This is a genomic window from Pseudoalteromonas sp. CNC9-20 (assembly GCF_022347875.1).
Taxonomy (GTDB): domain Bacteria; phylum Pseudomonadota; class Gammaproteobacteria; order Enterobacterales; family Alteromonadaceae; genus Pseudoalteromonas; species Pseudoalteromonas ruthenica.
On the sequence record NZ_JAKRFS010000004.1, the window covers coordinates 341,827 to 457,169 of the forward strand.

Here is a 115,343-nt window from a genome sequence, read left to right on the forward strand (position 1 = left end):
CCAACAAGCCCCACGATGAGGCATTAACAAATAGCGACTCACTGCTACCTAAGTGCGAACTCCAGTCGCCATTAGCGAGTTTATCGCGAATTAAATTATCCTGTGTTTCTTTGTCTGGCACTCGCAATAGCGCTTCGGCCAAACACATTAACACCACCCCTTCCTCAGTCGACAGGGAGAACTCATTTAACAGGGCATCAATACCGTTTTGACCATCTTGGTCCTTGCGGATATTCAATACCATTTGTCGTGCGCGCTCCCAAGCGCGACTGCGTGCCGTAACGCCTACTTCAGCCAGTGGTAAAATATGATCAATCACTTCATTTTCATCAATGCGATAGAAGTCACGGATCTTCTGGCGGATAGGGCATTCAGTAATCAAATTGCCTTCAAATAACATAAGCAACCCTCAAAATCATGGAGTCTAAAAATAGCAACTGTACCCACACCACAAGGTGAGATGGTGGGGCCTCGGTTACGACAATTACTACAGTGTAGGTCACCCCGCTGCTAAAACGCGAAGGTGAGATTGCACTCAATATGAATACATATTCGCGGGCATTCTAATGAAAATGCCGCAGAATATGCTGGTTTAATTTTTCGAAATACGATAATTTACAGGGCATATTTCTTCGTTGTCCGTATAAAATGCTGCTATGTCTTTAACAGCTAAACCTCGCACCTTAGACCGAATCGATCTCGCTATTCTCGACGTTTTACAACGCAATGGTCGGATCTCTAACGTCAATTTAGCTAAGCAAGTTAACCTCAGTCCTAGCCCTTGCCTCGACCGTGTAAAACGGCTCGAATCAGAAGGCTTTATTGAAGGCTATCATGCTAAGCTCAGTGAGCAAAAATTAAACCAAAGTTTATTGGCCCATGTGCAGGTGTCGTTAGTGACATCTAATACTTCGGTATTTAAAACTTTTAAAGAGCATATCCTCAATACACCACAAGTAGTGGAGTGCGATATGGTTGCTGGAGGCTACGACTACTTACTCAAGGTGCGTGTCAGTGATATGAACGAATACCGCCAAGTACTGGGAGATTTAGTGGATATTCCTGGGGTCGGTACGCATCATACGTACATGGTGATTGAAAAAGTAAAAGAAGATACTGGGCTCAGTATCGAGCTGTGAATGCCCTGAGCATGCAAACACAAGCTGTAATATAGAGTTTACGAATAGCGCTATTAGCGGCTGGCAAAAAAAAGAGCACCTAGGTGCTCTTTTTGGCTCAATGCAAATTGAAAATAATGATTATGCCCATCCGTCATAGCGCTTGCGGCGCGACAAGATAACGGTGAGGATTATTCCTAAGAATAGACCAATAAATGCAATTGCCCCACCGTAGGTGAGTAACTGTCGCTTTTCTTTGGCCTTTAAACCTTGTTGTTTAGCATTAAGCGCGTCGCGCTCGGCAATCGCTTGATCTAGTTGAGCTTGCAACTGCTGGGCTTGCTCCTGCAAGTCGCGATTCAGCGTTTGTAGCTCGGGAAGCTGTGCTTGGGCATTGCGCAATGCCTGTTGAGTTTGTGCCAGCTGCTCACCAAGTTCCTGATATTGAATCTTCAAGCTTTTATCTTGGTTGATGAACTTAGTTTCAACCCAGCCTTGGCGCTGTTTATCATCGATTATCTCGAGAAAGCCGTTATTTTCTTCACCGCTCACCAGTGTCACTGGCGTGCCCGCATCAACTGAACCTAAAATGCGGTAGTTTTTACCTGCTCCAGAGTGCATAAAGATATACAGTTCATCACTGATATAGGCGGTGCCTTGTTCTGCGTGTGCTGCGGTGGTGAACAATGCGCTGAGCATAAAAGCAAGCGCGACACAGGCGTGTTTGACCATCCAACTTAACCTTGTTTTACGTAAATAATTTCTCCAATCCCAGCATAGTATGGGTTGGCGCAGTGATTGGCAAGGGTGATTTTGTAACTCACCGACGCTAGTAAAGGGGCAAAATAGCACAGCCAAATGGCAAAATGTTTGCATTCGTAGGCGGCTTTGTTTATGTTGTGCTTTTGACGATTTCATTGGTCTTCCTATAGCGCATGGACACTGAGATAGAGCTTAAGTTTTTAGTTTCCGAGGCGGTGATACCGTCCATACCCGCACTCATTACCCAGTTTGCAAAAACCGTAAAAAATAAACCCGCACGCAACCTGCAAAATGCTTATTTCGACACCCCGAGCCGAGAGCTTAGAGCATTAGATATTGGTCTTCGCACTCGCTGTTGTGACGGCATTTGTGAGCAAACCATTAAGCTTGCAGGTGAGAACGTGGGTGGTCTACACCAGCGTCCAGAGTACAATTTGCCTATTGACGGAAATCGTCCAGAGCTGCACGATTTTGATGCCAGTATTTGGCCTCATGGGGTGCAAGTGGACGCGTTAGCCGACAATCTCTATCCGCTATTTAGTACTAACTTTATTCGTCGTACTTGGTTAGTTGAAACCCAAGCTGGGACTGAAATTGAAGTGGTGCTGGATAAGGGGGAGGTATCGGCTAACGCCAATGTAGAGCCGATTTGCGAACTTGAGATTGAATTAGTAAAGGGGGAGCGCAGTGAGCTGTTTTCCCTAGCTGAAAAATTAATCGATAACCTGCCTCTTCGCATGGGCTATTACTCAAAGGCAGCTCGAGGTTATCGGTTGGCGGACGATCAGCCGCTCAAAGCCAGTAAAGAGATTGGCCTTGTGCCGCTGAGCAACGATGACAGCCAAGAGCGGGCACTGGAGAAGTGCTTGAGTTATGGCATTGCTTTTGTACAAAAACACGAACAATGTTATTTCCAAAAGCCGACCCTTAAAACACTGAAACGGGTAACCGACGGTGTCAGTCTTATTCGCCATAGTTTGTGGTTATTCAGCGATATCGTTGAAAAACAAGCGACCGAGCGTCTGCGCGGCGAACTTAAGTGGTTACTGAGCGAATTAAGTTGGGTCGAGACGGCGATTCAACTGAAGACCTTTACCTCGAAAAAGCATGCTTATTATAAGAAAATCAATGCAGCACCAGAGCTGACTCAGGTGATAGGCGATCTAAAATCCATCCAACCAAGCATTGACGATGTCCAGGCTATATTCACTAGCACACGCTATAACCTGCTGTTGTTAGATTTAACAATCTGGTTGACCGAGCGAGGGTGGCGACAATCATGGGGGCAAGCGCAACTTCAGGCTGGTGAACAGCCAATTCATGATCTGGCGGCACGGCTACTCGACTATGATTGGCAGGAAATGAAAGAGCTCGTTGAGCCTCAACAGCCGCTAGCCAGCGAGCAATACTTACAGCTTAAGCAGCGCTTGGAACGCAATCTTTTAAGTGGCTGTTGTTTGGGCGCATTGTTTGATGAGTCTTTGCGCATGAGCTTTCGGGCGCCATGGCTAGATATTGTGCACGGCACTTTTGAATTATTCACCCTCGATTACCTCGGTCAGCTGTGCCAAGGTAATGAGAGCGAGCAATTCATCAAAATTCAGGCTTGGTTGACGCAAAAAACCGATAGTCTGTTGAGTGCCATGGAGCAAAGCCGAGAAGCGACTCGTGATGTTCAACCTTATTGGCGCGATTAGCCTACTTAGCCTCAGCTTTGCAGCTGGGGCTGAAATCCAACCTTGGCGGAATTATAAAAACCTCCCTGATTTGAAAGTGGTCTATACCGTCAGTAAAGATGGTATCTACCATATTTATGCTGAGCTTTTCGTTGCCGACGCCCGCACAGCTCAGTTACTGACGCTACTGTATAACACCCAACAAGCATCGCAGTGGTTGCATGCAGTACAAGAAGTTCGTCTTTTGCACTCGCAAGGTAATCGCAACCGCGTATACACGGTGATTAATTCGCCTTGGCCCGTTGCTGATAGGGAGCTCTATACACAAAGTTGCTATCAGCGTGTCAATGACTATACCACTGAGTTACGGGTGCATGCCTATAACCCAAATATCGCTCGTAAAAGTGATAGGGTACGCACCACAACCTTGACTGCTAACTGGCGAATGACGCAGCAAGACGACGGCTTACTTATCCGCTATCAGGTTTTTGCCGACCCAGGTGGTAAGCTTCCACGCTGGCTCAGTAATAAAGTATCGTTGAAAAGTGTATCTAAAACTATGATGAGCTTGAAAAGTCAGTTAGCAGCAGTACAGGCTCTGCAAGTTGCGCCAATCAGTGCCGGCGATTGCGGCGAGGATTAACTGCCGAGAGTGGGGTTATAGCTATAAAAAAAAGCGCCATATAGGCGCTTTTCAATTAACTTATAGGTAATTCACTTATAATCCAGCGTCGGCTTTAAGTGCCTGTGCTTTATCGGTCGCTTCCCATGGGAATTCATTGCGACCAAAGTGGCCGTAAGCCGCTGTAGGCTGATAAATCGGACGTTCTAAATCAAGCATTTGAATTAAACCATAAGGACGTAAGTCGAAATGCTTGCGGATCAGTTCGATTAAACGCGTTTCGTCTAATTTGCCAGTGCCAAAGGTTTCAACACTGATGGAGGTTGGCTCGGCAACGCCAATGGCATAAGACACTTGGATTTCGCATTTATCGGCCAGGCCGGCCGCGACTATATTTTTGGCAACGTAACGTGCTGCGTAAGCGGCAGAGCGGTCCACTTTCGATGGATCTTTACCTGAGAATGCGCCACCACCGTGACGTGCCATACCGCCATAAGTATCAACGATGATTTTACGACCAGTTAAGCCGCAATCCCCCATAGGGCCACCGATCACGAAGCGTCCTGTGGGGTTAATGAAGAACTTAGTCGCATCGGTAATAAGCTCTGCCGGTAGCGTTGGTTTGATAATGGTCTCCATGACTGCTTCAACCAAGTCATCTTGCGCAATAGAATCGCAGTGTTGCGTTGACAGCACGACGGCATCGATACCAACGGCCTTGCCATTCTCATAAGCAAAGGTCACCTGTGACTTGGCGTCTGGGCGTAACCACGGTAATTCACCATTTTTGCGCACTTCGGCTTGGCGTTGTACCAAGCGGTGTGAATAGGTAATGGGCGCTGGCATGAGCACGTCAGTTTCATTACAGGCATAACCAAACATCAAGCCTTGGTCACCTGCACCTTGCTCTTCTGGACGAGCGCGGTCAACACCTTGATTAATATCAGGAGACTGCTTACCAATGGTGTTTAGAATTGCACATGAGTCGGCATCAAAGCCCATATCGGAATGGGTGTAGCCAATTTCACGCACGGTTTTGCGCGTTAACTCTTCGATGTCGACCCAAGCACTGGTTGTGACTTCACCACCCACCATCACCATACCGGTCTTCACATAGGTTTCGCAGGCTACACGGGCATGGGGATCTTGCGCCAAAATAGCATCGAGTACCGCATCAGAAATTTGGTCAGCGATTTTATCCGGGTGTCCTTCAGACACAGACTCAGAAGTAAATAAATGTTTTGCCATAAGTTTCTGCTCACAAGTATCGCGCTTCCCAAGATCATACCAGCCACTGGGTTGAGCGCAGCATAAATTAAGGCGCGTATTCTAGCTAAATCACAGGTGATTTCCTAGCTTTTTACGCCTAGACGTCTAAATAAAATTGATTGTATAGCGGTCTTTTGACCTTTATTGCTTGGTGTTTTTGTACTCTTTTAGTTATCAGTATTTTTATTCGTTATGAGTAATTCTAAAGTTACTCGTTCGATGCCCAATTTTTAATTGCAGGGGGCAGATGAATAAGTAAGAATGGGCTTTCGTCTTATTCTTTACCCGCGCCAGCATGAGCGCGAGTGAAGCCCCAGCGCAAATACATTTAAAGGTAGGAGAATTCATGCCATCACGCAAAGAACTTGCAAACGCCATTCGCGTGCTTTCCATGGACGCGGTTCAACAAGCTAAATCAGGTCATCCGGGTGCCCCGATGGGCATGGCCGATATCGCCGAAGTACTGTGGCGCGATTATCTTAAGCATAACCCGAGCAACCCTAACTGGGCTGACCGTGACCGATTTATTCTCTCAAATGGCCACGGTTCAATGCTGATTTATTCGCTTTTACACTTAAGCGGCTATGAACTTCCTATTGAGGAAATTAAAAACTTCCGTCAGCTTCATTCAAAAACTCCGGGCCACCCTGAATACGGTTACGCTCCGGGTATTGAGACTACTACGGGCCCGCTTGGACAGGGGATCACCAATGCGGTAGGGATGGCAATCGCGGAGAAAGCCCTTGCTGCTCAATTTAATCGCGCTGACCATGAAATTGTTGATCACTATACTTACGCTTTTATGGGCGACGGCTGCTTGATGGAAGGGATTTCTCACGAGGCGTGTTCGCTTGCAGGAACTCTAGGCCTTGGTAAGTTGATTGCGTTTTGGGACGACAATGGTATTTCTATTGATGGTGAGGTAGAAGGCTGGTTTAGTGACGACACTCCCGCGCGTTTTGAGTCTTACGGCTGGCACGTGGTGCGTAATGTTGATGGCCACGATAGCGAGGCTATTCGCGCTGCTATTGATGAAGGCCGCGCCCGAGGTGACAAGCCAACGCTTATCTGTTGTAAAACAGTGATTGGTTACGGCTCTCCGAATAAATCAGGAAGCCATGATTGCCACGGTGCGCCGTTGGGCGATGATGAAATTAAAGCTGCGCGCGAGTTCTTAGGTTGGTCTCATGACGCCTTTGCGATTCCTGATGATATCTATCAACAGTGGGATGCTAAAGAGAAGGGCACGCAAGCAGAGCAAAGTTGGCAGGATAAGTTTGCGGCATACAAGGCGGCATACCCTGAGCTTGCTGCGGAGTTTGAACGTCGCCAAAATGGCGAACTGCCTGCTGACTGGGCTGAGAAGTCGCAAGCCTATATTGAGCAGTTACAAGCAAACCCTGATAGCCCAGCAACACGTAAGGCATCGCAAAATGCCTTGAATACCTTTGGTCCCATGCTACCCGAGTTTATGGGCGGCTCAGCCGATTTGGCCGGATCGAACTTAACTATTTGGAGTGGTTCAAAAGGCCTTAGTAAAGACGACGCGTCAGGTAACTATATTTTCTATGGGGTGCGTGAATTTGGCATGTCCGCCATTATGAATGGCATTGCCCTGCACAAAGGTTTCATTCCTTACGGTGCAACCTTTTTGATGTTTATGGAGTATGCACGCAATGCGGTGCGCATGGCTGCACTAATGAAGACGCCTAGCATCTTTGTTTACACCCACGATTCCATCGGCCTGGGTGAAGATGGACCGACTCACCAACCGGTTGAGCAAATGGCGAGCCTACGTTATACACCGAATCTAGTGAATTGGCGTCCATGTGACCAAGTTGAGTCAGCCATTGCGTGGCAGCAAGCGATTGAGCGCAAAGATGGGCCAACGTCGCTGGTCTTTACGCGTCAAGGTCTTGCTCAGCAAGCACGCGATGCGCAGCAGCTTGCTGATGTGAAAAAAGGTGGGTATGTATTAACCTGTGATGGCGAGCCAGAAGTTATCCTGATTGCCACAGGCTCGGAAGTACAACTTGCTATGGATGCAGCTTCTGAGCTTCGCGCTCAAGGTCGTCAGGTACGCGTGGTGTCTATGCCATCAACGGACTTGTTCGATCAACAAGACGCACAGTACAAAGAAAGTGTCCTACCCAGCAGTGTGACTCGCCGTGTCGCCGTGGAGGCAGGCATTGCCGACTTCTGGTACAAGTATGTTGGTTTGAATGGCAAAGTTATCGGCATGACGAGCTTTGGTGAATCAGCGCCAGCGGGCGAATTGTTTAAGCACTTTGGCTTCACCGTAGACAATGTGGTTGCGGCGGCCAACAGTCAGTTTTAAATAATTAGAGACGTAAAAAAACCCGCGAACTTCGCGGGTTTTTTGTTTGAAGATAAGCCTGTATTAGCAGTTTGTTTCTTCTGCACCGGCGTTTTCTTTAACATTTTCACACGCGTCTTCAACCGCGTTTTGAGTGTCAGTGATCGCCTCATCAATCTTTTCACCTGCCTCTTCGGCACCGCCACTGTCTTCACAGCCCATAGCGAATACTGCGGCAAATAATGTAGCGATAAATGCTTTTGTTGCTGAATGATTAAACATAGAACTCTCCTTGAATATTAACTCTTTAAATCTGGATTCAAATAACGTGTTTTGGTTGCGGTCGCGGGTTTCATCCCACCTGTGACCGCTTGTACTGTAAAATTAATACCTACCTTGGCGCTTTACCACGAATGGCGCCAGCAACAAGGGAGATAACCAGCAGTACCAAGAATACAAAGAAAATAATTTTAGCGATGCCAGCGGCTGCGCCAGCAATGCCACCGAAACCTAAAAGTGCTGCGACCAAAGCGATAACTAAAAATGCAATTGACCAACCTAACATAATGTACCCTCCATAGATTTGCGTTTCGGAATATACGTTGCTAAGTCCATGCCAATTTTTAAGGTGTTGATTTTAATGAATTTGTTGTTTTTTGTGGACTAGGGGAAAAGAAAAGCTTTCACTGTTTGTGTAAAAGATACAGATTAATTTTATGTTCATAGAACAAGCACTTGGGCAGGTGCTGAATACGGAGGAGGTGATTTATCGGCACCAGAACCCAGTCATCAGCAGTCATGCCACCTATGATTGTTTTAGAGGCCTCTACTCTTCCTCGGTTACACTTTTTTTATCGGCCTGAGCAAGTCGAATTGTGCGCTGCTGCACTAGCTGAGATAAAGGCACAAGTTGGAAACCTTCACCCTCGAGTTCTTGCAATGCCTGTTGCAAGAACGCAAACGTTTCGGGGTAGGGGTGAGCAATTGCAACTGCGTAGTCATACTTATCAGCGAGAGTCTTTAACTGCTCAAAGCGATAACGTAGTTGCTGCTCGGTGGTAATATTGTCGAGAAAAACATGGCGAGCAATATTGCTGACACCGTATAGCCCGGCAATTGTTTGCGCTTTTGAATTGGGAGTTGTTTTACTGTCGAGAAAAAACAAATCTTGCTCTTTTAGCACTTCCATAGTCCAGCTCATCGGCGCATTTTGCTGTGTTAGCAGCGAGCCCATGTGATTATTGACGCCGCGCGCATTGGGTAGGCTAGCTAATGCCTTGCGTAACTCGTGTTGGAAAGCTTCTTTTGACATATCCATTGTCAGCCCCCCAGGCCCTAACGCTTTACCGTTTATGGCTTGCATGGGGGCATGCAAAAGCACCTCTTTATCTAAGGCCCCTGCCTGTTGAGCAAAGTGAGTGGCGTAAGGAGTAAAAGGGAGCACCGAATAGGTCACAGCGCCAGGCAAGTGCAAGGCAGCCATGTCGTTACGATGATAGCCGATGTCATCAATGACAATAGCGATTTGCTTCGCATGTACTGGTGATAAGAGCACCAGCACACACAACGTAGTCCATATTAAAAAGCGCACAATGTGTTTTTATCTTTGTTGATGATTAGTGTGCAGGCCCGTGCTTAAAGCCGAGCCTGCGTTTTTATTGTTCTAATAGTTGCTGAGCTTTTAGTAATTGTTTATCAAGCAGTGCGGTTAAGTTTTTATGCGCACTTTGCCCCTCAGCTAAGCTGATTATAACTTCTTTATTTGATTGCGAAAGGGCAGGTTGCAATATCGGCACATCAGGTACGATGCCAGTCCCCTCAATGGACACGCCAGAGGGGGTATAGTACTTCGCTGTGGTCAGCTTCAAAGCACTGCGGCCATCGCCTAAGGGGATCAATGACTGCACCGACCCTTTACCATAGGAGCGAGTCCCTACCACGGTTGCCCGGTCATTATCCTTGAGCGCACCGGCAACAATTTCTGCAGCGGAAGCAGAGCCCTCATTGATCAGCACGACCATGGGGGCGCCTTGAATTATGTCCCCTGCTTTCGCTTCAAAGCGTTGATTAGCCTCCACAAAGCGACCTCGAGTAGAGACGATAACACCTTGAGACAAAAATAAATCGGCAATGGCAATGGCACTGTCGAGGGTACCGCCTGGGTTGTCACGCAGGTCAATTAGCAAACCGTTGAGTATGGCGCCGTTGGCGTTTTGCATCATGGTGATGTGACGCGCGACATCATGAAAGCTATGATTGTTGAAGCTATTAATACGTAAGTAGCCCATACCATTGGCCTTGAGCTCACTGGCGACGCTTTCAATGTGGATAGGCTGTCGGGTAAGCTGAAAGTCGAGGCGTTGTGAGTGGCCTGCGCGAGCAACGGCTAAATGCACTTGCCCATCTTCACGACTGCTGATCAGAGCTGAGACTTCTTCTAAGGTAGTGTTATTCACCTTAGTGCCATTGATAGAGACGATAACATCACCACGCTGTAAGCCAGCGGCCCGAGCGGGTGAGTTGGGTAGAGCGGAGATCACCACTACATGTTTATCACGCTGTTCTACCTCGATACCCAAGCCCTTGTATTGGCCATTGGTAACATCGAATAATCGTTTTAACTCTTGCTCATCAAGGAACTCGCTATATGGGTCAAGCTCTTGTAATAAACTGCTGAGTACATGTTGGTCTAACTTGTCGCGATCCACTTCCTCAACGTAGTAGTTGTTGATGTGGAAAAGCACTTCATCGAGTTGGCTGTCCTTTGCCAATGAGGCAGGCGCTAGTACCACTAAGGCTAAAAAACTGAGCCCCAGTAACAAGCGCCTGTATAGGTAAGTTGTGAATACAAACATCGGCTGCCCCCTTGAGGTGCAGCCTCTATTCAATTAGGAGGATTTGCACCATGTCGTTGGGTTAACGGCACGTCCTTTGTGGCGTATTTCAAAGTATAGACCAGGATCAATTTGACCGCCGCTCTGGCCTACTAAAGCGATTGTTTCGCCTTTATAAACCGGATCGCCCACTTCTTTGAGTAGTGCTTGAGCGTGGCCATACAGGCTCATATAACCTTTGCCGTGATCGACCACCATGACCCAACCAAAACCTCTTAGCCAGTCAGCAAAGACCACTTGGCCATCCTCTATACTGGTTATACTGCTCCCTTCACTGGCTGCGATCACCACTCCTTTCCAATTGAACCCTTGGCGTTTACGGGTGCCAAAGCGGTGGGTAAGCTTACCCCGTGTCGGCCAAGTTAATTTTCCTTTACTGCTACCCAGACCTAACATAGCTACTTGGCGGTCTTTACTGCGCTCTAGCTCTGCTAAGGTATCCAGTAAGGTCTGCTCGTTATCTTTTAAATACGCTATTGAGCTTTGCAGTTGATTTAATTTACCTTGTAGCTCTTGGACCTGAGATTGTCGCTGTGCTTTCGCGGCAACTAATTGCTGTTGCTGCTGTTGTTCTTGCTCGCGTAGCTTCGCCAGTTGTTGTCTGTTTTGTTGCAGCGCTGCTTGGTTTTGCGCTATTTCGCGCATTGTTTGTTGTAACGCTTCAAGCTGTTGCAAACGGGCTTTGTTGAAATAGTCGTAATAGCTAATGGTGCGCTCTAGCTTGGCTGTGTCTTGTTGGTTTAACAGCATCTTTGAATAATCGTGCCCACCCACCATGTAGGCGCTCTTTACTTGGGCTGCAAGAACTTTATCAAGCTTTTTACGACGCGACTCCAGCTGTTCAGCCTGTTGTTGTAACTTTTGGTGTTGCCGTTCGTTGTCTGCGAGTTTGTTATCGAGCGCACGTAACTCCTTCGCATTTGCAGCGATAGCTTGCTCTGAGTTCTTGAGTTGGCTCTGTAACTTATCCAGCGAGCGTTGCTGCTGCTGATAATTTTGTTGGCTCTTTTTTAACTCTTGTTGGACTTCGGTTAAGTCTTGCTTGGTACGGTTCTCGTTAGCAAAACTATTGAAGCTTAGGAACGCCAAAAGCGTCGCGCACAGTAGCGACACTTTTTGACGTTTGTGACTCAATAAAACCATCGGCATCGAGATTACTTAAGACGCATGATGGGTGAACCAGTCATTTCTTCTGGCTGCTCCATGCCTAATAGGTGCAACATAGTGGGAGCTACGTCACTGAGCGTTTTGCCATCAATAGCTTGAGCATCACGGCCAACGTAAATGAATGGCACAGGCTCGCTGGTGTGGGCGGTATGCGCTTGACCAGTCTGTGGATTTACCATTTGCTCGGCATTACCGTGATCGGCGGTAATTAAGGCCTCGCCACCGACTTGCTCTAACGCTTCCACCACGCGGCCAATACAGCTGTCGACAGCTTCACAAGCTTTTACGGCTGCTGCAAATACGCCTGAGTGGCCAACCATATCGCCATTAGGATAATTACAAATAATGACGTCATACTTGTTGCTTTGAATAGCCGCCACTAGTTTGTCGGTTAGCAGTTGAGAGTTCATTTCTGGTTGTAAGTCATAGGTAGCAACATCCGGCGAGGGGATAAGTTCACGGCTTTCACCATCAAACTCTTGCTCCCGACCGCCGCTGAAAAAGAAGGTCACATGAGCGTATTTTTCTGTTTCTGAAATGCGAAGTTGCGTTTTGTTATGTTTGGCAAGCCACTCACCCAGCACATTATTGAGTGGCTCTGGTGGAAATGCCACAGGCGCCTTGATGTCTGCAGCATATTCAGTCAGCATAACGAAACCGCTTAATTGCGGCGCTTTCTTTTTACTGAAGCCATTAAATTCGGCATCAACAAAAGCGCGACTCATCTGCCGCGCTCGATCCGCTCGGAAGTTCATAAATAACACTGCATCACCATCATTGATGGTTGCGGGGCTGTCGCCAATGGTCGTTGCTTTTACAAATTCGTCATTTTCATCACGCTCATAGGCTGCATGTAACGCTGACACTGCATCTACAGCTTGATAGTCAGCTTCGCCGAGGACCATCAAGTTATATGCACTTTCGATGCGATCCCAGCGATTATCACGATCCATAGCGAAGTAACGCCCAACAACACTGGCGATACGACCTTTACCGAGGCGAGCGAATGTTTCATCGATGCGTTTAAGTGATGCTTCAGCGCTGCGTGGAGGCGTATCACGACCATCTAAAAAGGCATGCACATAAATATGCTCAGCGCCGCGCTCGGCAGCCAGCTCAATAGCGGCAATAATATGTTCTTCGTGGCTATGGACGCCACCTGGGCTTAACAGCCCCATCAGATGCACTGCTTTGTTCGCTGTTACGGCATTATCTATCGCAGTGGTAAGCGCTTTATTATCAGCAAATGTTCCATCGTCGATGGCTTTGGTAATGCGGGTAAAATCTTGATATACCACACGCCCAGCACCGAGGTTAACATGACCTACTTCAGAGTTGCCCATTTGCCCATCAGGCAAACCAACATCCATGCCAGAACCGGAAATCAGAGTGTGCGGGCGCTGCTCCCAAAGCTTATCTAAAACGGGGGTGTTGGCGGCTAAAATCGCATTACTTTCGCTGTTTTCACGGTAACCCCAACCGTCCAGAATCATCAGTACGAGAGGTTTCTTTGGCTGTGTCATTGGATCTCCTGCTAGTGTCGGCACGACAAATGAATTGCTTGATACTAATTATTAAGAATACAGCTCTATAGATGTTCACTGTGACCACAGAACTGCGCTCTTATAATGTATCCTACCGTTTTTTATCCGCCTTAGCAGTAGAAAATATTTCATCAATTGGTAAGTCGAAGGCAAGTGTGTATACTTGTGCCGCCCGCAAGGTTTGAACAATACAGTAAGACGTATGGAACAATACATAGAATTTATCGGAAACCATCCTATTTTAAGCATCATTTGGCTAGCGATCGTCGCGATGTTGATATCGGGGTGGTTTAAAAGTAAGTTTTCTGCCATCAAGCAGATTAACCCACAGCAATTAACCCTTTTAGTGAATCGTGAAGATGCCGTAGTAACGGATATTCGCGCGCAAAAGGACTACAACGCTGGGCATATCTCTAATGCCGTGCACCTGAGCGCTGAAAAAGCAAAGCAGGGTGACTTTAGTGCGCTTGAAAAGTACAAAAGCAAACCCATTATATTGGTATGTGCGACAGGCATGACGGCTTCAGGTATTGCCAATGGCTTGAATAAAGCAGGCTTTGAAAGCGTATTTATTTTGTCAGGTGGAATGCAATCTTGGCAAAGCGCAGGTCTGCCTGTGGTATCAGGCCGATAACTTTATTAGGAAGCATTTATGAGTAACGTTGTATTATACACTAAAGCCTATTGCCCCTTTTGTCAGCGTGCGAAAGCCTTGCTGGATAAAAAAGAGGTAACTTACACTGAGTTCGACATCGGTGTACAACCAGAGCTACGCGATGAAATGCTCACCCGCGCAAATGGCGCGCACACGGTGCCGCAGATTTTCATTGGTGAGCATCACGTGGGTGGCTGTGATGATATGATGGCGTTAGAAGCCAGTGGCGAATTAAACACCCTGCTAAACGCGTAATTGCTTTCGAACATATATGCTGCCGCGTCCTCACGCGGCTAATTTATTGCAAAAAGAATTGATAGGAACAACAATGGAAGAACAAAATCAAGGCGCAGCACAAGAACAACAGGCGCAATTCTCTATTCAACGCATCTACACCAAAGATATCTCTTTCGAGACACCTAACTCTCCAGCTATTTTTCAGAAGAAATGGGATCCAGAAGTCAAATTAGATCTAGATACCAGCTCAAATAAGCTTGATGAAGGCATTTATGAAGTAGTTCTTGCCGTTACAGTCACTGCGACTCTGGGTGAAGAGACGGCTTTCCTATGTGAAATCCAGCAAGCGGGTATTTTCACTATTGGTGAAATGGAAGATGTACAAAAAGCTCATATGTTGGGCGCTTTTTGTCCTAATATGTTGTTCCCTTATGCGCGTGAAGCTGTATCAAACTTGGTGAATCGTGGTACTTTCCCACAGCTGAACTTAGCACCAGTGAACTTCGATGCGCTATTTGCCCAGTACATGCAGCAACGAGCTGCTGAGCAAGCTGACGCATAAGTCATGACCACTTCAGCATCCAGCGCTGTTACGGTTTTAGGGGCGGGGTCTTATGGCACCGCCCTTGCTATTTGTTTTGCTCGAAACGGTCACAAAGTGACTCTTTGGGGCCGCAATAGCGACCATATACAGCGTTTAGCCGATGAGCGAAAGAATCAGCAGTACCTCGGTGATATCGCTTTTCCTGATAGCCTAGAGATGCAAAGTGATTTGCAAACAGCTGTTGCCAGTAGCGACATCGTTTTGGTGGTCGTACCTAGCCATGCTTTTGCGGATCTATTGCAGACCATCGCACCCATGCTACGCAGCGGTGCCAAGGTTGCTTGGGCAACTAAAGGTTTGGAACCGAACACCGGTCGCCTCCTTCAAGATGTTGCTAAGCAGCATCTTGGCGAAGATATGGATTTAGCGGTGTTATCGGGGCCAACCTTTGCCAAAGAAATGGCCGCCGGTTTACCTACCGCTATTTCGGTATCAGCCACCAGTGATGAGTTTTGTGAACGCTTATCGGGTTTGTTGCACTGTGGACGCTCGTTCCGGGTTTATCGAAACAATGATTTCATCGGCATCCAATTAGGTGGTGCGGTGAAAAATGTCATTGCGATAGGCGCCGGGATTTCTGACGGCTTTGGTTTTGGTGCGAATGCTCGAACCGCGTTGATCACACGGGGCTTAGCGGAGTTATGCCGATTGGGTTGTGCACTGGGTGCCAAATCGGAAACCTTCATGGGCATGGCAGGTTTAGGTGATTTGATTCTTACCTGTACCGACAACCAGTCGCGCAACCGTCGCTTTGGTCTAGCTTTAGGGCAGGGGCTCGATGTCGAGTCTGCGCAGCAACAAATAGGCCAGGTCGTAGAAGGGTACCGTAACACCAAAGAAGTGTATATGCTGGCTAAACGCAGCGGTATCGAGATGCCAATTACTGAGCAAATTTACCAGGTCTTATATGAAAATAAGAATGTAAAAGAAGCTGCCATGGCTCTTTTAGGGCGCGAGCAGCGTGCAGAGTAAGCATTAAAATGAAGTAAAAAGCGCCAATGCAATCGCATGGCGCTTTTTTTATGAGCAAATTCGACTATATTGGAAAGGGATTCCCAACGGATTAATACCATGGCACAGGCGAAAAAAGCAGATAGCGAACGCCGCAGTGGTCAAAGGACGTTTCGCGAACATTATGCGAACTTGACCGGCGAACAGGTAGATAAGGTATATGCGCTCACCAAAATGGGCTTTGAGCTGGAGTTTGTTCGTACCATTAGTAAATACCGGCGGTTGGCGGTGCTGCGCCGCGATGATGAATTGGTCAGTGTCAATCACACTGGCGAGTGTAACTTTTCTCCCCAGATCAACTTGCGCAGTGATTCTTAGCCTCTTACCATGCAGGCACAATCAAGTTTTTATAAACGAAAAACATGGATATAGATGATTTGGGCGTATGCAAACAGGCGCAGCAGTTGCCGTGTTCGCATTATGATGAGCGTCCGCAAAGTGAAGTGTCCTTACTGGTGATTCACTGCATTTCACTGCCTGAGGGCCAGTACGGTACACCCTATATTGATGATTTATTCGCAGGGCAGATCGATTGCCAAGCACATCCGAGTTTTTCCTCACTCGCAGGCGTAAGTGTGTCAGCGCACTGCTTGATCGATCGAGATGGGAAATTACGCCAATATGTGCCATTTACGCAACGTGCTTGGCATGCTGGAGTATCACAATTCGAAGGGCGCCAGCTGTGTAATGACTTTAGCATCGGCATTGAACTAGAAGGCACCGACAAGTCCACCTACACCCAAGCGCAGTATCTCACCTTGGCGCAATTAACAAAAAGCTTATTACGTACCTATCCGCATTTGAATAGACAGCGCATTGTGGGTCACAGCGATATTGCTCCCGGGCGAAAAACAGACCCCGGTGAAGGCTTTGATTGGGAACATTTTTTTGACCTTACTTTTGCCCAAGATTGCGATAAACTAAAGTCAACTTAAGCGAGCAAAGTAGTCGCCATGACTTTGATATCAATCTTATTTGCATTAATAGCTGAACGCTTAGGCGCTCGCTCAGCGCGTTGGCAAATAGCGACCTATGCGCACTGGTATGAGCGCAAAAGTGCGCCCCTGTTGTCGCGCTTGCAACAGCTGCATAACGGCATTGGGTTGTTGCTGTGGTTACTAGTGCCAACCTTAGTTATTGCTGTCTTTGTGCACGCGAGTGATTTTATTCTGTGGCAATTAGCGGTCAATACGCTGGTCATACTCATCTGCTTTGGCTGCGCGCACATGCGCGCGAATTATAAGGGCTACCTCAATGCCCTGACCCGAGACGACGGTGAAGCGGCCACTTTGTATGCGTTGCAAATGGGACAAAAACGCACTGAAAATGAAAGCGGTGGTGAAACCTTTGCGCAAACTTTAGCGTGGGTCAATTTTCGTTTTTATTGTGCGGTGATCTTTTGGTTTGTTGTACTGGGCGCACCTGGGGCCGTTTTTTATGCCTTGGTACGGACTTGCGTAGATGACAGTGAGCAGACATCCCATCCTCTATCAAAACAGCATACATTGTTAGCTCGTGTCGGTCATTGGCTTGAATGGCCTGCTGCACGAATTGCCAGTCTGGGCTACTTGGTGATTGGTAACTTTAGCAAAGGCACGCAATGTTGGTTGCGCCATGTGCTCGATTTTAGAGTCAGCAATCGTCAGGTTATTACTGAAACAGCCTTGGCTGCTGAACAGATAGAACTGGCTCACTATGGCTGCACCATCGAAGCGCAGTGCATGATCCGCTTAGTAAAACGCAATGTGTTATTTTTCTTGGCACTGATAGCCTTACTTACTTTGTTTGGCGGCCTGTCGTAACACCCTCTATCAGCGTTTTATTTTTGCGCACCCCTTACACTCAGAGCGCGAGTCGATTACAATAGCCGCCATTCTTCTTAGACCTGTGTCTGCTTTGATGGCGGTAGTCTGTAATTATGGCAATAAAGCTTGCGATTAACGGCTTTGGGCGAATAGGGCGTAACATTTTACGCGCTTTGTATGAGAGTGAACGTCGCCACGAGTTCGAGATTGTGGCAATCAATGAATTGGCCAAACCTGAGGGCATAGCCCATCTACTAAAATATGATACTGCCCATGGGCGGTTTTCCTTTCCTGTTGAGCTTCGTGAGCAAGCTTTAGTTGTTGATGGTGATGAAATCGCCTTGTACTGCGAGCAAAACCCAAGCGCTTTGCCTTGGCACCAACATGACGTTGATATCGTTTTGGAGTGTTCTGGGGTTTTCCATTCCCGTGAGGATGCGCAAAAACACCTTCAGGCAGGCGCTAAAAAAGTATTATTTTCTCAACCCGCAGATGCTGATGTTGATGCAACGATTATTTATGGTATCAACGATGATGTGCTTCACAGTGAGCAGCACATTGTTTCCAATGGCTCGTGCACAACAAACTGTATTGTTCCGGTGATTCAAGTATTGGATGATGCTTTTGGCATTGAGTCAGGCGCTATCACCACTATTCATGCGTCTATGCACGACCAACAAGTGATCGATGCGTATCACGATGATTTACGACGTACCCGGGCGGCTAGCCAGTCTATTATTCCAGTGGATACTAAACTAGCGCGGGGCATTGAACGTATTTTGCCCAAGTTTCATGGCCGTTTTGAGGCGATAGCCGTACGTGTTCCAACCATCAATGTGACGGCGATGGATTTGAGCGTCACCGTAAATACTGATGTTTCCCTAGATGATGTTAACCAAGCGATTGCTAAGGCTGTACATGGGCGCTTGGCAGGTATTTTGGATTATACCGAGGAGCCATTGGTATCTGTTGATTTTAACCATGATCCCCATTCTTGTATCATAGACGGTACACAGACACGGGTTAGTCATAAACGGTTGATAAAGTTATTGGTATGGTGTGACAACGAGTGGGGGTTTGCCCATCGTATGTTAGATACCAGTGCAGCCTGGATGCGCCAATAAACGCAAATGAATAAAACGTATAACTAAGGAGAAGAGAATGTCGGTCATTAAGATGGCGGATTTAGATTTAGCCGGGAAGCGGGTGCTGATCCGTGAAGACCTCAATGTGCCAATCAAAGACGGTAAAGTAAGCTCAGATGCTCGTTTGCGTGCGGCGCTACCAAGCATCAAGCTCGCCCTTGAAAAAGGCGCTAAAGTGATGATTATGTCTCACCTTGGCCGTCCTACCGAGGGAGAATATGACCAGGCTTACTCACTGGCTCCTGTAGTTGACTATCTTAACGACGCCTTGTTACAAAATGTCCGTCTTGCCAAAGATTACCTTGATGGCGTAGAGATTGGCGACAATGAAGTGGTTGTATTTGAAAATGTGCGCTTCAATCAAGGCGAAAAAGCCAATGATGAGACCCTCGCAAAACAACTTGCGGCGCTGTGTGACGTATATGTGATGGATGCCTTTGGTACTGCACACCGAGCACAAGCTTCAACCCACGGTGTAGGTCTTCACGCCCCAATCGCCTGTGCTGGCCCCTTGCTTGCGGCTGAACTGGAGGCACTCGGTAAAGCACTAGATAACCCGAAGCGTCCGCTAGTTGCGATTGTGGGTGGCTCGAAGGTATCGACCAAGTTAACCGTGTTAGACTCACTGTCAAACGTCGTTGACCAATTAGTGACAGGGGGTGGTATTGCCAATACCTTTATTGCTGCAGCTGGTCACCCGGTAGGTAAGTCTTTGTACGAGCAAGACCTTATTAGCGAGGCTCAGAAACTAACAGAGACCGCTCGCAGTAATGGCGGTGATATTCCGGTGCCAGTGGATGTGGTTGTCGGCAATGAATTTTCAGAGTCCGCGGTCGCGCAACTCAAAGAGGTTGCCGATGTCACCGAAGAAGACATGATTTTCGACATAGGCCCCGATACCGCTAAACAGCTTGGCGATATTATTGCGCAAGCGGGCACGATTGTATGGAATGGTCCAGTGGGCGTGTTTGAATTTGATCAGTTTGGTAATGGCACTCAAAGCATTGCCAAAGCCATAGCCGAATCATCAGCGTTTTCTATTGCTGGCGGCGGTGACACCTTGGCGGCCATCGATAAATACAATGTCGCGGATAAAATTTCTTATATATCCACAGGTGGTGGAGCCTTCTTGGAGTTCCTTGAAGGGAAAAAACTACCCGCAGTTGCTATGCTTGAAGAGCGAGCAAAATAACGAATAATCACCAGGCCGGCCTCTCTCACTTTGCCGGCCTTGTGTTTTGGGCATTAAGCCCTTGCTTGGGGAAACCAAGCTTCATCCCGTTCAAAAACCAGATAGTCTCGGTGCTATCAAAAATTGGAGATAAGCGAAATGGCTTTGATCAGTATGCGTCAACTACTCGACCATGCAGCAGAAAATGGTTATGGCGTGCCAGCCTTTAACGTTAATAACCAAGAGCAAATGCGTGCCATCATGGAAGCGGCTGATAAAACAAACAGCCCAGTGATTGTGCAAGGCTCAGCTGGTGCACGTAAATATGCAGGTGCCCCATTCATTCGCCATATGATCCTTGCTGCGGTAGAGGAGTGGCCTCATATCCCAGTGGTTATGCACCAAGATCATGGTACGTCTCCTGGCGTTTGCCAGCGCTCTATCCAGCTTGGCTTTTCATCGGTCATGATGGATGGCTCATTACTTGAAGATGGTAAAACGCCTTCATCTTATGAGTACAATGTTGATGTAACCCGTCGTACCGTAGAAATGGCTCATGCTGGTGGTGTATCGGTAGAAGGTGAGCTGGGCGTACTTGGCTCTCTAGAGACCGGTGAAGCAGGTGAGGAAGACGGTATCGGCGCCGAAGGCAAGCTGACACAAGATCAACTGCTTACTGACCCAGAAGAAGCAGCGGATTTCGTTGCTAAAACCAATGTCGATGCGTTGGCTATTGCTTGTGGCACGTCACATGGAGCTTATAAGTTCACCCGCCCACCAACAGGGGACATTCTAGCTATCGATCGTATCAAGGAAATTCACGCCCGTATCCCTAACACTCACTTGGTTATGCACGGCTCATCATCCGTCCCACAAGAGTGGTTAGCGATTATCAATGAGTACGGTGGTGAGATCCCAGAGACCTATGGTGTGCCTGTTGATCAGATTGTTGAAGGTATCAAGCATGGTGTACGTAAGGTGAATATCGATACCGACCTACGTTTAGCTGCAACAGGGGCTATTCGTCGCCACCTCGCGCACAACACCGCGAATTTTGATCCGCGTAAATACCTAGCGGAGGCAACGAAAGCGATGACGGAAATTTGTGTTGATCGCTATCAAGCTTTTGGCACAGCAGGCCAGGCCGACAAGATTAAGCCTATCTCGTTAGATGATATGCACCTTCGTTACTTAAACGGCGAACTAGATGCAAAAATAAAATAGTCACGTTCACGACTTGAATGAGCCTCGCATAAGCGGGGCTTTTTTATGGATCACTATTTTACTGAGTGGATCATAGCGGGATCAGATTTTTATCAACTGCACTGATTATGGGATCACGTTCTTACGCGCTGCTCAGGCAATGAAACTATATGTGATTGATATTTGAACAAGGTTTGAGCGAGATTTATACACATAAAGAACATCACTTGGTAAGAGTGTGATCTCAGGGCAGATCAATGGGTAAAACTCTGATCCACTGATAGCCAACTTGGTATAAATCTGATCTTGTAACGGCTCAGTTGGTAAGACTATGATCCTTGCTTTTACAGCCCCTAACGTCTTGATCCCAAGTTTAATTTTGCAGCATTTCCATTGAAGGTGTACGCTTTCATAAAATTGTCACAAAAAGTCATAATAATGACATCAGTAAATTCAGTTCAATAAAGCGAAAGAGATAAACGGAATGTCACGTAAAGTTCTTGTGGTCGATGATGAAGCGCCCATCCGCGAAATGCTGGTGTTTGTTTTAGAACAGAATGGTTTTCAAGCCATTGAAGCTGAGGATTACGACTCTGCCATAGCAGCCATGGTAGAGCCCTACCCAGATATGGTATTACTGGATTGGATGTTGCCCGGAGGCAGCGGTATTCAGATTGCGAAGAAATTTAAACAAAACGATCATACCCGCGCAATTCCCATTATTATGCTCACCGCCCGAGGTGAAGAAGAAGACAAAGTGAAAGGCCTGGAAGTGGGGGCCGACGATTATGTGACTAAGCCATTCTCTCCGAAAGAATTAATGGCACGCATTAAAGCCGTTATTCGCCGTGTGGCGCCGACATCACTTGAAGAGGCTATCGAAGTACACGGCTTGCGTTTAGATCCTATTTCTCATCGTGTGACATCCGATGGCAGCGAGTTGGATATGGGGCCTACCGAATTTCGTTTGCTACACTTTTTTATGACCCACCCTGAGCGAGTATATAGTCGTGAGCAGCTACTGGATCATGTATGGGGAACCAATGTTTACGTTGAGGATCGCACCGTTGATGTGCATATTCGTCGCCTGCGTAAAGCAATTGCTCCCATGGGACATGATCGCTTAGTACAAACTGTGCGTGGTGCTGGTTATCGTTTTTCTAGCAAGGTATAACTATCTTTATTGCTCATTGCATCGGCATCAGGCCGATGACACATTGTTTTAAGTAGAGCGAGTCTATGTACCGAGTGGTTAATAAACGCACACTTACCAAGCGTTTAGTTATCTTTTTCCTGCCTTTATTGTTGATAGGCGTGCTAGTAGGCGCGCCTTTTTTGCTTCTATTTTTGGGCGCTATCACATTGTTACTGTGGCATTATCGCCAGCTTTACCGCCTTAGTGATTGGCTTATTAACCAACGTAGCTTTAATCCACCGGAGGGAGAAGGGGCTTGGGAGCAGGTTTTCGAGGGAATTTACCAGCTCCAACAACGCAACCGTAAAAAGCGCAATGAGCTGGCTGACTTGATCCGTCGTTTCCGCGAGGGGGCCGAAGCCGTACCTGATGCTGTGATTGTGCTGCAACAGGACTTCAGCATCGTCTGGTGTAACCAATTAGCGCTGCGGTTATTGGGCTTGCAGTGGCCTACTGATCATGGTCAGCGTATAGATAACCTTATTCGACACCCCAAATTTAGCCGCTATATGCAGCAGCATCAATTCAACGATGCCCTTGAGCTTGATTTAACCCACACCGGTGAACAAGTGTTGGAATTTCGCGTGATGCCCTATGCACAATCACAGATCATGATGGTGGTCCGTGATATTACTCGCCTTAAGCAATTGGAGCAGATGCGTAAAGACTTTGTTGCCAACGTATCACATGAGCTGCGTACACCTTTAACTGTGGTTACCGGCTACTTAGAGATGCTTGATGGCGACAACTTACCACCGCCAGCGATGTGGGATAAGGCCCATGGCACGATGATTGAGCAATGTCAGCGAATGGACAGCTTGGTCAATCAGTTGTTGTCGCTGTCGCGAATTGAAGGAGCACGTAAACACGACAATGATAAACCAGTCAATGTGCCGAAAATGTTGGAAGTTATCGAAACAGAAGCGACATCGTTGAATCAAGATAAAGGCCACCGCCTGTATTTTGATGTCGATACCAGCTTAGATATCGTTGGCGCTGCCGATGAGTTACGCAGCGCGTTTTCAAACCTGGTATTTAATGCTGTGCACTACACCCCAGATGAGGGAGAAATTACGGTGCGTTGGTATCGCCAAGACGGTCAAGCGGTCTTTAGCGTGACCGATAATGGTGAGGGCATCGCGCCTGAACATATCAACCGTTTAACCGAGCGCTTTTATCGAGTGGATAAAGCGCGAAGTCGGAAAACGGGGGGCTCGGGCCTCGGTCTAGCTATTACTAAACACGTGTTGTCGCGCCACGACTCACACCTGCATATTGACAGTGTCGTCGGTAAAGGCTCGTGTTTTTGGTTCGCCTTTGAACCAAGTTGGTTAGTATCAGCACTAGAACACGTACAAAATTAGCAAAGTCATAAAACTGTAATACTCAAGTAATTTAACTGTCATCTTGTCACTGCACAATGACAGCAGTTGAAACACGGGAAGAACAAATTGGAGAACCCAATGAAATTTAAGAACTTAGTTGCTGCAATGGGGGTTGCTGTAAGTGCCCTGACAGCAGGTCAGGCAGTTGCTCTAGATAAAGCAATTCCAGAGTACGAAAAAACGAGCGGCATCTCTGGTAACTTTTCATCGGTTGGTTCCGATACGCTAGCAAACATGATGACCTTCTGGGCTGAAGAATATAAGCGTATTTATCCTAACGTCAATATTCAAATCCAAGCTGCAGGTTCATCAACGGCACCACCGGCGCTCACTGAAGGAACGGCAAACTTCGGCCCGATGAGCCGTAAAATGAAGTCAAAGGAAATCGAAGCGTTTGAAAAGCGCCATGGTTATAAGCCGACAGAAATTCGCGTAGCAATTGATGCCTTGGCGGTATTCGTGCATAAAGACAACCCCATTGAGGGCTTGCGCATTGACCAAGTTGACGCCATTTTCTCTTCAACGCGTAAATGTGGCGCCAGCGAACAGATTAACCGTTGGGGCGATGTTGGCCTAACGGGTGATTGGGCGGCAAAAGATATTCAATTATATGGTCGTAACTCAGTATCTGGTACTTATGGTTACTTCAAGAAGAAAGCCCTATGTAAAGGTGACTTCCGTAATAATGTAAACGAGCAGCCTGGCTCTGCATCGGTAGTACAGTCAATCTCTTCTTCTGTGAATGCGATTGGTTACTCAGGCATCGGTTACAAGACCTCAGGTGTACGTACGGTGCCACTGGCGAAAAAAGGCGATAAGTTTGTTGATGCAACACTTGATAACGTTGCAACGGGCAAATATCCACTATCACGTTTCCTTTACGTTTACGTGAATAAGCACCCTAACAAGCCACTATCTCCTATCGATGCTGAGTTTGTAAAAATGGTGCTATCACAAACAGGTCAAAAAATTGTTGAGAAAGATGGTTATGTGCCACTTTCAAGCAAGATGGTTGAGCGTGAACTTAAGCGTTTAGGCTTACAGTAACATTGTATCTTTGAATCTTGTTGATTAGTTTAAAGCCCCTCTATGAGGGGCTTTTTTGTGCTCGCTATCCGGGCGTCATGAAGTCAGTATTACCAACAACTTTGTTGAATAAGCTCTTTGATAATACGTTGTGATGGAGCAATACGGTCCATGGCCAAGAATTCATCGGGCTGATGTGCTTGGTTGATGGAACCTGGGCCCATGACTATGGTTTCACAGCCCAATTGCTGAATAAAGGGGGCTTCAGTGCAGTAGTTCACCGCTATTGCTGGCTGTTGCGAAATCTTTTGCGCCAGCTGCACTAGCGCGCTATCAGTGGTCCCTGCAAAGGCTGGGATCGGGTCATGCATATCAATGACTTCAACGCAGCCTGGGTAGCGAGCAGTGATGTCCTGAGTTGCCGCTAATAACATGGCTTGCAGCTCGACGATACTCAGTCCAGGTAACGGGCGCATATCTAACTGTAATTCACAACATCCGCAAATGCGGTTAGCGTTATCACCGCCATGTATGTGACCAAGGTTCAATGTCGGGTAGGGAATGGCAAAATGTTCAATTGAATATTTATTCTTAAGATCCTCTTTTAGAACCAATAATTTTTGAATCACCAAGTGCATCACTTCAATGGCATTGATGCCGCGCTCAGGATCAGAGCTGTGCCCGCTTTTGCCAATGATACGAACCGCCGATGTCATATGCCCTTTGTGAGTAAATACAGGGGTCATATCGGTGGGTTCGCCAATAACGCAGCGAGCCGGTTTTAAGTCTGGATACTTTGCCACTTCTTGGGCACCAGCCATGGTGGTTTCTTCATCGGCGGTGGCGAGAATAATCAACGGTTGTTGTTGCTTACTTGCGTCCAACTCAGCGATGGCATTGAGCACAAAAGCAAAGAACCCTTTCATATCGATGCTGCCAAGGCCAAAGAGCTTATTATCTCGCTCGCTCAAAGTGAAGGGGTCCATACTCCAACGGCCTTGATCAAAAGGAACGGTGTCGGTATGCCCTGCTAACATCAATCCGCCACTGCCATGGCCACGCTTCGCTATCAAATTAAACTTATCGGCATCAGTACTGAGTGGTTTTATTTCACACGCAAAGCCCAGCTCCTCGCACCAAGATGCCAAGTGTTCAATAACGGCGCGGTTGCTTTGGCTTAATTTCGGATCCAGTGAACTGATCGATGGGGTAGCGATCAACTCCCGGTAAAGGTGCAAAAAGTCGGGAAGAGCCATACATTTCCAAATAATTATTCGCGATTGTTGCATATTAATATAAATGCCTTTATAGTGAATATCAATTCACTTTTTAAGCATAAGTATTGGTTTGGTTATGATGGTTCATCACCCCCTTTGTACAGCGCGACGACGATAAGCCGCTCACCTAGAAAATCCTAGTGTGAGAGTGTGTCGCGTTGGGCATCTCGCCCTTGATTAAACCAAAAAAGAGCATCTTCATGAACATCGTAATTATTGGCGCAAGTGGTTACAGCGGCGCTGAGTTGGCGCAATTAGTTGCCAAGCATCCTCATTTTGTCTTGCAGGGCTGCTATGTCTCAGCCGGGAGTCATGATCGCGATAAAAAACTCAGCGATCTTTATCCTCAGCACCGTGGGTTATTAGACATGCCACTACAGGGTCTAACAGCCGACGCTATAGCTGATATTGGTCAGCATGCGCACGCCGTATGCCTGTGTACCGAGCACAAAGTAAGTGTTGAATTAGCGCCGCAATTTCTCGAGCAGGGTATTAAAGTTTTTGACCTTTCTGGCGGGTTTCGTCTTGCCGATGCCGAACTTTATACCCAGTACTATGGCTTTGATCATCCCCATCCTGAACTATTGCGCCAAGCAGTGTATGGGCTAGCTGAGTGGCAAAGCAGCGCCATCATGGATGCACAACTGGTTGCTGTGGCGGGCTGTTACCCAACAGCCAGCCTAAACGCGCTTAAACCACTTCAACAAGCAGGGTTATTAGCGCCGCAGCAAAAAGTGATCATTAATGCTGTATCCGGGGTGACTGGGGCAGGGCGCAAAGCCAATATGAACACGCACTTTTGCGAAGTATCACTGGCTCCTTATGGCGTGTTTAATCACCGCCATACTCCGGAGATTGAACAAGCATTAGGGCATCCAGTGCTATTTACCCCGCATTTAGGGAACTTTAATCGCGGTATCTTGGAAACCATATACGCGCAAGTAAATGCAGGAACTACGCTTACCGACATCACCGATGCTTATCAATGCCTTGCCGATGAGCCTTTGATTCGGCTGCTCGGTGCTGGTGGTTTGGCATCAATTAAAGGCGTCGCGCAAACCCCTTATGTTGATATTGGTTGGCACTTGCAACAGCAGCAACTGATTATCAGTGTTGCCATCGATAACTTACTAAAAGGCGCATCAGGTCAAGCGCTGCAATGTATGAACATTAACGCTGGATTAGACCCAACGACTGGTTTGGTATAAAGAGGAAAATGATGACGAGTAGCAACACCACTTGGGTAATTAAATTGGGCGGCGCCCTGTTAAACAGCCCACAGTCAGTGCAAGCATTGTTCGCAACCTTGGCGACCATGACCGACACCCGCTTTGTCGTGGTTCACGGCGGTGGCTCACTGGTTGACCGCTGGCTGCACGATGCGGGGTTCGCCACGGCGAAGCACCAAGGTCTCCGCATTAGTCCTGCCGAGCAAATGCCCTATATCGTTGGTGCCCTAGCTGGGTGTGCCAATAAACAATTGATGGGAGCAGCCATAGCCAATGGCCTCGAGCCTGCAGGGCTGAGTTTATACGAAGCCGGGGTCAATGCGCAGCAAAAACTCAAGGCACTGGGTCGGGTGGGTGAGTGTAGTCAAGGTGCTCGCTCGGCTATTCCAGCCTTGCTAGAGGTAGGAAAGCTGCCTGTTGTGAGCTCAGTTGGTTTTGATGAGCAAGGACAATGGTTCAACGTTAACGCTGATGAGGCCGCAGCGGCGATTGCCAAACAACTCGATGGTGAATTGATTTTTATGACCGACGTTGAGGCCGTACTGGATAAATCCGCTCAGCCGTTACACCAATTAAGTGCTGAGCAAATAGATGAATTGATAGCCCAAGGAGTTATCTCGGGTGGGATGGAGGTCAAAGTAAAGACCAGCCTTCTTGCTGCCCAGCATTTACGACGGGGTGTTTACATTTCGAGCTGGCAAAAGCCAGAGAACTTAGTTGCATTGCTCAATGGTGAGCATGTTGGCACGCAAATTACAATGTAAGCATAGACCATGAAACATGATTTTATTACCGGCCTCGAGCTGGACGACAAAGCCGTACTCGCGCTACTCGCCCTAGCGCAAAAAATGAAAGCGCAAACCAATGATTATGCCCAAGCCTTAGCGGGCAAATCGGTGGTTACCTTATTTGAAAAGCAAAGCCTCAGAACTCGCCTAAGCTTCGATATAGGCATCAATAAACTCGGTGGCCATGCGGTCTACTTAGATCAGCAAAATGGCGCCATGGGCAACCGCGAGTCGGTAAAGGACTTTGCTTTGAATATCAGCACCTGGGCCGATGCCATCGTGGCGCGGGTTAATCACCATAACACAGTGCAAGAGCTGGCACAGTTCTCATCTAAACCGGTGGTGAATTCTTTGTGTGACCTATACCACCCCTGCCAAGCACTGGCGGACTTTTTAACCTTGCAAGAGGTGCACGGTGAGGTTAGCGAGCTCAAGCTGGCTTATCTCGGCGAGGGTAATAACGTCACCCACTCATTAATGTTGTTGGCCGCCACCCTAGGGACTGACTTCGTGGCTGTATGCCCTAAAGGCAGCGGTCCAGATGCACAAATTGTTAAGCAAGCAGAACAAATTGCCGCGAGCAAAGGCGCGTCAGTATTAGTGAGTGATAGAGTCGAGGCCGCTGTGGGGGCGAATGCGCTTTATGCCGATACCTGGGTGTCGATGGGGGATGACACCCCGCTCCAGCAGGTTAAAGATAAATATCTGCCTTATCAGCTCAATAAACAGCTGGTGGATATGACCGGCGCGCAAACTATTTTGCACTGTCAGCCAGCGCATCGTGAGTTTGAAATCACCTCTGAAGTGATGGACTCACCGCAAGCCAAAATTATTCAGCAGGCACAAAATCGTATGTATGCGCAAAATGCCTTGCTGTTAACCCTTTTGAACCCAAATTTTTGCTAAGGATCCGAAATGAGCGCAATTAAAAAAGTCGTACTGGCCTATTCCGGCGGACTAGATACATCAGCCATCGTGCCATGGCTAAAAGAAAACTATGACTGTGAAGTGGTTGCCTTTGTCGCCGATGTGGGCCAAGGTGCCGAAGAGCTCGAAGGGGTTGAGGAAAAAGCCATCGCCTCAGGGGCATCCGAATGTTACGTGGTGGATTTAAAAGAGCAGATGGTGGCTGAATATATTTACCCGACGCTCAAAACCGGCTGTGTATATGAGGGCACCTATCTGCTAGGAACGTCAATGGCACGTCCTATTATTGCCAAAGCACAGGTTGAGATAGCCCGCAAAGTGGGTGCCGATGCCCTTTCTCATGGTTGTACTGGCAAAGGTAATGACCAAGTACGCTTCGAGTCCTGTTTTGCGGCGTTGGCACCGGATTTAAAAGTGATTGCGCCGTGGCGAGAGTGGCATCTATCAAGCCGGGAGTCGTTACTGGATTACTTAGCGCAGCGAGATATTCCCTGCGCTGCATCGGCAACGAAAATTTATAGTCGTGATGCCAATGCATGGCACATCTCCCATGAGGGGGGAGAGCTTGAAGATCCTTGGTGTCAGCCTAGCGAGCAAGTATGGACCATGACGCAATCACCTGAGCAAGCGCCAAATGAAGCCGAGTTAGTGGCGCTAACCATTCAACGCGGTGAGGTGGTTGCCGTAAATGGAGAAGCGCTGAGCCCTTATCAATGCTTAGTGAAGCTCAATGACATTGCTGCTGTGCACGGGGTTGGCCGTGTCGATATTGTTGAGAACCGCTTGGTGGGTATGAAGTCTCGCGGCTGTTATGAAACACCTGGCGGCACGGTGATGATGGCCGCTTTGCAGGCTATTGACGAACTTGTGCTGGATAAAGCGAGCCGTAAATGGAAAGACACTTTTGCCCTAGAGTTTGCGCACTTGGTCTATGACGGCCGTTGGTTTACGCCTTTAAAAGATTCGATTCTGGGGGCGGCCAATGCGTTTGCCGAGCATGCTAATGGTGAAGTGGTGGTGAAACTATACAAAGGTCAGGCAATCGCCGTGCAAAAGCAGTCAGAAAACAGTTTATATAGCGAAGACTTTGCCACTTTTGGCGAGGACGATGTGTATGACCAGTCTCATGCCGAGGGCTTTATACGGCTATTTTCACTTTCAAGCAGAATTGCAGCACTGAAGAAGTAACGAGGAGAGCAACAATGGCATTATGGGGCGGGCGCTTTTCATCTGGACCGGATGAAGCATTTAAACAGTTTAATGATTCATTACCATTTGACTATGTCATGGCGGAGCAAGACATTATTGGTTCAGTGGCGTGGGCCGGCGCGCTAAATCGTGTGGCGGTACTCAACGATGATGAACACCGACGTTTAGTTGCGGCGCTGTATGAGTTGTTGGAGCAAGTGCAAGCGCAGCCCGAAAGTGTGGCTATCAGCGGTGAAGAGGATATTCACTCTTTTGTTGAAGCTGCGCTGATTGACAAAGTGGGTGACCTCGCGAAGAAGCTACACACTGGCCGCAGCCGTAATGACCAAGTCGCTACCGACTTTCGTTTGTGGTGCAAAAAAACGGCGGCGACAGTCAGTGAAGCCATCAGTGAGACCAAGAATGCACTGATTGCCTTAGCCGAGCGAGAGCTAGGCACGGTACTACCTGGCTACACTCATTTGCAGCGCGCTCAGCCGGTACTTTTTAGCCACTGGTGCATGGCCTATGTGGAAATGCTAGAGCGCGATAGTAGTCGCCTTAATGATGCGGTTCAGCGTATGGACCAATGTCCACTTGGAAGTGGTGCGCTGGCGGGCACTGCATATGCCATTGACCGCGAGCATTTGGCGCAAGATCTTGGTTTTGCAGCGCCGACTCGTAATAGCTTGGATGCGGTTTCTGATAGAGACTTTGTGGTCGAGCTGCTGAGCGCGGCATCCATTTCAATGTTGCACTTGTCACGTTTTGCTGAAGATTTAATTTTCTACAATTCTGGCGAAGCCGGTTTTATTGAGTTGGCCGATAACGTTACCTCCGGCTCATCGTTGATGCCGCAGAAGAAAAACCCCGATGCTTTAGAGTTGATTCGCGGCAAAACAGGGCGTGTTTTTGGTGCTATGAGTGCGATGATGATGACGTTAAAGTCACTGCCTTTAGCCTACAACAAAGACATGCAAGAAGATAAAGAAGGACTTTTCGATGCGCTACCGACTTGGCTGGCATGTCTACATATGGCGCAATCATGCGTAAACGGCATTAAGGTCAATAGTGATAAGACCAAAGCCGCCGCCCAAGGTGGGCATGCGAATGCCACCGAGCTTGCTGATTATTTGGTGGCAAAAGGGATCCCATTTCGTGAAGGGCATCATATTGTTGGGCAACTGGTGCAGCTGGCAATTTCAGAAGGAAAAAGCCTTGAGCAGTTGAGTTTGTCCGAATTTCAATCGGTGTGCGATGTTATTGCTGAAGATGTTTATCCTATGTTGGCACTCGATGCCTGTTTGGCGGCACGTAAGGCTCTAGGTGGAACATCGCCAAAGCAAGTGGAATTCGCCATTAAGCAAGCTAAACAGCAAAGTACAATTAAAGTACGTGATGCCAATCTGCATGATGTTGAAGCTATCAGTGAGCTGGTGCAATATTGGGCCAAGGTAGGAGAGAACTTACCTCGTGCTAAAAGCGATATGGTGCATTCCATTAATGAGTTTGCCGTAACCGAAGTGAATGGCCAGGTAACAGGTTGTGCGTCGTTGTATATTTATGATACCGGCTTAGCGGAGATACGCTCATTAGGGGTTAACCCCGATACCGGAGTAAAAGGGCAGGGGCGTTTATTGGTCCATCACCTGTTAGTGAAAGCCAAAAAATTGGCGCTTAAAAGAGTGATTGTACTTACGCGTGTACCGGATTTCTTTGCTAAACTTGGGTTTGCGGACAGCAGCAAAGAGAGCCTTCCTGAAAAGGTGATGAAAGACTGTGAGCTATGTCTGCGTAAAGATAACTGTGACGAAGTTGCTATGGATTTCTACCTACATCAGCAACATTCTGTGGGTGATATACCATGTAAAAACGTTGCTTAGTTGGGGCTTCTGAGCGTGTCAAAAAATATTGGCACGCGTGGTGCATAAGCTTAAAGTGAGTTGCTAAGAAATTGCCTTTGAAGTGTGACGTGTGTACCCAAAGCATGTTAAGTTAGGTTTGCTTAGCAAATAATTAACAAAATTTTAAAGGAGTTAATATCATGCAAGTTAATGCTAATGCTCAACTACAAACACAGGCTTACACTAAGTTACAACAACAAACGCAACAGCCTACCGCACAAACTACTAGCACCCAGACGTTACAATCTGATACAGTAAGTTTATCAAGTGATGCTGTCGCTGCTAGCCAAGCTGAAATCCAGCGCGGCGGTGGAACCGTAATCACAGATCGTAAAAAGGAAAACTAGGACTTTAACGAGATGGCGGATGTATTTTGAAAAAAGTCTAGGCATATTTATGGGAGCCTTTGTGGTTTGGGGCTTCCTAATGGCTTTATTCTTTAATTTGATGCTCAAAGCATACAAGGCAAAAAATGACCCCAAACTTTTGTGGTGCAGCTTTGTCATGGCCATTTCTTATGTAACTAGCGACCACTTTTTCGACTTTTTCTCCACAATTGAAACCTACTTTACTTGGTTTGTTTACGACATAGTTACTCTTTTAGCCATTCTGCCAGTGTTTTTGATCAAGAGGACTACAAGCGTCTCACCAGGTGTAATATACGTCACCATTGGGTTAGTTATAAATTCGATTCTGTTTCTGGGGATGCACATAGACCTTGTCTACCTAAATGTAGATAGCCAGCCTTGGTGGTTTTGGAGTTTTTACTCGATAACAGTAAACCTATGCGATTTGGCTATGATAGTTGCTCTTATTGTAGATAAAGATATCTTGGGAATTCTACTGATTAAAAGGACTTTAAAGAAGCAATTGTTTAATTTTCAGCCTTCAAGCTGGTTTGGCAATAAATGCTGTCATATCGAGGCTTCTTAATATCAAACCTAATTAGTACTTTTATAGAGTGGGGCTTGATGATGGCTTTGCTCTACAACTTAGTGGCTTTCTCTGACAAAGCAATTCGTAAAAACTCACCTATAGCCATTTGCTTAATAGTTAATATTTCATACCTCAGTACTACATTTATGCCAAATGTTAGCAAGGTATATATGTATTACATTCTTGCAGAGCTTATTACTATAGGCTGCATATGGCTAGCCTACAGACTCTTCTTTACAAGCAAGCCCTATGCTTATTACTACGTATTAACAGCCTTATCTATCAATGCTTGCCTGCACTTAACAGTCCATATAGATATTTGGGAACTTGGTAATGTAGAGCCTTGGTGGTTATGGGATTTGTACACTTATGGCGTAAATACCGTTGATATTATAGTCATACTGTCTTTCATCATTTGGCGAGATTTTCTCGGTCTATGTCGAATAGGGCGGTTTTTAAAGGCCTCTCTGGCACCAAAGAAAGTAGGTGATAACGGGTAGCGTTACCACCGGTATATTTAGCCGAGCTTTTCTTTCAGAGCGGCGGCGACTTGCGGCACAACAAACTCAGAAACATCACCACCATGTAAGGCAACCTCTTTTACTAAGGTCGATGAGATAAACGAATTCTCCTCTGCGGGAGTCAAAAATACGCTCTCTAAGTCGGGGTTCAAGCGGCGATTCATGTTAGCCAATTGGAATTCATACTCAAAGTCGGAGACCGCACGAATGCCTCGTACTAATACATTCGCTTTATGATTTTTAGCCAAGTCAGCAAGTAGGCCGCTAAAGCCAATGACTGTGACATTGCCAAGGTCGGCGACAATTTGCTTTGCTAACTCCACTCTTTCTTCAAGGCTAAAGCAAGGCTTTTTATTCGGGTTATGAGCCACCGCAACAATGACGTGATCGAACATTTTAGCGGCGCGCTCAATAAGGTCTAAGTGACCATTCGTAAGGGGGTCAAAAGTCCCTGGGTAGATAGCCGTTACCTGCATATGATTCTCTGTTTTTATGTAATGCAATGGCCGCATTTTAGCAGTCTTTATGTGAGTTGCCAGTGCAAACTCAACTCTCAGTCATGTGATAAATTGTTAACTGTGACTAAGATGTTTATACTGCTCACCTGCAATCAGGGTGGGGAAGTAATAATGAGTACCAAGGACCGCATAATTCAAGCCAGCATTGAGCTTTTCAATAGCCACGGTGAGCGCGCTATCACAACAAATCATATCGCAGCCCATTTGCAAATCAGCCCTGGAAATTTGTATTACCACTTTAAAAATAAAGAAGACATCATTCGCCATATCTTTAAGTTGTACCGCCAGCACTTAGATACTCAGTTCAAGCCGATTAATCATGATGAGCCGGTGATGGCGCAGCTTAGCCATTATTTCGATGCCTTGTTTGAGCTCATGTGGAAATTTCATTTTTTCTACGACAACATGACCGACATTTTGTCTCGCGATGCTGAGCTTAAAGCTGATTATATCGCTTTCCAACAACGCTTGTTTGACCAAGTAACCGATATTGTCTTGGCGCTGGGTGACAACGGTATTCTCAACGTCGATGAAGAGCAAGCGGCAGAGCTAACTCATATGTTAAAGCTGACAGTCAGCTTCTGGACTCCTTACATCAAAGCGCGTCGCCAAAGCGGCGAGCTGAATCGCGGCGATATCTATCAAGGCTTGTTGAAAATAATCACCTTGTTTATGGCTTTTACTACCGCAGCTGGGCGTGAGCCTTTGGGATTGTTAAAGCAACACTATCAGCAGCGCCAAGCGCAACTACAAACGTCACCCTCCACGCATAGTTAAGCTATTATTTCCGAAGGCGAGCGGTTTTTGCTATAATCGCGCGCTTTGGTGAATCTTCCGCCACTTTCTCATTCAGAAGTGTGGCTTTATCTGTGTGCTGTGAGTTAAGTCATGATCAAGTTTATTGTTAAATTGCATCCCGAAATTGCGATAAAAAGTAAGTCCGTTCGTAAACGCTTTACCAAGGTGTTAGAGAACAACATTAAGATCATGATGCGACGCATTGATGAGCAGGTAAAGGTGCGCAACAACTGGGATAACCTTACGGTTGAATCGGCATTAACCGATGACTCAGTGCGCCGCGCAATGGCTGACAGCCTCGGGCGTATTCCTGGTATCGTGCAATTTAATGAAGTAAAAGAAATTGAATTCACCACCATTGATGAAATTTACCAACAGGCACAGCAACTTCTTGGCGATGAAATTGCCGGTAAAACCTTTTGTGTGCGCTGTAAGCGTCAAGGTAAGCATGACTTTTCCTCGAGCGATGTTGAACGCTATGTTGGCGGCGGACTAAACCAGCATGTACCCGGTGCTCGGGTTAAGCTTACGCGGCCTGAGGTAACAGTAAAGATCGAAATTAAAGACCAGCGCGCGTACATTGTCACCCAAGCGCACCGAGGCATGGGTGGATTTCCGTTGCCAACTCAAGAAGATGTGTTATCGCTGATGTCTGGTGGCTTTGATTCCGGGGTGGCCAGCTACCAAATGATCCGCAAAGGGGCGCGTACGCACTTCTTGTTTTTCAATCTTGGCGGCGCGGCCCATGAAATTGGCGTGAAGCAAGCAAGCCATTATCTTTGGTCACAATATAGCTCGACTCACAAGGTTAAGTTTATTACCGTCGACTTTGAGCCGGTGGTTGCTGAGATTCTAGAAAATGTCGAAGACTCGCAAATGGGTGTAGTGCTCAAGCGCATGATGATGCGTGCTGGTAGCATTATCGCTGAAAAACTGGGGATTCCTGCGCTGGTCACTGGCGAAAGTATTGGCCAAGTATCAAGCCAAACTCTGGCAAACTTAAGTGTCATTGACCGAGTGACCGATACGCTGATCATTCGCCCACTTATCCAACATGATAAGCAAGATATTATTGATATTGCTCGCGCCATTGGCACCTCCGAGATGGCCGAAGCCATGCCCGAGTACTGTGGCGTGATATCGCGCAAACCAACGGTGAAAGCCAAGTTAGAGGTAATTGAGCAGCAAGAGCAGCAGTTTGATTTTGAGGTTCTCGAAACTGTGGTTGATAAAGCTCGAGTGATGGATATTCGCGATATTGATACTCAAGCTAAAGAAGAGGTCAAGGAAGCGGAATCGGTATCACAATTGCCAACGGATGCGGTGGTGCTGGATATTCGCTCACCCGAAGAGGAAGATGCTCAGCCGCTAGAGATTGACGGGGTGAAGGTCAAACACTTGCCGTTTTACCGTTTAGCGACTCAGTTTGGCGACTTAGATCAGAGCAAAGAATACTACCTGTATTGTGCTAAAGGGGTGATGAGTCAACTACAGGCTTTGATCCTGCACGAAAACGGCTTTAACAATGTGAAGGTGTATCGCCCGTAATTCGCCGATAATACAGTTCATTGATAGGCGCGCTGAGGCCAAGCTGGCGCGCCGAGCTGGCAATAAAGCCACACATGGCTGCTATTTCTGTCTCCCTTCCCAATAACTTATCCTGCAACATCGAGCAGCGGTTGCCCGCTGTGAGGCGCATTACTCGATAGGCGCTGTCGAGGCTTTGCGGCAGCGATAATTCAACTCCCTGTGCTTTGGCTACGGTAATCGCCTCCTGCAGTAGTGCAAAGACATCACTGGCATAACAAGGGGCGGCCACCTCACCATTGCGCAGCTGATACCAGGTTGCTATGGGGTTTATTGCCAAATTCACCAGTAATTTTTGCCATCGCGCATGGGTAATATCATCACTCCCAGTCAGAGCGGGGATTAATCTCTGCCACTGCTTTAATTGCGCCTTAAAGCTTTGCTGCGCGCAGGCATTGACGGCTCCTATCACGGAGTCACCCTGACTGACATGGACGACATGCTTATCATCGGCTTTATAAGCTGCTTGCTGGGTGAGCATAAAGAATAACCCCTGTTGAGGAGTCAGTTGCTGTGTATGTGGTGCTAGGTCGCTCATACCATTATGGCTAACAACAATATTTGCATTGAGGGCGAGGTAAGGGCGCCACTGTGCCAGTGCTGCTTGCAGCTGATGCGCTTTAACGAATAGCCACAATTCTGTAATTGGCTCGCACGGTTTTAAACAAACCGTGGCTGCCACGGGGCTTTTCTGCTGCCCATGGCAATAATAAAAAGTGCTGGGATGAGAAGGTTTCACCAACAGCTTTAGCGGTCGGTGTTGCCCCATTAAGTGGGCAAATGTGAGGCCGAGTGCCCCCGGCCCGATAAGGTAAGTAGGCGCTAAGCCTTGGCCCGTTTTTTCTGCCATAGGTAGTGAATCACAAAGTAGCTGGCCGCGCCTGCCGCGTCGGCGAGAAAGTCATAAAAAGATGCCTGCCTGTAGGGCAGCATATCCTGCATCCACTCAATTGCTCCGCCGTATAATAACAACAATACCACCTGGACAAAAAAGGGGATCCTAAAGGCTTTATCCATAATAAAGGCAAGCACGAAGAAAATACCAAAGTGAGCGACCTTATCGACGTGAGGGAAAAGCTGCGTAACAGAGCCTTTTACTTCTTGAACAAATAGCAGGGTGCAGACCACCAATGTGATTAGAAACAACCCCTGATAAACTCTGCGCGTCACTTTACTTTACCTTTATTACTGGTGAAATCGCAGGCAGTATAACAAACTGTAAACTGAATTCACTGTGTATCAGTGCACAAAAATACCGATCTCGGGGTATAATCCCCGAAACGACAAGCCAGTTACGGAGAATTTCATGCCTTCATTTGATATCGTTTCTGAAATCGAAATGAGCGAAGCAAAAAATGCGGTTGAAAACGCTAAACGCGAACTCGAAACCCGCTACGATTTTCGCGGCGTAGATGCCAAGATAGAACTAAAAGATGAACTTATCGAACTTACCGCAGAAGCTGAACAACAGGTGATGCAGTTATTTGATATGTTTGCCAGTAAGGCGTCAAAACGCGGCTTAGATGTAAACAGTTTTGAGATTCAAAAAGCTGATTTGCACGGTAAATACGTCACCCGCCAAGTTACGATGAAACAAGGCATTGCTAAAGATATCGCGAAAAAGTTGGTTAAGCTGATTAAAGACAGCAAAATCAAAGTTCAGGCCGCCATCCAAGGTGAAGAGGTACGAGTCACCGGGAAAAAACGCGACGACTTACAACAAGTAATGCAATTAGTACGCGAAGCTGAGTTAGGTCAGCCCTTCCAATTTAAGAACTTCCGCGACTAAATACCTCTCAAGCCAAGTCATTCGCACTTGGCTTTTTTATTGGTGAAGTAAATGCCATAGTCCATCTTTTTATAGATGTTTAGACGTCCATTGACTTTATTGTCATCAGTCCGCAAAATAGCGCCACCTTGTTATGGTGCCCGCAAGCGCAAAACGCAGTTAAGCCACTGGGATAATCGGGAAACAGGTGAAAAGCCTGCACTGCCCCCGCAACGGTGATATGAGTCTTGCTCATTCAGTCCGGAGACCGGCCATAACATCCATTTCATTACATTTTCCTGTGCGGTGGGCGCAGGTATAGGGACTAACATGTATAACAAAACCAAAGTCGCTGTAGGCATAGCGGCACTTTTCTCCGGCGCGGTATGTGCGCAGCAGCAACAGTCTATCGAGCGATTGACTGTCACCGCTAATAAGTTCGAACAACCTATCGAAAATGTGCTCGCCAGTATCGATGTGATCACTCGTGCAGACATCGAGCGCCTTGGCGTACGTGATTTGCCAGCGTTGTTATCTCATTATGCTGGGGTCGATATTGTCCGCAGTGGCGGCCAAGGTCAAAGTACCAGCCTCTTTATTCGTGGGGCGGCTAGCAGCCACTCTTTGGTTATTGTTGATGGCGTTCGTGTTGGTTCAGCCACAACAGGGTATAAGGCGCTCTCTAGTGTGCCACTCAATAGTATTGAACGAGTCGAAGTGATCCGTGGTGCCCGCGCCGCATGGTATGGCTCAGACGCCTTAGCCGGAGTCATCAATATTGTCACCCGAGACGGCGATAGCCAAAGCGTGAGTGTACAAAGTGGCAGTGACAACTACGTGAATGCGCAAGGTGCTTTTGCTTTTCGCCAAGGAGCGTTCAATGCGGCATTCAACCTTGGCTATGAGCACACCGACGGCTTTGACGTCACCACTGGGCAAGACCCAGATGAAGATGGCTATGAAAACCAAAACCTCGGTGCGCGTTTCGGCTATGATCTCGGCGATTATGGCGTGCTAGAGTTGTTAGGGCAGTACAGTGAAGGCTATGTCGAATACGACACTAGCTTTGGTGATGATTACACCGACTTTGAAAAATACCATGTGCAACTGGGTTGGCGTAAAAACCATGGTGCCTTTGCTCACAAGCTACAAACCAGTCTTGCTCAAGATGATGAGATTAATACTCAGCAACATGGCGCGCCAGGTTATCGTGGCAATGAGTACAGCACTGCACGAGATGAGCTAAGCTATCAGCTTAATTATGTCTTTAGTCCAGCTATCACTGTCAGTGGTGGCGCCGATTACTACTATGAAGACATTAGCGATTCCTACAGCAGCTCGGCGACACCAGAGCAGCCTGCGTCCGGTTTTACCGTGCAGGCGCGTAATAATAAAGGTGTGTATGTGGGAGGCTATTATGATGGCCAGGCATTTAATACTAATGCCGTTGTGCGTCATGATGATCATTCACAATTTGGCGGCCACTTCACCTACAACCTAGCGGCGGGTGTGCCGCTAAGTGACATTGCGACGTTTCGCGCCAGCTACGGCACGGCGTTTAAGGCACCCTCGTTTAATGACGCCAGCTCCATCTGGGGCAGCAACGATGCTTTGCAACCTGAAGAGTCAAACAATGCCGAGCTCGGTCTGCGCCTTGATTTGCAATCTGGGCAATACGATATCGCCTTGTATCAAAACCAATTCGATAACCTCATCGCATGGGGCAACAACGGCCCGGAAAATATCGCTAAAGCGAGTTTTGAAGGAGTTGAGTTGAGTGCACAAGTGCAAGATATGTTTGGTATCGATCACCAGCTTAACTTTAGTTATGTTGACGCCGAAGACGACAATACCGGGCAAGCATTGGTGCTTAGAGCCAAAAAAACCTTCAATTGGTCCGTAGGTAAGCAGTTCGACAAATGGTATGTCGGTGCACAACTGCAGTACCGCTCCGATAGGTTAAGTTACTATCGTACTGACTTGCCAAGCTATACTTTGGTGAACCTCAATGCTCGCTATCAATTGTTACGCGACCTCACGTTCACCTTCGGTGTTGATAATCTCACTGACAAAGAATATATCACCAACGTGGCGGCCACGGATTGGAGCACGGGTGAGGTCACCTCTGCGTATCGCGGCGCTGAGCGTAAGGTATACGCTGGATTACAATTCGATTTATAACAGCGTAACAAAAAGCCTCCACTTGGGAGGCTTTTTTAATTGTTTTCCCGTCGTCATGATATGAGCAAGTCACTAAAGGTATGCTCAAACTTCTCTATTTTAGGAGCAATTAAGATACTGCAATAACCTTGGTTTGGATTTTCGCTGTAATAGTCTTGATGATAATCCTCTGCGGGATAGAACCTTGATGCGGGACTGACTTCGGTTACAATTTTTGCGGCGCTATGAGTTTGTAGCTGCGCGATCATTGCTTCGGTCTGCTGCTTTTGGGCGCTATCGTGGTAATACACCACACTGCGATATTGACTACCAATATCATTTCCCTGGCGATTAAGCTGCGTAGGGTCGTGAAGCGTGAAAAACATCGCCAACAGGGTGGTGTAATCTATCACAGCGGGGTCAAAGTGCACTTGCACAACTTCTGCGTGACCGCTTTCGCCGCTGCATACCTCACGGTATGTTGGTGAATTGCTGCGTCCACCGGTATAACCCGATTCAACCTTATGCACGCCACGAACGCGACGAAAGGCCGCATCGATGCACCAAAAACAACCGCCGCCAAAGGTGGCTGTGTGTAAATTTGTCATACTAACACCTTGATGTATTTACCCTTTTAATAGTAGAACGGCCGCCTGATGTTTATCGCTCACCTACGAGGGAATACCCTCGCAGGTAAGAAATTTTCGTGCACTATTGCTGTTTGAGCGGGTTATCTTGTTGCTGTTTTGCCAAGCGTTGCTGTAAATACTCTGGTGACTGAGTATGACGAGCAAGGGCATAGTAAGCACTGGGCACGACGAACAAGGTGAGTATGGTCGCGATGCTTACCCCGGTAAAGATCACCACACCAATAACCATACGGCTTTCAGCTCCAGGGCCGCTTGCTAGCACCAAGGGCACCGAGCTCATCACTGTGGTTAGCGACGTCATAATAATAGGGCGCAAACGTTGTGTGGCAGCTTGGATTAGCGCTGTTTGAAATTCCAGACCCTTATCACGCAACTGGTTGGCAAATTCAACAATAAGAATACCGTTTTTGGCGCTTAAGCCAATAAGCATAACGATACCAATTTGGCTGTAAATATTGAGGGTCAAACCGGTTATATGCAACCCAAATAACGACCCAGCAATCCCCAGTGGTACGGTGAGCATGATCACCAAGGGGTGAACGAAGCTCTCAAACTGTGCTGCCAGCACCAAGAAGGTCACCGTTAATGCCAAAATAAAGACATACACCATGGCGGAGGCGCCTTCATAGAACAACTGTGACTCCCCTTTATAGTCAATGGCGCCATCAATATCATTTTCCTCTGCAGCCACTTGGTTTAAGAAACTTAAGGCCTCTTCTAAAGTGTAGCCGCTAGCGAGGTTGGCACTTAAGGTAATCGCGCGCATACGGTTGTAACGATTCAACCTCGACGCCGTGGCTTCTTCAGAGATACTGATTAAGCTATCAAGGGGCACCAGTTGCCCGGAGCGTGAGTTTACATAGATATTAGAGACATCTTGTGGGCTGGCAAAGTCTTGTTTCTCGCCCTTTAAAATCACATCATATTCTTCACCACGGTCAATAAAGGTGGTGACACGGCGTTGCCCGAGCATTGTCTCCAAGGTGCGGCCTATATCAGAGACAGAGACCCCTAAGTCGGCGGCTTTGTTCTTATCGATACTGACCAAAAATTGTGGGAAGGTCTCTTTATAATCATGGTCGATACGCACTAACCCGGGGTTTTTCTCTGCCCGAGCAATAATGCGGTCACGCCAATCGGCGAGCTCGTCATAATCATTGCCTTGCAAAACAAACTCAACAGGGCGCGAGGAGCCTCCGCCGCCAATGCCACTGCGCATGATGGCAAAGGCGCGAATATCCGTTACTTCACGCATTTTGCCACTGATCTCATTCATTACTGTCCAGGTATCGCGTTTGCGCTCGCCCCAATCAGCCATGCCGATAATCGCAACGCCACCTTGACCACCCCAACCTGGCACTCGGACCAGAACACGATTGAGTTCACCCGAGTCAACATATGGCAACAAGCGTTGCTCAATTTTATCCATATTGGCGGCGTTGTTTTCATAGCTTGCGCCTTCTGGGCCGTTCATCATCACAAAGAAGGTGCCTCGGTCTTCCTTAGGTGTCAGTTCAGATGGAATCTGCTGAAACAGCAGATAACTGGCAAGACCCGCTAGCATCAGCACCACGGCCAACATTTTTGAGCGTCGAACATTGCCCTCAAGAGTGCGAGCATAGGCGCCTTCAAGTTTTGCAAATTGACGGTCCATCCACTGACTAAAGCGACCTTCGCTTTCACTTTGCTTCAGCACTTTCGAACACAGAGCTGGGGAAAGTGTGAGTGCGGTGATACTGGAGAAGAACACAGCCGCGCTCACGGCCATGGCAAACTCAGTGAATAAAGCGCCGATACGGCCATCCATAAAGACTAAGGGCACAAATACGGAGATCAGTACCAGCGTGGTTGCGACAATGGCAAAACCCACTTCGCGGGCACCGCGATACGCGGCGAGTAAACGAGGCTCACCGAGCTCAATACGGCGGTGAATATTCTCCAACATCACAATGGCGTCATCGACCACTAAACCGATAGCAAGCACCAGTGCCAACAGGGTTAGCAAGTTGATAGAGTAGCCCATGGCAAGTAAAAACATAAAGCTGCCAACTAAGGCTACAGGGACGGTGATTGCTGGAATTAACGTGGCGCGCACGTTGCCTAAGAACAGGTAGATAACCAAAACCACTAAGGCCATTGATATGGCCAGCGTACGATACACCTCATCAATAGACTCTTTAATGAAAATCGAGGAGTCATAGCTGTCTTCGATGGTGGTACCTGGAGGCAAGTTGCGTTTGATTTTTTCTAATTCTTTGCGAGCGTTTTCCACCACGGTGAGGGTGTTAGCCTTTGCTTGTTTTACCACACCTAGGCCAATCATATTGCGGCCATTCCCACGGAATAAACTTTCTTCGTCGGCGGCTTCAAGCTGTACATCAGCGACTTCGTTTAAACGCACGAGATAGCCATCATCACCACGAGCAATAACCAAGTTTTGAAAGTCAGTAGGACTTATATAGCTACGCGCGGTACGAACCGAAAAATCACGATCAACTGACTCGATTTCCCCTGCTGGCAGCTCTACGTTTTCAGCTCGCAAAACTTGCTCAATATCGCTGGCTGTAACGCCCCGTGCCGCCATGGCCTCGCGGTCTAGCCAAATCTTCATTGCATACTGGCGTTCACCACCCACTCGTACATTGGATACGCCGTCAACAACCGCAAGGCGATCAACAATGTAGCGCTGAGCATAATCGGATAGCTGCAAGGTATTCATGGTTGAGCTATTGAGTACAAACCAGGCAATAGGACTTTCATCGGAATTGGATTTGGATACTTCCGGAGGTCTAACTTGGTCGGGGAGGTTGTCCAGTGCGCGCGACACACGCTCTCGCACATCATTGGCCGCCGCATCGATATCTCGGTCAATATTAAACTCGATGGTGATATTAGAGCGGCCATTGCGCGACGAGGACGTGATACTTTTTATGCCTTCAATCCCGGAGATGCGGTTTTCAATTACTTGAGTAATTTTAGTTTCGATAATTTCCGCAGAAGCACCAGTGTAGTCAGTACTGACACTGACAATGGGACTATCGATATCTGGATACTCTCGAAGGGGCAGCATTGAGAATGCCACTAACCCGAAGGTCAGTAATAAAAGGTTGATTACAATCGCAAAAACCGGACGCTTAACAGCCGTGTCGGTGATTCTCACAGCGCAGCCTCCTCAACAGTCACGGCTGAGCCTGAGCGCAGTTTAATAATGCCTTCTGTGACCACTTGATCGCCACTGCTTAGACCTTCACTGATGCCTACCCAACCGTTATAGCGCTTATCGATTTTCACCTCGACCTCTTTGGCTACACCTTCCACAATTTGAAAAACGAAGTGTTTGTTTTGACGTGGAATAATGGCCTTCTCTGGTACCAATAAGGCCTCATAGGTTTGCAATTCCAGTTGCGTACCCAGTAACATACCTGGGCGCAAGATATTGTCTTCATTGGTAAAGCTGGCGCTAATTGGCACGCTACGGGTGTTGGTGTCGATACGAGAGCTGACATGAGACACTTTGCCGGTAAATAGCTTACTTGGGTAAGCGTCACTGCGCGCTGTTACTGTCATTCCCACACCCAGCTGCGCAAGGTATTTCTCTGGCACATTAAAGTCGACTTTAATTACGCTGATGTCATCTAACGTGGTAATTTCAGTGTTGGTGCTCACGAATGCCCCTTTAGACACCATGCGTTTACCTAGCACTCCCGAAAAGGGCGCGGTAACACGCATCTCCGCGAGTTTGGTTTTAGCAGCTTCAAGCTGAGCCTGGGTGGCTTCAAACTTTGCTAGTTGCTCTTCTAACAGTGACTTTGCCGTGGCTTGTGAACGGGCCAGCTCGGTCAAACGATTCAATTGCCGTTCTACTTCAGAGAGATTGGCTTGCAGCTCCTTGACTCGCAACTGTTCCTCAGTATCTCGTAATTGCACCAGTCGTTGTCCTGCTTGCACTTTGTCGCCATCATCAAAATGGATACTGTCGATATAGTCACTTTGGGCGCTTTTAATGTATACGGCTTGGTTTGCTCGCGCGCTGCCGATACCATCAACGGTGATAGCTCGGCTGTCTTTGGTCACGGTATGAGCTTGCACACGAGTTGATTGAGCGCCCATATTGGGTTGCTGTGATTGCCCTTTGGGCAGATATAAGTAAATGCACAGCCCTAAGAAAATGATAATAATGACAGGGAAAAGTGCCTTGCCCGAATGCCTACTGTGGTTCATCGACGGTACCTATGGTTTCTCGGCTGAAAAAGGTGAGAGCTTAGTTTACAAACTTGCGCTCTAACACATAGACCGCCAATCCTGTATTTTTGTGTGTTAACCGAAAATTCAGCAAAATGATGCACTGTGTTCCCAATTTGCCGCATTTTTGTAACCTTTGCCTACCCTTACTGCGTATAAAACTCGCAAATTATACGTACAATAGGAGTATACGTAGTGGCACCAAAAAGAGAGCGTATGAGTAATAAAAAAACACCCCCTAATACGCAGCCCTCAGAACAGGGGGGCGCCAGCCGATACGCGAAAATTCGTGCCCACAGTGCGCGCCACGGCAGCGAAATACTCATTACCAGCGCGATTGTCTTGGTTTTCTTGGTGTTGTTTATACAGTTTAAAAGCGCTGACATATTGATAGCGGAGATTTTCTTACTGAGCGCCGCTTTAGTTGGCATGCTAGTGGGGTACTTAAAGCTGAGAGAGCCGTTTTACAGCATTTTTCTCGACAAACAGAAACTTAGCTATAATCATAAATACGGCTGGTGGCAGCTGGATGTCGATAACCTACAACAGGTCGGTGTGGTGAGTATCGAACAGGCAATGCAGACGCTCGAGTTAAATGTTGTGGGCCTAAGCTTAAAGCGAGAAGATGAGTTCTTAAATAAGCTTTCACCCCGGTTGGCGGGCCGTTTGCTGGTGGAGCAACGTCATTATTTGCTGCAGGCGATCAAAGCGTATTGCCGCGATGGCAATGAATGCCCGCCACAGTGGTTGGTTGAGGATACCGAGTACGTCAGCCAGTCGGGGCAAAAATATACTGGATTATTAGCTATGTTTGCTAATAGAATGAAGAACTTAAAATTTTTGACTGGGTATGAAATATTAATACCCGCCGCTATGTTAGACCGTGATATTTGGGCGTTCAGCTATTTATTACATAGATGGCAACGCGACCCGGCTAACACTGTGGTGCAGTTGCAACAGCAACTCAATAGCCACAGTAGCAAGTAGACAGGATAAGACATATGTCTGACGATAGAGCATTTATAAAAAGTGGTCGTAATACCATCATTCATAAAATTAAGAAGCTGGATTTAGTCATCGTTAATGGCGAAGAGCAGCCAAAAATTAAAGTGACTCAGCACGGCCTAGAGCCCTTTAAAGAAGAGCTTCCCAAAAATCGTCGAGAGGCTAAAGAGCGCTATCTTGAGATGGTGTACATTGCCAGCCCGGATGTTTTTGCAGAAGAAAAACGCTTGCTATTTATTCAAGCTTTGGATGGGCGAGAATACAAAGTCGATTACTCCAAAGTTGGTACTAAACTATTTGTTCGTATCCACCAGGACAGTTATTTATAACACCTGATAAATACGGTTTGTTGATGATGTTGGCAAGCAACTTGCGTTGGTAGGGCTATGCAATAATTGGGAGCACATCATGGGTCGACTTATTCATAGCGCGCTCAGCATCATTTTGGCCACGGGATTGGTTGCCTGTGGTGGCAGTGGTGGCGACGAAGTCACTGAAAATGCGAGTATTAATGTTGGTGCTGATCGCGATGCGGTAGAAAAATCAGAATTAATCATCAACGCGCAAGTGTCGCCTCCCGGAGGCACTTTCAGGTGGCAACAACTTTCCGGTCCGGCTATCGAAGGGCTACCCAGTGAAGAGCAAGAGTTGGCGCTGATGCTCCCGGACGTTAAGGGTGACCGCGCGGCGCAAATTAAGGTCGATTATCGAGCCCCAGACAATACCTTAGTATCTGATACGCTTACCATTAATATCGCTTCAGCAAACCAGTTACCACAGATAGCCATAGCGCAAATTGCCCCCGAACAACTGCCCTCACAATATAATGATGTTGTCACCCTGAGTGCGGCTGGTTCTAGCGATCCTGATGAAAACGGCTTTATTGCAAGTTATTTATGGCAACAAACTGAGGGCCCGCAACTGCAGTTTAGCGCTGTTGATGAAGCCACTTTAAGTTTTCGCCACCCGCTACTAGATAGTGATACCACGCTTGCGTGGACTGTGTTTGTCAGTGATGACGAGGGCGGCCAAGTGAGTACCGAGTATAGCCTGCTGCTGAATAAAACCGCGCAAGTGGTCATTGCCAATGCGGGGGACGACCAGCAGGCCACTGAGTTTGATACCGTGACTCTCAATGCCGGTAATAGTGAAACGGTGAGTGGTCAGTTTAGCTGTTATTGGCAGCAACAAAGCGGCAGTGCCGTCACCCTAGCCAGTGAGCGCCAGTGCGAAACGCAGTTTGTTGCTCCCGACATCGATGTAGCACAACAACTGAGCTTTAGCGTTAGGGTGAGCGATGAACTTAGCCGCAGTGCAAGTGATGAGGTCACTGTGAGCGTGCAGCGTCGCGCGTTGGGGCTGATTAACGACACCGGTATGAGCGCGTGCTTTAATAACAGCCAAGCAATCAGCTGTGATAGCACAGACTTCCAAGGGCAAGATGCGCAGCAAGGCCGAGACAGTGTAGCGCAGCGCTTAGACAAAGTGGGCAAAGGGGATATGGCCTTTGACTTTACTAAACTGAATGAGTTTGCCGACGAATTACCTGACTCTGCTACCGAGTTTGCTTGTGTACGCGATAACGTCACTGGCCTTATATGGGAAGTGAAACAAGCCAACACCCACACTTTACCAAATACCGACTTGCGCGAAGGTCAGAATCATTACAGTTGGGCTCTTAACGGTGAGGGAGGCGTGCTTATCGGGAGTGAGCGCGCGCCAGCCAATAGCTCATGTCCTAGTGACGTCGATTGCTCGGTGCAACAATATATCGATGAGGTCAATGCCATCGACTTTTGCGGTGGTGCCAATTGGCGTCTACCTACCTATGTTGAGTTGCTGAGCTTGGTGGATTATCAGCGCCATGGTCAGGCACTCATGATTAGCCCGGACTACTTTATTCACACCCCGTCGGTGAGTTTACTGGGGCATTTAAACTACTGGACATCACGCACCAGCGTTGACGGCCAATCATTATCTCAAGCCTTTATTATTGATATGAGCTCAGGTAACGATTTGGCTTACCCCAAAGATAATACCGCTTACGTACGTTTGGTGCGCAACCCATAGGAGTGATCATGAATTATACGTTTCTAATCCTGGCGGCTGTGCTGAGCACATCGCTTTGGGCTGAACAGCGTTGTTATAATCTGCAAGCTAGTACTCCGGCAGAGCGCTTTGTGATTAATACTGATGGTACGATTACTGATAACGCCACTGGGCTGATGTGGCAACGTTGTAGCTATGGCCAACAGTTCGATGCTGAACAGCAAAGTTGCTCCGGGGCGGCGCAACAGCTTAACTGGCAGCAGGCACTGCAAAGCGCCACTAATGATGAGTTTGCCGGTTTTGATGACTGGCACTTGCCTAACAGTAAAGAGCTCGCATCCATTGTTGAGCATCGATGTGTTGAGCCCAGCCTAAATTTAGACCTGTTTTTAGATGCTAGTAATGATAATTACTGGTCCAGCACATCTGCAGTAACACCGGCAGATCATGCTTGGGTGTATGAATTTTACAGTGGTAAAAATAGTCTTCATGCTAAAAGTAGTGATGTATTTGTGCGTTTAGTACGCTATCAGCAATAACTGCTTACATTTTGCTCGTATACAGCGTAGCGAGCACTGAGTAAGGTAGAGTTAAGTACATTTACGAGAAACATCAATGACGCTGAGAAAGTACCTGTGGCTATGGGCCTTACCTTTGGCGCTGTTGTGCTATGCCATCGGTAGCAGCCAAGGTGTGATTGCCTTGGTGCTGGTGGCGGTCGTGGGCGAGCTTATTTTTTGGCTTGGACTGTTTAAACGTAGCAAGCGCAGAGATAACGCACCAAAACCTTAGTTCGATTATTTATACAGTGTTTTATACAGTTGTTTGTGGCTTTTCCTTACACTTTTTGTCACTATAGCTTCACCTAAAACTGTTGGGCTACCCTGGCCTCACACAAGCGCGATGAAGAAATTTATCCATATTGATATGGATTGCTTTTATGCCGCCGTAGAGATGCGCGACAATCCTGAACTGGCAAACTTGCCTTTGGCCATTGGCGGGCGTAGTCGTCGTGGAGTGCTATCAACGGCAAACTATATTGCTCGTCAGTACGGCGTACGTTCGGCGATGTCTAACTACCATGCTAAACAACTGTGCCCAGATTTAGTCATTGTCCCGGGGCGGATGCAACTTTATAAGCAAATCTCACAGCAAATTCGCGCCATTTTTAGCCGTTATACGGACCTTATCGAGCCACTTTCTTTGGATGAAGCTTACTTGGATGTGACTCAAGCACAGGTATGCCGTGGCAGTGCCACACTCATTGCTGAGCAAATTCGTCAAGATATCTTCCAACAAACCGGACTGACAGCCTCAGCAGGCGTCGCACCTATTAAGTTTGTTGCCAAAATAGCCAGCGACGAGAATAAGCCGAATGGGCAATGCGTAATTCTGCCTGAGCAACTGCCAGACTTTCTTGCTCAGTTGGACTTAAAAAAAATCCCCGGTGTTGGCAAAGTGACGCTAGAGCGGCTGCATCAGAAAGGATTATACAAAGGCCAGGATGTGCTGGATAAGGGAGTAAACTGGATGCAGCAGCATATAGGGAATTTTGGTGTGTCCTTATACCAAAAGTGCGCAGGCGAAGTAATAGGGCGAGTTAAAACCGAGCGCATTCGCAAGTCACTCAGCGTTGAACACACTTACGAATATAACAAAACCTCATTGCTACAATGTCACCAGGCCTTACCCGCTTTACTCGAGGAGTTGCAACAACGCCTTGAGCGCAACCAACTTAGCAACGCCATTAACAAGTTGTCAGTCAAAGTAAAGTTTGCCGATTTTCAGGTGACTACCGCTGATCAAAGTGGGTTCGCCTTGAATCTAGACACTTTCGCAGCGCTAACGGCGAAAGCCTACCAAAGGGGTAATACTCCAGAGGTGAGATTACTGGGCCTGGGCGTTGGAATTTCACCGCAACAGCAACAAGCTACCCAGTTAAGCATTTTAGACTAAAGCGTTAATGAATTTTTAAACTAAGCTGATAAGGTAAATTGCTACTTTAGGCACTTAGCCTCGTCGGCCTGTGCTCGTGCGACTAATACACTTTGCTAAAGCGAAGAGTATTGTAATGACAACAAAAATAAAGAGAGAAGACTATGCAATCAGTAGTTATTGTCTTGCTTGGTATTGTCGGCATGCTATTTGGCTGGTTCGTCTATTCCAAGTTTATCGCCGAAAAAATCTTCAAAATGGACGATAAGTTTGTAACTCCAGCTCATGAGCTCCAAGACGGCGTTGATTATGTGCCAACCAATAAAGTGGTATTGTGGGGACACCATTTTACCTCGGTAGCGGGTGCCGCGCCCATTGTAGGCCCCGCGATTGCGGTTTATTGGGGATGGGTGCCTGCGGTATTGTGGGTCGTATTTGGTACTATTTTCTTTGCTGGTGTTCACGACATGGGCGCCCTATGGGCCAGTGCTCGGCACAAGGGCAAATCCATGGGGGCGTTATCAGAATCTGTCATAGGCTCGCGCACGCGTTCTCTATTCATGATTGTGGTGTTTTTGGTGCTGTTGATGGTGAATGCGGTATTTGGCGTGGTGATTGCGAACTCGTTTGTCTCGCAACCTAATGCGGTATTCCCAGCTTGGTCGGCGATTGTGGTGGCCTTAGTGATAGGTCAGCTGCTGCGTCGAAATATGCCGCTTATTCCTTTGTGTGCCATTGGTGTTGGCGTACTCTACGCTACGATTTACATGGGCAGCTCAATGCCCCTGGCACTGCCTAGTGAAATGTTCGGGTTAGCGGATAAAGCCAACTGGATCATTATTCTCTTCGTTTATGCTGCAATTGCTTCGTTATTACCTGTTTGGATGCTACTGCAACCGCGCGACTTTATTAACGGCATGCAGCTATTGGTGGGGCTGGTTCTGCTTTATGGCGCTGTCTTTGTTTCTATGCCTGATATCACAGCTCCCGCGTTTAACATGCAAACCGCTGCTGACACGCCCAGTATTATTCCCTTATTGTTTGTCACCATAGCCTGTGGTGCGGTGTCAGGCTTCCATGGCATCGTGTCCTCAGGAACGAGCTCAAAACAACTGAATAAAGAAACCGATGGTCGCTTTGTGGGATACCTCGGTGCCGTAGGAGAAGGATGTTTAGCGCTTATCACGCTGGTGGCCGTTAGTGGCGTGGCCTTGGCTGTTTCCCCAGAGGAGTGGCATGAAATATACAGTCATTTAGGCGCTGGCAGTGTGAGTGCTTTTATTACCGGTGGCGCTAATTTAATTGAAAGTGGCTGGGGGATTTCCACCGAAGTTGCTTCAACCCTATTGGCGGTAATGGTGGTGTTATTTGCAGGCACAACGATGGACTCAGGTGTGCGTCTCCAGCGTTATATTATTCAAGAGTGGGGCGACATTTATAAAATATCGGCGCTTAAAAATGGCGTCGTTGCTACGTTAGTTGCGGTGGGGTGTTGTTTGTTGCTTGCCTTTGGCGCCGGTGGCGCATCTGGCAGTGGTGGCATGATCATTTGGCCGCTATTTGGTTCTACCAACCAAATCCTTGCCAGCTTAACCTTACTGGTGATCTCGGTGATGCTTATAAAAGCAGGACGTCCGGCTAAATTCACGCTGATCCCTATGGTCTTCGTATTGATTATGGCGTTCTTTGCGGGGGTCATTAAACTTGCTGAGTACTACCAACAGGGGAACTGGTTGCTTATTGTACTCGATGCCATCGTCCTTATTGTTAGTGTGTTGGTCATGCTTGAGGCGTGGTCTGTGATCGCTAAACATAAGCGGGAAAAACAGCAAGGTTCAGAGCAAGCGTAAGCACAACTTGTCAACGCCACTTTACAATCCCTAAGGTGGCGCAGGGCTTCGCTAGTCAAGACCCCGTAAATCACCGATAATGTAGGTCCTTTGTTTTAGATTAGGACCTTTTTTATGTCTTATGCACGCGCTACGTCTTGCGCTAGCCTTGATGCACTTAGTGCAACCAGCGAAAACGATGCTCTTATTCTTATCTGTGACTCCCTTGATGCGCTGCCCCAAGCCTATGCTGAACAAATCAATACTCACGCGGCGATAGATAGCCGTGTAGGTAAGCAACCGGCATTATTGATCAGCGAACAAGCGCCAGGTAAGCGCTTGATTGTGACTCCCACAGGCCCTTTAGGGCGGGATTATGATGATGTGCGCCGTGTCTTTGAAGCGGCTAAAAAAGGCATTGCCGTAGCGAAGGAAGCAGGCGCTATCAAGCCGGCTTTGTATGTGCATAATATTCAACAGCGTCCAGGTTATGAGTTCGCATTAGAAGTGGCCTTTTTAGGTGCTAACCAAGCGTTATGGCAGCCCTTAGAAGCACGTGAATATCATGGCGATGCTATCTCTGCACTGAATACTATTAGCCTGGTCGGCGCTACAGATGAACAACTAAAACAGGTCAATGCGATTGCCGCTGGCCAATATGCGGCACGCGATTTATGTGGCACTGAGCCAGAGCGTATGGCGCCGCCTCGCTTCGCTGATTATTGTGTCGAGGCTTTTGCTGGTACTGCGGTGAAGGTCGATGTGATCAGTGATATCGCGACGATTGATAAAGAGTATCCATTGCTTAGTACCGTTGCTCGCGCATCCTATGCGGTAGAGCGTCATCACCCACGCGTGGTAAAAATGGCCTATGTGCCTGAAGGCAATGTTGAACGCACGTTGATCTTTGTCGGTAAAGGCCTTGTTTACGATACCGGTGGTGCGGACTTAAAAGTTGGTGGCTTCATGGCCGGCATGAGTCGCGATAAAGGCGGTGCTGCATCTGTCGCTGGGTTTATGAAAGCCGTCGCTGAAGCACAGCCTAAAGGAGTCAAAGTGATTGCCTATTTGGCCGTGGTTCGTAATTCCATTGGTTCGGATTGCTTTGTTCCTGATGAGATTATTACCAGCCGTGAAGGCATCCGCGTGCGCATTGGTAATACCGATGCTGAGGGCCGCTTGGCAATGGGTGATTTACTCAGTGAGGCTAAAGAAGTGGCCAAAGGCGAGGTGAATCCTGAGCTCTTTACCGTAGCTACTCTCACCGGGCATGCCGCCCGAGCTGTGGGGCCTTATAGTGCCTATGTTGAAAATGGTCCAGCGCGTAAAGCGCAGCTCTCACAGCAATTGGTGGAGCAGGGTGACTTATGGGCCGATTGCGCCGAGGTATCGCGTTCGCGTCGCGAAGACTATGATTTTGTGCAACCACGCACCTTAGCTGACGATGTGCTTTCCAGTAATAATGCCGCATCGGCAGTCACTGCTCGGGGCCACCAGTTCCCGATGGCCTTTTTGGCGATTGTGGGTGGGTTAGATAAGCATGGCTTAGATAGCGAGCAGCCGCTTCCTTATGTACATATGGATATTGCCGGCAGTGGTGTGGAAGGCGGCGATTGGCAGCATGGAAAACCAACTGCGGCTACGGTAGCAAGCTTATTTGCTAAATACTGTCGCTAACGCTGGCAGCAATAGCCGATATTGGTAAGTTAAAAAGGCCGCCGTAGGGCGGCCTTTTTATGACCGGAGAGCGATGACTTCATATTTTGAAGCGCTTAACTATACTGTCGAGTGTTTGACTGGCCTGTTCTAGTTCGTTACTCGCCTGGTTCATAACCTGTGTGCTGGAGAGCGATTCATTGGTTGCGTGGGCTAAATCATTGAGCCGCTGCGACACTTCGCTAGAGGCGTCATTTTGTTGTTCAGTGGCGCGGGCGATATGAGCGTTCATTTCCCGGATAGAGTCAACCAAGCGGTTGATTTCATCCAATGCTTCGGTGGTATTCGCGGTGGACTCAACAGTATTGTCCGAGATCTGTTGGCTGTTTTGTACGGCCTGCACGGCTTTTTCCGCACCTTGTTGCAACTGCTCAATCATAGCTTGAATTTCATCGGTGCTTTGGCCTGTGCGGCTGGCTAACGTGCGCACCTCATCTGCAACAACTGCGAACCCACGGCCTTGCTCGCCGGCTCTAGCCGCTTCTATGGCGGCATTGAGCGCCAAAAGGTTGGTTTGCTCGGAAATGCCGCGAATCACATCCAGTACACTGCCAATATTATTACTTTGGCTGGCTAACTGCTGCACCACCTCAGCGACTTGTTCAATTTGTGTGCTTAAACGAGTGATCGCATTCACTGTGTTATGAACCACTGACTTTACTTGATCTGCATAACTGTTCGCTTCGTTGCTAGCTTGCTCGGCGTTATTGGCATAATCACTGATGTCTTTCACTTGGTGACTTACCTGTTCCATTGCTGTGGCCACTTGTGCTGAGCTGTCGCTCTGCAGCTCAATATGATGTTGATTTTGCTGGGCCGTCGATTGTAGTTGCGCCACATGCTCACTCACTTTATTGGCTTGCTCATTGACCGCTTCTATGGATTGGCGCATCTTTTCGGTGTAATCATTAAAGTGCCTGGCAAGGCGAGAGACCTCGTCATTGCCGCTGCTGTCTAAACGCTGGGTTAGGTCTCCCTCACCTTGCGCTATATCTTTCATCATGTCTGCTGCGTGACGAATAGGCCCCATCACACTTTGTGCTATTAAATAGCCCATCACTAACAGCACCGCGAGAATCACAACGCCCTCGAGGATAAGAATTGTTTTGCTACGTGCAAACGTGTCCTCAATGTGATCAATATAAACGCCGGAGCCAATCACCCAGCCCCAGGGTTCAAACCCCTTAACGAACGCTATTTTATCGACAGGTTGTTCTTTTCCTGGCTTTGGCCACTTGTAGGGCACAAAGCCTTCACCTTGACGCTCGACCAGCTCAGCCATTTGCACGAATAGTTTCACGCCATCGGGGTCGGCGGTGTTAGCTAATGACTTGCCTTCGAGCTGTGGCTTAAACGGGTGCATGACCATGGTCGGGCTGGTGTCATTGATCCAAAAATAATTGGAATCACCATAGCGCAAAGCGCGAATGGCATCTTTAGCGGCAACTTTCGCTTGCTCATCCGTGAGGGCGCTCGTTTGTGCTTGTTGGTGGTAATACGCCGCGATGCTGTGTGCATTTTCTACTAGGTTGCGCGTTTTCTCATGTTGCCCATCCAGCAAAGAGCTGTATTGGTTAGTCAGTGAGGTCGCGACCAATATGATGATACCGAGTAGGGCAAGAACGAGTAGGGCAATCAGGCGTTGATAAATACTAAGGCGACGAAGTTGCTGCATAACAAATCCTTGGAACGAGGTAATGCTATGAGTTTAGTCGATTCTAAGTGAGTGAGCCTAAAAATAAGTATGGATTTTCAGTAGATTGTAAAAGAAATCAGGCCAGCAGAAGCCGGCCTGATTGAAGCATAGAAAGTTACTCTTGAGCCATATCAAAATGGCGGTTAAAGAAGTCGGTAATGGTGTGATGCAGGTGCGTTTGTACCTTTTTACCTCGTAAGCTATGTTTCGAGCCTGGGTAGGTCATCATTTCAAACGGCAACGCCTTGTCTTGTAGCTGTTTAAACAGCTTAGTGGCGTGGGTAAAGAGCACGTTGTCATCAGCCATGCCATGATAAATCATGAGCGGACCCTTGAGGCCATCGCTGTATGGAAAGACCGCGCTTTGTTCATAGCCTTTGGCATTAGTTTTTGGGTGGCCAAGATAGCGCTCTGTGTAATGAGTATCATACAACGACCAGTCGGTAACAGGAGCACCAGATACACCGGCTTTGAAGTAATCGCCAGCTTTAAACATCCCCATCAGCGCCATGTAACCACCGTAGCTATGGCCATAAATGCCTATGCGCTGCGGGTCTACGTAATCTAATGTGCGTAAAAACTCGACGCCTTTGATCTGATCTTGCACTTCACTTTCACCAAGGTGTTTGTAGATCACGTCTTCAAAGCGTTTTCCGCGATTATAGGAGCCGCGGTTATCAAGCTGAAATACCACATAGCCTTGTTGCACCATGTATTGAAAGTATAGGTTTTTACTGCGCCAGCTGTTGGTAACTCGCTGCGCATGTGGGCCGCCATATACATTGACAATGACCGGGTGCTTTTGCTTTTTATTCAGTTTGCGTGGCTTGAACAGGCGGTAGTGCATTACCTGACCGTCTTGTGCCTTTATGGTGCCGTACTCAGGCTCTACTAAGTCGCTGGTGTAAGGGTTGAGTGGGTGCTGTTCATCAATGGCATTTTGCTCTAACCAAGTGACAAAGTCGCCATTGGTTTTACGCAGTGCAACATAGGGAGGGCGGTTTACCGACGAGGCACGGTCAATAAAGGTCTTGCTATCCTCTGCAAGAACGACGTTATGATATTCACCCGCTGCGGTGATGCGCGTAATCTCACCAGCTTCAAATAGGGGAGTGCTATACAAGTGGCTTTCCAGCGGCGTGTCTTTGCGACCGGCAAAATACACGACGCCATTTTGCTCATCAACGCCTTTTAATGACTCAACAATCCAATCTCCTTGGGTGATTTGGCGTACCAGTGTGCCATCGACCTTGTACAGGTAAAGGTGCTTGTAACCATCGCGCTCTGACGCCCAGATAAAGTGCTCTTTATCTTGCAAAAACTTCAAATCAAAGTGCAGGTTAATCCATGTATCACTGCTCTCTTTGACGGCCACGCGTTGGGTTTTTTCGGCGCTATCATAAAAGCGCAGCTCGAGCTCTTGCTGCGAGCGGTTTTGCCATTGATAAGACAGAGTGTGGTTGTCTTTGAGCCATTTTGCACGGGCAATGTAAATATCCTTGTCGGTGCCTAAATCAATCCAATCAACCTGTTTGTCATCAATACGGACAACGCCTAGCTCTATGGCCACATTGTCGGTGCCAGTGTAGGGGTAGCGCTGGTTAAATAGCTTCACCTCGTCGGCATAAATCTCGTTGCGAATCGCCTCTTCTACGGGGCTCTCATCGATACGGGTAAAGGCTATTTTCTGTTCATCACCGGACCACCAGTAGCCGGTCATGCGGCTCATTTCTTCCTGCGCCACAAACTCAGCCATGCCATTTTTAATGACGCCGCCGCCATCCTGAGTGAGCTGGATTTCTTTACCACTGGCCAGTTCTAAGGCATATAAGTTCTGGTCACGGATAAAAGAGACAAAATTGCCTTTCGGTGAGAATCGCGCGTCGGTTTCAAAGGCTTCGGTATCGGTGAGCTTACGGCTTTCGCCACTGGTCAGTTGATAGTAATACAAGTCCCCATTGAGTGGGAAAAGCAACGCTTGTCCATCTTTGGACCAGGTATACTCCAAAATTCCACGGCCAAAAATACGTTGGCGCTCACGGCGCGCTTTTTCTTCATCAGAGAGATTTTCCGGCCCTGAGAACAATGCTTGCGAATCGACTAACATGCGGTTGCTGTTGTCTTTGAGATTGTATTCCCATAGGTCGTAGCGATTGTAGTCTTCTTTCTTTCCTTGCAAGTAGGTAACGCGGCTACCATCTGGAGAAAACTTAAGCTTTACAGGCGCTTTACCAGCTAAACTAGGGTCGTCAAAAATGCGCTCGAGCGTCAGCTCTTTGGCAGTCGCTGCGCCGCAGGCTAAGCTTGCAGCCAAGGCAACAGATAAGTATTTGGTTGTATTAGACACGGGTAAACCTTATTGTTGTAGTGATGCGTTGATGGTACTGATGCACTGTCATAAGCGCAACTTTATGCCACTAAACTTGCAGCAACAGGAGGATGCTATGTTTGCATTAGCACCAGAGTTGGAACGAGATTGTATTGAATTGGCGGATTGGCCGTTGTGTAAAGTGTTGTTAATGAATGACAGCCAGTACCCTTGGTTTATTCTGGTACCGCGCAAAAGCGGATTAAAAGAGATCATTGATTTAAGTGATCGCGACCAAATCGTGTTAGGACGTGAATCGGCGAAGCTTAGCTGTATGTTAAAAACAGTGTTCAAACCGGCAAAATTAAATGTTGCTGCTTTAGGTAACATGGTTGAGCAGTTGCATATTCATCATATTGCTCGCTTTGAGCAAGACCCCGCATGGCCCAAACCGGTGTGGGGGGTACACCCACCTAAACCTTACACTGAAGCGCAAATTCAACAGATTAAAGAGAATTTGCAGCTATAAAAAAACAGCGCCGAAAGGCGCTGTTTTTATGTCGTTTACAAATACAGGCTTAGTTTAAGCCTAATACCTTTTTGCCCTGGATGAAGTCGACATCCACAGGGATATTCGCTTTACTGAGCTTTTCTAAATCAGCGGCCAGTTCAGGTTTAATTTCACCCATGGTAGCAACGAGTTGGTCCACCTTCTGATAGTCACCGTCACCTTGCAGGGTAAGAATTAAATTCGATAGCTTGCTCATGGCTGCAGCCATCTTATCCATATTTACCTGATATAGGCCGTTTTCATCTTTGGAGAACGCGCCTTCTTGTTTGAAGAAGTTAAAGCGGATCATGTTAGCTTTACCGTGCGCGCTGGATGCGCCAAAACGTACAGAGCGGAAGATTCCAGCCATAAAGGTAACATAGTAATCTTCTAACGTACCCTCGGTAATCTCGCCTTTTTTCAATAGCTGTTCAACCATATACAAGCCAAGGATATCCGCCTTACCTTCTTCCAATGCACTCGCGTGCTCTTGAAGCGACTGGCGTACGGTGCCTTTACCGGTAATGGTGTTTTTAATACCTAGGCCATGCGCCACTTCGTGGAACATGGTATTGGCAAAAAAGGCGTCGAAAGTAATGTGTTTGCGCTGCTCGGGCACAATGAGCTCAGCGGCAATGGGCATGAGGATTTTGTCGAACTTAGCGCGCATGGCATTTTTAAGTTGCAGGCGACGAGTGCCTTTTTCCAGTTGCACTTGCTCATCATTAGGTAGATTGATAGCTATGGTTTTGCTGCCAGCATTGGAGTGGCCAGCATAGTAGATGACATCATACGCATTAAGGTCGGCATCTGAACCAGGAACCTCTTGCTTATATTGCTCCGCCACAGGCAGACCTTTTTGTAGCTCCGGAAGGAATTGCGCAAATTTTGCTAAACGCTCACTCCAGGCCATGTCTTTGACCAAAACATAGGATTCAAAAGCCGCACGATACCCGAAAAGTTGATCTTCATAGGTTTCGATTGGGCCAATAACCACATCAATAGGGTTATTTTTCATATCCATCCAAGCAAAATCAGAGGCTTGATAGTCATCACTTAGCAAGGCATCGGCACGCATACTCAAGTAGTTAGCGAATTCTCTATTATCGGCCAGTTCGCTCGCTTGGCGCAGCAAATCTGCGGCAGCTTCCAATGCTTGGGCGTATTCTACTGAATAAGGCACACTGTAAAGCTCACCATTGTCATCGCGTTTGATGATGGAATAAAGGCCTGTTTTATCTTTTACACTGCTTTGCTCTAATTCTTCTTTTGTCATATCAGCTGGGTAAAATTGAGCCCCTGCTGGTTTGTGCTCAAAGCCGCTTAAAAAAGGCTGATCGCCGTTTAAGCGATCCCAAGGACCATAGTTAATCTTGGCAAAGTGACGCACTTGTTCATCATCTAGGCTCGCTAAGAAATCTTGTTGCTCGCCACCGAAAGCCTGGCGCCAAAAAAGTTGGTCCATAATTTTTGAGGCATCAATCAGTTTAGCGAGCATTTTTTGCTGATTCCCGCTTAGGTGTGACAAGTCGGTATTGAGCTCAAAATCGGTGTAAATGTTAAGCCGCTCGCGTTCAATATTTATCAATTCAGGGCCACTGCTTGGTTGTGCGCTCGCCGCTGTTTGTTCAGTAGTTGACTGTGGTTGCTTGGAGCAGGCGCCAAGTGCGAATACAGAGCTAATAAGCAGTGCTTGAGAAATTTTCGACAATTTACTCATGGGATCCTCTTTCGGTGTAACTCGTTATTGGACTGTAAAGTAAGACATAAAACACAGTCCATTGAGAGAGTTTATTGTTCGGTTATAGCGGGGGAGAGCCCCATGTTGTTGGGCATTAAAGCAACTCAAGGGCTGGCTGGCAATAATGATTATGGGAACATAGGTAATTATTTTTTGTAAATAAATGGGCAATTGCGCTATCACTTTCTAAACTTTATCGGTAACTTATAGCTAATTTATAAGAAAAAACGGCTTTGCTGACATAAAGGATACTGGCGACATGTCCACAGAAAACGCTTTGCTGACCATCTTGGTTGACCGCATAAATAACGATACTTTGGTGCTGCCAACCTTGCCGGAAGTGGCACTTCGAGTGCGTAACGCTGCAGATGACCCGGATATAACTTTACATGATATGGCGGACGTGATCGCCAATGATCCCGCATTAGCAGCACGGATGATCAAAGTTGCGAATAGCGCCTTGATGAGTCGCTCGGTGAAGGTGACGACTATAAACCAAGCCGTTACGCGCATTGGACTAAGGCAGATAAAAAATATTGCCACAGCGATGGCGATGGAGCAGCTATTCGTCTCTCAGCATGAGCTGATCAAAGGCTATATGGATAAGGCATGGCAAAAGACTATTCGTGTTGCCTGCCATTCGATAGCGTTGGTGCAGAACTTTCGCAAGCAACAGCGTCATGACACGATCAATACCGAAACTATCACCTTGGCAGCACTGACCTACAATATTGGTATTTTGCCTATTCTCACCGAGGCTGAGAAGCACCCAGAGGTGTTTGCTAATCCGAGCTTTTTAGCTCATGCTATTCAAAAACTAGCAGGGCGCATTGGTGCTGCTATTTTAACCGCTTGGGACTTCTCTGATGAATTCGTAGAAGTAGCAAAGTGCTGGGCCGATCCTAATTATCGTCCTAAAGAGGTGGAGTTTGTCGATTTCATCCGCATGGGCGCGATCATGGAGGGCATTTTACAAGTGTCAGATAAGTCGTCCGCACTGAATGTTTATGTCGATAAAGGGATTATCCCATCTGTGGAAATATTTGCTGACGATGAGTATCAGGAAGTCGTGGGTGATATAAGAGAAATATTCAGTTAAAAAAAGGAGCCTCAGGCTCCTTTTTCAGTTATGCATTGTACTTACAGATCCTCGGCATCGCCTAATTGATTGGTCAATGCATCAAGGAGTTGTTTGATTTCTTCCGAGGCAAGAATAAAGTCTGCGTCAAGCTTTACTGCCATGTCTTCTTTAGGAATATCGGCGTTTTCTTCTTTTAACGTATCGGCATAACTGACGCGTTTAATAGAGCCATCATTTTGCAATAAGAACTTCACTCGTTCTTGATACTCCAACGCCAGCTTAGTGACCTCTTTGCCATTATCTAAGTGGTTTTTAACCTCATCACTGGATAGGTCATGGCCTTTAAACTTCACTTGTGCCCCATTGTCATCTTGCTCTTGCAACTCGGCGTCTAAGCCAATCGCGAAGCCTTCTGGAGCGTTGAATTCCTTCAACCACGACGTTAAAAATAAGCCAAGATCATAATTTGCAAACGCTGGCACAACAGGCAATGTGCCTAGTGACTTGCGCAATAACGCAAGTAACTCTTCTGCTTTATTAAAGCTGGCACTATTGACCACAACCCAGCCATTTTCCATATCGATAAAAGCAAATTGGAGGCTAGACTTCTTAAATGCTTGAGGCAGCAAAGAATGCAAAATGTTTTCTTTTAGCTCATCTTTTTCTTTTTTGCTAACGCGGCGGTTTTCTTCAGCTTCTAAATGATCGATCTTCTCCTGCACCATCTCGTTGACGACCGCAGGGGGCAGTACTTTTTCTTCCCGCTTAGCGCACACTAAAACAGTACTTTGCGAGAAGTGACTGAGCATCTGACCATGTTTGCCAAACGGCTTGGTCCAGCCAAAGGTATGCATGTCTTGGCTGCCACAGGGGCGGAATACGTCTTGCTCTAGGGCTTTTTCAAAATCGTCTTGTTGGTAACTGATGTCTTGCTTAAAGCGATAACAGATAAGGTTGCTAAACCACATAGTTTTACTTCCGTTGAGCTGTGGGCTCGAATTAAATGTGGCGCCATCATAGCAGGAGTCACCTTACTAATTAAACATTTGCATTGGCTTTGGTAGGTCTTTTGGGATAGTAATCCGGTATTGCAAACCTTGGCCTGGCTCGCTGCTCACTTCAATCTCACCCCCCAAGGTTTGTTTAACCAAATTGAAGGTGATATGAGTGCCCAGACCACTGCCGCCCTGGTCACGTTTGGTGGTAAAGAAGGGGTCAAACAGTTTATCTAATTGTTCGGCATCAACACCACGACCATTATCACGATAGTTGATATCCACTAAGCCATCATTTTCGCTCACATCAATAGTGATAGTGCCCTTTTCGACACCTTCAAAGCCATGAATGAGTGAGTTCATAATTAGGTTAGTGAAGATTTGGCTAATAGCACCAGCAGGTAAATTGAGCACCAAGTTATCGGGGCAGTTTACATCCACTTGGTGTTGAGTTTTCTTAATTTTTGGGTGCAGTGAGCGAATCACCTCGCCCAAGTATTCTTTAAAGTTTATGGTGCGTACCGCTTCACTGGCCTGATCGACTGCTATTTGTTTAAAGCTGGCAACTAATTCTGAGGCGCGGGCAAGATTCGAAGTGAGCAGTTCAGTACTTTGCTTCGCATCTTTAATAAACTCTTCTAGCGCTTTCGGGGAAAGTGTTTTTTCTTTATAAGCATGCTCAATGGCATCGAGACGCTCTTGTAAGAAGGAGGTTGCGGTAACACCTATTCCCACTGGCGTGTTGATATCATGAGTGATACCCGCGACTAAACCACCCAGCGCTGCCATTTTCTCCGAGCCAAGCAAGCGCTCTTGGGCCAAATTGAGCTCATCGACATAACGCTGCATCTCGCTTTGCTTGGTTAGCAACTCTTGCTCGGTATGACGGCGCAGTTCAATTTCCTCTGTTAAGTTGAGCTTTTGTTTTTCCAGCTCATATTTCTGCTGCTGCAAATCCATCATCGCTTGGCTTAGGTTTGAGGTTTTTCTTGCTACCTCTTGCTCCAGCTGTAAGTTTTGCTGGTCCAGTTTTTCATTGCTTTTCAATAACTCTTTTTGGGTGTGTTCCAGTTTATTGCGATACTCGACTACTTTATTGATCATGTTGTTGAATGACTGCGCCATGACATTCAACTCGTTTTTTTCATTACTATCGAGGTTTATTCTTGTCCCTTCTAAGTCATCTAGCTCGAGGCTTTCAATCTGCTCGGTAAGTTGATTGAGCGGATGGGTGAGGTGTTTACGAAAAGCCAATAAAAACAATAAGATCAAAAACGCGGTTTTGATCATGGCGTTGCCGACCAGAAGATAGATTGACACGATAATACGGCTGACAACCACATCTCGGCTGGAAAAAAGTGTGACATCACCCACTTGAGTAGCGCGCCCAGAAAACTCAAAAATTAACGGAAAGGTGTAACCAAATAATCCGGAGGGAGTATCTTCTATGATAGAAGCATCTTGCACTAATTGTTGCGAGTAAAGCTCGCGAATGTCTAAAGAGCGCCCGAGTTGAGAAATCACTTCGCCGCTGTCATCGCGGACAATAATTCCTTCAACCATAGGGATAGCAATTAACCCTTCGGCGATGGTAATACTTTGATCAGTATTTAATTCCCAAATTGCGCGGGTAAGGCTGCCACTAAAGGTCTTTTGCAGTGTTTGTAGTTCATCGCGTATGTAGTTTTTGGTATTCAAGTACTCAGCAAAGACTTGGCCGCAAGTGACAACAAATGTGAGTAAAAAATACACCGACAAAACACTGGTTAGGAGCTTCTTCGACAAACTATTATGCAACATACGAGTACAGAGCCCTTGTATAAACCATGAAAAAGCGATGATAAAACGTCAATTATCAGCCCTAAATTCGCCATTGGCTTCAAAAACCTAAAGCTAGCCAAGATTCTTGAAAAAATAAATAAAATAATAGCTTAAAGACTGCAGATTAACAAAAATCTATGGCCTGCGGTGTTAAGATTTGTTTATAGCTATGGTATAACCTACTGATATAAGTTTTACCCTCAAATGGCGTAGTAATGGCTTTTCAGGTGTTAGTCTGTGACGATTCCGTAATGGCTCGAAAACAAGCGAGCAAAGCGGTTATGTCTATTTTGCCTTGCGCGGTGACGCACGCTACAGATGGTGAACATGCACTGACACTAATGAGCGAACAACACTTTGATCTCCTCTGTTTAGACCTCACCATGCCGAAAATTGACGGTATCGGGGTATTACAACAAATGCGCACACGCAAAATAGAAACCTACGTAGTGGTTATTTCTGCCGACGTACAGTCGCAAATGAAGCAGCGCACAGCGCAACTCGGCGCCCTTGGATTCATTAATAAACCGGTAAAAACAGATGCTTTAGCGGATGTTTTGCATAAATTTGGCGTTTACTAATCTTAGTTATATCTAAAAAGCATATTTTTTCTTTTCTTTAGCTGTTGACAGAAATAGTCATTTTCGTGCAGTCTAGAACCATGAACACAAATTACGCAACACTGACCACCATTATTACCACCACCATCCTTAGCGGATAGTGGCATGGGTCGGTGCGCAGAGAAAAAAGGCCTATGCTCACTGAGCATAGGCCTTTTTTTTGGTCTAACGCCACGCCCTGGTAAAAAGGTGTTATTGGGAATGAGGAAAACATGCAAGTACTAAAGTTTGGAGGCTCGTCACTGGCCGATGCCAGTTGTTTAAAGCGAGTAAGTGAGATTGTCCGCCAAGAGCTCAAAGAGCAAATGCTGCTGGTATTGTCAGCCCCCGGCGGTATGACGGATACATTGGTGGGGCTAGCTGAGAGTGCGGCGGCAGGTGCAGATATCCAGTCACAGTGGCAACTGTTTTATGAACGTGCACACACTTTGAAAGACGAAGTGTGTGAGCAAAATCAGCAGCCTGCAAATTGGCCTGACTTTACGCAGTTAAAACAAAAGCTAGAAGGCGTGGCTTTATTAGGACAGTGCCCGGATTCGGTGTTCGCTTATGTAATTAGCTTTGGTGAGCGCATTAGTGTGGCCTTGATGCAGGTGCTACTCGATGATTTTCGCCCTCATTATATGAGTGCGGAACAAGTTATCCGCTCCAGCGGTGGCTACTTAAACGCTGAAGTTGATCTAGATGTATCAAAACTACAGTTTCGTGAATATTTGCACGCTAACCCCGCAAAAATCTATATTATGCCTGGCTTCACCGGGGCCAATGACGATGCCCAATTGACCACGCTAGGGCGTAATGGCTCCGACTATTCTGCTGCTGTTGCAGCCGCTTGTTTAGAGGCCGATATCTGTCAAATCTGGACCGATGTTGACGGTGTGTATAGCGCTGACCCTCGCTATATCAAAGGGGCCACTAAGGTCGATTTTCTGTCTTACAAAGAAGCGATGGAGCTTTCTTACTTTGGCGCTAAAGTCTTGCATCCCAAAACCATTGTGCCATGCGCAAAAGCGGGCGTGCCATGTGAGATAAAAAATACCCACAACAGTAAAGAACCCGGCTCATTGATCAGTGATGAAGTCACTGAAAGTGAGCCGGTAAAAGCGATCTCAAGTTTACAAGATTTGGCTATGCTCACGGTGTCAGGGCCGGGCATGAAAGGTAAAGTCGGCATGGCGGCTAAGGTGTTTACTGCGCTAGCAGCCGATAATGTCTCTATTGTTCTCATCACCCAGTCCAGCTGTGAGTTCAGCATTAGCTTTTGCGTGCATCAGCCAGATTTAGCCTTGGCGCTGCATGCTCTCGAACAAGCTTTTGAACTTGAATCAAAAGCGGGGCTTATTGAGCCTGTACAAGTGCAGCGGAATTTAGCGATTGTTACGTTAGTTGGCGATAACATGCGAGCACACAAAGGCTTAGCAGCGAAGTTCTTTGCCTCGCTGGCGCAGGCTCAAGTGAATATCGTTGCCATAGCCCAGGATTCAACAGAGAGTTCAATTTCTGCGGTTGTTGATGGTGAGTTATGTAATGATGCAGTGAAGGTTTGTCATGAAAACTTCTTTACCCATGTGCCTTCTATTGATGTTTTCCTGCTCGGCTGTGGGCTTGTTGGCAGCGAGCTGCTAAGCCAAGTGCGTAGGCAACAACAATGGTTGCAACAACGTAATATCAAACTCAAAGTCCGAGGCGTGGCCAACTCCCGACAAATGCTGTTAAACAGTGAGGGGATTGATCTAGAAAATTGGCAGCAGCCATTGGCGCAGACCTCACAGCAATTTGATCTAACCTTGCTGGAACAGTTCGTTAAGCAAAACCATCTGATTAACCCGGTGTTAGTGGATTGCAGCTCCTCTGGTGCGCTCGCTGCTCAGTATGCTGATTTCCTTAATGCTGGTTTTCATGTGGTAGCGGCTAATAAAAAGGCCAATACCAGCTCGCAGGCTTACTATCAGCAGCTCAAACTCGCTGCGCAGCGCAATAATCGCCGCTTTTTGTATGAAACCAATGTTGGCGCCGGCTTACCCGTGCTCGATAACCTGCAGTTGTTATTCGGTGCCGGTGATGAGCTTCTGCATTTTAGCGGCATTTTATCGGGATCGTTATCTTATATGTTCGGTGTGATCGGTGATGGCTTAAGCCTGTCACAAGCAACCATCAAAGCTAAAGAAAATGGCTTTACCGAGCCGGACCCTCGTGATGACCTTTCAGGGACTGATGTCGCCCGTAAACTACTTATTATCGCTAGGGAGTCAGGTTTGGCTCTTGAGCTGGATGATATTGAAGTGGAGTCGGTATTGCCGCCGGGCTTTGCCGAGGGACTAAGCGTTGATGAGTTTATGGCTAAATTACCACAACTTGATTCAGATTTTGCCGATAAGGTTGCCAGCGCCCAAGCCGAAGGAAAGGTCTTGCGTTATGTTGGCGCAATTGAAGATGGTCATTGTCGTGTTGGTATTGAAGCCGTTGATAGTCGACATGCGTTGTATGACATTCGTGACGGCGAAAATGCCTTAGCTATTTTGAGTCAGTATTATCAGCCCAAGCCTTACGTTATTCGCGGTTATGGCGCAGGAGCCGAAGTGACCGCAGCGGGAGTTTTCGCTGATATTTTGAAAACCTTACCACGTTAGGAGAGGGCCATGATTGAAGTTTATGCGCCGGCCTCGATTGGTAATTTTGCGGTTGGATTTGATGCGTTGGGAGCGGCTATTGCACCCATTGATGGCACTTTGTTGGGCGATGTGGTGCGAATTAGCGCCAGCGCTGATACAGAATTTGTGTGCTCAGGGCCTTACGCCCATAAATTGCCACAACAGGCAGAGCAAAATTTAGCCTTTATGTGCATGGCGCACTTTCGTGCCACGGTCGCACCAGATATGCCGACAGCGCGTATGGAGTTAGTTAAGAATCTGCCCATTGGTTCAGGTCTGGGGTCCAGCGCCTGCTCAGTGGTTGCGGCACTTGCAGCGCTGAATAAATTTGCCGGCACTGAGCTCAGTGAGGATGCACTCATTGAGCTAATGGCTGATTTTGAAGCTAAGGTCAGCGGCGCTCGTCATTATGACAATATCACGCCGTGTTTGCTTGGTGGTTTGCAGCTCACAGGGGCGCTGATACCCGGTCGTTCACTGACGATCCCCACTCCCAGTAACTGGTATCCAGTGGTCGCGTTTCCCGGTTTCACCCTTAATACCGCTCAGGCTCGAGCAGTGCTGCCGCAGCAAATGAGCTTACACCATGGTATTGAATTTGCTCAGCGTCTCAGTGCATTTTGTACGCTAATGCATCAGCAACAGCATGAGTTAGCGATGGAGCTGATGATTGATACGGTTGCTGAGCCCTATCGCAGTGAATTGATCAGCGGTTTCAGTGCCGCTAAAAAGGCGGTGCTAGAGTTAGGCGCGAAGGCGGTGAGTATTTCTGGTGCTGGGCCGACGCTTTTTGCACTATGTGACAATATCAATGATGCTAAAAACTGCCAGCAGTGGTTACAGCAGAACTATGTAAATGAACAAGGCTTTAGTCATATTTGTCAGATAGATACGGCAGGTACGCGGGTTTTGAATGAGGGAAAAGAATAATGCGGTTGTATAATTTAAAAGATGATAGCCAGGTGGTGTCTTTTGTTGAGGCGGTAAAAACGGGGTTAGGGCGCAATCAAGGGGTGTTTTTTCCGCAACAGCTAACGCCACTGGATAATATGGATGCCTTATTGGAAATGGATTTTGTCTCGCGCAGCACACAAGTACTGACGCACTTGATTGGCGATGAATTGAGTCCTAATGTGGTCGCTGAAATGGTGCAGGGAGCGTTTACTTTTCCAGCACCTTTGGTTCAAGTTGCCGACAACCTCCATTGTTTAGAGCTTTTTCATGGCCCTACCTTGGCATTTAAAGATTTTGGTGGGCGCTTTATGGCGCAGTGCCTTGCCCAGTTCAGTAACACAGAAAAGGTCACTATTCTCACAGCCACCAGTGGTGACACTGGCGCTGCAGTAGCCCATGCTTTTTATGGCAAAGAGAACATCGATGTGGTGATCCTGTACCCTGAAGGCAAGATATCAGAGGCGCAGCAAAAGCTGTTTACAACCTTAGGCAATAATATTCACTGTTACAGTGTAAAAGGTTCGTTCGACGATTGTCAGGCCATGGTTAAGCAAGGATTTTTGGATGACGAGCTCAAAACGCGTTTGCGCCTTAATTCTGCGAATTCTATTAATATTAGTCGCTTACTCGCGCAGGTATGTTATTACTTTGAGGCGGTGGCGCAGTTGCCCAAAGCGCAGCGAAACAAAGCGCACATCTCGGTGCCGAGCGGTAACTTTGGTAATGTGTGCGCAGCGATGATAGCGGCGCTGATTGGCTTACCCATTCAAAAACTCTCGGCAACAACAAATCAAAATGACACGGTGCCGCGCTTTATCGCCTCCAAGCAATGGCAGCCGCATGAGACTCAAGAGTCTCTGTCTAATGCTATGGATGTCAGTCGGCCCAATAACTGGCCTCGTGTACAAACGATGTTAGACAGTGGTCGTTTCAGCTATGACGATTTCTTTTCTCATGCTGTGGATGAGGAGCAAACCGCTTTGGCGATGCGTGAATTACAGAGCATGGGCTATCAAGCTGAGCCACACACCGCGATTGCTTATGAAGGGTTAAAAGCGGATTTAGCACCTGAGCATCAGGGGATTTTCCTAGCTACGGCCCACCCGGCTAAGTTTCAAGCCAGCGTGGAGAAGATTTTAAATGTTGAATTAGCGATGCCAAAGGCGCTTAGCGATGCCTTGGCTAAACCTTGCCTTGCTGAGCCGATGAGTGCAGATTATCAACAATTACGGCAAGCGCTGCTGGCGAAATTAGGTTAATTTGGTAAGCTAGCAATATCGATAACAAACGGCCTTTAGGGCCGTTTTTTTAATGGAACCGAGCAGCATGACATCTTGGTCTGATTTATTAGCAGAGCAAAAACAGCAGCCTTACTTTCAACAAACCTTGGATTATGTGCACCAACGCCGAGAGCAGGGCGTAGCTGTGTATCCGCCTCAAGAACAGGTATTTGAGGCATTTCGCGCCACCGCGTTTGAAGATGTGAAAGTGGTGATACTGGGTCAAGACCCATACCATGGTCCAAATCAAGCGCATGGCTTATGCTTTTCGGTGTTACCTGGGGTAAAACCGCCGCCGTCATTGGCGAATATGTATAAGGAATTGGCGCAAGATATCGCTGGATTCAGCATCCCTCAACATGGATATTTACAGTCTTGGGCACACCAAGGGGTGTTGCTGCTCAATACCGTATTGACCGTTGAACAAGGGCAAGCACACTCGCATAAGCACCTCGGCTGGGAGCGTTTTACTGACGTGGTCATCGAACAACTTAACCAACATGGCAAGGGCATTGTGTTTTTGCTTTGGGGCGCACACGCTCAGAAAAAGGGCAAGCACATCGACACGCAAAAGCACCATGTGCTTAAGGCACCTCATCCGTCGCCGCTGTCAGCACATCGCGGTTTTTTTGGCTGTGGTCACTTTTCCAAAGTCAATGAAATCCTTACCAACCAAGGTCAAGCTGCCATTGATTGGACTCTAGCCGAGCAAATATAACGCAATAAAAAAGAGGGCATCTAGGCCCTCTTTTTTATGTTGGTATCAAAAATCTAACTCTTCTAAACCAATGTCATCGCTGAACAAGTCTAGTTCTTGCAGTTCTTTGCGCAGACGTTGCTTATCTTTTAGTGCTTCGATTTCGCGCCATTTACGTTTTTTATTTCGACCGGATGTCTTTTTGGTCTCTGGACCTTCTATTATTTTTATTAGTTCATTCAGACTATCCATGACACTCTCCTGTATAACTAATGCAATCAATCTATACCACAGTTGGTATAAAAATAAAACGAAAATGTTTAACCAAGGTTACAGAAAAGTGATAATTCTATTACGAGCGGAAAGGGCAGAGAAATGGCGGCCCTGTGGGCCGCCGAATGGTGTTAGAGTTGTTTAAAACGAGCCTCTAAATCTTGCTGAGCTTTAGCAAAAGCACGAATTCCCTCGGCGAGCTTTTCAGTCGCCATCGCGTCTTCGTTATGCAACCAGCGGAATTCACTCTCTGTGAGTGCTTCAGGCTTAGGCTGTACATCGTTTGCACCGCTTAACAAGTAATCTGTATTAGCTGGCAACTCGGCTAATTCCTCGAGCAATGCAGGGCTTATGGTGAGGCGATCACAGCCCGTTAAGGCAAGAATTTCACCGGTGTTACGGAAGCTGGCACCCATGACGATAGTGTCGTAGCCGTGGCTTTTGTAAAAGTCATAAATACTGCGCACCGATTGCACGCCTGGGTCTTGCAATGGATCGTTAGGCTTCTCCATCCCGTTAGCAACATGCCAATCGAGAATACGGCCCACAAAAGGTGAAATAAGGTAAACATTGGCATCGGCGCATGCACGGGCTTGGGCGTCACTGAATAACAGCGTAAGGTTGCAGCGAATGCCTTCTTTCTCAAGTTGCTCGGCAGCTTTGATCCCTTCCCATGTCGATGCAATTTTAATTAAAATCTTGTCACGGCTGACGCCTTCTAAATCATACAGCGCGAGTAACTGTTTGGCTTTGGCAATGGTTGCTTGGGTGTCAAATGATAAACGCGCGTCCACTTCGGTGGAGATGTAACCAGGCACAATATCAGCGATTTCTTTACCGATTAATACGGCAAAATAGTCACAGGCTAATTCGAGTTGCTGCTGCGCATCAGTGCTTTGCTCTTTGGCATACTGCCATGCTTTATCCAGATAGGGCTTGTATGCGTCTATCTCACTCGCTTTAAGCAGCAAGGAGGGGTTAGTCGTTGCATCTTGAGGTTGATGTTTACGAATCGCTTCAATATCACCGGTGTCGGCTACAATGGTTGAATGTGCTTTCAACTGTTGCAGTGCTGTAGTCATGTGCTTTCCTCATTCCAAGCATAAAATCTGCTGAGCTTGCCTGTTGCTTGAAAACGCCAGACAAACATACATAGGTTATTTCGTTTATGTTGCACCTAAGTGACAACCAAAGGGAGGTCAATTGTCCGTGCATTGATGTCGCTATTGGCTAGCGCGCATGGAACCGACGCGCACCGTACAAGTGAACTTGCAGGTAGAAAGGTCGATTTTTGAATAAAGCGTGATTTTTGCTTTATTTAATGTTGAAATTGACACTAATTACTAGGCAAGTCAACTGCAATTATGATTACTGTTATATCTCCAGCAAAGAATCTTGATTACGATACGCCTGCGCCAACGCAGGACTACACGCAGCCAGAGCTGCTGAGCCACAGTGAAGAGCTGATCGAGGTGTGTCGCGAGCTTTCGCCGCAGCAGCTTGGCAGCCTCATGAAGATTAGCGATAAGCTAGCGGGGCTCAATGCCGCACGCTTTAGTGAGTGGTCGCAGCCATTTACCCCTGAGAATGCAAAACAAGCGGTGTTTGCATTTAATGGCGATGTTTACACAGGCCTTGATGCATCAAGCTTAGAGGATAAAGCCTTAGCCTATGCGCAGCAGCATCTACGCATTCTCTCCGGCCTTTATGGGGTGTTAAAACCACTGGATCTGATGCAGTCTTACCGCTTAGAAATGGGCACCAAGTTAAATAACCCCCGAGGCACAAATTTATATCAATTTTGGGCAGAGGTTATCGCCAAAAAATTAAATGAAGCCATGGCGCAGGCGGGCACATCCACGCTGGTTAACTTGGCTTCGAATGAATATTTCAAAGCGGTGGACAAAAAAGCACTCGACGGGACGATTGTTACGCCTGTATTCAAAGACTGTAAAAACGGCCAATACAAGGTCATCAGTTTTTATGCTAAGAAAGCACGAGGGATGATGGCGCGTTATATTATCGAAAACCAAGTGGACTCGTTATCGGCTTTACAACGTTTCGATAGCTCAGGGTACTATTTCAGCGCTGAAGCGACGAAAAATGACAACGAACCGGTGTTTTTGCGCGACGAGCAAAGTTAATTCCACATAGGGCTCTGCTGTTCTCTTTAAAGGTGAGGATGAGAGCCCGCAAACCCTTCCCCAGTCACCTTCCCCACTAATATGGCAGCTATCTTGCATCATTTACGCTTTATCTACTTATGCGCTTGAATGGAGCATTGCATGTTCGCTAATTTCAATGTCGAAAAAGCACAAAAACTCATTGAAGAAAAACTCGGTGGTTGGCTAGAGACCGCAATCAGTCATATTCCTAACTTAGTGGTGGCGATTGTCATTACTATCGTATTTGCGCTGTTGGCGCGGGTGCTAGGCTCAATCATTAGCAAAGTATTAAAACGCTCTTTGGACTCCGAGCAGATTGCAGGTTTAATGACCTCTATCGTGAAGATTTTGATTCTCACTCTCGGGGTGTTTATCGCCCTAGATTTCTTAGGGTTAAAAGGCACTGTCACTTCATTGCTCGCGGGTGCGGGGATTGTCGGTTTGGCTATCGGTTTTGCCTTTCAAGATATGACCGAGAACTTGATTGCCGGTGTCGCCATGGGCATTCGTAAACCCTTTAGACCCGGCGATGTAATCGAAAGTGGCGATGTGTTTGGCACCGTAAAATCAATTAATCTACGTAATACGTTAGTAGAGAACTTTTACGGTCAGTTGATCATTATTCCCAACAAGATTCTGTTTCGCAATATTCTCACTAACTACAACTATCTCGGTACCCGTCGTATCGAAGTGCCGGTTGGTATTTCTTATGGCGATGATATCGAAGCAGCAGAAAAAGCCATTGTCGAGCACATCAATAACCTCGACTTTGTTATTCGTAAAGAGGATACAGCCGTTTACGCCGATGGTTTTGGTGATAGCGCTATCAATCTGCTGGTTTGGTTCTGGATAGCCTACCCAAATGATGACCCAGGTTACATGGAAATCCGCAATCAAGCTTACATTACCGTTAAAAAGGCGCTCGACAGTGTGGATGTGACTATTCCATTTCCTATTCGTACCTTGGATTTTGGTATCAAAGGCGGTGAAAAGCTGGTGCAGATGTTGCCGTCACAGTCACCAGAAGAGGGGGCGCATAAGCAACGAGGCCAGGATGAAAAACCGGGTGAGGACAGTGAATAGCGACACATGTGCGCGGCTGCTGACTCGGTAAAAGCTGCAAGCGGGTTATAAAATTTTCCCGCTTCTTCTGGTTATTCGCTGTAATTGGGGAGTGCAAGTTGTAATTAGCCTACGCCTTGGCGCCATCGTTTAAATCAGACCCAGCTCGATGCCTCGCAATACAGCGCGGGTACGATCGCGTACCATCAGCTTGGCTAAAATAGCAGAGACCTGATTGCGCACTGTGCCTGCGGATTTATGCAGCGCCTCGGCAATCTCGGCGTTAGAGAATCCAGCAGCCACCAAGCGGAGGATTTCCAGCTCACTGAGACTGAGTGTTTCGTATTGGGTAAATTCATACAGCGGGGGATTATTCGGGCGTGAGGCGTGACAGGCGATAGTGTGTGTTACCGCCGGTTGTAACCAGCGTTGTCCTTGGCTGAGCGCGATGATGGCATCGGTGAGCACCGCAAAGGAAATATCTTTACGTAGATAGCCATCAGCACCAAGGCGAATGCTTTTGAGTACTAAATCATGCTCGTCAAAGGTCGAAAGTAGCATGACAGCAACAGGGAGCTTGGCATTGCGGATCTCACGCAATGCGTCAATACCACTGACTGTTGGCATACGCACATCTAACACCAAGACATCGACCGGGTTGGCCGTGAGCCAAGTAACGATATGCTCTGCGTGGTTGCGTTGTGCGCTTACCTGCAAATCAGGATGCAGTGCTAATAAGCTACATAATCCCTCGAGCACCAAATTTTGATCATCTACCACTGCCACTTTAATCACTATCAGCCTCCACACCTAACGGAAGCGCGATATCTAGGCGCGTGCCGGTCGCTAGCGAAGTCACAGTCAGCTCGCCGTCAAGTTGCATCACACGCTCTTGCATCCCCTTGAGCCCGTTTCCCCATTGATGGTGGTTAATACCCATACCGTCGTCCTCAACGCGCCAAAGTAACCACTGTTGCTGACGCCACAAGGAAATATCACAGCGCGTAGCGTACGCATGTTTGCGCACGTTAGTAAGCGCTTCTTGGGTGGCACGAAACAGCAACTCGGCGATTCGCGCATCACGCACTTTTACACGCTCACTGTAATGCAGCTGGGTAACAGGGTGAGCAGTATCTGCAATCAGTGTTGTTAGCGCCTGCTTGAGATCAATATTATCGAAAGCCCTGAGAGTACTCACCGTATCGCGCGTATGCGCCAGTAAATCAGTGATTATATGTTTGCACTGCGCCAAAGGAGGTTGCGCTGAGTGGCTGAGTTGTTGGGCCAGTTCCAGTTGTAAATTTAACGCCGTTAGGCCATGTCCTAACGAGTCGTGGATGTCTCTAGCGATGCGCAGGCGTTCATCGCGCTTGGCGGTATCTTGCAGTAAAACCTGGGTGGCACTGAGCTCTTGGAGTAGGGCCTTATTGCGCTCGTTGGCTCGGCGCTCATCAAGTAAGGCGTAGGATAAGCGCAGAGCAAACAAGTGATAAGCGATGAATAAGAGAGTATTCACGAGGTCGTAGGAGGTGGGCGTGGTGGCAAAATAGGCTAAAGGCATAACCAGTGCCAAAGCTAAGCACACTATTAGCGGCGCCAGATAGACAAGGCTTGCTACATACACCACAGAGAGGATTAAAATGAGACCGCTTTTTATCCAAATCAGTAGTATCAGCAACAGACTAAATTGTGCTGTGGCCAATATTTTCTGGGATCGAATAGTTCTCTGTGGGCCTGCGGTACGCAACAAGTGCAGCATGACAAAACCAGTGAACACAGCAGCGACGAACACATCTGGGTAAGGCAAGTTGAAGCGCAGTACATCCTGTTGTTGATGCAGCGAGTAAAATACAAAACCAGCGACGATAGCGCAGGTGAATAGTACTAGAACAGAGCCAGTCCAATTCGCTATAAAGTGGTTACTTTGCCATGCCTTCATGTTGTTGCGTCCATGCGTTTACTGCTCGGTATATAAAGCTGCTAAGCCTTGTTGGTTAGCCACAAGTAAGTATGAGCGATTGAACGAGATAGTACATAGGTCGACATTTTTTTGCGCTATTTTTATGTCGGAATCGCAATCACTGCCATGCACAAAAGCACTTAGCTCACCTGCATCTAGGCTAAAAGCGTGTCCCTTTATGCTAACCTGAATTGGTTCGGCAGCAAAGATACGTAGAGCATAGGCGTTGTCTTGGTTATCTTGTTGCTGCTCTATAAGACTTATGTTTATCTGAGCAGCGTTTTGCCAGGCGACAACGTGGTATGCGTGATCATATTCCACTTCCACTCTCTTTTGCGCTACTGGGCCAAATACGTTTCTTGCTGCAACATAAAGGGAGAGCTTTCTGTTGGCATTACTCTCGTGAGTAATGGCATATTGCTGTGCATCTTTTGCTAGGGTAGCGAGGTAATAATCATCATCTGCCACGTCGCGTTCATCACCGTTAAGTTGGGTGTTGGCGATGTGGTAATCCAGCTCGTAGTCAGTGGCGTTAAGCAGGTAGTAATCATTTTTATAATAATCACTGCCAAAATTAATGGTTTCCAGCTCTTCCTCTAAATCATCCGACGAGCAGGCGCTCAGAAACAGTGCGGCGGTCGTTAACAATAACCAGTGTGACTTCATCGTTTTATCCTTAATGGCAATGGGTGTATGCCCAAGTTTATCCATCAAGGAATGACACGCATGTGTCAAAAGTCATAACTGTATAATGAACTTTTAAAGAGAGGGGGCGTTACTGGCGGGCGTAATTACTGAATTCACGTAGTGACAGCTTGCCATCTTTGTCCTGATCATAGCTGCTAAAGCGTGACCATAATGCGGGTTCTTGGGCGGCTTCTGATTTACTAATGGCGCCATCGCGGTTGCGATCGAGTTCTTTAAAGCGCGACTCCACACTCCCAGCGTGGGCAGTGCTCAGAGAACTTAGAGCAATTAATGAGATAAATACAGTGACTATTACTTTCATATGAGTTCCTTGCGCGCGACTACGCACTTATATTGTTAGCCTAACGAATCGATTTTCACACGCCAACCAGAATAAGATTAATGGCTCGATTAGTGCGATTAAGTCCTAACTGGGTGTTAATTGTTGTTGCCTGAACCGAGCAAATTCATCGGCACTGAGTGTGTTATCTCGATTACGGTCGAGATCAGAAAAGACAGGCGCTAAACCATCGAGCTGCTGCGCTTCCAAATACGAAATAGAGTGATTATGATCACTATCCAAATGTTGAAATGAAACCTGGCTTTTTGCAAAAGTGACTGTTATCACCGTGAGAAAAGCAACGAAAACACTTAAACGTCGCACTGCATCCTCCAATTCATAGTGGCTTAATTCAAAAGCAGGTATAACCGATTTATCATGGCAAAGTCATACCCGCGCAGCATTAACAAGAACAATGCCAGTTTTTGTTCTTGTTAAAATTCATAGGGTTAGTAGGTTGGTCATGAAGGTAGCTAGGTAAATTTGTTGCCAAATAGCAACAGGTGGCGCGTTAATTTTTAAATTTATATATATTTCAAAGTTTTACGGATTCGCAAATTTGCAACAGGAGGCAAGTTGATAAAACAGTTATGGCGTTGGCGGCCCAATCTATTTACACAGTTTTTTATTGGCGTAGCCATTCTGTTGGTGCCATTGGCTTTAGTCGTGGTGGTGTTCTTGCAGGCCCTTGATAAGCACATGGTGAATACTCAGCAAATGGTTCTGAGTAGTTATCAAAAAAATGAACAATTCAATGAATTTAAACAACTTTTTCAGTCTTTAGAGCGTGCAACCCTGCAAAATTGGGTACTGCAAAGTGAGCAGTTAAGTGAAGCGGTAGCACAGCAATGGCAAAAAGCAGATACGATGCTGGATAGCCAAATCAGTGCCGCTGATGTATTCAGTGAACAAAGCCGTTGGCAAGAGCTGTATGCCACCTTTAGCGCTACCCGCGATGAATTGCGTAATAGCCAAACGCAAAACGCACAATTGTTTGTTCCTTTACGCCAGCAGATTAATACCCATGGTCAGTGGCTGCACGAACACACTAAAAAGCAAGTGACGCATGCGCAGCAAGCTCTGGCTGATTTACAACAAAGCTTTATCCATTGGCTGGTGGCCTTGGTGCCTATTGTGTTGCTTTTTGGTGGCGGGTATCTATGGCGTATTAGCAGCCGACTCAGCTACCTTTCACGGGTGATTGGGCGCTTAGGCAAAGGTGATTGGGATGTTGATATTAAGCTCACGGGTGCCAAAGAATTAAGAGAGCTGGGGCAGAAGCTGCATTGGATGCAGCAGCAACTACAAGCGTTAGAGCAGCAAAAGGATACGTTCTTACGCCATGTTACCCATGAATTAAAAACCCCCCTGGCATCAATGGTGGAAGGCTGTGATCTGCTTAGCGAGCAAGTCGTTGGGCCCATTAACGAGCAACAGCAGGATGTGCTGGAGCTGATCAGCCAAAGCACCGAACGACTAAGAGCGATGATTCAAAGTTTGCTCAATTATAACGCTATTCGCTCACGCACCGCCAATCCGCGCCCGTGTGATCTTGCTGACTTAAAACACCAAGTGTTAGAGCATTTCGCTGATCGCTTAGCGTTAGCGCAGCAGAAGGTAAATTGGCAGTGTGATAAAAAACTCGCTATGCTGCGCCTTGATGGCGAATTGGTACAAATGATTTTGGTGCAGCTACTCTCGAACGCCATTAAGTTTTCTCCACCGGGTGCCACCATCACCGTCGCGATTAGTCAAAGTAAGTCTGAGGTTGAATTAAAAGTATGCGACCAAGGGCCTGGAATTTCTAAGGCTGAGCAAGAACGTCTGTTTGACGCTTTCTTCCAAGGCAAAGCGGGCAAGTCTAGTCGCTTGCAGGGCAGTGGGTTAGGTTTGTCGATAGTTAAAGAATGTGTTGACCAACTCAACGGTGATATTAATATTCATTCAGTTTCCCCTAAGGGCAGTTGCTTTACGCTGCATTTCAATCAGTAATGGAGTTCATTATGAATAAGTTTGTCGCCTTGGTGAGCCTTGGTATGATCAGCATGCTAAGTGCCGGCTGTCAGTTGCTAGGGAGCGCAGAACCCAGTGCAACTGTGGTTGAACAACCCAAAGCGCCAACAACAGTGGTGGTCGGTACGCCCAACCCGAAACCGCGTCCAAAACAGCCGCCATCTTACCCGAGCGCACAACAGCTAGTGCAATGGCATGCACAGCAGTGTGGTGGTTTTGCCGCCACGGCACAGGATAACGATGAAACTTTCATTGCCGAGCCGCAACTGAAACAATTTTTTGCGCGCTTATGCTTACGAGGGCAAACGCAGCCACAAGAAATGTTGGCTGAACTCGAAGTCGTGAGTGCCCAGTATTACTGGCCTGAATCTAGCGCTCGCTACTTCTGGTTGCTGAAACAGCAACTTATCGCCAATGCGCAGATGCGCCAGGAGTTACAAGCGCAAAAGCAAGAGCAAGCGCAAATGAAAGCGCGCATGCAAAAAACCTTGTCTTCGCTTGCCGCAATAGAGCAACAGCTATTGCAGCGCAGTACCCAGCAGGAGAGTGACAATGAGTACTAAATCCAAAGTTTTATTAGTGGATGATGACGAAAGCCTACTGAAGTTACTCACTATTCGCCTGTTAGCTAATAACTATGAGGTTAGCACCGCGAATTGTGCTAGTGATGCCTTAAGCGAGCTGCAACAACAGCACTTTGATGTGCTTCTGACCGACTTGCGCATGGATGATATCGATGGCATGCAACTCGCCGAACAAGTGCAGCAACTTTACCCGACCATGCCGGTGGTGATGATGACCGCACATGGCTCTATTCCTGATGCGGTGAAGGCTACCAAGCAGGGCGTGTTTGCCTTTTTGACTAAACCCATAGATAAAGACGAGCTGATCGATACCCTAGCTAAAGCGGTGCGCCTGCATGGTCACAGCCAAGGTCAGCAAAGTAACCATCATGGTATCGTTACTCGCAGTGCCACCATGCACCACTTATTAGAGCAAGTGCGAATGGTTGGTGCCGCTGATGTGAATGTGCTGATCTCTGGGGCCAGTGGTACGGGTAAAGAGTTATTGGCCAAAGCGGTGCATGAAAATAGCAATGTCAGTGATGGACCTTTTGTTGCCATCAACTGTGGTGCGGTGCCCGCAGAGTTGTTGGAATCACAGCTGTTTGGTCATAAAAAAGGGGCTTTTACCGGGGCCACAACGGACCATGTGGGGTTATTCTCACAGGCCGAGGGAGGCACCTTGTTTCTCGATGAAATTGGCGATATGCCTTTGAATCTGCAGGTGAAGCTATTGCGGGTGCTGCAAGAGAAAACGATTCGCCCGGTAGGTCATAGTGAAGAAATCCCCGTTAATGTGCGGGTGGTGTCGGCAACCCACAAAGACCTACCCACGGCCATTAGTGAAAATACCTTCCGTGAAGATTTGTATTACCGCTTAAATGTCGTCAACCTGCGCCTGCCGGCGTTAAATGAGCGTCGCGAAGATATCTCGCTGTTGGCACATTACTTTTGTGAGCAAATTGCGGCGCGCCAAGAGCAGGCGGTGAAACGCTTCAGTGACGATGCTATGGACTTGTTACTGCGCCATGATTGGCCCGGTAACATTCGTCAGTTGCAAAATGTGGTGGAGCAAGTTGTAGCGCTTAGCCCTAGCGAGCTTATCAGTGCGAAGCAAGTGGCGCTAGCGCTGCAATGTGAGATGGAGTCGAGCTCACCCATCGCTCTTAATGAAGCGAAAAAGCAATTCGAGCGTGAGTATTTGATCCGCGTTTTGAAAATGGTGGATGGCAATGTCGCTCAAGCCGCTAAACTCGCTAAGCGTAATCGCAGTGACTTTTATAAGTTGATTAAAAAGCACGATATTGACGCTGAGCAGTTCGCGCCATCGGCAAGTAAGTAAGGGCCATTCTAAGGCTCTTACAATCTCAATAACTCATAGATATACTGACTCTTTTAAGACGCATGGAATAATTTAATGCAGTTATTTATGGTGTATTTAGGTGGGCGTGTTCGCGGCTGTCATATTGAAATGCACGACGTACGCTTTGTGGTTGGGGAGTCCATTGACGATACCTACTCAAAACTCAAGGCGCAATGGGTCGGTGACAAGGACAAGGTGCATATGGACTCGTATATGGCTGTTAACGATATTGATGGCTACCACATTGCCATTGCCGACACGCCGCAAAATCGTCCGGAGCGTTTGTATTTTGTGAACTTAGGTGCCTATGAAGCGGATAAAATGGCTGAGCAACATGCCTTCACATTGACCGTTGCACACAGCGCCGAGCAAGCCAAACAGCAAGTCAAACAACGTTATTTAACGCACATGAGCCATCAGCATAAAGATGATCTCCATGAGGTGGATGACTGCTTTGCCTTGGATTTGCTCGATAACCAATACCACATTCACCTAACCCCAAGCGGACGCTCGCAAACAATCAAGCCGGATTGGTTTGGTTATCACGTATTGTAGCGACCTGATTACTCCTCGTCCTGCTCATCTTGTTCTTGTTTGATGGCCATGCGTATCGCAATAATGACTAACGCAAACAATGCAAAGGGCAGGGCCGCGAGGGCGTACTCTACGATATGGCTATCTTGATAGTTGGGTTGCAACACAAAGTGACCACCCACACATAAGGCGATAGCAATAAATAAAATAGGCAGTAGGGCAAGTTCTTTTTTAGCGCGGTGTGGTTTCACAAAAATAAGGCACGAGGAGAAGACGTGCCTTATTGTAATGAACCTTCACTGTTAGGTTCAAGGGGTATTGGCTGAGGAGGCGTTGGCTCAGCGTGTTCGCTATTATTAAAGAGCGCAAAAATATACTCAATCTCCTCAGGTTGAAGAAGCTGACCTGTCATACTCATTTGTGCTCCATAATTGCGACGATGACCTAACTCTAACGCTTCAGGAATGAATAGGTCGTGAATCAATCTTGGATTATTTTAATGGTCAGTGAAAAGACCACGCCACTGCCATCAGCGAGGTTTTCAGCCTTTATTTGTGCTTGATGGTAATCGGCAATAAGCCGAGCCACGTACAAGCCTAATCCCAAATGGGGCTGCTGCTGCTTATCTTGCTCGCGGACCGACACCATAGAATCAAAAATATGCTCACCGATATCCGCAGGAAGCGCTGGGCCTTGATTACTCACTTTAAGCACTGCGTGCTGAGCTTGGCGCTCAAGGGATACGCCAATCGCGCTGCCCTCGTAAGCAAACTCCAGGGCGTTGTTAATCAGCTTATCTAACAGCTGCGCTAAAAAATCAGCTGAACCTTCCACGGGAATAGCCGCGTCGCTAATGTTGATGTCAAAGTGTGCTTGCGGGTATGCGAATTGATACCCCTGCATACAGCCATGCACCACTTGCTGCAGATCGTAATGTTCTTTTTTTGCCGTTGAGATACTTTGCTCTAAGCGTGTTGCTTCGCTCATGGTGGTGATCAATTTGTTCAGCCGATTGACCCCTTCTTGAGCGCGGGTGAGGTACTTTTGCTGTTGTGGCTCGGTGGCGATCATTTGCAAGTTTTCTAATGAGCTGCGCACCACCGCCACCGGTGTGCGTAATTCATGAGACAGGCGTGAGGACATATTCTCCAGGTAATGGGTATAGCCGCCTAAGCGATTAACGATGTTGGCGAAGCTGCGGGATAAGTCACCAATTTCATCACTGTCTTTACTCAGTGTTAAGGTACCGCGAACACGACCTTGCTCATCAATGGCTTGCTCGGCGCTGTCACGCAGGCGACGAATGCGCGAGGAAATACGAGAAGCGAAGAAAAACAGCGTGATGGTGCCGATAAACATCACCGCCAAAATCACGTTAAATAGCTTTTCCAGTGCCTTGTTGCGCAGCGTACGTACGCCATTGGTGGTCTCTTCTGCGATCACCGCGCCGAGCACTTGGTCATCACCCCAAATAGGGTAGGCGGCACTGAGAATAACGGCTTTGTTATCCGGTGTCAGGCGCCAGTTGGAGGCCGGCTTGCCTTTTAGGGCGTTGGCTATATGGCTGCCTTCAAGGGCGGCTACATCGTGCAAGGTATCTAAAAAATCACTGGGCGGGCGGGTGAGAATTTTATAGTACAGCGGGTGTAAAAAGCGCTCTTCAAAGCGTTGCCACGCCCCTTGTTGTTCGTTTTCTTGTAACGAGCTTGCCCAGACGCCATCGGCATGTTGAATGGTGCCAGACTGTGCTAATACTCGATGATGTTTATCGACAACCCAAATACGGCTGCCGCTGTGACCCATGCCTTTAATAATGCGTTTGATCTCAGGCGATGGCAGCAACACGGTGCCAAGGCGGTTGGCATCATGCACATTGGAGGTGGCCATGAGGTGGCGCTGCTGTTGGCCATCGTCCCAATCACTGATAGCAAAGCCCAGTTTGTTACCAAGCATATTTAAGGGCATACGTAGCTCGATGTTATAACCTTGTGCAGTGCGTCGGAAATAGCCCTGAATTTGTGTGTAGGGTTGCAGTGAAGGCAGTTCAAAGGCGTTGACCCAGCCATCTTCGCGGGTCGCGACAATGTAATTCGTAAGCTCCCCCTGTGGCGTTTTTATGGCGATTTTTAAGTGGTCGTTGCGACTCACGCCAAGGGCATTTTTGGGGCGGTAACGCACGGTGTCATCTCGCACCGCGAACACCGCGTACAGGTAATTACCATACTTGCCGACCATATGACGAAAAGAGAGATCAGCGTTGTCATGCTCTGGGTTGGGGGTACTCAGGTATTGGCCATGATACTGCCACATTAACTCTTGATAAGGCTGCCAATCACCCAATTCGCCATCAAGCCGAATGGCATTATCGATGCTGTAGGCGTACAGGTCGCGACCTTTCTCGACCTTGTCGGTAAATTGACTGGCGTTTTCAAACAAGGCCGGGCGTTCGTGTAAGGCTGTGGCCAGAGCTCGGGTGGTGCCCACCAAGGTTTTTTCTTGCCCTTTACGTAGGTACTTTTCCATTTCCCAGACGTATTCGTAGCCAAGCCATGGCAGGACGAATAAAAAGCAAGATAACACAATGACCTTACTGCGCAGGCCCAGGCCAAATCGTGCCATTTACTTCATTTCCCAGCGATAACCCATGCCATAGACGGTGTTGATACAATCAAAGCTAGCATCAATGGCTTGGAATTTTCTGCGAATACGTTTTACGTGCGACGTGATGGTGCTGTCATCGACGTATATTTTTGCATCGCTCATTAACTCATCACGACTTTTTACGTGACCAGGGCGCTTAGCAAGCGAATGTACCATCCAAAACTCGGTTACGGTCAGATCCACGGCTTGGTTTTGCCAAGCAGCGCGCATTCGCTTGAGATCTAACTCCAAATCGCCTTGCTCTATGGTTTCATTCGCTTGCGGGGGCGTCTCTTGTGCTTCCACGCGGCGAAATAACGCACCAATACGCGCTGCTAAATGGGCCATGCTGATATCTTTGGTAAGGTAATCATCGGCCCCCATACGCAGGCCACAGACTGTATCAATTTCGCTGTCACGGGCAGTTAAAAAAATAATTGGCAAGGTATGCGAGCGGGCACGCAAACTTTGGCACAGCATAAAGCCACCATCAATCTCATTGCCTAAGCCAATATCGACGATGGCGAGATCTGGTAGTTGCTCAAACAGTGCTCTTTCAGCACTGGGCCTGTCGGCAAACCCTTGTACCTGGTAGCCTTGTCCTTCGAGCATTTCAACGTAGTTATCGCGAATAGCAGCTTCGTCTTCGATAATGGCAATGCGTTTCATAATCCGTGTGCTGAGTTTTTTGTTGTGAGCGCTACTATATCGCGAATTTAGCGCTTTGTGAGCAGTAACAGGCTAATTGCCATAATTCATCATTTTTGTGCTCGCTTTGGCCGTCAGTGATTTATGCGAAGGACAAAAATATCCCCAAGGGTGTTTGGCTTATGTTAACGACAGGCTACAATAGCGGCTTTATATTTCCCAAGGTAGGCCCATGAAACTGACAGTAGAAATAAGCAAGTACCCATTGCATCAAGACTATATCCCCTATATTCAAGATTTCATTGACCGCCTTAATGCGCATGGCGATATTAAAGTGATCACCAATACCTTATCAACTCAGGTGTTTGGCGATTATGACACCGTGATGTCAGTGGTGAGTGCAGAAATTAAGCGCTCCTATGAAACCTACGGCAAGGCTATTTTTGTGTGTAAGTTTCTATGCGGTGATCTCTCTCCTGAGGCGAGTTAAGAGGCGTAAAGATGGAAACTCTGAGCGCTATTATTGCCGGATTCAGTGCCATGTCGGTGTGGGAATACGTTGCTGTGGCATTATCCATGGCTTACTTGCTATTGGCTATGAAAGAGAGTTTGTGGTGCTGGCCGGCGGCTTTCATTAGCACCTTAATCTATACTTTGATGTACTGGAACGGCGCTTTGTTAATGGAGTCGGCGCTACATTTTTACTATATGGGTATGGCGGTGTACGGTTGGTGGGCATGGCGCTATGGTCGTCAAAATAGCGCCCGCCAAGGCATTACTTCATACACTGTCCAGCGTCACGCAGTGGTAATCGCTGCCACGACGGTGGTCGCTCTCGTGGCCGGGTATATTATGGATAACTACACCCATGCTGATTACGCCTACCTTGATAGTTTAACCACCTGTTTTGCGGTGGTAACGACCTATTTGGTGGCACAAAAAGTGTTGGAAAACTGGCTATATTGGGTGGTTATTGATGCCGCGTCTATCTATTTATATGTTGCTAAAGGGTATTATCCGACAACGGTGCTATTTGTGTTTTACACGGTGATGGCGGTGGCCGGCTATCTGCGCTGGCGGGCGCAATACCAGCATAAGAGCACCACAGGAACGGCCTATGCCTAAATCTGTTGCCTCAATTAATAGCTTAGTGCGGCGTTATAAACCCAGCACGCGCATTGAGCAAATTACCTATTTGCCACAAGGTGTGAGCAACGAAAACTATCGTGTTGATACCGCAGAGCAATCGTGGCTGGTTAAATTTTATGCCAAGCCATTACCCCACGAGGCAATTGCGGCTCAGCGCCGCTTAGCCAAACAGGCTGCTTGTCCGGCGCCCTTGTACGTAGATGAAGCGCATCAAGGGGCTATTTTTCATTATGCGCCGGGTAAGGTACCAGAGCAGTTTGATGTCAGCCAAGCTGTGAAGTGTTTACAGCTCATCCACGCCCAACCATGCAGCGGGCCATACCTTGATTTGCATGCCGAGCTCAAGCGCTATGAGCATCAGCCTTTTTACCAAGCATATGCGCAGGCGCTGCATCAGGTTGTCACTGATACTAAAATGCAATCTGAAGATATGCGCTTTTGTCACAATGACTTAATTCGGCAAAACATTATTAGTTACTTAGGATGTTGGCAGTGCATTGATTTTGAATATGCTCAGCCCGGCGACCGATACTTTGATCTCGCCATGCTGAGCATTAGTTTCTCTCTGACTGAGGCACAACAGCACGCGTTGCTAAGTGAGTACTTTGGCAGTGAGCAACGCATCGACTGGATTAAGTTTACGGCTATGCAGAAGTTAGTCGCGGCGCTGAATTATTTTTGGTATCGAGCGAATAACACTGCGCATCGAGTGGATGAAGCCAAACTACAACTCGATGAGATTCTAAATGCCACCTAGGCGCTGTGCCAACTCCTTGTATCTTTCCACGTCGCTTTTATCGAACATTGGGTCACCGTTATCATCTTGGCTTTTGGCAATGAGCAAATGCTCACGGGCAAGGCGTTTTACGCGTTCAATTTTTACACCAAGGTATTCGGCGACTTGTTCTGCAGTCATCAAGTTCATAGGGGCTCCAAACAGCATATAAATAGTAGTGTACATACAGTGAAACAGACGCTGTTCTTCTCAATAGCTGTGCGCTTTTATAGCGGCAGCAAGCCAACAATACTGAAATAAAAAGATGATGATATCTCAGCCCAATTACAGCTTGTTGAGGGAAGTTAACAGCAAATTTGCAACACAGTAGATATAAGTAAAGTTCAAGATAGCAGGATTGCCAGAGAAAATAACGCAAAAGTATGAGTCAAATGTAAATACCTTGAATGCCAAGGCGAAATTGCATCATGAGCGAGTGAAATTTAATCGTATTGCTCGGTGCTGAGTGACAGCTGCTGAAAATATCGCCATATGATCAGCTAGGGCTAGTATTTACCTTGTGATGCCTTTACTATAAGCGCTGTCTGAACACATAGACACTGCGCTCTCGTGGTGAAATGGATATCACGTGGCCCTCCGGAGGCCAAGTTCTAGGTTCGATCCCTAGCGAGAGCGCCATTTCTTTCTGTTAATATTACCGCCGTTAAATCAATCACTATCCCTCTTTCATATTGAGCATGTCATTTTTATTTTGTGTGGCAGTTATGAGCTATCAGCCTATGCCATGCAGTTAATATCATGCATTAGAACAACTTTGCATGGCGCTGCGCCAAGTCAATGTGCAGCTATATTCGCATGAGTCGTTCATCGCTTCAGTGCGCCTAGATACCATCAAAGCGATTAACGCGCTTTAAAGACGCTTAACAATCGCTTGCCTAAGGTATAAATCACTTGCTTAGTATGGATGGGAATAATCACAAATAGTCCCATGCCAGCATGAAAGTCAGGATTCATTTTGCAGTAAAAGGCAATCTCTTTTTTATCACTGGCGTGAAAGGCCGCAAGCTCCGAGATGCTGTAATTACTTGCACGGTTCACAGGCTTTAAACAACGAAGAGAGCCGCCAGGGCTTACTCTTCCCTCTGCGTTAAAGTGCTCAAACAGCGCGTTGGGACTTCTGCAATCTGGGTGTGGCCAGATAATTGCTACATGCTTGGCGATGGCCCGGTACATTGCTGGACTGAGCATTGTATCGGCATAATACACAGCGCACCAAGGACGTGTAAGCCAGTAGCGAATACTGTGATACAGGGAAAAGGAGAAGGTATTGCCACCGTTTCTATATTGTGGGTAAAAAGCTGCAGAGGCTCGTATTACCGTACTTTTGTCGTGCCGTGTGAAGGTTAACAGGCAATAGCCAACCAGCGTGCTATGGTCAAAATAAAGCCTGAGCTTACGCTGACACGCCTTGGGGTCATCAAAATAGTATTGCATGTACTCATCAGGGCTGACCCCGGCAAAGCTAGCGGCGATCACTTCTTTAAGCGCTAGCCGCTGCGCGCTACTAAGCCACTGGGTCTGCTGATCTAAATCGCGTATTTTTAAGCTCATACGTGGGCTACATCCGTGTGTGAAGGGGGAGCGTGGCAAGCTAAGCAGACCACGTGGGTAGGCTTTTTATAGCCATTTTTTCATACGAAAATACAAAGCGACGGCGGCGGTTAATATCACTAGAGCGAGAACAAACAACGGGAATGCCGCTGCTGATTCCGTTCCAGGAATTCCGCCAATATTGACGCCCAGTAAACCGGTAAGAAAGCCCAGGGGTAAAAACAGCGCTGCTACCACTGACATCACATACATACGCTTATTTAGTTGATCGGATACTTGGCTGGCGACCTCTTGTTGGATTATCTGAGCCCGCTCAATATTCAAATCAAGTTCTTCTAAGTAGCGCAGCAGATGGTTAATGGTTTCATTGATGCGCGGCGTATCACTGTCAGCCAACCAACTTGGCTGTTGACTCACAAGCGCGCGCAGAGCCTCCTTTTGTGGTCTGATATAGCGCTTTAAGCCGATAGTTTGGCGGCGCACCTGTGATAGCGCATTGTGATCATGTGCTCGTTGGCTATCAACATCTTCTTCAAATTGATCAAGTTTATCTTCGAGTTCATCTATCACACCTTGCATTCGCGAGGTTAAATTTTCGCACAATTGGCATACCAGTGCTGAGGTGGTACTCGGCCCTTTGCCTTTACGTAAAGATTCAGCAAGGGCATTCACCGACAGCAGGCGGCGGTGGCGCGTAGAGACGATAAGTTGCTCACTAACGAACACGCGAATCGATACCATATCATCAGGACTATCTGCCGGGTTAAGATTGACGCCACGCAAAAACAATAAATGGCCACTGTCATCGCTGACAATACGAGGGCGTGTTTCATCGGCAATAAGGGCATCATGTGCAAATTCACTTAATGGTACCGCTGCCAAGTATTGCTCAATATCATCTTGGCAGTAATCAAGATGTAGCCACAGCACACCATCACTGGGCTTCCACTGCTTAATCGCTGATTTTTCAGTTAATTGTTCAGCGCCGCCTTGAGCGTCTAACACTAAGGCATGAATCAAAGCTGACATAACACCTTCACTTTCAATACAGAATGTTTCTTCTATCCTTGTCTATTATCGCTACAAGATCAATGAATAGTCTTTATCGACGCGAGTAATTTAATTCACTGTTCTTTATCGATAATTACCGTATAAAGCGGCTTTTACTATTGCGCTCCTCGCCGTTGGAGCATACGAGTGACTTCGCATATGACAAATAAAATAACAGTAGGCTGGCGTGAGTGGCTAGCCCTGCCTGAGCTGGGGATTGATAAAATCAAGGCTAAGGTCGATACCGGTGCCCGTACTTCATGTATTCATGCTTTTCGAGTTGAAGAGTTTATACAAGATGAGCAGGTCTGGGTGCGGTTTTGGGTTCACCCCATTCAAGACGACAACGACACAGAGATACAGTGCCAAGCGAAGGTGATAGATCAGCGCACCGTTACTGACTCTGGTGGGCATCAGGAGCAGCGTTATGTCATACAAACGCAGTTACTTATTGGCGGCCAACAATGGCCTATTGAAGCAACACTCACAAATAGAGACACCATGAAATTTCGTATGCTATTGGGGCGTACAGCCATGGCAGGGCGTATTGTTGTAGACCCTGAATTGTCACACCAAACACAATTATAAGGTTTATTATGAAAATCGGCATTTTATCACGTAACAAGTCGTTGTATTCCACTCGCCGTTTAATTGAGGCGGCGCAGCAGCGTGGCCATGAAGTGCAGGTATTGGATGCTTTACGCTGTTACATGAATATCAACTCGCAAGAGCCGGAAGTACACTATAAAGGTCAAAAACTAGAGGACTTCAACGCCATTATTCCGCGCATCGGGGCTTCTGTTACGTTTTATGGCTGTTCAGTGTTACGGCAATTCGAGATGATGGGGGTGTACCCTGTGAACGAATCTGTTGCTATCACCCGCTCGCGCGATAAATTGCGTTCTTTACAGCTACTATCACGCAAGGGAGTGGGCATGCCGGTAACCGGTTTTGCATCCAAACCCGATGATGTCAAAGACTTGCTTGAGATGGTGGGTGGCGCTCCGGTTGTTATCAAGCTGCTAGAGGGGACACAAGGGATTGGGGTGGTGCTTGCTGAAACACGTAAGGCGGCCGAGAGTGTGATTGAGGCTTTTATGGGCCTGAAAGCACACATCATGGTGCAGGAATATATCAAAGAAGCGGGCGGGGCCGATATTCGTTGCTTTGTCATTGGCGATCGTGTTATTGCGGCGATGAAGCGCCAAGCCCAAGAAGGTGAATTTCGCTCCAATTTACACCGTGGCGGCAGTGCCAGCTTGGTACGGATTACCCCAGAAGAGCGTAAAACAGCAGTGGCCGCCGCTAAAGCAATGGGGTTAAATGTAGCTGGGGTTGACTTACTGCGCTCTGAGCGTGGCCCTTTAGTGATGGAAGTTAACTCTTCACCAGGACTCGAAGGAATTGAGTTAGCGACAGGGAAAGATATTGCTGGCATGATTATTCAATTTATAGAAAAGAATGCTAAAGAAAAGAGGACCAGAACCCGTGGCAAGGGCTAAAAAGAATCAGGCATTTACGCTGTTAGGTGAGCAAGTCGCACCTGGGCAGCGGCGCACCTTTGAGCTTGAAGCGGCTAAGCTATATACCCACTCACCACTGACCATTAATCTTGAGGTGGTCAACGGGGTAGAAAGCGGTCCGGTATTGCTGGTGTGTGCAGCAATTCACGGTGACGAGCTCAACGGTGTTGAAATCGTGCGACAAACCCTAGCAAAGGTTGATGCCACGCAACTGCGTGGCACCTTAATTGCTGTGCCTGTTGTCAATGTGTTTGGTTTTATCCATAAATCTCGCTACCTTCCCGATAGGCGCGATCTCAATCGCTGCTTCCCAGGCTCGCAGCGAGGATCTGTGGCGGGGCGTATGGCGAATACGTTTTTTAACGAAGTGGCGATGCATTGCAGCCATATCATTGATTTGCATACAGGTGCTATTCACCGCACCAATTTACCGCAGATCAGAGCCGATTTAAGCAATGAGGAAACGGCAAAAATAGCCAATGCCTTTGGTACGCCAGCGGTGATCAATGCCTCGCTACGAAACGGCTCACTGCGCAGTGAAGCGGCAGAGCTTGGGATCCCGGTGATCACGTACGAAGCTGGAGAGGCGCTACGTTTCGATCCCATCGCTATTGCTGCGGGTGTGCAAGGGGTGGAAAACGTCATGCGTAAACTGAGGATGCTACGAGGTAAGCGGGTTCGCAAGCAGGCGGAGCCGGTTATCGCCAGTTCTACCAGTTGGATCCGGGCCGAAACAGATGGCATTATCCGCGCTCAAGTATCCCTTGGCGAACGCGTGAGTAAAGGCCAAGTGTTGGCTTATATCAACAGTCCGCTAGGGGATAGTGAATGTGCGATTTTAGCGCCGCGCAGTGGCATTGTGATTGGACAGCAAACCATGCCTTTGGTGAACGAGGGCGATGCTATTTTTCATCTTGCTTATTTTGCGCATGCCAACTCGTTGGTTGAGCAACAGCTAGAGACATTTATTGATGAAATCAGTGACATGGATGATGAGTTAAAAACACCTGAACTTAACAATGAATAACAGGCGCAATTGCGCCTGTTGGCATTTGCTTTAAGGTTTATTTTTAGGTGCCAGTATGCGCCGTGTAGGCTTGGCTTTTTGTGGCGGTTTGTTCAGTACCATCACTGGCCGGGTTACAAATAAATTATTGGGGTAGAGAACACGATGACCCTCTAGGTGCTCTAACACCACGTTCATCAACCCCATTTCAATAATCCGTCCTTCTATGAAGTTGGCGCCATCAATCACCTTGACCCAGTTGCCGACCCGGCAATCATTTTGTACAAACATCAGCAAAAATGATGTCAGATTTGAAAGCAAAGACCAACCCGCAAACATCGCGACGCCAAGCATTGCAAACAGGCTTGAGCCGACCACTAATAGCCCGCGTAACTCAATGCCCCAGAACACCAACAGGATGCACAGCAGGACAAAAGCAAGCAACACTTTGAGTAACAATTGCGCGCGTTGTTTGCGATGAGGGTCGACTCGACCCCGGATCGTTTTGTTAAAAATTTTCAGCTGCAAGCGCACCAATAAAGGGAAAAGCAGCAGCACCACAAGGGTAACCAGCCACTTATAATGTTGAGTAAGAAGATCAACCAGCGCCACAGATATGTTCCTTATAAAAACAAGTTGTTAAAGCCGCTGTATAGCATGGAAACAGCCATCAGCAAAGTGTATTTAGAAGGATTTCTTCACGGTCACCAACCACTGGACGGGGTCGACATCATTTGGGCGGTTGATAGCTCTGGCGACATCGATATGAATAACCGTTCCGGCGTTGGCGCGACTTGGTGCTAAGCGTAAACCAACCCCATAGTTGTGGCGAAAGTGGGTGTCATTGGCGGGATTGCTGTTGGTAAACCAGGCTTGTCCTGCGTCATAAAAAGCAGCCCCACCGACGCGAAATAACTGCCATAGGTTATATTCCCAATAATAGCGCTTCTCAATGCTAAGCAGTGCTCGCCGATCCCCTTGCTGATAATGCTGCGGGTATCCGCGCAGCCCGGAATCGCCACCTAATGTAAGCTGGCGGTCCAAAGTTAACCCTTCAGCGCCATCTATACGCGCCTTTACATACCACGATTGAGCATCATCACTATTAAAGAAATACTCAGCTTGGGTGCCAAAAAATAGATTCTCAGCAGTAAACCCATCTTCGCGTAACTGACCTTGTACATCCACCGACCAACGCCACAGACTCTGCTGATTAACGTAGTGGCTGCGCTGCACACGAAAGTCGAGCACCAAACGGTTAGTATCGCCACCCAGAGATTCGCCTGAGTAACCTAAAGTAGTATCGATTTGCCAGCCTAGGTTCAAATCTTCGGTGCGCGTGATAGAGTCGATATTGTGTACTTTTACATAATCGTCTTGTAACCAGCTGACTCGTAGATAGGGATAGGAAAGCGTACGCTCTTCGGCAAGAGGTAACACGGTTTCATCGATCGCATCAAACCGGTCTTTTTGGTAGCGATAACCGACGATGGTGCGCTGTGTCCAATTCGGGGCTGGGGAGCTTGAAACCCCATAAAAAAGATGGCTAGAAGAGGTATGTTGCGAGAACTCACTGATCTCTTCACCGCGATCATAGAGCTTCTCCTGACGGCGGTTACTGCCATTGGCCACCCCATAACTGTGTTTTGTAGACAGCGCATAAAAAGGATAAGTGACCGACAGCCAATGGCGCTTACCGTCACTGTTATCTGCATACTCAAGACGACCGCGATAACGACTGCCGAGAATATTCGGATCGTCATAGGTAAATTCGTAACCACTGCGCTCTTCATCATTGGTGCGTACTAAGGATACGCGCTTACCCCAACCAAGGAAGTTACTGTCACGAAAACCAAACGTGGAGCGGTTCTCACCTCCGCTGCGGCTAAAGCTAATCTCTGGCAACAAAGTCCAGAGCTCACGGGTTTCGACTTTCACATCCACAAACTCGTCGCACCGCGTTTGCGCACTGATCCGAGCGTCATATAAATAGCCTTGTTGACGTAGCAAACGTTCTGACTCGCGTAATTGTTGTGGGCTGTAGCGATCGCCTGGTTGGAACAACAAAATATTCTCTAACACTTGCTGTTCAGTCATCACATGCATGTCGTTGGCAAGGCGGAACAGCCAGTTATTTTCGTCGTCTAATTCGGTGTTAAAGATATTTTGCTGGCTAAAGCTAATGTCTCCAATCCGTCGGCTAGGATTGGCATCAGGAAGGGGAGCTTTGTCCTCGAGTTGACGCGATAGTAAGTGGTTACTTTGCACTTGGGACTGTTCATTCTTGCACTTTTCCTGCTGCGCCGGAGCAGCACTGGAAAAGGCGGCTAGGGTACTCAGTAGAACGAATAGTCGATTCATTTAACTCACTTTTTTCCATATCGTGAATTAAAGTGTATCGCACATTTATTAACTTGCGCTTAAATAATTTCCTAACTCGGTTAACTTACCTTGCGCCTCAACCCCTGTGGCACTGATCCAAATATTATCGCCATAATGTTCAAAATGCAGCTCAAAAGGAAGCTGCTCAAAGCTAAAGCGCAGCATGTGCCTGTCTACACCTTGTTCAAACTCACCGATGGCAATGGCGTCATGATGCAAGAAAATACGGCCCCAAAAATCGAATTCATCAGCGCTGGGCATCACATCAGGAGTAATGATAATAACGTGGTGTTGGCTATCTATAGCGAGTTGGGTCACAGTTAAGCTCTTATATGGTATTGGCGATTATTCGGGTGACAGATGATTACGAATTAAAGTCATAAAGGCACTGCCGTACTTACTGAGTTTAGTGAAACCCACACCCGATACTTTTAAAAACTCGGTGTCATTGGTAGGCATAAGTTGCGCCATTTCCGCTAGGGTTCGGTCATTGAATACCACATATGGCGGCACATCATCATCGTCCGCTAGTTGCTTGCGCAAGGCGCGCAGTTTAGCAAACAGCTTTTTATCGTAATTGAACTGGGCCAGCTTATCTTGATAAACGTGCTTGGCTTGTAAACGTGGTTCAGCAAGTTGTAACTGATATTCGCCCTTGAGCACTGGTCTGGCTGCTTCGGTAAGGTGTAGTACCGAACCTTGGGTAATATCTTGATGCAGTAAGCCCTGATGAATGAGCTGGCGCAAAATACTGAGCCAATATTCGCTGCTGTGCTCCTTGCCTATGCCGTAGGTGCTTAAGGTATGATGGTTAAGATCCCGGATACGCTGAGTGTTGGCGCCACGCAGTAACTCGACGATATAGCCTAGCCCGAATTTTTGTCCGGCGCGATACACACAGGATAGTGCCTGCTGCGCCACCACGGTGCCATCAAAACGCTGCGGTGGATTTAAGCAGATATCGCAGTTACCGCATGCCTCGCGCTGGTATTCACTAAAATAATTAAGCAGTATTTGTCGTCGGCAGGTTTGCGCTTGGGCAAAACTGGCCATGGCATTGAAACGCTGCTCTTCGACACGGCGGCGCTGCTCATCGTCAATGTCTTCAAAAAAGCGCCTAACTCGAGGGACATCCGCCGGGTCAAAATACATAATGGCTTCTGCGGCCAAACCATCCCGTCCGGCTCGGCCAGTTTCTTGATAATAAGACTCGATGTTTTTGGGAATATCATAGTGCACCACAAAGCGCACATTGAGTTTGTTGATGCCCATGCCGAAGGCCACAGTGGCTACCACAATTTGAATATCGTCTTTGGCAAAAGCGTTGTGCACAAAGTGGCGCGATTCGTTACTCATGCCAGCGTGGTAACCGGCGACATTAAAACCTGCTTCACTGAGTTTTTGGGCCAAATCATCAACGCGCTTGCGGCTAGTGCAGTAGATGATGCCGCTTTGCCCACTTTGGGTGCGCAAATAGCGCAGCAACTGAGTGAAAGGTTTAAACTTTTCTTCCAAGGTGTAGCGAATGTTTGGCCTATCGAAGCTGCCAATATGGATATAGGGCGAGCGAAGCCCCAGTTGATTGACAATATCGACACGAGTGGCGCTGTCGGCGGTGGCAGTAAGTGCCATCATCGGTACATGGGCAAAGCGCTGTTTGAGTTCACTAAGGCGGAAGTAATGGGGACGAAAATCATGCCCCCAGTGAGACACACAATGTGCCTCATCAACTGCAATCAGGCTGATATTTAAATAGCCAAGACGCTGCATAAACTCATATTGCAGCACTTTCTCCGGAGCAACATAGAGTAGTTTTATTTCGCCGTCATGGAGTTGCTGATAGATGAGCTGCTGCTGTTCACGAGTCAGAGAATTATTAATATAGGCCGCTTTGACCCCTTGGGCGTTGAGCTGAGTCACCTGGTCTTGCATCAAGGATATTAATGGTGAAATGACCAAGGTTAGCCCGGGTAATAACATTGCCGGCACTTGGTAGCATAACGACTTGCCACCGCCTGTCGGCATCAGCACTAAGGCATCCTGAGCGCCAAGCACGGCGTTGATCACCTGCTGTTGGCCCTCGCGAAATTGGCTGTAGCCGAACACGTCGCGCAGGATCTGCTCAGGCGTTTGTTCGGAAAATAATGCGGATACACTGCTCATGGCCGCCTATTCTAGAGTCTTTTATTATTCCTGTCTGCAACTGCCTTGCTCTTTGCTTAAAAATGCATCTTCAGATAGGCTATAACTCATCTTACCAGTTGAGAACAGACTATGGATAAAGCTCAAGCCCTGAATAAGCTAAGCCAGTTATTTGCGCAAATGCCTTTCAACCAGTTATTGGCAATGGAGATTAAGGAGCTGGACGGCGAGTCGGCGAGCATCGAATTGCCATGGAGCGCGCAGTTAATCGGTAATCCGCAACAGCAAATACTCCATGGCGGAGTCATTTCGTCGTTGTTAGACACTGTGGGTGGATTGCTTGCTGCCGCATCGGTGATTGATAAATTTGGCCCGGCAGAAATGCTCAGCGCACAATCCCGGCTGGCAACCTTAGGCACCATCGATTTGCGCACAGACTATTTACGCCCGGGCAAGGGTGAGCGTTTTATTGCTACGGCTATGTTGATTCGCTCGGGTAACAAGGTGTGTGTCTGTCGTATGGAGCTGCATAATGACCAAGGTGTGCAAATCGCTTATGGTACAGGCACTTATTTAGTCGGATAAACTAGCCCTTCAACAATGCGAGGCGTAGAATAGCGTTTTTACCGTTTGGGTTAGTGTTATGTCATCCGATGCTCAAGCCAAAAAAGGCATGCTATTCGCAGCCTTGGCGTTCACTATGTGGGGAGTTGCCCCAGTCTATTTCAAACAGTTGCTCGCTGTACCCGCTCTGGAAATCCTTGCCCATCGTGTGATTTGGTCGGTGCTATTTTTGTTGTTAGTGGTGGCAGTGTTGCGTCAGTGGCGTAACGTCCAAGTGATCATTAAACAGCCAAAATACTTACTCATGCTGGTAGTGAGTGCCACCTTATTAGGTTTCAACTGGGGCTTGTTTATTTGGGCGGTGAACAATGACCACATGCTCGATGCCAGCCTTGGCTATTACATCAACCCGTTACTGAACGTACTACTCGGTGTAACCTTTTTATCTGAGCGCTTGCGCAAGTGGCAGCTATTTGCGGTGGCTTTGGCGCTCACTGGGGTGGCCATTCAGCTGATCAGTTTCGGTTCGTTTCCGGTGGTGGCCTTTGCGTTGGCTGGCTCCTTTGCCACCTATGGTTTAATTCGTAAAAAGATGCCCGTTGAATCATTACCTGGGTTATTACTTGAAGCGGTTATCTTATTCCCGGTGGCACTGGCTTATTGGTACTTCTCAACGCCCACAGCAAGCTCCGATTTAATGGTCAATAGTTGGCAATTAAACACCTTGCTGGTTAGCGCCGGTATTGTGACCACCTTACCACTATTGTGCTTCACCGCTGCTGCTAAGCGGTTGCAATACACTACTATCGGCTTTTTCCAATATATTGGCCCAAGCCTGATGTTTTTATTAGCCGTGGTCTTTTATGGCGAGGTATTTGATGCTGAGCGCATCGTTACCTTCGCCTGTATTTGGGCTGCATTGCTGGTGTTTAGTTGGGATTCATGGCGCTTTAGCCGCAACGCTCGCGCGCAGCAGCAAGGCACCGTCAATCGCGCCAGCTTGCGTTAATTTTTTAAACTCGCCCACGCCTGCTAATCGCTGGCATGGGCGTAAAGTGCGGTTTAATCGAGATCGTCGCTATCGATTTCTACTTCCACTTCAGGAGCGTCAAAGCTGCGTTTACGCCCAAACAAGGTGAAAAAACGTGCCTTACTGGTCGTCAGTTTTAAGTACTTTATCCACGCGTTCTCGACCGGGTTGATGGGCGTGGATACGCCAGTCGTGGCTGCAACGAAATGCGCTTGTGTGTCGTTAATGGGTTCAACTGTTTTTTCTTGCAAAGCTTTTAATAAGCGTCCATGTTCTTCTAAAATCTCCGATTCTAGTAGCGTAAAGTGGCCACTGCGGCTGAAACCGCGTGGGAACTTTTCATCGTTATAGAATTTGTGATCGCAAGCAAAAGCTTTGCGTAATTCGAACAATTGGTGCGCCGTCATAGCTAGCTCCTAATACAAGGGAAATCGGCTGGAGTATGGTACACAAGCGTTGTTTTTTTAAACAAAAAATTTTTATCGTGAGGATAAACACGAGTGGATATCGATTTACTGAAGACGTTCATTGAGGTCGCGCGTACTCGCCACTTTGGCCGCGCTGCAGAAAACCTATATATCACGCAGTCAGCGGTGAGCTTTCGTATTCGTCAGTTAGAGCAAAGCTTGGGTGTCAATCTATTTCTGCGCCAACGCAATAACATCCAGCTGACTGCTCCGGGGGAGCGTCTGTTACCTCACGCTAAGCTGATTGTCACCGGAGTACAGCGTGCCAAGCTGGATGTGGCGCTGGCAGATAACATGCGCCGTCAATTGGCACTCAGTGGCACAGCGAATATTTGGGATGCGTTTTTGCAATTTGGTATTGCCCATATTGTCTCGGCTATGCCGGGCATCTCCTTGGTCGCAGAAGTTAAAAATCAGCAGGAGAGCACCCGGCTATTACTCGAACGCACCTTAGATATAGCGGTGCTGTTCGATTTACCTAAGGTCGATGAGTTGTGCGTTGAACCAATTTGCACACTGGATATTATTCCGCTGTCGAGTTATGCCGATGCGACTGCTGAGTCTTTTTTTGATAACCAATATGTATTCGTGGATTGGGGGACGGCATTTTCGCTGTGGCATGCCCGCAATTTTGCCAATTCGGCACCGCCTTATTTTCGCACCAGTACAGGACGTATCGCCTTAGAGTTGATTTTACGTTGTGGCGGTAGTGCCTTTGTGCCAAGAGTGCAAGCGCAGCAATATCTGGAATCGGGAGAGCTCTTCTTAGTTGAAGGAGTGCCGCAGACCTCGCGAGAAGTGTTCGTCGCCTTTCATAAAGACAATGAACAAAAAGACTTAATTGAAAAGCTCCAACAGCAGCTACAATTAATCGGTGAAGAACTCACATAAACATCATTATTAAAGCGTTGAATGTGAAGCTTAAATGTCACCTCGGTGACACTTTGTTGAACTTTAAATGTCATTTGTCATATTTCTGTAATTTAACACTGGCAGACTGCAGGCGTTTTAATTATGTGTTGCGATTTTTAACTGAGGAAACGACTATGAGATTTGCTCCTTCTGCACTAGTGCTCGCTGTGGCGGCTGGATTGCCTTTTTACGCATCGGCTGATGTCAATATTTACGGTAAAGCGAATGTAACAGTGCAGTCATCTGATGAGGGTGAGGGATCATTCACTGAAATCAAAAGTAACGCATCTCGCCTTGGCTTTAAAGGCTCAGAGGGGATTGCTGATGGCTTGGACGTAGTTTATAAACTTGAGTTTCAGGTTGATTTGTCTGACGCTGATTCAAAAGGCGATAAAGACAACATCACTGCACGTAACCAATACGTCGGTCTTAAAGGTAATTTTGGCCAAATCGTGATTGGTCGTAACGATACCGCGCTAAAGCAATCGCAAGGTAAAGTTGACTTGTTCAGTGACCTTGAAGGCGATATTAAAAACGTATTCAAAGGTGAAAATCGCTTAGGTGACTCGGTTACATATACCTCGAATAGCCTCAATGGTTTTAAAGTTATTGCCAGTTATATTGCTGAAGATGATACCGATGCCGACAACGGCTACTCGGTTGCCTTGACTTATGGTGATAAAGGCCTGAAAAAATCCAACGTGTACGCCGCAATTGCCGCTGACAGTGAAGTAAAAGGCTACGATATTTTACGTGCTACTGTGGGCACTAAAGTCGCAGGAATAAAGCTCGGTGCCATGTACCAAACACAAGAGCCCGCAGCAGGCGGTGAAGACAGCGACGGCTTCTTAGTAAGTGCAGCATATGCGATTGATAAAACGGTATTAAAAGCGCAATACCAAACCATGGATTTTGCTGGCAACGACCGTAATGCGATGACCGCTGGCGTTGATTACAAGTTTAATAAAAGTACCAAGTTATTTGGCTTTTATACCAAATTTGATGACGATGCGAGCGCTGATGAAGACTATTTAGCTGTAGGCATGGAATACAAATTCTAAGCTTTTGCAGATGAAAAACCCGCCCATTTGGCGGGTTTTTTGTTGTCTAAATACAGTGAGTAGCACACTTATAATGCTTTGATACAGGTATAGCTCCATCAGGCCTGGGCGTAGGCAGAGCGATCGCCTAACCAGCGCCAACACAATGCCTTGGCTACCTCTGGATGCTGTATTAGAAGCTGTTTGGCGAGCGGACGAAGGTTGTTGATTAAGGCTTTGTCGCGCTCTAAATCCGCCACTTTAAAATCGGTCATGCCGGTTTGTTTTGTGCCTAACACTTCCCCTGGCCCACGAATTTGCAAATCGCGCTCGGCAATAACAAAACCATCGTTGCTATCACGTAACACTCCTAGGCGCTGCTGCGCAGTATGTGACAAAGGGGCATGATAGAGCAGCACACAATGGGAGGCTGCCGCGCCCCGGCCAACACGACCACGGAGCTGATGTAATTGCGCCAAACCTAAGCGCTCGGGGTTTTCTATGATAATTAGGCTGGCATTAGGGACATCAACACCCACTTCAATCACTGTCGTTGCCACTAGCACATCAAGTTCGCCGTCTTTAAACTCACTCATAACGCGCTGCTTTTCATCCGCCTTTAGACGACCATGAACTAGGCCAATACGCAGCTCAGGGAGGCGCTCACGAAGTTCTTCGGCGCTTAATTGCGCGGCTTGACACTGCAGCGCATCAGACTCATCAATCAGGGTACACACCCAGTAAACTTGTCTACCTTGCTCTTGTACCGCTTTGTGCACACGCGTTATGACATCGTCGCGTCGGCTGTCGGGAATAGCAACGGTGGTAACAGGCGTGCGCCCCGGGGGCAGCTCGTCGATAATCGATGTTTCCAAATCAGCGTAAGCGGTCATCGCTAAGGTGCGAGGGATGGGGGTTGCGGTCATCACCAATTGGTGTGGGTAGCAATCGCCAAAGCGGCCTTTCTCACGCAGTGACAAGCGCTGGTGGACGCCAAAACGGTGTTGCTCATCAATTATGATCAACGCCAGGTTATTGAATTGCACCTGATCTTGGAATAATGCGTGGGTGCCAATAATCATTTGTGCCTGGCCACTTTGAATATCGCTCAGGGCGTGCTCACGTGCTTTGCCTTTGGTTTTACCACCAAGCAGGGTGACTTGAATACCTCGGGGGGTAAACCAACGGCTGAAGTTTAAAGCATGTTGCTCGGCGAGAATTTCTGTCGGCGCCATGAGCGCCACTTGGTAACCTTGGGCGATGGCACATAAGCTTGCCAGTGCTGCCACTAAGGTTTTCCCTGAGCCAACATCGCCTTGTACCAAGCGCATCATTGGATACGGCTGCTGCATATCCGTTTTAATCTCTGCCACTACGCGTTGCTGTGCTGACGTCGGCGTAAACCCTAAAGACGCTACAAATGGCTGCTCTAAGGCATTATTTGGCGCCAAGGTCACGGCCTTGTGAGCTTGCCCCTGTTGCCTTAGGGCCAACAAGCTGAGGTTATGGGCCAGTAACTCTTCAAATGCCAGACGTTGCTGCGCTGGATGTTCACCGAGCTCTAAAGCTTGGGTGTCGCTATCAACCGGTGGTTGGTGAATAAAGCGAATGGCATCGGCGAGTGACCAACCTGCGGGACGATACTGTTGTGGCAGCAGCTCTTCTATCGGCGCGCGATTCAAGGCTTGCAGCGCTTGAAGCATTAGGTTGCGCAATGACAGTTGTTTTAGTCCGTCGGTGGTCGGATAAATAGCGCTTAAATGTGTTTGTGTGGGGAGGGCTTCGGGGCTGTCGCTAATACTGTACTCAGGGTGCGCCATTTCCAGCCCGACTTTAGCGCGGCGCACTTCACCAAAACAGCGGATCACTTTGCCCTCTTGCATGGCGTTTTTTTGCGCCGCAGAGAAGTTAAAGAACCTGAGCGTCATGCGTCCGCTGCCATCATTAATATGGCACACCAACATCCGCCGGCGGCCAAAGGTAATGTTGGCGGATTCAATGGTGGCCTGCACACACACATGGGTATGGGGCAGAAGCTCGCAGATGGGAACAATGCGGGTGCGGTCTTCATAGCGCAGCGGCAAATGAAATAGCATGTCTTGCACGCTGCGAATGCCAAGCTTGGCAAGGCGCTCGGCCATTTTTGGGCCAACGCCTTTGAGCTCGTTAATGGGGTAGGTGTTCAGGCTTGGCAAATGGCATGTCCTTCAAACAGTTATAACCTAAGTGTACTGACTGCAGGGCCTTGCTTTCAAGTCACTTAGCGCTGACGTTTGTAGCGTAAGGTATCCCAGAACTGTTCACTGGCAATAATTTCACCGTTCTCGTCAAGAGCTGGGTAGGGGAGCCCCTTTTCTTTGCATTGCTGGGCAATAATAGGGTGGCATCCTTCGAATATTAAAGTGTGCTTGATTTGTGGATTGAGCATATCGCGTTCATACAAGCCAGCGGCTTCGCGTTGGCGCTGTGCCTCGTATAGGATTAACGCTGCGGCCACAGAGACATTAAGAGACTGCACCATGCCGCGCATCGGAATGACGATATGCTTATCAGCATGGGCAAGCGCCGCATCGGAAATCCCCTCGCGCTCTTGGCCAACAATTACGGCGGTGGGTTGGGTGTAGTCAATATCACGATAGTCGACGGCGTCGCTACTGAGGTTGGTGGCCAGCAACTGCACCCCAGGGATCTGCTCGCGAATACTGCCAACAGCCTGGTCAATATCGTTATGCATATGGGTGTGCACCCAGTTTTTGCTACCGCCGGAGGTGTTATTGGTGAGACGACGCTGCTCTTTAGGCCAGACCGCATGAATATGGTGACAACCGACAGCGTCGGCGGTGCGCACGATGGCCGAAAGATTATGGTGTTTATGCACTTCATCTAAGCACACGCTGAGATCGGTTTGTCGTCTATCTAAAACTTGTTTTACTCGGTGGTAACGTTTTTCGCCCATAGCCCATCTTTGCTGTTACAAAAAAGTGCGCCGATTATACGCCAATGTGGCTATGGGGTCACACTACGATTAATAGGGTTTTGCAAAGAAATCAGCGTTTCGGTTGACTGAATTGCTTCAATCGCTTGCACTTTATTGATCAGCACGTCTTGTAAGTGCTCGATGGAGCGCGCCATCACCTTAATAAAAATGCTGTAATTACCTGTGGTGTAGTAGGCCTCGACCACTTCTTCGAGCTCACGCAATAGCTCTAAAGTATGGGGGTAGTCGCGGGCATTGTTGAGGTTAATGCCAATAAAGCAACACACATCATACCCCAGGCGTTTAGCGTCAACACGTACCTGGGTGCCGGTGATCACTCCGGCTTGGCGCATTTTTTCTATGCGCACATGAATGGTCCCAGCACTGACTCCGCATTGTTTCGCCAATTCGGCGTAAGGGGTGCGGGCATTACTCATCAAGCTCTTAAGGATGGATTTGTCTAAATTGTCGAATCGATAATTGTCCATAGTTAAAACACATAAAAAATAAATGATATCTAATATATTTCAGTTAAATTGATTTTTATTTTTAAGTAAAGCTCTTTTTGTTAAATACTATTGAATAAAACTCTCGCTGAGGTATGGTTTTTATATCGAACAAAGCAGCAATGGGAATGAGGACCATGAGCACAGAGTATATTCAACAACAGCAGCAAATTAGTACGGTTAAACAGGTATTTTCACAGCACTTAGCAGCGGCTTTGAATCTTGTTGAGGTGCAGGCGCCGATTCTTGCCCAGGTAGGAGATGGCATTCAAGATGAGCTCAGTGGTCATGAAAAGGCCGTCGCCGTGCAGGTGAAAACCCTACCTGAGCAACGTTATGAGGTAGTGCATTCATTAGCGAAGTGGAAACGTAAGACCCTCGCTGATTACGGCTTTGCGGTGGGCTCTGGATTGTACACACATATGCGGGCCTTGCGCCCAGACGAAGAGCGTCTAAGCCCTATCCATTCAGTGTATGTTGACCAGTGGGATTGGGAAAAGGTGATTTGTGAGCGTAGCGAGCGCAGTTTAGCGACGCTAAAGGCCACTGTTGAGCAAATTTATGCTGCCATTAAAGCGACAGAAACCTATGTCGGTGAGCAGTTTGATATTGCTCCTTACCTACCTGAAAAAATTCATTTTATTCATGCCGAGAAGTTGCGTCAGGCATACCCAGATCTAAGCGCGAAAGAGCGGGAGCGTGCGGTTTGTAAGCAGTATGGTGCAGTCTTTCTCATCGGCATCGGTGGTAAGCTCGCAGACGGTCAACGTCATGATGTGCGCGCCCCGGATTATGATGATTGGTCTACTCAGGGAGATGAGGGGTTGCCTGGACTTAACGGCGATATCTTAGTGTGGAACAAGGTACTTGAAGATGCATTTGAGATTTCTTCCATGGGCATTCGGGTTTGCCCCGAGTCATTACTCACTCAGTTGGAGTTGAGCGAGCAAAGCCACAAAACGCAACTGCCTTGGCATCAAGCCTTGCTTCATAAAAAGCTACCACAAACCATTGGTGGCGGTATCGGCCAGTCTCGTTTAGCGATGTTGCTTTTGCAAAAGAGTCATATTGGTCAAGTGCAGGTAGGAGTATGGCCTGAACAGCTAAAACAACAGCAAGCCTTATTGTAAATCTTGTGGTTAGCGTGCTGAGCCTCGTTATGAATAATGGGCTAAGCACGCTTTTTTGCTGTTTAGGAGGTTTTAAACTCAACCTCTATTTTGCTTTTTTCTAGTTTTACAACGCAGGGTGGGTACTGCCTGGCTGTTTTCAGTACCTTGTCAAAGATATGAATCTCAACGCCGGAATTTAAGCGTTGATGGGCGACAAGATTGGCGCCATCTAGCAGTGAGTGTAAGGTGTTATCTAAGCTAGACAGCTTAGTTTCAAGCTCATCTGCTTGTTGTACTAGGGCCAGTTGCGTGGCACCAATTTTTTCAATGAGTTGCTTTTTCTTTTCCGCGTCTTTAATCGCTTCGGCTTTCTCTAATGCATCTTGCAACGACGCGAGTTTATCGTCAGTCTGCGAAAGTTGCTGCACACAAGCGTCATTGTCAGCGGTAATATCCGCGCCTCGGGCAACTAGATTAATGCGCATCTTGGCCCCCGACTCACTACCAATTTCACCGGCTTCAAGGCGGCAGGCATCGAGTACTTCACCGCCAAAGAGCTTACCATTTGGGCTCTCTTCTGGCCCTACTATAAGGCTTTCTAGGGCTTTTAATTGGCAATGGCTAGCTTGGCGTTCGATATAGATATTGGTGGCTTCTAGATAGCAATATTGGGCGTGGCTGATATGTAAATTACCGCCTGCATTAATCTGGCAAGTAAGCTCGGCGTCATTTTGTTGGTGGTTAGGGTGACCAATGGTGCCCTGTTTGATGGTGATATCACCGGTGGCATTAAGAATACCTGATTCCACCGTGCCCAGTACGCTAATTTCACCCTTAGCGGTGACGCGCATACCCGGCTCAACGTTATGGGTGATCACCACAGAGCCATCAAAATCGATATGGCCACTTTTAACGTTCACTTCTTTAATCGTGAAAATATCGTCAACGCGCATGCCATTGGGAGATTCCACGGGCACGCCAGAAACAGTCGCGCGCAGCTCCAGTGGGTTATCCGGATTGAGTTCGGTCCCCTCTCCGGGGGTTAAAGACAGTTGCTCACCAGGTTTGGCTTCAAGTACATCGCCGGTGACGGTGAACCCCTCTTTCCCTGGAGTTGCAGGCTTTTGGATCATTAGAACAGTGCCGGGCTGAACGCTGGCAAGTTTGCCAAAGTCGCGCATATCAACCGTGCCGTCTTCGCGGCGTTTAGGTTTATTAATGCGATCTTTTAGGGTTTGTGTTTGCTTGATTAGTTCGCTGGGCTGCCCATCTACGGGTAAGCGTCCACGTGCTAATGTGCCTTTCACTGAGCTACCAGGGGCCAATTCGAATTGCTGTTGTAAAAGTTTTTCTAAAAGCGCTTGCTGGTAGCCTCGGCGTACACCCGCCACCACAATGGCCTTTTTGCCGGCTTCCAAATCGAGGGCTTTGCCCCCTTGCGCTGTGGTTAGCCGTCCCATCGCTGACATTTTATCGTCGCTGATGGTGACCTCTAACGTGGCATCTACGCGCTTACCGACTACGATACTCGGACCTGATTCTTCACCGCTGTAAAACTTATCGAGGTGCTCGTCGTCCACTTTACAGCCAGCAAATTCGGATTGCTGTAATGCTTCTAGCATGGCTGTTTTTGATGGTGGCGCCGGTGTCTCCTGCGTCACATTAAACAGCACATTGCCATTGTGGGCCAATTTAAACACAAATAATTCCTTGCAAGCACACGACTTTATTAAGTTTTATCCTACTTTATGAGATTTACAAGGAGAATGGAAGAGAGGAGAGGGCAGAAAACTCTGCCCAAAAAGTATACCAGTGAGGTGGGCTGTCTAATTAGTGGATGGCAGCTCCATAATTCCGTCGATTTCAACTTGCGCGCCTTTAGGTAGCTCTTTCACGCCAATAGCGGCGCGAGCAGGGTAAGGCATCTTGAAATGTTGACTCATAATTTCATTCACCGTGGCAAAGTTGCTCAAGTCGGTAAGGAAAATATTGACCTTGACCATGTCTTGTAACTCACCCCCGGCGGCTTCACAAACGGCGGCCAGATTATTAAATACTTGCTGTGTTTGTTCCGCGAAGTCATCAGAGATCATTTCCATGGTCTCTGCCACAAGTGGAATTTGCCCCGAAAGGTATACAGCGGTGCCTACCTTAACAGCTTGGTTATAAGTGCCAATAGCTGAGGGGGCTTGGTCGGTTGATATAATAATTTTATTCATGATTATCCTTTACTTTTTACGGTAGACCTTTTGTACATCTGGCATCACCCGGATGCGGCGCATGATATTTGCTACGTGAATACGGTCTTTCACGGTCACGCCAAGGTCAATAACATATAAATTGCTTTCTTTTTCATCAGTTGTTAGTTCAACAATATTAGCGCCTGTTGACGCCACTAAGTTGGTGAGCTTAGCGAGCACACCTTGGTGGTTGATGATTTCCACACGCAAAGCGGCAATGTATTCTTTTTCTGGGTTATCTTCCCACTTCACAACAAAGTATTTTGATGACTCGCTTTGCCAGCCGCGAATATTTTTACATTCTTGGCGGTGCACGGTCAGGCCTTTGCCTTGGCTAACATGAGCGACAATGGCATCACCTGGGACCGGACGGCAGCACTTAGAGTAATTGACCAGCATGCCTTCGGTACCAATAATGGCCGCCTTTGCCGATTTTTCTAAGTCGTCGATTTGTTCCTCGTCTACTTGCAGTAGGCGTTTGGCAACCAGCATGCTCATAATGTTGCCACAGCCTATTTCGACCAATAGCTCCAGCAAGGTGTTGAGTTGGTGCTCTTCAAGTACACGCGTTATCCGCTCTTCACCTATCTCGTCTAATGCGTGCTCGCCCAAAGCCGAATCAAGCAGACGACGCCCTAATTGCATAGCCTCTTCTTGACGTTGGCTCTTAAGGTAATTACGTACACATAAGCGTGCTTTTGCGGTAACAATAAAGTTGAGCCACGTGGCGTTGGGGTGTGCCCCTGAGCTGGTGATCACCTCTACGGTTTGCCCGGTATCAAGCGGTCGACTCAAGGGGTGCGGTTTGCGATTGACGCGGGCACCTACACAGGTGTTGCCAACATCGGTGTGCACCGCATAGGCAAAGTCGACAGCGGTGGCCCCCATGGGCAACTCGATAATACGGCCATCAGGAGTAAATACGTAAATCTCTTCAGGGAACAGTTCGGTTTTAACGTTTTCCACAAATTCAAATGAAGAGCCTGCACTTTGTTGCAGCTCGAGTAGGCTTTGCATCCATTGACGGGCGCGTTGCTGAGCCGTGTGCCCGGTATTTTCTCCCGCCTTTTTGTACATCCAATGTGCCGCGACCCCTTTATCGGCCATGTGATCCATATCTAAGGTGCGAATTTGAATCTCTACGGGAATGCCGTGTGGCCCCACCAGCGAGGTGTGTAGCGACTGATAGCCATTGGTCTTTGGTACGGCAATATAATCTTTAAAACGTGTTTCGATAGGTTTATAGAGATTATGCGCCACCCCAAGCACGCGGTAACAGGTATCCATGCTATCAACAACAATGCGAAACGCATAAATGTCCATCACCTCATTAAACATCAGCTCTTTGTTGAGCATTTTTTTGTAAATGCTGTAGAGGTGCTTTTCTCGCCCTGATACTTGCGCTTGAATGCCAGCGTCTTCTAAGCGTGATTCAATCTCACCCTGAATATTGCTGATCACTTCCTTACGATTGCCTCGTGCTTTCGCAACCTCTGATTTCAGGGCGCGATAGCGCATCGGGTAAAGCGCTTGAAAACCTAAGTCTTCGAGCTCGTTTTTAATGTCGTGGATACCTAAGCGGTTAGCGATGGGGGCAAAGATTTCTAAGGTCTCGCGGGCGATGCGACGACGCTTGTCAGGACGCAGTGCTCCCAGGGTGCGCATGTTATGGGTGCGGTCCGCCAATTTAATTAAAATAACGCGGATGTCCTGAGTCATCGCCATGATCATTTTGCGATAGTTTTCAGCTTGGAATTCTTTTTTGTCTTTGAAGCTGAGTTTATCGAGCTTACTGACGCCCTCGACGAGTTCGGCGACGGTCTCGCCAAATATTTCCGCCAGGTCTTGTTGCGAGAAGTCGGTGTCTTCGATGACATCGTGCATAAGCGCCGCCATAAGGGTCTCATGGTCGAGCTTCATGCTGGCTAAAATCTGCGTTACTTCAACGGGGTGTGTGATGTACGGCTCACCACTTGAGCGAAATTGTCCTTCATGGGCTTCACGGGCCACCACATAGGCTTTTTGTACCAATGCCACATCAGCCGGAGGCAGGTACTCGGATATTTTTTTCTTTAGACCTTCAAAGAGATACATTCACACTCCAAACACAGCGAGGCGAAATTGAACAGTTAAGGTGAATATACGATGAAAAGAGGGGAAAGCCAACGGCTGCGCGAGTATTGCAGCCGTTTTGAGAGCGTTAGAGGCCGCTTATTGGTTACCGCCAACGATAGCCGCAACAGCTGCCATTTCAGCAGCTTCTTGGTTTTGCTGCTCTTGGCGTTCAATGGCCTCTAGGGTATCCACAGTAATGTGGCCTTCCTCGATTTCACGCAAAGCGAGAACCGTTGGTTTGTCGTTTTCAGCATCAACCATAGGATCTTTACCACCTACGGCGATCTGGCGCGCACGACGGGCGGCGACAAGGATTAAGTCAAAACGATTGCCAATTTTATCTACTGCATCTTCAACAGTTACGCGAGCCATGCTTCACTCCAAAATTTAATTCTGTAAACGCATAGTTTACTGCAAGGTTAAGTTTAGGCCAATAGTTATTTTAACAAGTCGTGGATTAGTTCGTTATGTTTTACACGCTGAGCGCTGATGCTTAAGCGCTTGGCTTTAACGATGGTTTCAATCTCAGCTAAAGCAGTGTCAAAGTCATCATTAACGACCAAGTAATCATACTCATCAAAGTGTGAGGTTTCCGATTGCGCCTTGGCCATGCGCCCGGCAATCACGTCTGCGGAATCTTGGCCGCGATTGGTTAGGCGATTTTCAAGCTCTGCCTTGGACGGCGGCAAAATAAAAATAGTGGTGACGTCCGGGGCTAATTCACGCACTTGTCGCGCGCCTTGCCAGTCGATATCGAGAAACACATCAATGCCGTTGGCAAGTTGCTGTTCTATCGCCGCCTTTGAAGTGCCGTAATAATTGTCGAACACTTGCGCCCATTCAAAGAAATCATCATTGTCGATCAGTGTTTTGAACTCAGCTTCGCTTACAAAATGATAATGCTTGGCGTTTTGTTCGCCAGGGCGAGGAGCACGAGTGGTGTGCGACACCGATACTTGCATATCACTATGTTGTTGGAGTAACGCATTGATCAAGCTGGACTTACCCGCACCAGATGGGGCGGATAAAATAAACAAATTACCACGAACTTGGCTCATGATGTCTCTCTAAATACTGGGGTTTAAAAAAGAGCCGCGTAGTATAGCGGATTTCTCAGCCTAGGTTAACTGGCGCATAAACCTGTTGTCGATTCATGCGCCACAATAGCTTTAGTGTTTAAGCTTAGCCTGAGAAAAACGTGGATACAAAGCTGGCAACACAAACAAAGTTAATAAGGTGGATGTCAGTAGCCCACCGACAATCACGCTTGCCAAGGGGCGCTGAATTTCGGCGCCCACACCTTGAGAAAGCAGCATGGGAATCAAGCCTAATGCCGACGTGATGGCGGTCATCAGCACCGGGCGCAGGCGCTGCGTGGCCCCCTCAAATACTGCGCTGGCTAGAGCTTGGCCGCTATTGATACGCTGATTGATGCTCTCGACCATGACCACTCCATTGAGTACGGCAACGCCAAATAGAGTAATAAAGCCTACCGAGCTTGGCACCGATAAATACTGCCCACTTAAATATAAGGAAAACACCCCACCAATGACTGCCAATGGGACGTTGATTAATATCAGCAAGGCTTGGCCGACGCTGCCAAACGCAAAATACAGTAACAGCGCGATGGCAGCCAGTGACAATGGAATAACAATGCTGAGGCGCTGCTGTGCCCGCTGTTGATTTTCGAATTGCCCGCCGATGGCCACAGAGTAACCGCTGGGCAGCGCCACATCATTTGCGATTTGCTCACGAATTTGCGCCACCACCGAGCCCATATCCCGGCCTTGGACATTTGCTTGGACTACAACTCGGCGCTGTACATCGTCGCGGCGCACCTGAGGAGGCCCCGATTCAATACTAATATCGGCCACATCGGCTAAGCGCACCCACGCCCCGTTGCTAGCTTGCAAATATAAATTGCCAATGGCTTGTGGGGTTTGTCGGTAGGGTTTATCAATGCGTACGTTAATATCATAGCGTTCATTGCCATTGATAATTTGTCCGGCTTGTACACCGCCAATGCCGTCGCGCACCAAGCCCATCACATCGGCGACTTGCAAGCCATAACGAGCCAAGGCTTGGCGCTTTGGTTTTACGATCAGTTGTGCTTCGCCGGCAATTTGTTCAAGCGCGACATCGCGGGTGCCTGGCACCGCTTTTACCGCATTGGCAATGGCCTCGCCCTGAGTCGCTAGCACTTCAAGTTCGGGGCCAAATAGTTTGATGGCCAGCTGCGCTTTTACTCCAGACAGTAACTCATCAACTCGTGTGGCGATAGGCTGAGAAAAGTTAAACAACAACCCTGGGTGGGCACTGAGCTTTTGCTCCATCAAGGCTTGTAGTTGATAGCGGTTTTCTGCACTTTGCCACTGACTGGGGGGCTTTAAGCCAATATAGATTTCGATGTTATTGACCGGCTCGGGGTCGCCCCCAATTTCGGCCCGACCGATACGACTTAGGGCGTACGTGACCTCGGGAAAGCTTAACAGTTTGGCTTCTAGTTTGGGGGCCACTGCTAGTGCGGTTTCGAGGCTTGAAGAAGGCGCTAAGGTAACGCGTAGGTTAATGGTACCTTCTTCGAGCTCGGGAACAAATTCGGTTCCCAACTGCCCTAGGGTGGCAACAGCGCCAGCAACGAGTATAAGCGCCGTGACTACCACCGCTTTGGTATGCGCTAGGGCCAGGTGTAATGTTTTTCGATAAAGCACATCCAAGGGTTTGAGTATCAAGCTGGGGCGCGACGTGATTTGACCGGTAAACAGATAGCTTGCTAGTGCAGGGACGATAATCAACGCCACGAAAATGGCACTGATCACCGCTAAAATAATGCTTATCGCCATCGGTTGGAACAGTTTGGCTTCAACGCCTTCGAAGCTAAAGAGCGGCATAAACACGACTAAAATAATGGTTGCGGCGAAAAATACGGGTCGAGCGACCTCTTTACCCGCGAGTAAAATACGCTCGCGTGCCGTTAACGTGCTGTCTTGGCGGCTTAAATGCTTAAACATGTTCTCAACCATTACCACTGAGCCGTCGACCAGCATGCCTATCGCCACAGCAAGACCGCCAAGTGACATTAAATTAGCGGAAACGTTAAGCCACACCATCATCATTAAGGCCATAGCAATGGCAATAGGGATGGATATGAGCACTAATAACGTGGCGCGTAGGTTCATTAGAAACAGGGCGAGCACAACAACGATAAAAATAAAGGCGAGAGTGAGTGCATTCACCACCGTATTCACGGCTTTGGTGATAAGGTCTGCTTGATCATAAAAAGGTTGAAATCGCACTCCTTGTGGCAGCGCTTGATTGATCATTTGCACCCTTTGCTCGATCCCATCGATGGTGGCTTTGGTATTGGCACCCATGCGTTTGAGGACAATGCCAGAGATCACTTCACCTAACTGCTCGACCTCGCCCTGGGCGTTTTTACGGCTCATGGTCACCGCACCTTGGCGAATCTCGCTGCCTAAGCGTACCTCAGCAATATCTCCGACGGTAATGACCGTGCCGGCGACGGTTTTTACCGCTACTTGTTTTATTTGCTCAATGCCTTGGCGTGAGTGAGCAAACCAGCCGGTACCGCGCACCACCAGCTGTTCTTGACCACGGTCCATATACCAACCGCCCACATTGTCATTGCTGGCATCGAGCGCGGCAACAAGGTCTTGCTGCGTTAATTGGTAGGCGAGTAATTTATTCGGGTTGATGGCGACTTGATATTGGCGCACACGACCACCAAATGACAGCACATCAGTGACGCCGTCAATCGGCATAATCAGCAGCTTTACCACCCAATCATTGAGTGAGCGCAGGGCCATCGTATCGAGCTCGGCCTCTGCATCGGCTATAAGTAAGTACTGATACACTTGCCCCAAGCCTGAGGTATTGGGGCCCATCTCAGGGCTGCCAAGACCGTCAGGGATAAGCTCTTTGGCGGCTTGTAAACGCTCAAAAACCAGCTGTCTAGCAAAGTAAATATCGGTGTCCTCGTTAAACACGATGGTCACTCCAGAAAGGCCTGTTTTAGATATCGAGCGCACTTGCTCGACATTGGGAAGTGCATACATAACCGCTTCGATAGGGTAGGTGATCAGTTGCTCTACCTCTTCGGCGGCCAGACCGGGGGCTTCGGTGTTTACCGTTACTTGTACATTGGTGACGTCGGGAAAGGCGTCTAAGTTAAGTTTAGGGATCACTGTGATGCTGGCAGCGATCAGGCTCACCAACGCCAGCACGACAAGGAGGCGGTTACGCACCGAACAAGCAATAATATAATTAAACATTGTGCCGCTCCAGCTTAGTGGTTATGGGGGTCAAAGCCACTTTTGGCCAGTTGAGAAGAAATAAAGAAAGCCCCGCTCATCGCGACATTGACACCCGCAGGGACGCCGGAGATTTGTTGGTAGCGACCAAAGCGTTCACCCAATTCAACCTCTACGGGTAAGAACTCGCCGGGGCTTTGTTGCACAAACACCTGCCAATCGCCGTCACTGCCGCGCATGAGCGCGCTCTGCGGGAGAGCTAATATTGGCGTGGTGCTAGCAAATGTGAAATGCACATCGACGAACATGCCGGCATGGAGTTTATCTTGCGGGTTATCTACTTTTAGCCGGATCACCCGCGTCCGTGTAGTTGGGTCAATCACATGGGCTTCTTGAATGACTTTCGCTGGGTAAGTGCGGCCGTTGACGACGATATTCACCGCTGTGGCTTTATTGATGGCGCCATCGCTATAAGGCGCAACTTTGGCCTCAACCCATAGGCTAGATTCATCGGCGATGGTCATAATGCTCTGGCCAGCTTCCACTCGTTGGCCTTGGGTGAAGTCGTCGTTAAGCACCACTCCTGAGGTTTGGGCCACCAAAGAATATTGGCCAAATGACGCAATGTTGTCCTTACTAATCGTATCAATGGCTTCAGTGGTTAAGCCAAGGGCAATTAACTGCCCGTAGCTGGCGTTGTATTGTGACTGTGCTTTTAAGCGAGCACTTTCACTCACCGCTCGGTTATCAAGTTGCTTTACTCGTTGCCACTCACTCGCCGCTACTAGGTAGTCGGCCTGAGCATTGGCCATTGTTTCACTGAATAAGGTGACCAGTGGTTGCCCTTGATTGACGTGCTCGCCAAGCATTGCGTGGCGCTCAATGACAACCGACTCAGTACGTGCAGAAACGATGTAACTTGAGTACCCGTTGGCCTTGAGCTCTCCAGGTGCATACAGCGTTTTGTTATGTGTACGTGCTTGTAAGGGCGCTACTTTTATTTGCGCTAGGGCCATGCTGCGCTCACTGAGAGCAATACCTTGACCATGGTCACTGGGTGATGATTTTGCTGTATTGTTGATATCATTATGGTCGTGACCTTCGCCCGCGAAGGTGAGCGACGACACGCTCAATACTAACAATGTAACGGTTTTGATAAACACCGTGAAAAAGGTGTCCAAGGCGCGATAAACACACGCGCCACCAAGTGCCTGCGAGCTGCGCGCAAAGCAACAAATAGATAGATTCATAAACTGTTCTCTAACTGCAAATTTTAAATTGGCCACAAGCGCAGTGTGCGCGTTGGGCGTGGAGGATAAGTGCAGTTAGGCGATGGGAGGGCGGAAAGTTGGATAAATGACTTCGCCCACAGCGCGGTGGCGCCAGTCCGGCAATGCGAAATCAACATGGTCATTGGCAAAACAGGGGGCCGGCATGCTCCCCCAAGTGAGATGTGAGCCTGAGCAGTGGCCGCAGTGATGACAATCAGCAGTATCGTGCAAGTTATCGCTTGCCTGTGGTTGCAAGTCATCATGTTGTTGGTGCGAATGTACGCTCTGTAAATGCTCGCTGTCGATTTGATGTACAGGGGTGGGATCAGCACTCGCTGCCAGTGATTGCAGCACAATCACTAGGGGTAAAAGAATGCTAAATACACACTTAAGCACCGGGAGCACACCTGTTAGTTATCAAATTAGGGTCTAAAATACCGACAGCGATACATAAAATCAATGGGCATTGTGCTTAACTGGCATGCAATTTAAAGCGCTGCACAGACTCACTAAGTTCACCGGCTTGAGAATTAAGCTGTTTCGCAATCTCTAAAGCCCCTTGCGTGTCGTTCAGTGATGCTTGGCTCGCGCGCTCAATATCAGACACGTCCTTGGCCATTTCCGCAGCGACCACTGATTGCTCTTCGGTGGCAGTCGCGATTGATTGAATCATACTGGCAATATCGCTGGCACTTTGCATTATATTGCTAAGTTGTTCCCCGGCCTGCTCCGCCATAGATACACTGCTGTTTACTTGCTCTACG

General features: G+C 47.7%; 112 protein-coding genes, 1 tRNA gene and 1 riboswitch (2 of these 114 only partly in view). Of the genes, 61 read left to right on the top strand and 52 right to left on the bottom strand.

What is annotated here, in order from left to right; translation table 11 throughout:
* A protein-coding gene (putA, locus tag MHM89_RS11975) for a bifunctional proline dehydrogenase/L-glutamate gamma-semialdehyde dehydrogenase PutA (RefSeq protein WP_151173399.1) crosses the window boundary here: on the bottom strand, positions 1-400 show its 5' portion. The gene continues 3,404 nt to the left of window position 1, outside the view; the window shows 400 of its 3,804 coding nt (coding positions 1-400); its start codon is at positions 398-400; its stop codon lies beyond the left edge, outside the window.
* Positions 401-656: 256 nt separating this feature from the next.
* On the opposite strand from putA, the gene MHM89_RS11980 reads away from it, so the two are divergent.
* A complete protein-coding gene (locus MHM89_RS11980; RefSeq protein ID WP_022943369.1) occupies positions 657-1,139 on the top strand; it encodes a winged helix-turn-helix transcriptional regulator in 483 nt (160 codons plus the stop codon).
* A 120-nt stretch (positions 1,140-1,259) separates the two neighbouring features.
* On the opposite strand, the gene MHM89_RS11985 is transcribed toward MHM89_RS11980, so the two are convergent.
* Complete coding sequence (locus MHM89_RS11985; protein WP_235045712.1) at positions 1,260-2,036, bottom strand: TIGR04211 family SH3 domain-containing protein; 777 nt, start codon at positions 2,034-2,036, stop codon at positions 1,260-1,262.
* Positions 2,037-2,053: 17 nt separating this feature from the next.
* On the opposite strand from MHM89_RS11985, the gene MHM89_RS11990 reads away from it, so the two are divergent.
* Together MHM89_RS11990 and MHM89_RS11995 are read left to right on the top strand one after the other, a co-directional pair.
* Complete coding sequence (locus tag MHM89_RS11990) at positions 2,054-3,577, top strand: CYTH and CHAD domain-containing protein (RefSeq protein ID WP_022943371.1); 1,524 nt, start codon at positions 2,054-2,056, stop codon at positions 3,575-3,577.
* Positions 3,552-4,199 carry an START domain-containing protein gene (locus MHM89_RS11995; protein WP_239408900.1) on the top strand — a complete coding sequence of 216 codons (648 nt, stop codon included), beginning with the start codon at positions 3,552-3,554 and terminating at the stop codon, positions 4,197-4,199. Before MHM89_RS11990 ends, MHM89_RS11995 begins: the two co-directional genes overlap by 26 nt.
* 75 nt (positions 4,200-4,274) lie before the next feature.
* Here MHM89_RS11995 and metK read toward each other — a convergent pair whose 3' ends face one another.
* Entirely contained in the window at positions 4,275-5,426 is a 1,152-nt protein-coding gene (gene metK / locus MHM89_RS12000) for a methionine adenosyltransferase (RefSeq protein WP_022943373.1), read from the bottom strand.
* Between the two features lie 367 nt (positions 5,427-5,793).
* Here metK and tkt point away from each other — a divergent pair, with 367 nt between their 5' ends.
* On the top strand, positions 5,794-7,785 hold the full coding sequence (gene tkt, locus MHM89_RS12005) for a transketolase (RefSeq protein ID WP_239408901.1): 1,992 nt from the start codon (positions 5,794-5,796) through the stop codon (positions 7,783-7,785).
* A 63-nt stretch (positions 7,786-7,848) separates the two neighbouring features.
* Here the strand turns inward: tkt and MHM89_RS12010 are convergent, their stop codons facing one another.
* From MHM89_RS12010 to gpmM, 6 genes are all read right to left on the bottom strand, one after another.
* Positions 7,849-8,046: a hypothetical protein gene (locus tag MHM89_RS12010; protein ID WP_022943375.1), complete on the bottom strand. Its 198-nt coding sequence runs from the start codon at positions 8,044-8,046 to the stop codon at positions 7,849-7,851.
* Between the two features lie 109 nt (positions 8,047-8,155).
* Positions 8,156-8,329 (bottom strand): DUF1328 family protein, encoded by a 174-nt coding sequence (locus MHM89_RS12015; protein WP_022943376.1) that lies wholly within the window; start codon positions 8,327-8,329, stop codon positions 8,156-8,158.
* Between the two features lie 261 nt (positions 8,330-8,590).
* Positions 8,591-9,355 carry a divergent polysaccharide deacetylase family protein gene (locus tag MHM89_RS12020; RefSeq protein ID WP_051034422.1) on the bottom strand — a complete coding sequence of 255 codons (765 nt, stop codon included), beginning with the start codon at positions 9,353-9,355 and terminating at the stop codon, positions 8,591-8,593.
* A 64-nt stretch (positions 9,356-9,419) separates the two neighbouring features.
* Complete coding sequence (locus MHM89_RS12025) at positions 9,420-10,619, bottom strand: S41 family peptidase (protein WP_052698197.1); 1,200 nt, start codon at positions 10,617-10,619, stop codon at positions 9,420-9,422.
* 33 nt (positions 10,620-10,652) lie between these two features.
* The gene (locus MHM89_RS12030) at positions 10,653-11,807 is read right to left on the bottom strand and encodes a peptidoglycan DD-metalloendopeptidase family protein (protein WP_306669445.1); all 1,155 of its coding nucleotides are present in this window, start codon (positions 11,805-11,807) and stop codon (positions 10,653-10,655) included.
* A 5-nt stretch (positions 11,808-11,812) separates the two neighbouring features.
* Positions 11,813-13,348 (bottom strand): 2,3-bisphosphoglycerate-independent phosphoglycerate mutase, encoded by a 1,536-nt coding sequence (gene gpmM, locus MHM89_RS12035; RefSeq protein ID WP_138508711.1) that lies wholly within the window; start codon positions 13,346-13,348, stop codon positions 11,813-11,815.
* Between the two features lie 223 nt (positions 13,349-13,571).
* On the opposite strand from gpmM, the gene MHM89_RS12040 reads away from it, so the two are divergent.
* From MHM89_RS12040 to MHM89_RS12100, 13 genes are all read left to right on the top strand, one after another.
* The gene (locus MHM89_RS12040; RefSeq protein WP_022943381.1) at positions 13,572-14,003 is read left to right on the top strand and encodes a rhodanese-like domain-containing protein; all 432 of its coding nucleotides are present in this window, start codon (positions 13,572-13,574) and stop codon (positions 14,001-14,003) included.
* An 18-nt stretch (positions 14,004-14,021) separates the two neighbouring features.
* Positions 14,022-14,279 (top strand): glutaredoxin 3, encoded by a 258-nt coding sequence (grxC, locus tag MHM89_RS12045; protein WP_045979274.1) that lies wholly within the window; start codon positions 14,022-14,024, stop codon positions 14,277-14,279.
* Positions 14,280-14,352: 73 nt separating this feature from the next.
* On the top strand, positions 14,353-14,823 hold the full coding sequence (gene secB / locus MHM89_RS12050) for a protein-export chaperone SecB (RefSeq protein WP_138547076.1): 471 nt from the start codon (positions 14,353-14,355) through the stop codon (positions 14,821-14,823).
* 3 nt (positions 14,824-14,826) lie between these two features.
* The gene (gene gpsA, locus MHM89_RS12055; RefSeq protein WP_235419568.1) at positions 14,827-15,837 is read left to right on the top strand and encodes an NAD(P)H-dependent glycerol-3-phosphate dehydrogenase; all 1,011 of its coding nucleotides are present in this window, start codon (positions 14,827-14,829) and stop codon (positions 15,835-15,837) included.
* Between the two features lie 99 nt (positions 15,838-15,936).
* Positions 15,937-16,194, top strand: a complete 258-nt coding sequence (locus MHM89_RS12060) for a hypothetical protein (protein WP_045979276.1) — start codon at positions 15,937-15,939, stop codon at positions 16,192-16,194.
* 44 nt (positions 16,195-16,238) lie between these two features.
* Positions 16,239-16,811, top strand: a complete 573-nt coding sequence (gene ampD, locus MHM89_RS12065; protein WP_235419569.1) for a 1,6-anhydro-N-acetylmuramyl-L-alanine amidase AmpD — start codon at positions 16,239-16,241, stop codon at positions 16,809-16,811.
* An 18-nt stretch (positions 16,812-16,829) separates the two neighbouring features.
* Positions 16,830-17,678 (top strand): beta-lactamase regulator AmpE, encoded by an 849-nt coding sequence (gene ampE, locus MHM89_RS12070; RefSeq protein WP_138587715.1) that lies wholly within the window; start codon positions 16,830-16,832, stop codon positions 17,676-17,678.
* 116 nt (positions 17,679-17,794) lie between these two features.
* Entirely contained in the window at positions 17,795-18,805 is a 1,011-nt protein-coding gene (epd, locus tag MHM89_RS12075) for an erythrose-4-phosphate dehydrogenase (RefSeq protein WP_022943388.1), read from the top strand.
* A gap of 37 nt (positions 18,806-18,842) precedes the next feature.
* Positions 18,843-20,018 (top strand): phosphoglycerate kinase, encoded by a 1,176-nt coding sequence (locus tag MHM89_RS12080; RefSeq protein ID WP_239408903.1) that lies wholly within the window; start codon positions 18,843-18,845, stop codon positions 20,016-20,018.
* Between the two features lie 138 nt (positions 20,019-20,156).
* Positions 20,157-21,221, top strand: a complete 1,065-nt coding sequence (gene fba, locus MHM89_RS12085) for a class II fructose-bisphosphate aldolase (protein ID WP_022943390.1) — start codon at positions 20,157-20,159, stop codon at positions 21,219-21,221.
* Between the two features lie 463 nt (positions 21,222-21,684).
* Positions 21,685-22,374 (top strand): phosphate regulon transcriptional regulator PhoB, encoded by a 690-nt coding sequence (gene phoB / locus MHM89_RS12090; protein ID WP_022943391.1) that lies wholly within the window; start codon positions 21,685-21,687, stop codon positions 22,372-22,374.
* 65 nt (positions 22,375-22,439) lie between these two features.
* The gene (gene phoR / locus MHM89_RS12095) at positions 22,440-23,759 is read left to right on the top strand and encodes a phosphate regulon sensor histidine kinase PhoR (protein ID WP_239408904.1); all 1,320 of its coding nucleotides are present in this window, start codon (positions 22,440-22,442) and stop codon (positions 23,757-23,759) included.
* 99 nt (positions 23,760-23,858) lie between these two features.
* Complete coding sequence (locus MHM89_RS12100; RefSeq protein WP_045979281.1) at positions 23,859-24,827, top strand: phosphate ABC transporter substrate-binding protein PstS family protein; 969 nt, start codon at positions 23,859-23,861, stop codon at positions 24,825-24,827.
* Between the two features lie 89 nt (positions 24,828-24,916).
* Here MHM89_RS12100 and argE read toward each other — a convergent pair whose 3' ends face one another.
* Complete coding sequence (argE, locus tag MHM89_RS12105) at positions 24,917-26,062, bottom strand: acetylornithine deacetylase (protein ID WP_239408905.1); 1,146 nt, start codon at positions 26,060-26,062, stop codon at positions 24,917-24,919.
* 221 nt (positions 26,063-26,283) lie between these two features.
* On the opposite strand from argE, the gene argC reads away from it, so the two are divergent.
* The 7 genes from argC to MHM89_RS12140 all read left to right on the top strand — a co-directional run bounded on the left by argC (position 26,284) and on the right by MHM89_RS12140 (position 33,052).
* Positions 26,284-27,291, top strand: coding sequence for an N-acetyl-gamma-glutamyl-phosphate reductase (gene argC, locus MHM89_RS12110; RefSeq protein ID WP_239408906.1), 1,008 nt, complete (start codon positions 26,284-26,286; stop codon positions 27,289-27,291).
* Positions 27,292-27,302: 11 nt separating this feature from the next.
* Positions 27,303-28,076 carry an acetylglutamate kinase gene (argB, locus tag MHM89_RS12115; RefSeq protein WP_022943396.1) on the top strand — a complete coding sequence of 258 codons (774 nt, stop codon included), beginning with the start codon at positions 27,303-27,305 and terminating at the stop codon, positions 28,074-28,076.
* Between the two features lie 9 nt (positions 28,077-28,085).
* A complete protein-coding gene (locus MHM89_RS12120) occupies positions 28,086-29,006 on the top strand; it encodes an ornithine carbamoyltransferase (protein WP_239408907.1) in 921 nt (306 codons plus the stop codon).
* 9 nt (positions 29,007-29,015) lie between these two features.
* Positions 29,016-30,215, top strand: coding sequence for an argininosuccinate synthase (locus MHM89_RS12125; protein WP_239408908.1), 1,200 nt, complete (start codon positions 29,016-29,018; stop codon positions 30,213-30,215).
* Positions 30,216-30,229: 14 nt separating this feature from the next.
* Positions 30,230-32,098: an argininosuccinate lyase gene (argH, locus tag MHM89_RS12130; RefSeq protein ID WP_138508701.1), complete on the top strand. Its 1,869-nt coding sequence runs from the start codon at positions 30,230-30,232 to the stop codon at positions 32,096-32,098.
* A 161-nt stretch (positions 32,099-32,259) separates the two neighbouring features.
* Positions 32,260-32,466 carry a hypothetical protein gene (locus MHM89_RS12135; protein WP_138508700.1) on the top strand — a complete coding sequence of 69 codons (207 nt, stop codon included), beginning with the start codon at positions 32,260-32,262 and terminating at the stop codon, positions 32,464-32,466.
* A 19-nt stretch (positions 32,467-32,485) separates the two neighbouring features.
* Positions 32,486-33,052 carry a hypothetical protein gene (locus MHM89_RS12140; protein ID WP_138508699.1) on the top strand — a complete coding sequence of 189 codons (567 nt, stop codon included), beginning with the start codon at positions 32,486-32,488 and terminating at the stop codon, positions 33,050-33,052.
* 520 nt (positions 33,053-33,572) lie between these two features.
* Here MHM89_RS12140 and coaD read toward each other — a convergent pair.
* Positions 33,573-34,052, bottom strand: coding sequence for a pantetheine-phosphate adenylyltransferase (gene coaD / locus MHM89_RS12145; protein ID WP_022943403.1), 480 nt, complete (start codon positions 34,050-34,052; stop codon positions 33,573-33,575).
* Between the two features lie 153 nt (positions 34,053-34,205).
* Here coaD and MHM89_RS12150 point away from each other — a divergent pair, with 153 nt between their 5' ends.
* Together MHM89_RS12150 and thiI are read left to right on the top strand one after the other, a co-directional pair.
* Positions 34,206-34,871, top strand: a complete 666-nt coding sequence (locus MHM89_RS12150; RefSeq protein ID WP_026110898.1) for a TetR/AcrR family transcriptional regulator — start codon at positions 34,206-34,208, stop codon at positions 34,869-34,871.
* A gap of 111 nt (positions 34,872-34,982) precedes the next feature.
* Positions 34,983-36,440 (top strand): tRNA uracil 4-sulfurtransferase ThiI, encoded by a 1,458-nt coding sequence (gene thiI / locus MHM89_RS12155; protein WP_239408909.1) that lies wholly within the window; start codon positions 34,983-34,985, stop codon positions 36,438-36,440.
* Here the strand turns inward: thiI and MHM89_RS12160 are convergent.
* Positions 36,412-37,329 carry a ketopantoate reductase C-terminal domain-containing protein gene (locus tag MHM89_RS12160; RefSeq protein ID WP_239408910.1) on the bottom strand — a complete coding sequence of 306 codons (918 nt, stop codon included), beginning with the start codon at positions 37,327-37,329 and terminating at the stop codon, positions 36,412-36,414. The two genes, thiI and MHM89_RS12160, sit on opposite strands and share 29 nt — an antisense overlap.
* Positions 37,302-37,649, bottom strand: a complete 348-nt coding sequence (locus MHM89_RS12165; protein ID WP_151173384.1) for a VanZ family protein — start codon at positions 37,647-37,649, stop codon at positions 37,302-37,304. The genes MHM89_RS12160 and MHM89_RS12165 overlap by 28 nt, the downstream gene beginning before the upstream one ends.
* A 136-nt stretch (positions 37,650-37,785) precedes the next feature.
* Between MHM89_RS12165 and MHM89_RS12170 the strand changes: the two genes are divergently transcribed.
* Positions 37,786-38,268, top strand: a complete 483-nt coding sequence (locus MHM89_RS12170; RefSeq protein WP_022943408.1) for a YajQ family cyclic di-GMP-binding protein — start codon at positions 37,786-37,788, stop codon at positions 38,266-38,268.
* A gap of 117 nt (positions 38,269-38,385) precedes the next feature.
* Positions 38,386-38,539: riboswitch (cobalamin riboswitch) on the top strand.
* Between the two features lie 38 nt (positions 38,540-38,577).
* Positions 38,578-40,428: a TonB-dependent receptor gene (locus MHM89_RS12175; protein ID WP_239408911.1), complete on the top strand. Its 1,851-nt coding sequence runs from the start codon at positions 38,578-38,580 to the stop codon at positions 40,426-40,428.
* Between the two features lie 53 nt (positions 40,429-40,481).
* Here the strand turns inward: MHM89_RS12175 and msrA are convergent, their stop codons facing one another.
* The 3 genes from msrA to MHM89_RS12190 all read right to left on the bottom strand — a co-directional run bounded on the left by msrA (position 40,482) and on the right by MHM89_RS12190 (position 45,278).
* The gene (msrA, locus tag MHM89_RS12180; protein ID WP_239408913.1) at positions 40,482-41,015 is read right to left on the bottom strand and encodes a peptide-methionine (S)-S-oxide reductase MsrA; all 534 of its coding nucleotides are present in this window, start codon (positions 41,013-41,015) and stop codon (positions 40,482-40,484) included.
* Positions 41,016-41,118: 103 nt separating this feature from the next.
* Entirely contained in the window at positions 41,119-44,217 is a 3,099-nt protein-coding gene (locus tag MHM89_RS12185; RefSeq protein WP_152441179.1) for an efflux RND transporter permease subunit, read from the bottom strand.
* A complete protein-coding gene (locus MHM89_RS12190) occupies positions 44,214-45,278 on the bottom strand; it encodes an efflux RND transporter periplasmic adaptor subunit (RefSeq protein ID WP_130144639.1) in 1,065 nt (354 codons plus the stop codon). Before MHM89_RS12190 ends, MHM89_RS12185 begins: the two co-directional genes overlap by 4 nt.
* Positions 45,279-45,515: 237 nt before the next feature.
* Between MHM89_RS12190 and MHM89_RS12195 the strand changes: the two genes are divergently transcribed.
* The 8 genes from MHM89_RS12195 (at position 45,516) to MHM89_RS12230 (ending at position 53,794) form a co-directional block, all read left to right on the top strand.
* Complete coding sequence (locus MHM89_RS12195; RefSeq protein WP_151173379.1) at positions 45,516-46,286, top strand: DUF2982 domain-containing protein; 771 nt, start codon at positions 45,516-45,518, stop codon at positions 46,284-46,286.
* A 14-nt stretch (positions 46,287-46,300) separates the two neighbouring features.
* Positions 46,301-46,633 (top strand): hypothetical protein, encoded by a 333-nt coding sequence (locus MHM89_RS12200; protein ID WP_022943414.1) that lies wholly within the window; start codon positions 46,301-46,303, stop codon positions 46,631-46,633.
* A gap of 79 nt (positions 46,634-46,712) precedes the next feature.
* A complete protein-coding gene (locus MHM89_RS12205; RefSeq protein WP_239408915.1) occupies positions 46,713-48,374 on the top strand; it encodes a DUF1566 domain-containing protein in 1,662 nt (553 codons plus the stop codon).
* Positions 48,375-48,382: 8 nt separating this feature from the next.
* The gene (locus MHM89_RS12210; protein ID WP_239408917.1) at positions 48,383-48,892 is read left to right on the top strand and encodes a DUF1566 domain-containing protein; all 510 of its coding nucleotides are present in this window, start codon (positions 48,383-48,385) and stop codon (positions 48,890-48,892) included.
* Positions 48,893-48,968: 76 nt separating this feature from the next.
* Positions 48,969-49,145, top strand: a complete 177-nt coding sequence (locus tag MHM89_RS12215) for a hypothetical protein (RefSeq protein ID WP_156148001.1) — start codon at positions 48,969-48,971, stop codon at positions 49,143-49,145.
* Positions 49,146-49,256: 111 nt separating this feature from the next.
* Positions 49,257-50,309, top strand: a complete 1,053-nt coding sequence (dinB, locus tag MHM89_RS12220) for a DNA polymerase IV (RefSeq protein ID WP_045979296.1) — start codon at positions 49,257-49,259, stop codon at positions 50,307-50,309.
* Positions 50,310-50,452: 143 nt separating this feature from the next.
* Positions 50,453-52,138, top strand: coding sequence for a carbon starvation protein A (locus MHM89_RS12225; protein ID WP_239408918.1), 1,686 nt, complete (start codon positions 50,453-50,455; stop codon positions 52,136-52,138).
* A 114-nt stretch (positions 52,139-52,252) separates the two neighbouring features.
* Entirely contained in the window at positions 52,253-53,794 is a 1,542-nt protein-coding gene (locus tag MHM89_RS12230; protein ID WP_239408919.1) for a leucyl aminopeptidase family protein, read from the top strand.
* Positions 53,795-53,873: 79 nt separating this feature from the next.
* Here MHM89_RS12230 and MHM89_RS12235 read toward each other — a convergent pair whose 3' ends face one another.
* Together MHM89_RS12235 and MHM89_RS12240 are read right to left on the bottom strand one after the other, a co-directional pair.
* Positions 53,874-55,508, bottom strand: coding sequence for a methyl-accepting chemotaxis protein (locus MHM89_RS12235; RefSeq protein ID WP_239408921.1), 1,635 nt, complete (start codon positions 55,506-55,508; stop codon positions 53,874-53,876).
* Positions 55,509-55,644: 136 nt separating this feature from the next.
* Complete coding sequence (locus tag MHM89_RS12240; protein ID WP_239408960.1) at positions 55,645-57,843, bottom strand: S9 family peptidase; 2,199 nt, start codon at positions 57,841-57,843, stop codon at positions 55,645-55,647.
* A gap of 130 nt (positions 57,844-57,973) precedes the next feature.
* Between MHM89_RS12240 and MHM89_RS12245 the strand changes: the two genes are divergently transcribed.
* Positions 57,974-58,366: an HIT family protein gene (locus MHM89_RS12245; protein ID WP_053909970.1), complete on the top strand. Its 393-nt coding sequence runs from the start codon at positions 57,974-57,976 to the stop codon at positions 58,364-58,366.
* A gap of 49 nt (positions 58,367-58,415) precedes the next feature.
* Here MHM89_RS12245 and MHM89_RS12250 read toward each other — a convergent pair whose 3' ends face one another.
* The gene (locus MHM89_RS12250) at positions 58,416-60,107 is read right to left on the bottom strand and encodes a Zn-dependent hydrolase (RefSeq protein WP_239408922.1); all 1,692 of its coding nucleotides are present in this window, start codon (positions 60,105-60,107) and stop codon (positions 58,416-58,418) included.
* A gap of 280 nt (positions 60,108-60,387) precedes the next feature.
* On the opposite strand from MHM89_RS12250, the gene MHM89_RS12255 reads away from it, so the two are divergent.
* Complete coding sequence (locus MHM89_RS12255) at positions 60,388-61,227, top strand: HDOD domain-containing protein (RefSeq protein ID WP_045979301.1); 840 nt, start codon at positions 60,388-60,390, stop codon at positions 61,225-61,227.
* 41 nt (positions 61,228-61,268) lie between these two features.
* On the opposite strand, the gene rdgC is transcribed toward MHM89_RS12255, so the two are convergent.
* Positions 61,269-62,177 (bottom strand): recombination-associated protein RdgC, encoded by a 909-nt coding sequence (gene rdgC, locus MHM89_RS12260; protein WP_152441171.1) that lies wholly within the window; start codon positions 62,175-62,177, stop codon positions 61,269-61,271.
* Between the two features lie 66 nt (positions 62,178-62,243).
* Positions 62,244-64,004 carry a HAMP domain-containing sensor histidine kinase gene (locus MHM89_RS12265; RefSeq protein ID WP_045979303.1) on the bottom strand — a complete coding sequence of 587 codons (1,761 nt, stop codon included), beginning with the start codon at positions 64,002-64,004 and terminating at the stop codon, positions 62,244-62,246.
* A gap of 236 nt (positions 64,005-64,240) precedes the next feature.
* Here MHM89_RS12265 and MHM89_RS12270 point away from each other — a divergent pair, with 236 nt between their 5' ends.
* From MHM89_RS12270 to ung, 5 genes are all read left to right on the top strand, one after another.
* Positions 64,241-64,606, top strand: a complete 366-nt coding sequence (locus MHM89_RS12270) for a response regulator (RefSeq protein WP_138547096.1) — start codon at positions 64,241-64,243, stop codon at positions 64,604-64,606.
* A 251-nt stretch (positions 64,607-64,857) separates the two neighbouring features.
* Entirely contained in the window at positions 64,858-67,275 is a 2,418-nt protein-coding gene (gene thrA, locus MHM89_RS12275) for a bifunctional aspartate kinase/homoserine dehydrogenase I (RefSeq protein ID WP_239408924.1), read from the top strand.
* Between the two features lie 9 nt (positions 67,276-67,284).
* Positions 67,285-68,226, top strand: coding sequence for a homoserine kinase (thrB, locus tag MHM89_RS12280; protein WP_022943430.1), 942 nt, complete (start codon positions 67,285-67,287; stop codon positions 68,224-68,226).
* Positions 68,226-69,509 carry a threonine synthase gene (gene thrC / locus MHM89_RS12285; protein WP_239408925.1) on the top strand — a complete coding sequence of 428 codons (1,284 nt, stop codon included), beginning with the start codon at positions 68,226-68,228 and terminating at the stop codon, positions 69,507-69,509. Before thrB ends, thrC begins: the two co-directional genes overlap by 1 nt.
* A gap of 67 nt (positions 69,510-69,576) precedes the next feature.
* Positions 69,577-70,248 carry a uracil-DNA glycosylase gene (gene ung, locus MHM89_RS12290; protein ID WP_239408926.1) on the top strand — a complete coding sequence of 224 codons (672 nt, stop codon included), beginning with the start codon at positions 69,577-69,579 and terminating at the stop codon, positions 70,246-70,248.
* Between the two features lie 45 nt (positions 70,249-70,293).
* On the opposite strand, the gene MHM89_RS12295 is transcribed toward ung, so the two are convergent.
* Together MHM89_RS12295 and tal are read right to left on the bottom strand one after the other, a co-directional pair.
* The gene (locus tag MHM89_RS12295; RefSeq protein WP_022943433.1) at positions 70,294-70,479 is read right to left on the bottom strand and encodes a DUF3545 family protein; all 186 of its coding nucleotides are present in this window, start codon (positions 70,477-70,479) and stop codon (positions 70,294-70,296) included.
* A gap of 152 nt (positions 70,480-70,631) precedes the next feature.
* Positions 70,632-71,582, bottom strand: a complete 951-nt coding sequence (tal, locus tag MHM89_RS12300) for a transaldolase (RefSeq protein WP_045979309.1) — start codon at positions 71,580-71,582, stop codon at positions 70,632-70,634.
* A 282-nt stretch (positions 71,583-71,864) separates the two neighbouring features.
* Here tal and yaaA point away from each other — a divergent pair, with 282 nt between their 5' ends.
* On the top strand, positions 71,865-72,644 hold the full coding sequence (gene yaaA / locus MHM89_RS12305; RefSeq protein WP_239408927.1) for a peroxide stress protein YaaA: 780 nt from the start codon (positions 71,865-71,867) through the stop codon (positions 72,642-72,644).
* A 141-nt stretch (positions 72,645-72,785) separates the two neighbouring features.
* A complete protein-coding gene (locus MHM89_RS12310; protein ID WP_138587689.1) occupies positions 72,786-73,748 on the top strand; it encodes a mechanosensitive ion channel in 963 nt (320 codons plus the stop codon).
* Positions 73,749-73,877: 129 nt separating this feature from the next.
* Here MHM89_RS12310 and MHM89_RS12315 read toward each other — a convergent pair whose 3' ends face one another.
* From MHM89_RS12315 to MHM89_RS12335, 5 genes are all read right to left on the bottom strand, one after another.
* Entirely contained in the window at positions 73,878-74,522 is a 645-nt protein-coding gene (locus MHM89_RS12315; protein ID WP_239408928.1) for a response regulator transcription factor, read from the bottom strand.
* A complete protein-coding gene (locus MHM89_RS12320; protein ID WP_239408929.1) occupies positions 74,515-75,666 on the bottom strand; it encodes a sensor histidine kinase in 1,152 nt (383 codons plus the stop codon). The genes MHM89_RS12315 and MHM89_RS12320 overlap by 8 nt, the downstream gene beginning before the upstream one ends.
* Positions 75,667-75,684: 18 nt before the next feature.
* Positions 75,685-76,353, bottom strand: coding sequence for a hypothetical protein (locus tag MHM89_RS12325; protein ID WP_239408930.1), 669 nt, complete (start codon positions 76,351-76,353; stop codon positions 75,685-75,687).
* A 109-nt stretch (positions 76,354-76,462) separates the two neighbouring features.
* Positions 76,463-76,696, bottom strand: a complete 234-nt coding sequence (locus tag MHM89_RS12330) for an EF-hand domain-containing protein (RefSeq protein ID WP_022943440.1) — start codon at positions 76,694-76,696, stop codon at positions 76,463-76,465.
* 105 nt (positions 76,697-76,801) lie between these two features.
* Positions 76,802-77,038, bottom strand: a complete 237-nt coding sequence (locus tag MHM89_RS12335; RefSeq protein ID WP_022943441.1) for a calcium sensor EFh — start codon at positions 77,036-77,038, stop codon at positions 76,802-76,804.
* A gap of 252 nt (positions 77,039-77,290) precedes the next feature.
* Between MHM89_RS12335 and MHM89_RS12340 the strand changes: the two genes are divergently transcribed.
* From MHM89_RS12340 to MHM89_RS12355, 4 genes are all read left to right on the top strand, one after another.
* Positions 77,291-78,706 carry a HAMP domain-containing sensor histidine kinase gene (locus MHM89_RS12340; RefSeq protein ID WP_239408931.1) on the top strand — a complete coding sequence of 472 codons (1,416 nt, stop codon included), beginning with the start codon at positions 77,291-77,293 and terminating at the stop codon, positions 78,704-78,706.
* A gap of 11 nt (positions 78,707-78,717) precedes the next feature.
* Positions 78,718-79,290 (top strand): hypothetical protein, encoded by a 573-nt coding sequence (locus MHM89_RS12345; protein WP_022943443.1) that lies wholly within the window; start codon positions 78,718-78,720, stop codon positions 79,288-79,290.
* On the top strand, positions 79,280-80,632 hold the full coding sequence (locus tag MHM89_RS12350) for a sigma 54-interacting transcriptional regulator (protein ID WP_022943444.1): 1,353 nt from the start codon (positions 79,280-79,282) through the stop codon (positions 80,630-80,632). Before MHM89_RS12345 ends, MHM89_RS12350 begins: the two co-directional genes overlap by 11 nt.
* A gap of 75 nt (positions 80,633-80,707) precedes the next feature.
* The gene (locus MHM89_RS12355; RefSeq protein WP_022943445.1) at positions 80,708-81,208 is read left to right on the top strand and encodes a DUF1543 domain-containing protein; all 501 of its coding nucleotides are present in this window, start codon (positions 80,708-80,710) and stop codon (positions 81,206-81,208) included.
* An 8-nt stretch (positions 81,209-81,216) separates the two neighbouring features.
* Here MHM89_RS12355 and MHM89_RS12360 read toward each other — a convergent pair whose 3' ends face one another.
* The 4 genes from MHM89_RS12360 to pdsR form a co-directional block, all read right to left on the bottom strand.
* Positions 81,217-81,438 (bottom strand): hypothetical protein, encoded by a 222-nt coding sequence (locus MHM89_RS12360; protein WP_045979315.1) that lies wholly within the window; start codon positions 81,436-81,438, stop codon positions 81,217-81,219.
* Positions 81,439-81,467: 29 nt separating this feature from the next.
* Entirely contained in the window at positions 81,468-81,605 is a 138-nt protein-coding gene (locus tag MHM89_RS12365) for a hypothetical protein (RefSeq protein WP_157576255.1), read from the bottom strand.
* 62 nt (positions 81,606-81,667) lie between these two features.
* Positions 81,668-83,806: a proteobacterial dedicated sortase system histidine kinase gene (gene pdsS, locus MHM89_RS12370; RefSeq protein ID WP_138508674.1), complete on the bottom strand. Its 2,139-nt coding sequence runs from the start codon at positions 83,804-83,806 to the stop codon at positions 81,668-81,670.
* On the bottom strand, positions 83,807-84,496 hold the full coding sequence (gene pdsR / locus MHM89_RS12375) for a proteobacterial dedicated sortase system response regulator (RefSeq protein ID WP_022943449.1): 690 nt from the start codon (positions 84,494-84,496) through the stop codon (positions 83,807-83,809).
* A 211-nt stretch (positions 84,497-84,707) separates the two neighbouring features.
* Here pdsR and MHM89_RS12380 point away from each other — a divergent pair, with 211 nt between their 5' ends.
* From MHM89_RS12380 to MHM89_RS12390, 3 genes are read left to right on the top strand one after another with little or no spacing between them, the layout of a single operon-like run.
* A complete protein-coding gene (locus MHM89_RS12380; protein ID WP_045979317.1) occupies positions 84,708-84,965 on the top strand; it encodes a hypothetical protein in 258 nt (85 codons plus the stop codon).
* Between the two features lie 11 nt (positions 84,966-84,976).
* The gene (gene pnuC, locus MHM89_RS12385; protein WP_022943451.1) at positions 84,977-85,600 is read left to right on the top strand and encodes a nicotinamide riboside transporter PnuC; all 624 of its coding nucleotides are present in this window, start codon (positions 84,977-84,979) and stop codon (positions 85,598-85,600) included.
* On the top strand, positions 85,593-86,381 hold the full coding sequence (locus tag MHM89_RS12390; RefSeq protein ID WP_239408932.1) for a phosphotransferase: 789 nt from the start codon (positions 85,593-85,595) through the stop codon (positions 86,379-86,381). Before pnuC ends, MHM89_RS12390 begins: the two co-directional genes overlap by 8 nt.
* Here the strand turns inward: MHM89_RS12390 and MHM89_RS12395 are convergent.
* Positions 86,367-86,549: a helix-turn-helix domain-containing protein gene (locus tag MHM89_RS12395; protein ID WP_022943453.1), complete on the bottom strand. Its 183-nt coding sequence runs from the start codon at positions 86,547-86,549 to the stop codon at positions 86,367-86,369. The genes MHM89_RS12390 and MHM89_RS12395 overlap by 15 nt on opposite strands.
* A 414-nt stretch (positions 86,550-86,963) precedes the next feature.
* On the opposite strand from MHM89_RS12395, the gene MHM89_RS12400 reads away from it, so the two are divergent.
* Positions 86,964-87,038, top strand: a tRNA-Arg gene (locus MHM89_RS12400).
* 222 nt (positions 87,039-87,260) lie between these two features.
* On the opposite strand, the gene MHM89_RS12405 is transcribed toward MHM89_RS12400, so the two are convergent.
* Both MHM89_RS12405 and zntB read right to left on the bottom strand, forming a co-directional pair.
* Positions 87,261-87,971 (bottom strand): hypothetical protein, encoded by a 711-nt coding sequence (locus MHM89_RS12405; protein WP_151173362.1) that lies wholly within the window; start codon positions 87,969-87,971, stop codon positions 87,261-87,263.
* A 66-nt stretch (positions 87,972-88,037) separates the two neighbouring features.
* Entirely contained in the window at positions 88,038-89,000 is a 963-nt protein-coding gene (zntB, locus tag MHM89_RS12410; RefSeq protein ID WP_022943456.1) for a zinc transporter ZntB, read from the bottom strand.
* A gap of 180 nt (positions 89,001-89,180) precedes the next feature.
* Here zntB and MHM89_RS12415 point away from each other — a divergent pair, with 180 nt between their 5' ends.
* The 3 genes from MHM89_RS12415 to MHM89_RS12425 are packed head-to-tail and all read left to right on the top strand — an operon-like array spanning position 89,181 to position 91,571.
* Positions 89,181-89,609, top strand: coding sequence for an ATP-dependent zinc protease (locus MHM89_RS12415; RefSeq protein WP_045979319.1), 429 nt, complete (start codon positions 89,181-89,183; stop codon positions 89,607-89,609).
* An 8-nt stretch (positions 89,610-89,617) separates the two neighbouring features.
* Positions 89,618-90,523: a 30S ribosomal protein S6--L-glutamate ligase gene (gene rimK, locus MHM89_RS12420; protein WP_045979320.1), complete on the top strand. Its 906-nt coding sequence runs from the start codon at positions 89,618-89,620 to the stop codon at positions 90,521-90,523.
* The gene (locus MHM89_RS12425; RefSeq protein WP_045979321.1) at positions 90,510-91,571 is read left to right on the top strand and encodes a succinylglutamate desuccinylase/aspartoacylase family protein; all 1,062 of its coding nucleotides are present in this window, start codon (positions 90,510-90,512) and stop codon (positions 91,569-91,571) included. The genes rimK and MHM89_RS12425 overlap by 14 nt, the downstream gene beginning before the upstream one ends.
* Before the next feature lie 30 nt (positions 91,572-91,601).
* Here the strand turns inward: MHM89_RS12425 and MHM89_RS12430 are convergent, their stop codons facing one another.
* From MHM89_RS12430 to recQ, 4 genes are all read right to left on the bottom strand, one after another.
* A complete protein-coding gene (locus MHM89_RS12430; RefSeq protein ID WP_022943460.1) occupies positions 91,602-92,162 on the bottom strand; it encodes a mechanosensitive ion channel domain-containing protein in 561 nt (186 codons plus the stop codon).
* Positions 92,163-92,234: 72 nt separating this feature from the next.
* Positions 92,235-93,911 (bottom strand): POTRA domain-containing protein, encoded by a 1,677-nt coding sequence (locus tag MHM89_RS12435; RefSeq protein ID WP_138547110.1) that lies wholly within the window; start codon positions 93,909-93,911, stop codon positions 92,235-92,237.
* Positions 93,912-93,959: 48 nt separating this feature from the next.
* Positions 93,960-94,250 (bottom strand): DUF3630 family protein, encoded by a 291-nt coding sequence (locus MHM89_RS12440; RefSeq protein ID WP_130144697.1) that lies wholly within the window; start codon positions 94,248-94,250, stop codon positions 93,960-93,962.
* 27 nt (positions 94,251-94,277) lie between these two features.
* Complete coding sequence (gene recQ, locus MHM89_RS12445) at positions 94,278-96,095, bottom strand: DNA helicase RecQ (protein WP_022943463.1); 1,818 nt, start codon at positions 96,093-96,095, stop codon at positions 94,278-94,280.
* Positions 96,096-96,206: 111 nt separating this feature from the next.
* Here recQ and MHM89_RS12450 point away from each other — a divergent pair, with 111 nt between their 5' ends.
* A complete protein-coding gene (locus tag MHM89_RS12450; RefSeq protein WP_022943464.1) occupies positions 96,207-96,659 on the top strand; it encodes a thioesterase family protein in 453 nt (150 codons plus the stop codon).
* Positions 96,660-96,717: 58 nt separating this feature from the next.
* Entirely contained in the window at positions 96,718-97,647 is a 930-nt protein-coding gene (gene rarD, locus MHM89_RS12455) for an EamA family transporter RarD (RefSeq protein ID WP_045979326.1), read from the top strand.
* A 53-nt stretch (positions 97,648-97,700) separates the two neighbouring features.
* On the opposite strand, the gene MHM89_RS12460 is transcribed toward rarD, so the two are convergent.
* On the bottom strand, positions 97,701-98,075 hold the full coding sequence (locus MHM89_RS12460) for a DUF413 domain-containing protein (RefSeq protein ID WP_022943466.1): 375 nt from the start codon (positions 98,073-98,075) through the stop codon (positions 97,701-97,703).
* Between the two features lie 93 nt (positions 98,076-98,168).
* On the opposite strand from MHM89_RS12460, the gene MHM89_RS12465 reads away from it, so the two are divergent.
* Positions 98,169-99,026: a LysR family transcriptional regulator gene (locus MHM89_RS12465; RefSeq protein ID WP_022943467.1), complete on the top strand. Its 858-nt coding sequence runs from the start codon at positions 98,169-98,171 to the stop codon at positions 99,024-99,026.
* Between the two features lie 155 nt (positions 99,027-99,181).
* Positions 99,182-100,108, top strand: coding sequence for a porin (locus tag MHM89_RS12470; protein WP_022943468.1), 927 nt, complete (start codon positions 99,182-99,184; stop codon positions 100,106-100,108).
* A 98-nt stretch (positions 100,109-100,206) separates the two neighbouring features.
* Here the strand turns inward: MHM89_RS12470 and recG are convergent, their stop codons facing one another.
* The 3 genes from recG to asnC all read right to left on the bottom strand — a co-directional run bounded on the left by recG (position 100,207) and on the right by asnC (position 103,552).
* Complete coding sequence (gene recG, locus MHM89_RS12475) at positions 100,207-102,282, bottom strand: ATP-dependent DNA helicase RecG (RefSeq protein WP_275441821.1); 2,076 nt, start codon at positions 102,280-102,282, stop codon at positions 100,207-100,209.
* A gap of 65 nt (positions 102,283-102,347) precedes the next feature.
* On the bottom strand, positions 102,348-103,043 hold the full coding sequence (trmH, locus tag MHM89_RS12480; protein ID WP_239408933.1) for a tRNA (guanosine(18)-2'-O)-methyltransferase TrmH: 696 nt from the start codon (positions 103,041-103,043) through the stop codon (positions 102,348-102,350).
* Between the two features lie 50 nt (positions 103,044-103,093).
* Positions 103,094-103,552 (bottom strand): transcriptional regulator AsnC, encoded by a 459-nt coding sequence (gene asnC, locus MHM89_RS12485; RefSeq protein ID WP_239408934.1) that lies wholly within the window; start codon positions 103,550-103,552, stop codon positions 103,094-103,096.
* A 155-nt stretch (positions 103,553-103,707) separates the two neighbouring features.
* On the opposite strand from asnC, the gene asnA reads away from it, so the two are divergent.
* Positions 103,708-104,700: an aspartate--ammonia ligase gene (asnA, locus tag MHM89_RS12490; protein ID WP_045979327.1), complete on the top strand. Its 993-nt coding sequence runs from the start codon at positions 103,708-103,710 to the stop codon at positions 104,698-104,700.
* Between the two features lie 62 nt (positions 104,701-104,762).
* On the opposite strand, the gene MHM89_RS12495 is transcribed toward asnA, so the two are convergent.
* From MHM89_RS12495 to MHM89_RS12535, 9 genes are all read right to left on the bottom strand, one after another.
* The gene (locus tag MHM89_RS12495; RefSeq protein WP_239408936.1) at positions 104,763-106,382 is read right to left on the bottom strand and encodes a FapA family protein; all 1,620 of its coding nucleotides are present in this window, start codon (positions 106,380-106,382) and stop codon (positions 104,763-104,765) included.
* A 126-nt stretch (positions 106,383-106,508) separates the two neighbouring features.
* Positions 106,509-106,901, bottom strand: coding sequence for a RidA family protein (locus MHM89_RS12500; RefSeq protein ID WP_239408938.1), 393 nt, complete (start codon positions 106,899-106,901; stop codon positions 106,509-106,511).
* A 9-nt stretch (positions 106,902-106,910) separates the two neighbouring features.
* Positions 106,911-109,016 (bottom strand): bifunctional GTP diphosphokinase/guanosine-3',5'-bis pyrophosphate 3'-pyrophosphohydrolase, encoded by a 2,106-nt coding sequence (gene spoT / locus MHM89_RS12505; protein ID WP_022943475.1) that lies wholly within the window; start codon positions 109,014-109,016, stop codon positions 106,911-106,913.
* A gap of 117 nt (positions 109,017-109,133) precedes the next feature.
* Positions 109,134-109,409: a DNA-directed RNA polymerase subunit omega gene (rpoZ, locus tag MHM89_RS12510; protein WP_022943476.1), complete on the bottom strand. Its 276-nt coding sequence runs from the start codon at positions 109,407-109,409 to the stop codon at positions 109,134-109,136.
* A gap of 65 nt (positions 109,410-109,474) precedes the next feature.
* Positions 109,475-110,095, bottom strand: a complete 621-nt coding sequence (gene gmk / locus MHM89_RS12515) for a guanylate kinase (protein ID WP_045979328.1) — start codon at positions 110,093-110,095, stop codon at positions 109,475-109,477.
* Between the two features lie 111 nt (positions 110,096-110,206).
* Positions 110,207-113,329: a CusA/CzcA family heavy metal efflux RND transporter gene (locus MHM89_RS12520; protein WP_239408939.1), complete on the bottom strand. Its 3,123-nt coding sequence runs from the start codon at positions 113,327-113,329 to the stop codon at positions 110,207-110,209.
* 14 nt (positions 113,330-113,343) lie between these two features.
* A complete protein-coding gene (locus MHM89_RS12525) occupies positions 113,344-114,558 on the bottom strand; it encodes an efflux RND transporter periplasmic adaptor subunit (RefSeq protein ID WP_239408940.1) in 1,215 nt (404 codons plus the stop codon).
* Between the two features lie 75 nt (positions 114,559-114,633).
* Complete coding sequence (locus tag MHM89_RS12530) at positions 114,634-114,975, bottom strand: DUF2946 domain-containing protein (RefSeq protein ID WP_239408941.1); 342 nt, start codon at positions 114,973-114,975, stop codon at positions 114,634-114,636.
* A gap of 76 nt (positions 114,976-115,051) precedes the next feature.
* Positions 115,052-115,343, bottom strand: the 3' end of a protein-coding gene (locus MHM89_RS12535) for a HAMP domain-containing methyl-accepting chemotaxis protein (protein WP_239408942.1). Its footprint extends 1,724 nt past the window's final position; the window shows 292 of its 2,016 coding nt (coding positions 1,725-2,016); the start codon falls outside the window, past its right edge — the gene reads right to left on this strand; it ends in the stop codon at positions 115,052-115,054.

What these genes read in the sequence shown, in the direction of transcription:
- MHM89_RS11980 (WP_022943369.1), top strand. Translation starts at nt 657, where the DNA reads ATGTCTTTAACAGCTAAACCTCGCACCTTAGACCGAATCGATCTCGCT.
- MHM89_RS11985 (WP_235045712.1), bottom strand. Translation starts at nt 2,036, where the DNA reads ATGAAATCGTCAAAAGCACAACATAAACAAAGCCGCCTACGAATGCAA.
- MHM89_RS11990 (WP_022943371.1), top strand. Translation starts at nt 2,054, where the DNA reads ATGGACACTGAGATAGAGCTTAAGTTTTTAGTTTCCGAGGCGGTGATA.
- MHM89_RS11995 (WP_239408900.1), top strand. Translation starts at nt 3,552, where the DNA reads ATGTTCAACCTTATTGGCGCGATTAGCCTACTTAGCCTCAGCTTTGCA.
- metK (WP_022943373.1), bottom strand. Translation starts at nt 5,426, where the DNA reads ATGGCAAAACATTTATTTACTTCTGAGTCTGTGTCTGAAGGACACCCG.
- tkt (WP_239408901.1), top strand. Translation starts at nt 5,794, where the DNA reads ATGCCATCACGCAAAGAACTTGCAAACGCCATTCGCGTGCTTTCCATG.
- MHM89_RS12010 (WP_022943375.1), bottom strand. Translation starts at nt 8,046, where the DNA reads ATGTTTAATCATTCAGCAACAAAAGCATTTATCGCTACATTATTTGCC.
- MHM89_RS12015 (WP_022943376.1), bottom strand. Translation starts at nt 8,329, where the DNA reads ATGTTAGGTTGGTCAATTGCATTTTTAGTTATCGCTTTGGTCGCAGCA.
- MHM89_RS12025 (WP_052698197.1), bottom strand. Translation starts at nt 10,619, where the DNA reads ATGTTTGTATTCACAACTTACCTATACAGGCGCTTGTTACTGGGGCTC.
- MHM89_RS12030 (WP_306669445.1), bottom strand. Translation starts at nt 11,807, where the DNA reads ATGCCGATGGTTTTATTGAGTCACAAACGTCAAAAAGTGTCGCTACTG.
- gpmM (WP_138508711.1), bottom strand. Translation starts at nt 13,348, where the DNA reads ATGACACAGCCAAAGAAACCTCTCGTACTGATGATTCTGGACGGTTGG.
- MHM89_RS12040 (WP_022943381.1), top strand. Translation starts at nt 13,572, where the DNA reads ATGGAACAATACATAGAATTTATCGGAAACCATCCTATTTTAAGCATC.
- grxC (WP_045979274.1), top strand. Translation starts at nt 14,022, where the DNA reads ATGAGTAACGTTGTATTATACACTAAAGCCTATTGCCCCTTTTGTCAG.
- secB (WP_138547076.1), top strand. Translation starts at nt 14,353, where the DNA reads ATGGAAGAACAAAATCAAGGCGCAGCACAAGAACAACAGGCGCAATTC.
- gpsA (WP_235419568.1), top strand. Translation starts at nt 14,827, where the DNA reads ATGACCACTTCAGCATCCAGCGCTGTTACGGTTTTAGGGGCGGGGTCT.
- MHM89_RS12060 (WP_045979276.1), top strand. Translation starts at nt 15,937, where the DNA reads ATGGCACAGGCGAAAAAAGCAGATAGCGAACGCCGCAGTGGTCAAAGG.
- ampD (WP_235419569.1), top strand. Translation starts at nt 16,239, where the DNA reads ATGGATATAGATGATTTGGGCGTATGCAAACAGGCGCAGCAGTTGCCG.
- ampE (WP_138587715.1), top strand. Translation starts at nt 16,830, where the DNA reads ATGACTTTGATATCAATCTTATTTGCATTAATAGCTGAACGCTTAGGC.
- epd (WP_022943388.1), top strand. Translation starts at nt 17,795, where the DNA reads ATGGCAATAAAGCTTGCGATTAACGGCTTTGGGCGAATAGGGCGTAAC.
- MHM89_RS12080 (WP_239408903.1), top strand. Translation starts at nt 18,843, where the DNA reads ATGTCGGTCATTAAGATGGCGGATTTAGATTTAGCCGGGAAGCGGGTG.
- fba (WP_022943390.1), top strand. Translation starts at nt 20,157, where the DNA reads ATGGCTTTGATCAGTATGCGTCAACTACTCGACCATGCAGCAGAAAAT.
- phoB (WP_022943391.1), top strand. Translation starts at nt 21,685, where the DNA reads ATGTCACGTAAAGTTCTTGTGGTCGATGATGAAGCGCCCATCCGCGAA.
- phoR (WP_239408904.1), top strand. Translation starts at nt 22,440, where the DNA reads ATGTACCGAGTGGTTAATAAACGCACACTTACCAAGCGTTTAGTTATC.
- MHM89_RS12100 (WP_045979281.1), top strand. Translation starts at nt 23,859, where the DNA reads ATGAAATTTAAGAACTTAGTTGCTGCAATGGGGGTTGCTGTAAGTGCC.
- argE (WP_239408905.1), bottom strand. Translation starts at nt 26,062, where the DNA reads ATGGCTCTTCCCGACTTTTTGCACCTTTACCGGGAGTTGATCGCTACC.
- argC (WP_239408906.1), top strand. Translation starts at nt 26,284, where the DNA reads ATGAACATCGTAATTATTGGCGCAAGTGGTTACAGCGGCGCTGAGTTG.
- argB (WP_022943396.1), top strand. Translation starts at nt 27,303, where the DNA reads ATGACGAGTAGCAACACCACTTGGGTAATTAAATTGGGCGGCGCCCTG.
- MHM89_RS12120 (WP_239408907.1), top strand. Translation starts at nt 28,086, where the DNA reads ATGAAACATGATTTTATTACCGGCCTCGAGCTGGACGACAAAGCCGTA.
- MHM89_RS12125 (WP_239408908.1), top strand. Translation starts at nt 29,016, where the DNA reads ATGAGCGCAATTAAAAAAGTCGTACTGGCCTATTCCGGCGGACTAGAT.
- argH (WP_138508701.1), top strand. Translation starts at nt 30,230, where the DNA reads ATGGCATTATGGGGCGGGCGCTTTTCATCTGGACCGGATGAAGCATTT.
- MHM89_RS12135 (WP_138508700.1), top strand. Translation starts at nt 32,260, where the DNA reads ATGCAAGTTAATGCTAATGCTCAACTACAAACACAGGCTTACACTAAG.
- MHM89_RS12140 (WP_138508699.1), top strand. Translation starts at nt 32,486, where the DNA reads ATGTATTTTGAAAAAAGTCTAGGCATATTTATGGGAGCCTTTGTGGTT.
- coaD (WP_022943403.1), bottom strand. Translation starts at nt 34,052, where the DNA reads ATGCAGGTAACGGCTATCTACCCAGGGACTTTTGACCCCCTTACGAAT.
- MHM89_RS12150 (WP_026110898.1), top strand. Translation starts at nt 34,206, where the DNA reads ATGAGTACCAAGGACCGCATAATTCAAGCCAGCATTGAGCTTTTCAAT.
- thiI (WP_239408909.1), top strand. Translation starts at nt 34,983, where the DNA reads ATGATCAAGTTTATTGTTAAATTGCATCCCGAAATTGCGATAAAAAGT.
- MHM89_RS12160 (WP_239408910.1), bottom strand. Translation starts at nt 37,329, where the DNA reads ATGGCAGAAAAAACGGGCCAAGGCTTAGCGCCTACTTACCTTATCGGG.
- MHM89_RS12170 (WP_022943408.1), top strand. Translation starts at nt 37,786, where the DNA reads ATGCCTTCATTTGATATCGTTTCTGAAATCGAAATGAGCGAAGCAAAA.
- MHM89_RS12175 (WP_239408911.1), top strand. Translation starts at nt 38,578, where the DNA reads ATGTATAACAAAACCAAAGTCGCTGTAGGCATAGCGGCACTTTTCTCC.
- msrA (WP_239408913.1), bottom strand. Translation starts at nt 41,015, where the DNA reads ATGACAAATTTACACACAGCCACCTTTGGCGGCGGTTGTTTTTGGTGC.
- MHM89_RS12190 (WP_130144639.1), bottom strand. Translation starts at nt 45,278, where the DNA reads ATGAACCACAGTAGGCATTCGGGCAAGGCACTTTTCCCTGTCATTATT.
- MHM89_RS12195 (WP_151173379.1), top strand. Translation starts at nt 45,516, where the DNA reads ATGAGTAATAAAAAAACACCCCCTAATACGCAGCCCTCAGAACAGGGG.
- MHM89_RS12200 (WP_022943414.1), top strand. Translation starts at nt 46,301, where the DNA reads ATGTCTGACGATAGAGCATTTATAAAAAGTGGTCGTAATACCATCATT.
- MHM89_RS12205 (WP_239408915.1), top strand. Translation starts at nt 46,713, where the DNA reads ATGGGTCGACTTATTCATAGCGCGCTCAGCATCATTTTGGCCACGGGA.
- MHM89_RS12210 (WP_239408917.1), top strand. Translation starts at nt 48,383, where the DNA reads ATGAATTATACGTTTCTAATCCTGGCGGCTGTGCTGAGCACATCGCTT.
- MHM89_RS12215 (WP_156148001.1), top strand. Translation starts at nt 48,969, where the DNA reads ATGACGCTGAGAAAGTACCTGTGGCTATGGGCCTTACCTTTGGCGCTG.
- dinB (WP_045979296.1), top strand. Translation starts at nt 49,257, where the DNA reads ATGAAGAAATTTATCCATATTGATATGGATTGCTTTTATGCCGCCGTA.
- MHM89_RS12225 (WP_239408918.1), top strand. Translation starts at nt 50,453, where the DNA reads ATGCAATCAGTAGTTATTGTCTTGCTTGGTATTGTCGGCATGCTATTT.
- MHM89_RS12230 (WP_239408919.1), top strand. Translation starts at nt 52,253, where the DNA reads ATGTCTTATGCACGCGCTACGTCTTGCGCTAGCCTTGATGCACTTAGT.
- MHM89_RS12235 (WP_239408921.1), bottom strand. Translation starts at nt 55,508, where the DNA reads ATGCAGCAACTTCGTCGCCTTAGTATTTATCAACGCCTGATTGCCCTA.
- MHM89_RS12245 (WP_053909970.1), top strand. Translation starts at nt 57,974, where the DNA reads ATGTTTGCATTAGCACCAGAGTTGGAACGAGATTGTATTGAATTGGCG.
- MHM89_RS12250 (WP_239408922.1), bottom strand. Translation starts at nt 60,107, where the DNA reads ATGAGTAAATTGTCGAAAATTTCTCAAGCACTGCTTATTAGCTCTGTA.
- MHM89_RS12255 (WP_045979301.1), top strand. Translation starts at nt 60,388, where the DNA reads ATGTCCACAGAAAACGCTTTGCTGACCATCTTGGTTGACCGCATAAAT.
- rdgC (WP_152441171.1), bottom strand. Translation starts at nt 62,177, where the DNA reads ATGTGGTTTAGCAACCTTATCTGTTATCGCTTTAAGCAAGACATCAGT.
- MHM89_RS12265 (WP_045979303.1), bottom strand. Translation starts at nt 64,004, where the DNA reads ATGTTGCATAATAGTTTGTCGAAGAAGCTCCTAACCAGTGTTTTGTCG.
- MHM89_RS12270 (WP_138547096.1), top strand. Translation starts at nt 64,241, where the DNA reads ATGGCTTTTCAGGTGTTAGTCTGTGACGATTCCGTAATGGCTCGAAAA.
- thrA (WP_239408924.1), top strand. Translation starts at nt 64,858, where the DNA reads ATGCAAGTACTAAAGTTTGGAGGCTCGTCACTGGCCGATGCCAGTTGT.
- thrB (WP_022943430.1), top strand. Translation starts at nt 67,285, where the DNA reads ATGATTGAAGTTTATGCGCCGGCCTCGATTGGTAATTTTGCGGTTGGA.
- thrC (WP_239408925.1), top strand. Translation starts at nt 68,226, where the DNA reads ATGCGGTTGTATAATTTAAAAGATGATAGCCAGGTGGTGTCTTTTGTT.
- ung (WP_239408926.1), top strand. Translation starts at nt 69,577, where the DNA reads ATGACATCTTGGTCTGATTTATTAGCAGAGCAAAAACAGCAGCCTTAC.
- MHM89_RS12295 (WP_022943433.1), bottom strand. Translation starts at nt 70,479, where the DNA reads ATGGATAGTCTGAATGAACTAATAAAAATAATAGAAGGTCCAGAGACC.
- tal (WP_045979309.1), bottom strand. Translation starts at nt 71,582, where the DNA reads ATGACTACAGCACTGCAACAGTTGAAAGCACATTCAACCATTGTAGCC.
- yaaA (WP_239408927.1), top strand. Translation starts at nt 71,865, where the DNA reads ATGATTACTGTTATATCTCCAGCAAAGAATCTTGATTACGATACGCCT.
- MHM89_RS12310 (WP_138587689.1), top strand. Translation starts at nt 72,786, where the DNA reads ATGTTCGCTAATTTCAATGTCGAAAAAGCACAAAAACTCATTGAAGAA.
- MHM89_RS12320 (WP_239408929.1), bottom strand. Translation starts at nt 75,666, where the DNA reads ATGAAGGCATGGCAAAGTAACCACTTTATAGCGAATTGGACTGGCTCT.
- MHM89_RS12325 (WP_239408930.1), bottom strand. Translation starts at nt 76,353, where the DNA reads ATGAAGTCACACTGGTTATTGTTAACGACCGCCGCACTGTTTCTGAGC.
- MHM89_RS12330 (WP_022943440.1), bottom strand. Translation starts at nt 76,696, where the DNA reads ATGAAAGTAATAGTCACTGTATTTATCTCATTAATTGCTCTAAGTTCT.
- MHM89_RS12345 (WP_022943443.1), top strand. Translation starts at nt 78,718, where the DNA reads ATGAATAAGTTTGTCGCCTTGGTGAGCCTTGGTATGATCAGCATGCTA.
- MHM89_RS12350 (WP_022943444.1), top strand. Translation starts at nt 79,280, where the DNA reads ATGAGTACTAAATCCAAAGTTTTATTAGTGGATGATGACGAAAGCCTA.
- MHM89_RS12355 (WP_022943445.1), top strand. Translation starts at nt 80,708, where the DNA reads ATGCAGTTATTTATGGTGTATTTAGGTGGGCGTGTTCGCGGCTGTCAT.
- MHM89_RS12365 (WP_157576255.1), bottom strand. Translation starts at nt 81,605, where the DNA reads ATGAGTATGACAGGTCAGCTTCTTCAACCTGAGGAGATTGAGTATATT.
- pdsS (WP_138508674.1), bottom strand. Translation starts at nt 83,806, where the DNA reads ATGGCACGATTTGGCCTGGGCCTGCGCAGTAAGGTCATTGTGTTATCT.
- pdsR (WP_022943449.1), bottom strand. Translation starts at nt 84,496, where the DNA reads ATGAAACGCATTGCCATTATCGAAGACGAAGCTGCTATTCGCGATAAC.
- MHM89_RS12380 (WP_045979317.1), top strand. Translation starts at nt 84,708, where the DNA reads ATGAAACTGACAGTAGAAATAAGCAAGTACCCATTGCATCAAGACTAT.
- pnuC (WP_022943451.1), top strand. Translation starts at nt 84,977, where the DNA reads ATGGAAACTCTGAGCGCTATTATTGCCGGATTCAGTGCCATGTCGGTG.
- MHM89_RS12390 (WP_239408932.1), top strand. Translation starts at nt 85,593, where the DNA reads ATGCCTAAATCTGTTGCCTCAATTAATAGCTTAGTGCGGCGTTATAAA.
- MHM89_RS12395 (WP_022943453.1), bottom strand. Translation starts at nt 86,549, where the DNA reads ATGAACTTGATGACTGCAGAACAAGTCGCCGAATACCTTGGTGTAAAA.
- MHM89_RS12405 (WP_151173362.1), bottom strand. Translation starts at nt 87,971, where the DNA reads ATGAGCTTAAAAATACGCGATTTAGATCAGCAGACCCAGTGGCTTAGT.
- zntB (WP_022943456.1), bottom strand. Translation starts at nt 89,000, where the DNA reads ATGTCAGCTTTGATTCATGCCTTAGTGTTAGACGCTCAAGGCGGCGCT.
- MHM89_RS12415 (WP_045979319.1), top strand. Translation starts at nt 89,181, where the DNA reads ATGACAAATAAAATAACAGTAGGCTGGCGTGAGTGGCTAGCCCTGCCT.
- rimK (WP_045979320.1), top strand. Translation starts at nt 89,618, where the DNA reads ATGAAAATCGGCATTTTATCACGTAACAAGTCGTTGTATTCCACTCGC.
- MHM89_RS12435 (WP_138547110.1), bottom strand. Translation starts at nt 93,911, where the DNA reads ATGAATCGACTATTCGTTCTACTGAGTACCCTAGCCGCCTTTTCCAGT.
- recQ (WP_022943463.1), bottom strand. Translation starts at nt 96,095, where the DNA reads ATGAGCAGTGTATCCGCATTATTTTCCGAACAAACGCCTGAGCAGATC.
- MHM89_RS12450 (WP_022943464.1), top strand. Translation starts at nt 96,207, where the DNA reads ATGGATAAAGCTCAAGCCCTGAATAAGCTAAGCCAGTTATTTGCGCAA.
- rarD (WP_045979326.1), top strand. Translation starts at nt 96,718, where the DNA reads ATGTCATCCGATGCTCAAGCCAAAAAAGGCATGCTATTCGCAGCCTTG.
- MHM89_RS12460 (WP_022943466.1), bottom strand. Translation starts at nt 98,075, where the DNA reads ATGACGGCGCACCAATTGTTCGAATTACGCAAAGCTTTTGCTTGCGAT.
- MHM89_RS12470 (WP_022943468.1), top strand. Translation starts at nt 99,182, where the DNA reads ATGAGATTTGCTCCTTCTGCACTAGTGCTCGCTGTGGCGGCTGGATTG.
- trmH (WP_239408933.1), bottom strand. Translation starts at nt 103,043, where the DNA reads ATGGGCGAAAAACGTTACCACCGAGTAAAACAAGTTTTAGATAGACGA.
- asnC (WP_239408934.1), bottom strand. Translation starts at nt 103,552, where the DNA reads ATGGACAATTATCGATTCGACAATTTAGACAAATCCATCCTTAAGAGC.
- asnA (WP_045979327.1), top strand. Translation starts at nt 103,708, where the DNA reads ATGAGCACAGAGTATATTCAACAACAGCAGCAAATTAGTACGGTTAAA.
- MHM89_RS12500 (WP_239408938.1), bottom strand. Translation starts at nt 106,901, where the DNA reads ATGAATAAAATTATTATATCAACCGACCAAGCCCCCTCAGCTATTGGC.
- spoT (WP_022943475.1), bottom strand. Translation starts at nt 109,016, where the DNA reads ATGTATCTCTTTGAAGGTCTAAAGAAAAAAATATCCGAGTACCTGCCT.
- rpoZ (WP_022943476.1), bottom strand. Translation starts at nt 109,409, where the DNA reads ATGGCTCGCGTAACTGTTGAAGATGCAGTAGATAAAATTGGCAATCGT.
- gmk (WP_045979328.1), bottom strand. Translation starts at nt 110,095, where the DNA reads ATGAGCCAAGTTCGTGGTAATTTGTTTATTTTATCCGCCCCATCTGGT.
- MHM89_RS12520 (WP_239408939.1), bottom strand. Translation starts at nt 113,329, where the DNA reads ATGTTTAATTATATTATTGCTTGTTCGGTGCGTAACCGCCTCCTTGTC.
- MHM89_RS12525 (WP_239408940.1), bottom strand. Translation starts at nt 114,558, where the DNA reads ATGAATCTATCTATTTGTTGCTTTGCGCGCAGCTCGCAGGCACTTGGT.